The sequence below is a fragment of the Streptococcus oralis genome, from assembly GCF_964238205.1.
In the GTDB taxonomy this organism is placed as follows: domain Bacteria; phylum Bacillota; class Bacilli; order Lactobacillales; family Streptococcaceae; genus Streptococcus; species Streptococcus oralis_CZ.
In genome coordinates this window covers 58,336-173,678 of the sequence record NZ_CAXSLF010000001.1, presented here as the reverse complement: position 1 = coordinate 173,678, position 115,343 = coordinate 58,336, and the positions used below count along the sequence as shown (strand labels likewise).

Genomic DNA, 115,343 nt, shown 5'->3' with positions numbered 1-115,343 from the left:
AGTTGTATAACTTTTTGTGTTGTTTTTTTGATATGAACTCGTTGTATTCTGTGTCAATGTCCCTTTACAAAATATTTTTTAATTATAGATTACAATGACAGAAAATGAAGTCGAAGGAGAATGATATGGTTATAGTTGTTCTGGCTGAAAAAGAGAAACAGGCAGAAGCTTACGCTACAGCTTTGGGACAATTTAGAAAAAAGAAAGGTGTCTATGTCATTAGGCAGTCACCCTATTTTCCAGTTGAAGTACATGTGGTGGCTGCTGAAGGGCACCTATTTGAATATAGTGAACCAGACAATTGGTCGCTTGATAAATTACCTCTTACAAATGTTTCATTTAAGCAACATCTGAAAGAGGACAAGGATTCGAGAGAAAAATTTAAGAGAATCTATGATGAAGTGGTAGCAGCGGATCAAGTGATTATTGGGACGGATGCTGATAGAGAAGGAGAGCGGATTGCGTACTCTATTTTATCGCACATACCAGGGGGGAAGGAGAAAATTTGGAAACGTCTTTGGGCAAGCTCCATGACAAAGAAAGCTCTTCAAAAAGCTTTTCAGGAATTGAAGGAACCTTCAGAAACCTATAATTACTATTTGGAAGCTGAAGCACGTGCACAAAGTGATTGGTTGGTAGGAATGAACTTATCACCTCTTGCAACTCTTGATCTTCAAGCAAGAGGACAACTCCCTCGAACAAAAGGTAGCCATCTATCGGTTGGCCGAGTTCAAACACCAGCGGTCAGACTAGTTTGTGAAAATGATTTAGAAATCCGCAACTTTACCCCAGAAAAATATTGGAAGCTTCAGCTGGAGGATATTAAAAATGGGGTGTTCTTTACGACCAAAGATAAAACTAAAGATAGTGAAGCTATTTTAGCCTCTTCAAGGGGATTATCAACTACCTCTGTTGTTTCTTCAGTTGAGGTAGAAGAACATCAGAAATCAGCTCCACAACTATTTACCTTGTCTGAATTACAAAGTTTTGCAGCAAGCGCCTGGAAATTTGACTCAAGTAAAACGGAGAGCATTGTTGAGGGACTGTATTTGGAAGGTTTTCTCTCCTATCCACGACCAGACTCAGAATACATCAATCATTTTGAATTTGACGATTTAAAAGATAATCTATCTGCCTATCAAAAAGCTATTAATTGTCATTTTCAGCCAGCGTTTTTGGAGCCTAGAGAAGATTATGTCAATGATGAAAAAGTATCTGGTACAAGCCACTCAGCCTTGATTCCGACTGAAAGAATTCCAAACCTTTCAAATTTAAAAACTGACCAACGACTGATTTATGAAGCAGTTGTGAAGCAGGCAATCTTGATGTTTGCGGATGATTGTTATTATTCAACCAAAACAATTGAAGTAGAAAATAATGGTCTTGTTTTTAAAACAAAGGGTAGAACGCTTAATAAATTAGGATGGACTGAATGGAGTTCACGAAAGGTACGAGGTCCAGTTGAAGTTCCGGATTATCAAGTGGGAGATAAAATTGATACGCAAGTTCAGATTGTAGGGGGTGAAACGAAACCACCTAAAAGACTAACTGAAAGCCAATTGATTGGCCAAATATTTCCTAAATATGGCTTGGGAACACAAGCCACTAGAGGAGAAATCATTAAAAAAATTCAAAGTAAGGGTTATGTTGTTAAAGATAAAAAAACAGGTCAACTAACTCCCACCAATAAGGCCTATCTACTTATCAATTATCTCTATGACAATGAATTCTCTGATCCAGAGACAACAGGAGGCTGGGAAATGTTTCTATCTCAGATTGGAGAAGGGACAATCAATCCACGAGAATTTGTGGATGCGATAAAAGATAAGCTCACTCTTCAAATCAAGGGAGTAAAAGAAAGAGGTGATTAAGTGTGACTACTGAAGAAAAGAAAAAAACACCCTATTTAGATTGTTATACAGATAATTTGACAGAAAAAGTTTCAAAAAAAGCAGAAGATTATCAGGTGTACGGACGTGATAAAGAAGTAGAAGCTGTTCAGACCACTCTTCTCAGACGAACTAAGAATAATCCTATTTTGGTAGGAGAAGCTGGGGTTGGAAAAACAGCTATTGTTGAAGGATTTGCTTTAGCCATTTTAAGAAACCAGGTATCTCCAAAATTAAAAAACTTGACCGTGCGCTCTCTGGAACTATCTAGTTTAATGTCAGATGAGGATGGAGGGTTTATTGTTAAGTTTAAAAAAATTATTGAGGAGATGGTAGAAACCAAAGGAGAGAATCTTCTCTTTATTGATGAATTTCATACTATTGTTGGTGCTGGTGGTTCAGATAAGGGCGCTTTGGATGCTGGAAATATTATTAAGCCAGTTTTGTCACGTGGCGAGATGCAATTGATTGGCGCAACTACATTGGATGAATTTCATGAGTATGTCGAACAGGATCGAGCGCTAGAGCGAAGGATGCAACCAATTAGGGTTTCTGAACCAACAACTACTCAAGCGATTGAAATTCTTGAACAAGCTAAAACTATTTACGAAAACTTTCACCAGGTGTCTATTAGTTCTGATGCTGTAAAACAAGCTGTACTTTTATCTGTCCGCTACATACCTGATCAATTTTTACCTGATAAAGCCTTCGACTTAATAGATGAAGCAGCGACAATTTGTTCTACAAATGGATTAGGTCATGTCAGGAAGCAAGAAATTGCAGAGGTGCTGAAAAATAAAATAGGTATTCCTGTCACGACGATTTTGAAAGGTGACAAGGAAAGACTTGACGGTTTAAAAGAAAAGCTGTTACGACGTGTTAAAGGCCAAGATGAGGCTGTAGAGGCTGTTGTGGATGCTATAACTGTTGCACAAGCTGGTTTACAGGATCAAAGAAAGCCCCTATCCTCCTTTATGTTTCTAGGAACTTCTGGGGTTGGAAAAACGGAGCTTGCATTGGCATTAGCAGAGGGAATGTTTGATGATGAAGAGGCAATCATTCGCTTTGATATGTCTGAGTATAAACAAAAGGGAGATATCACAAAGCTGATTGGCGATCGTCAAACTAGAACAAAAGGACAATTGACTGAGAAGGTTAAACAAAAACCTTATAGCGTTATTCTGATAGATGAGGTGGAGAAAGCACATTCAGAAGTTGTAGATTTATTTTTGCAAGTGCTTGATGCAGGGCGCTTGACTGATTCAACTGGAAGGCAAGTGAGCTTTAAGAATACGATCGTCATTATTACTACGAATATTGGTGCTGAAAAAATTATCAAGCAGTATGAATTGAAAGGGAATTTTAAAAAATTAACAGATAGGGATAAAGTTCAGTTTGAAAAGAGCATGACGTTGGAGTTAGAAACTAGATTCAGACCAGAATTTCTCAATCGAATTGAATATAAAGTGATTTTCAACATGTTAGACGAGAAAGTGAATAAAGAAATTATTGTCAAACAACTATCAGAAATTAAAGAAAGAATGAAGAATCAGAAGTTGACTCTCTCTTATGAAGAAAGTTTGGTTACTTATTTATTGGATGTAGGAACCAATATAAAGGATGGTGCACGACCTCTGGAAAGAGTGATTAAGCATAAGCTCCTTCCTTTAATTTCTAAAGAGTTTCTGAACTTATCCGATCACAACCAAGAGTATCATTTTCATCTTTGGGTAGAAGGTGATGCGCCAGATGAGCATCACCGTGAAGATAAAAGAAAAATATTGTTCGACGTCGAAGCTGAAAAGAAGTCATTCGGTGAAGTATTATTTTCTTAAAACTAACAATAAAAAAATGATTGTCCCTTTAAAAAATTTTTTTCAATTATCTATTACACTAATATTGTCAAAATAACAAAGGAGGATTTCTATGAAAAATTATTTGACAAGACAACTTCAGCAAGTAAAAACAAAATCACAGATGTTTTTATTGAGCCTTTCCCTATTCCTAACAGGATCTACAGTCTATGCGGACGATCCATTTGCTAAGTCGGATAACTTGGCAAAACAAGGAATCACAAAAGTTCAGCTAGTCAGTGTTGCGCTATTTGGTCTAGCTGCCGTTGTCACTTCGCTCATTTATGCGTTTGGTGGACGGGAGTTAAAAGCCTCAATGAAAAAAAATTGGATTTCAATTGCAATTGCAATTATTGGTGTTTCTGCAGGTCCAAGTATCATTGAATGGATTTTTGATTTTGTGAAAAATTAAGGGGTGGTGATATATGGCTTTTGCGCTCTTTAATCAAGGTCGCTGTACGATTACAGATGACTTATTTCTAGAAATCACCTGGGAAGATGGAAGAGGTCCAGAGGATGATATTGAGTTGCTTGATATCATCGAGGGATTGGATCATCTTTCTGATTTTTCTCAGCCGATTGCAAAAAGTTTGCCCTACCTAACATTTCAACAAGCCGAGTTGTTATTTAGAGAGTTGAAACAGGTGTATGGTCGGTTTCAGCTGAAACAAGTAGCAATTGCCCATCTGGAAGGAAAAAGCGTGGTGACAGAAGGGGAGGTTTATGCTAGTCCATTCCTCATTACTGAAGACTATGAAAACCTCTTGCTTCCTCTCATTCAAGCGATACTTACTCGCTCTGAATTTGCGAATTATAGCTATCAAGAAAAAAGGGAGTATTTTGAGAACCAGATTTATCCTGTATATAAACAAAGTTTGGGATTATCCGATTCTTCTCTTCCGCTTTTTCCAGCTGAAGGTGAGACAGAGGCTGTTTCACAACCAAATCGCTTGCCGCCTGTTCCAAATGCAAGGGATCAAACAGATGTTGTGGCTCCCGTATCTCAAAAGCGGTCAACTTCTCTGAAGAAATTTTATCTATTTTTAGGTGTTTTGGGAGTGTTGTCAGTAATAAATATCATTTGCGTATTTTTTGCTTTCGCTCAACTGTCAAACCAGTCAGAAAAAGTAAATTTATTATATCAGGAACAAAAAAATACTCAACTAATCATTTCAACGAAAAATGAAGTTGATGTCTTTAGCCGTTATTTCTTACCTTCTTATTACTCGGGCAAAAAAGAAAACCTAGTAGCTTTTCTTTCTGAAGGTGATGCAAAATTTACCAAACCAAAAGAAGGTATTTTACAGTCCGTTATTTTAGAGAAATTGAATTATGATTCAGAAACTCAAAGATATACGGTTTCCTATATCCTGTCTGTCAAAAGAGGGGATAAATCATCTAGCGTTAGATTAACTTTTGATGTAAAAGCTTCTGATTCTTCAAAATATGGATTTGTTGTAGAAACAGAACCAAAGGAATCAAATTATCTTAAAAATTAGAAAAGGAAAAATTACAATGAACAAGAAACAAGTATTAGCTACACTAGCTCTTTCAACAATCGTACTTGCACAAGCTGGTTATGTATCAGCAGACGAAATTGCACCAATCGATTCTTCTGCTCCAGCGACAGAAGTTGTTACGCCGACAGCACCAAGCGCTTCAACAGAAACAGAGGCTCCAGCAAATCAGTTAACAGAGCCTTCAGTTACTCCAGTTGATCCGACAGCTCCTTCAGACAAGGATAACGCAGGAAGTCTTGACGGAGTGCCAGCTGATAAACCAGCACCTTCAGATAAGGCGCAAGACAAGGATAATGCAGGTAGTCTCGATGGTGTTCCAACACCATCAGATAAACCACAAGACAAAGACAACGCAGGAAGTCTTGACGGAGTGCCAGCTGATAAACCAGCGCCTTCAGATAAGGCGCAAGATAAGGATAACGCAGGTAGCCTAGATGGTGTTCCAGATGAACAGCCAAAAACTACTGATCAAGCGAATCAGCAAGGGAAGTCACAAATTGGAACCACTTCAAGCTCAACAGGTCAGGTGGTTCATGATGTGACAAAAGCACCTGTTCAAACCAGTACAGGTGATTCCATTGTCAGCACTAAAGATGGAAATCTTGTCCTTTCAGATGGCTCTGTAGTTGCTCCTGAAGCACTTGGAGGTGTTACGAATGAAGACAAGACCATCAGTGTTTCAACTGCAGATGGTAAAATGGTGACTTTACCAAACACAGGAACAGAAAAAAGTTTCCTAGCTGCAATCGGTGGAATGTTATTGACAGCAATTGGCTACTTCTACAAGAAGAAATTATTTTAATTAAGTGAAGGAGAAAGAAATATGACAGAAAAAACAAAAGGACACGGATATTTCCGTAAGAAAAAATGGGCTAAAGGTTTAGCATCAGGTATTGCAATCGCAGGTTTTGTAGCCTTCTCTGCAGGTTCAGCATTTGCGGATGAAGCAGTACAGCCTGAAAGCAAAAACGACAACAACGCATACGCTACACAAGCTGGTAAAACAACAGGAAGCCAGTCTGTAGCGATTGATAATGGAGCAGTCACAAAGGCTGCTGACAAGGCTAAAAAAGCTGGAGTAGTTGTATCTGAAACACCAAATGTTGACAAAGGTACAGACACTACTTCATCTAGTCTTGAACAATCTAAGTCTGAAATCAAAGATGATCAGGATAAGCAAGTTCAGGAACTTGAAGCCACAACTACAAAACAAGTTCAAAACAACGAAGCTTTCAAGGAAGCACAGGAAGCTATTCACGCTAACAATCAATTTGTAGCTGATGAAAAAGCCAAGCATGAAGGGGCAACAACTGTCACAGTGACGAATGACGGTTCGACTGCCACAGATGGTTCAGCAGACCAAAACAAGAAAGCTACTCAAACAGCTAAACAGGTCTTGTCAGATAACCAACAAGCAGTAACAAAATACCTGGGTGAAAAATCTAAGTATGATGCTACTGTCCAGCAGGCTACTTCTTTAAACAAAGCAGTAGACACTGCAACTGCTGAATTGAAAAAGAACGATGTTACTGTTAGTGTAGCAACACGTACAGTAACATCAGTTGCAGAAGTAGAAGCACTGAAGAAACTAAATGACCAAGCTATTGCAACTGCAAAAGGCAAAGTGGAGCTTAACAAAGCCATCATGGCTGCCTACACAGAGAAGAAGAAAGCTAGTGATCAAGTCAATCAAGATGCTGATCGCAAATCAGCTGATTTGAAAAATTCTGGCGTACTTTTAACTTCTAAAAAACAGGAAGTTTCTTCAGCTGATGAAGCGAAGCAAATTGGGAAACAAAACCAAGAAGCTTATGATAAAGCTAAGAAAGCACAAGCAGACTGGCAGAAGAAATACAATGAACTTCAATCTAAAACAAGTACGGAAGGGTTCACAAAAGAGGTTGTCTTACAGGCTCTCAGTCTTGCAACAGCTAATCCTGAAGCAACAGTGAAGTCATCTGCTTCAGGTTCAACAGTAGTAACGACAAGTTATATTTCTTCCTCAAGTGGTTCTTCAGGATATGGTCGTATTCTTGATTCTACCAAAGTTTTAAAATATAAGGATGTTGGTAACGGCTGGAAAACTGAAATTGACTATACAGGTTTAAAAGGTTTAACTGTTTCAACTGCAGATGGTTCAAAACATTCTATTTCTCGTATTCATCGAAAATTTGAAATCCTTAATCAAGGAAAGACAGGATTGAATGATGTATACGTCTTGAACGATCCAACAGAAGGCTTTGTTGTAGCTCGTAATGATGGTATTGGTGATACTTCTGATTACATGAAGTTTAGAGTAACTGATACTTATTATTACAATGTTGATGGTAAAGAAGTAGTGTTCACTGCTTCAGAAAAAACTCCAGCAAGTATAACTTATTCATCTCTTAACTATAACAAAATTGGTTGGGAAGGTGCTGGAGCAGTTAATGGTAAAAATGTTGAGATTAACGGTTCAACTGTAACATACCATAAAAACGATGGTTACAACTATGCTGATAACTACAATACAGAGGAAAATGTAGGAGTTACATGGGATACTTCTGACTCTCCTTATCAATATAAGGGAGCAGCACTCGGTGTCTTTACTGAAGGTACTAATTTCACTACTGATTTTGCTCAATGGGATGGCTCTGCAACACCAGCAGGACAGACATACTGGTTTGCTTTGAATACTAAGGTTGTAGCTCCAGTTGTTGAAGTTCCAGCTACTGCAATTATCACAAAAACAACTGTGAAACCTGTCAAAACTGAACCTGTATCAGCTGAATTGGTTGATACAAAGAATCCAGTCAAACCAACATTGACTCTTAAAACTCTATCTGAAACTAAAAATCAGAAGTTATCCGCAAGCTATCACGGTTATAAATTGCAGTATAAACCTACTGTCCGCAAGTCTGTATCTGATACAGATAAAACGAATACAGATGGGCAAACAGTAGCTAAAAATGCTACTCAGCTTTATACATTGCATCATGATAATATCTATGCTAACCTTAAAAAGGGAGACAAGATTACCATCATTGATCCACTCGAAGCTGGTGCTGTTCCTGATGTAGCTGTCACAAAGGCAGCTGCAGAGAAAGCAGGATGGGGCGTTGCCTATGATACAGGAAAGAACACTTATACCTTTACTGTAACCTACGAAGGGAAGCACTTAGAAGCTCCTGTGATTACCTGGAAACCAATCTATGACAAGGGCTTCTATGACAACACTTATAAAGTGTTAGTGAATAACTATGAAGTTTTCTCAAATACTGTTACGAACTACACTCCAAGACCTCCAAAACCAGTCAAATCTGTGTTAGATCATTCTGGCAAGGATATCAATGGAGCTAAAACATTTGACCGCAACGTGACCTTCCGTTTGACAACAGATTACAGTCCATACACCAAAACTCTTGCTTCAGCGCAGGCACTTGGTAAGAAGTTTGGAATCCTGGATGATGTTCAAGACAAAGCCTTCACAGTTGACCACAGTAAAATCAAGATGACTGCTGTAGGACAAGACGTAAAAAACCTATTTGATATGTATCATGTTCTTTCAGATGCTGGGCGTACGGATGCTATCAATAATATTTTGAAAGAATTGAACTTGGTACCTAAAGGTGAATTCTATCTTTGGGTTGCGAAAGACTCTGCGAGCTTCTACAACAATTACGTGAAGCAAAATAAAAATGTGACGATTGATCTTTCAGCGAAACTCTTAGTAAAAGAGGGAGAAATCGTGAAGAACGATTTTAAACAGATCGATTTTGGGAATAGCTATCAGTCGAATCTTGTAACAGTTGAAGTTCCAAATGTTAAGCCAGAAAAACATGTACTTGATAGAACTGGCAAGAAAGTCCTTGATGGCAAAGAAGTTCAGCTAGGTGATTTTGTTCAGTACCTTCTTGATGGAGTAACTGTTCCAGAAAAACATGATACATTGTACCAATATGACGGTTTGGATAAGCTTGATACTAAGCATGACAGATATACTGGTAATTGGAAGGGTATCATCAAGGGTACAGAATACACAGCAGAAAAAGAGCTAACGTTGCCATACGATGTTATCCTGAAGAATGGTAAAGTGATCAAGGCAGGAGATAAGATTGCCAAAGGTAGCTCTTATGCCTTTACCTTTGAGTTCAACCAAGATACCAATTCAGAGTTTATCAAGAAACTTGTGACTGTTAAGTGGGATGCCAAAGGTGGCCAATGGTCTTACGTTATCAATCAAGACTTCCTAAACTCTCTAGGGGTTAAAGGAACCTTTGATGCAGATTTCTACATCGAGGCGGAGCGTATTGAAACTGGTGATAAGATTGAGAATACTTTCATCAATATTGTCAATAAACAAGAAATGACTGCCAAGGTTATTACTCGTACACCAGAGCCACCTAAACCAAAACACCCAGAAAAACATGCACTTGATAGAACTGGCAAGAAAGTCCTTGATGGCAAAGAAGTCCAGCTAGGTGATTTTGTTCAGTACCTTCTTGATGGTGCAACTATTCCAGAAAGACACCATATGTTGTACCAATATGACGGTTTGGATAAGCTTGATACTAAGCATGACAGATATACTGGTAATTGGAAGGGTATCATCAAGGGTACAGAATACACAGCAGAAAAAGAGCTTGTGTTACCTTATGATGTGACATTGAAGAATGGTAAAGTGATTAAGGCAGGAGATAAGATTGCCAAAGGTAGCTCTTATGCCTTTACATTTGAGTTCAACCAAGGTACTAATTCAGAGTTTATCAAGAAACTTGTGACTGTTAAGTGGGATGCCAAAGGTGGTCAATGGTCTTACGTTATCAATCAAGATTTCCTAAACTCTCTGGGAGTTAAAGGTACTTTTGATGCAGACTTCTACATCGAAGTTGAGCGTATTGCGGCTGGAGAAGTTGAGAATACTTTTGTTAATATCGTAAATGGACAAGAAATGGTAGCGAAAGTAACAACTCATACTCCAGAACCACCAAAACCTGAAGAACCGGGCAAACCAAAACAATCACTACCAAACACTGGATCAGCAGCAAGCATGCTTCCAGTTGTGGGAATGATTTTGGGATTATTGAGTCTTGCAGGTCTTCGTAAGTCGAAAGAAAACTAATTTGATGAATTAAAATGGAAGAATGACCACAAGCTGGGGTATAACTCTCTTGTGGTCTTTATCGAAAGGAGAAAAAATGCAAGTATTTATCGCTTCTGGACGTGTTGCATTCATTCCAAATGATGCAGTGGGCCGAACTCCAAACGGTCACGTCAGTTTCAAATTTGAATTTGTTTGTGATTCGAGCATGACTGATGATACAAATAAACCAATCTCTAGTTTCTTCCATGTACAAGTTTATGGAAAACAAGCGGAATTGATGGCTCAGAGCCTATCTAAGGGCTCTCCAATTCTCTTAAAAGGAGAAATTATCCAACGACCATATAACGATGAACAAGATCAACGTCGGACGTATCAGTTTATTTCACCAAACCAACAAGGAGGAATCACTTTCCTTGAAAATAAGGAGGCATCTAACCGACGTAAGCAAGAACAACAGGGCTTTTCTCAGCCGACACCAAGTTCTAATCCTCCATCCTATCCTGAACCAATAGATGTGGATTCCCCGTTCTAAAGGGATTGAAAGCATACAAGGACACTTGTGTGCTTTTTTTGTGGTTTATTTATTGTATAAAAAGTTATATAACTTATGGTACAACAATATCTTTTGTCCCTTTAACAAAGAATTTGATATTATCCTTTAGAATAGAGAGGAATTAAGAGATAATAAGAAAGGAGTGCAACAATGGCAAGACAAAAATACAATTATCTGTCTGATGAATTGATTGCGGAATCTCTTCAGGTGACCAATTACTTAGAACAAAGTCGATCCAGTCGATTGAATATTCTTCAGTTGGATGGAGAGAAATGGTTGGAAGACTATTTTAACCGTTATGAGAAAGCCTCTCCAAGGCTACAGTTTCACATATTTCTCTTTTCGAGCTTTTATACTCGAAAAATAGAATGGTTTTTGGAAGGTGTAAGGGGGTAGTAGTTTGTTTGAGTTATTTGAAGTAGTATTTTATACCCTTATCCAACTGATTCGAGCTAGTTGGATCAATACCTTCTTTTTTCTAGGAGGCACAGGTTATTACCTATTTAAACTCTTCCAGCCGTATTTTTTAAGACATTATCAAAGGTTATTAGCAGGTAAGACTAGTTTAAGCCAGACAATAAAAAGAGGTTGGAAAAATCGTAAAGAAATTGATTGGAAACAAGTATGGTTCAAATCAATTAGAGGGTTGTTCAATTGGATGAAGTCATTCATACCTAAACTCTTGGCGCTTGTCTCTCTCATCCTTTGGAATATTTTCTTCAGGATGTTCTACACTCTCCCTTTTGTTAAACGAGAACGGAAACGATTTGATAAAGAAATGAAACCGATTCTTTATTTTAAAAGTTATCGCAGCTTCGTTTATATGGGATTAGGTTTTAGCTTTATTGCTTTTATCTTAACCAATTACCTAGTTACTATTTTGAGAGCCACAATTCGCTTTCTCTATTTTAGTGCCTGGTCCTTTAAAGATGCTAGTAAGGCCGTAAACTTTGACTTAAACAGCCTCTTATTTCAAAGTTTATTGAATGCTAAAGTCTTCTTGATAGCACCTATTTTAGCATTTCCAATCTTTTTATTGGGCTTAGTGATTGCCTGGAAATCTGCCTGGGTGAACTTCGAGCAGTTTCGAGACTATAACAACAATGAAGAAGGAGATGACCGTTTTGTGACGATTGATGAAATTCGTCGTCAATACAAAAAGATCCCCAATAAAGATTTAACTTATCCAGGTGAAGGTGGAGCTCCTGTACTTCATGAACTGACTCATGATTTAGCAGGACAAACACTGAGAACTCAAATGTTATGGCAAAATAGAAAAATGAGCCGATACGTGACAAATGCGGAGCGGATTTTAGGCATGTTAGCTTTTCCTTCTGGATATTATTACATTGAAGATAAGCCGACGAATCTGTTAGGAATTGGGATGACTCGTTCAGGTAAGGGTGAAGGTCATATTACTCCAGCAATTGAAATCAACAGTCGTGCTGAATTGCAGCCATCGATGGTACTAGCAGACCCGAAAGGGGAACATTATCAAGCCTCCTACAAACTCATGAGGCAACGTGACTATGATGTCAATGTTCTTTCTTTCCAAAATATGGATTGGTCTATGTCCTTCAATCCGCTAGCTCTAGCCATCGCTGCCGCAAAGAAGGGCTACTATGAGAAAACTCAAACCTATGTCAATGCAGTCGCAGAATCCATTTATCCGAAACAAAAAGGTGGAGAGAAGGGAAATGCTGAATACTTCCGTAAGTCTTCTATATCCCTGTTTAATGCTCTTACAATGGCTTTGATGGATCGAGCTAATGAAACTGTTCAAAATGGTGAAGACGATGCCTGGGATACCATTACGATCCCTAACGTTGCGAAATTCTTGGCGACAATGGGGTCTGAAGAAGTCTTTGTAGATGGTGCTGGAGAAATCGTCGAGAATCCAAGCAGAGAACAACAAGTATCGAAAAAGTCAAAAATCACAGTCTATTTTGATAATTTGAGACAAGTCAATCAACAACAATTCTCGAAATTTAGACAAATGGCTGATATCGAATTTCGTGCTTCGGACTTTGGTGGTGACGAAACTAAAGGGAATGTCTACTCTAGCATGATGACAGGAATCAACCTGTTCTTGCAAGACAACGTGGCCAAACTGACTTCTAAAAACTCTATTGATTTAGAGTCTGTTGGCTTCCCACGTCGATTGTCTGTCAAGTTGAGATCAAGCACCAATAGTCAACTTAAAAATGAGTTCAAGCACAAAACTGCTAAAGTAACCATTACAGGCTTGAAGAAGTGGGGTAAAGTCGAAAAGCAAGTCGATTATATAAAGCAAGCGACGGCTTTAGTTGACGGGGAAGGCTATCTTACTTATGCCATTGAGCCTAAACTTCCAGATCAGTTTACGGTAACGATTGATTTCAATCATAAGAACAATGGGCATTCCCCTGTTCGAGATCAAATCTTTCAATTTTCAGCTGAAAAAGTCTATCGAAGAAACGGAGATAGTCTAGAACTAGATGAGTATACCAAGAAGCCGATTTTAGATCATATCGATATAACCGTCCTTAAGAATAAAGAAGATACCCAAAATCTTCTTCAGGAGTCGGATATTGAACTGGTCTATTCAGATAAACCGAAAGTCATTTACCTGGTAACACCGCCAAACCGAACAGAGTATAATGGGATTGTTTCGTTATTCTTAGATCAGCTATTCAATGCTAACTATGAGCTTGCTCTCTCAAGTGGTCGTAAATGTATTAATCGGATTCTCCATATCTTAGATGAGTTTACAAATATCCCTGCGATTCCTCACATGGATACAAAAATATCTATTGGATTGGGACAAAACATTCTCTATTACCTATGGATTCAAAATCTGGAGCAATTGGATGATAAATACGGCCAAAATGTTGCTCGAACCATTATGGACAACTGTTCATTGAAGGTTTATGTTAAAACAACATCTTCAGATACCAATAAGAAATTTAGTGCTGACCTAGGTACACGTACCATCACCAGAAGACGGCGCTCCAGCAATATCCTAGACGAAGCCAATCCAAATGTAGCTGTCGAGAATCCAAAACAAGAGTTGTTGACACCAACGCAATTGGCCAAGCTCCAGGAAGGAGAAGCGGTTATCTTACGTGGAGTCAAGGGAAGGGATAATGTTGGACGTAAGGTCACAACGGATCCAATCTTCGCACATGATAAGACGAGCTTCCCTTACAAGTACATGTTTTTACAAGAGGAGTTTGATACATCGATGACTCTTGCGGATATTCCAGTCGAAAGTGCGCACCGTGAGCTAGAACTTCAGGAGATCGCAGTTGATGCAGGTATAGCCTTCAACAACATCATAGACTGGAGGCAACGTTTGACCATGCCTCTCCTCAGCAACAATGGAGAAACTCCTAAACTATCAGGTCGTCATAGTAAAGGACAAAAGGTACAATCCCAATCATTTACTTCCACAGATGAACTATTTCAGGCAACTGTAGCTAATGTCATTCAAGGCGACTATGATTATTATGATGATGGAGACGACTTCTTTGCGGATGAAGTTATCTAAAAAGATATACAATAAGTTATATAAACACTTGCAAGAAAAAAAGCTGTTTGCTATAATAAAATAAACAATGGTTAGGAGATAAATGATGAAAGCAAAGTACTTTTTAAGAATTGTTTTAGTAGGTTTAGCCTTGATTATACTTGGAGCTTGTGGTCAAAAATCACCTGATTCTATTGCTAAAAATGTGCTAAAAGATAGCTATACAGGCTTTTCACAAGAAGATGGTTATGAGAGTCTTGATTTTAAAGGTGGAGTAGGAACTACCTTAAAATTTGACAAAGAAAAGCGAACTATTTCAAATAACGACGGTGAAAGTATTAACTACAGTGTGCTTTCAGAAGAACAAGTAAAGTCGATTCCAGCCTCTTTCAGGGGAACTATTGTTAGTTTAGAAAGTCAACTGAAAGGAAAAGACACTTTTACAATCGCTGTTGATTATAGGGATATAGGTAAGCCTGAAGAAGCAGAGGCTTATTATCAAGTCGTCTTGACCGAGGGTGGTAAAAAAATCCGAATCATTGAGCTACGTCGTGGCTATAAAGAAGACAATGCTTTCTATGATTTTAATGGAACAGCAGATTAACTTACAGAAAAGTCTCAATTACTTGAGGCTTTTTTATTGTCAGAATTTCATTGTCCCTTTAAAAACGATTTTGTTATTATCGAATATGATAGGGGTATCTTAAAAAGAAAGAAGGTACCTTTAGTGCACTATCAAACCTTTTCAGATTTGATGAATGAGGTCAAGGATCTCAATGGTGAAATCACAGGCGAGAATGCAAAAAAACTGGCGGAATTCTATTCCTACTGGGGAAACTATTTAGAACCGACTCCTGCATTTATGGCATTTCTAGCCTATTTGCCAGGAGGGATTGCCAAGGCTCTTTATCAAATCACTTCCAGCCTAGAACATGTTTTTAATAATATGTTCAAGCTCTTTGGGCTTTTCGGATATTTGGGGGATCAGAAGACAGTCATTGGTCAATTTTTCTACTGGTTTCAGATATTAGGAACGTCCTTGTTTACTCTGATTTTGGTTGTGTCGATCGTCGTAGGAGTCTTTACTAAGCCAGTAAAGTATAAGGGGGTGATTATTAATTTCCTTTTGGTAACTGCAGTAACCTCGGTTTTGCCTTTAGCTTTGACCACCATCGCAACAGCAGTGGCACAGGATGCCATGTCTATCCAGACAGTCTCCAGTGAAGCGCCATCTGGTAGTCAACCAACTTCCTCCTTGGCTCTTCAACCTATGAAAAATAATGTGGTAGACCTAAAAGTCTTAATATACAAAGATTTTTCTACAGAGTTGTTTCCAATGGATGATTATGGCTATATCAAGCCTGTTCAGGAGGGTTCTACCCCTGTCAATAATATCACGGATAATTCTGACCAACGTGATACGGCAGATTTTGCGACCAAGATTGATTTTGGAGCAAACTATGGTACGACAAATCCAAAAATGTTAGATGATATACAGAAAAACGACAAAGTAGCAGGAATTAAAGGATTGTTCCTACATAAGTTAAATTCCAATAATACTGGAGTTGAAAGTATTACAGAACACCGAGTCATTAATCAATTGAGTGCTTTTGAATCCGTTTATATGCGCTATAAAGTCAACTGGATAGGGATGTTCCTCCAGTATATTATCCTTGTTGTTCTATTGGTCAGCATGATCATTAAGCTCGTCAAATCAGTTTTTGATATTCTGATTGAAGCAATGATTTCTCCGATTCTTGGTTATAGCTCCCTATCAAACTCAAAGAAATACAAAGAGTTGTTAAGAACGATTGGTGGTGCCTTCGCAGGAATTTTCTTTGAAGTTATCATTATGCGTGTAACACTTGAGATTTTCAGAGATTTGCCAATCCTATCTGTTTCAGCAGTATCTAAGCTTTCTGGCGGATTCTTTGATGGGCTGAACATGTGGGAACAGTGTCTCGCAGCTGCCTTTGTCTATGTGGGGGTATTCTTTGCAGCCATGCAAGGAGTGGCCATGATCGAGCGCTGGCTTGGAGTTTCAACGGGTCATAGTGAAACAGCTCAACAACTGCTCGGAGCTATGATGATGGGCAATGCCTTTGCGGCTGGAGCAGGAGGTGTCTTTAATGGGGGTATGGCGCTTGGTCAATTTGGTATGGATATGGCTAAAAAAGCTCCAGATGCCCTGTCTAAAGGAAGTCAGATTCTGGGGAATAGCCTTGCAAGAACTGGAGGTGGTATTCAAGGTGCTTTGAACTCTGTAAAAGACCAGGGCTTGATGAATGCGGCCAAAGGTGGTGTAAGTAATATGGTTGATTTAGCAGAATGGAAAGCATTTGAAGCCATGCAAAATACGAAAGGTGCAGTTGGCAATGCTTTAAATAACTTGGATGATAAAGCCGCCTCTGCTCAAAATGCGACCTATAACGCTTTGAAAAACGATGCGGTTCCTGGAATTGATCAATTTGGACCAGTTGACATTCCTGAGCCACCAATCGATCCAGGAACAACGGATGCACCTATTGTTGATTCAACTCCTTCAGCTGAAGGAATGGAGTCCCCAATTCAAGATCAAAATCCACCTGCAGAGGCACCAGTTTCAGAATCGACACAACCACCAGCACAGCCTGATTCTTCTCAACAAAAATTTCAACAGAGTATGAATCAAATGAATTACATGAACCAACAAATGCAACAAGCAGGACAGCGTATGCAGGGAGGACGTCATATCACAGGTGCTGAGAGTGAGGACGAAGAAGAATAGGCGGAACTATGGATCTAACAGGGAAGAACATTGTTATCACAGGAAGTCTACGTCCTCTAACTCGAGAGGAAGCCATACAATTTTTGGAAAGTAAAGGAGCTGTCGTGCAAAGCTATGTATCTTCTCGGACAGATATATTGGTTTTAGGACACAAGCAGTTGAATCTTTTTGATCCAGATAAACGGTCTAAAAAGCATGATGCAGCTCTTAGACGAATATCAGACGGTCAATCTATCACTTTCCTTTCTGAAGAATCATTCTTTGATTTAGTTAAGAAGTCTCAAGATTGAGGCTTCTTTTATTGTATAAAAAAGTATATAACTTTTTGTGCAATTATTTCCTAGAAGATAATGGCAAAAATGCTATTGTCCCTTTAAAAGATATTTTCGATTATTCATTATAATGTGAGTGTCAAAACAAATGTAAAGGAGAAATTAATGTACGGTGAAAAATACGGTGTACCTAGAGATATCTATGCCAAAATCAAGATTATTGGACTTCTTATCCTAGATATTGCTTTTGTTGGAATTACTGGAGTAATCGCTTTGAGCGTTGGCCTAAAGATCTTTCCTAAAAGCCAGTGGATACAGATGTTCGCATTCATTTTGTTGACACCAGTTATGAGTTTATATCTTGTATTGCCTGCCAACGGTGGCAAAAAGAATTGGCACAGCATGTTTCTTTTCTTCAGACGAAGAAGAAAACGTTATATTAGCTTGAATTATATCAGAAGGAGAAAACCATAATGGCGATTAAACAAATTCAACCCTCAAAAAACGAGAAACGCCCTCTGGGACGTATTCAAGAAACAAAGAAACAAACGCAGGAATATTTTGATTTACATTCTTGCGTTGAGTTGTTAGATGTAAAATCAATCATTCCGAACAGCCAGGCTTATATCCAGTTAGTAGATTATGGATACTTGCAGCTGATGGAGATACCAGGTAAAGATTTAGGATCGATGTCTTATAACGAAGTTATGAGAACCATTGAAAATTTTGAAACCTGGTTGACTCGATTTGGACCGAATATCCAAGTGGAGACGACAACTTTGCCAACAAATACAGACACTCAAATTTCAGATTTGCGTCATCATTTGGATTTAGTGCGACAAAATATGTCCAAGTTATCAGTAAATGATAGACGTTTTTTACAACTCAAGGATCGTGAAATTTGGCTTCAAAGCCAAATTAAAGTTGAAGAAAGCATCCGACAAGAAGTTTATAATACAGAGTTTATACTGTGGCTATTTGCACCTACAACAAGCGAATTGGACGAATTGGTTCGTAAGGCAAAAACCTATGGAAATAATGATTTTGTTCCACAAGATATCAGCTACAGGAAGAAAATTCAGATTATAAAGCAATACAACAATATGAATGAGAAAGTGTAGGAGGGATAGCATGCCTGATTTATCAAAACGTAGACAAAGACAACTAAAAAATGAAGGATATGACCTTGCCTTTCTTAGCCAGATTCAACCGCAAGGAAATATTGATTTTCAAAAGGATGACCGCTCCTGGATAAGTGGAGATGGATATCACACAGTCTTGCACTATTATGAATATCCAACAGAAGGAATGGATCGTTTTTGGCTTTCTGAATTGTTGTTGATTCCTGGGACACGTTCCTTCCTGTCACTGTACAAGGAGGATAATAGACAGCTTCAAAAAGAGATTGAGGACTCTATTGAAGAGAAGTCAACACGGATTACAAACAATAGCAAACTAACCAATAATCGGAAAGAACTAGATGAAATTGACAATCTTAATAAACTAAGCCGTGAAATTGATAAGCAGAATATAGCTATGTATGGGATGTATATTCGTGTCTTTGTGTTTGCATCAACAAAAGAAGAATTATTTAAGAGAGTTGAAGAAGTCAAAGACAAAACGTCGAAATTCAAATCCACTATTCTATCAGGAGAATTAGATTTTGAATACCACGCCCCATTTATTCCAGCTGAATATCAGATTGATTTGCCCAATCATCGAAGAGGGATACCTACTCCAGCTCACTCAATAGCTGGTGGATATTTCTTTAATCATACGAAGCTAGAAGATGAGAAAGGCTTCTATCTTGGATGGACTCCAACGAACGGAGCAGTAAATTTTAATTTTCTAGAACGTGACGAGAAAAGAACACGATCCTTTATGATTCTATCTGGAAATCCAAAGATGGGACAACGATCTTTTCTTATGAAACATACAGACGGTCTCTATGCAAAGGGTCATTATATTCGTAACTTTGATGCTACTGGCCAGTTTCTTGATCATACACGAAAACAACATGGATTGATTCTTGATTTATCAGGTGAGGCTAACCGTATCAATATCTTCCAGGTATTTCCAACAGTAACCAATGAAGCAGGAACTGAAATCGATAAGAAGAAATCTTACAACCTTCATATCGAGAAACTGAAGAGTATCTATAAACTCTTGAATAATGAAGTGACAGGAGACGATTTAATCACATTTGGAACTCTTCTGAATGAGTTTTATATTGAGGAAGATTTGTGGGCTCGAAATCCGTCGTTGAATCCAGAAAAACTGAAAGCGACGGATATTGTGAAGGAAGAGTATCCTATTCTGTCTGATTTTATTTTGTTTGTGGATGCCTACAAACGTCGACTGGAACAAAGTTCTAGCATGGATATGGCTGAAATCAAAGCCGTTAAGCGTATTTACAATACATTTAACGAGCTATTGACAACAAACGCAGAAATTTTCGAGGGAACAACAGAGTTTCAAGATATCTCTTCAGAGCAAGTTGTGACATTTGACTTCTCAGGGTTGAAGAACGCCCCTCATTTGTTAAATGTTCAAATATTCTCTGTTCTTTCACTTGTCTCTGCTGATATTGTTAATAACGGAAAACGTTGTAAGCAACTACTGAAGAAACGGCCTGACTTAACGGAGATGGATATGCAACACTATATTGTTAATATTAGTGGGGCACAGACACTCATTAATCCAAAGCATGAAAGTAGTGTGAATCTCCTAGCTGATATGATCGATACAATGGGGGAAAACTTTGCTGGTGTTGTATTGTCTGTTAATTCACTACGTGGGATTCTGTTTGAGACAGGTATCGGTACTCATAAGGATCCGTATGTGACTGCTGTTCAGAGGATTTTTGGTCTGATGCAATATAGAGTTTTTGCCCAGACAGATGAAACCAGTGTTCCTCTACTAGCTAACGCCTTATCTGGTTCAATGAATCAGTCTGAACTAGAGACTTTGCCTCGTCTGGCGAAAGGACAGTTATTCATGAACATTGCAGGGGTTGGAAATCTAGTCTTTAACCAACAGTTGTTAGCTCCTGAAGTCGAGCGCTATGGTGGTATTGAATAAGAAAGGAAGGTAAACCAGTATGGCAAAAAATAAACTAGGAATGATTGCAAGGACTAAGCAGAGATTTGATCAATATGTGTTGATTCGTAAATATCGCATGAAACAAGAAAGAGATTATTTTGCTTCAGAAGGAGAATCAGATCCAAAACGTCTGGAAGCACAAAAGGAACGAGATAAGGAGTTTTTGAACGGTCTCAAGAAAATAGGTATAGGGTTTATTGTATTTTTAGTTTTTTATGGAATTTTGCGGACAATATTAGGATTGTGGTAGATAAGCGAGGTATCCATGAAAAAAATAATTAAACTGAAGATCCTCATCCCTCTTGTAGTCCTTCTATTAATTGTCAATGTTGGGATAACCATGTTAGTTGGGATAATGGGAGCTGTAAGCAATAATGGAAGAAATGATTGTGGTGCCGTAGAAACAACATCTTCAACTAGCGAGTCAACAGTTTCTTCAGTTGATGGTTCCATCGATGACTTTGTAAAAAAGCATAAGGAAGCCTATATCTTGTCTTGGAAGGCAGGAGGTTTCCTACCTTCAGCCTCTATCACTCAAACAATGATAGAGAATGGGTTCAATTTTACGAATCCTAATGGTACTTCCTTCTGGAAAGCTCACAATATGGGAGGTGTTAAAACCTCGAGCAAAAATAATTTTCCAGTTACTCTTGCGACGTATGGTGAAGATAGTGTTGATTTAACAGGAACAAAGCCTGGAGCAAATGTAGGAGATGGCACAGGAGGAGCTTATACCTGGTTCTCTAGCTATGATGCAGGGATTGTAGGGAAAGCTGAGTTTATGGCTCACCAGACACTTTATAAAGGGGCTATAAACAATATAAATGGTATTGCTAGCCTATCTGCCATAGCAGATGGTGGATGGGCTACAGATGGCACTTATAAGAGCAAACTAACTGATATGTACCAAAAACTAGGTACGAAGTATCAGTGGCTTGATAAGGAAGCTATTGCTGCTCATGGTGAGAAACCTTATGAAGGATCCAGTACACAAGATGTCAGTTCTTCAGATAGTGCGGTGTCTTCTTCAGCTGAAAACAGTGGATGTGGAGAATCAGGTAGCAGTACCGATGGAACGGGAACTGTCCCTTCAGATGCGACTGCGTGGGGGTATAAACCAGAAGACTTACCAGATAGCTTGAAACCATTCATTATTGATCCTAAGAGCTTAGGCATGGACTATGCTAAGTCTACAGGATGGTATAATCCTGGAAGCGACGAGTATGCTGGTCAATGTGTGAATCTTACAATTAGCTTGGGAAATCAATTATGGGGCCATTCTGGATCCGTACAAGGCGATGGGAAAGATCAGGCAGCAGCGTGGGCTGCAATATTTGGAAACTCAGTTAAGACTACACCTAAAAAAGGCGCTATTTTTTCTACACAGGTAGGGGGCGGAGGATATGGTCATACTGGTATTGTATGTCATGTTTTCGAGAATGGCTCCATCTTGTTTGTAGAGCAAAATACACCTCTGAGTGGTTGGGATCAGTTCAAAACTCCATATACATGGAATTATCGTATTTGGACTAAATCACAACAACAAGAACAGGAAATATCTTTTGCTTATCCTGATGACCGAGAAGCTAAATTAAGTTCAAATTAAAAGGAGTATATGAGATGATTGATTGGATAAAGGAGAATATGGTTGTATCGATTGTAGTAGGCATTCTATTGATTTTGGCAGGAATAGGGATTGTGTCGAGTTTCAGACCATCTCAACAAACCAAAATAGAGGAAACAGCTCAGGTGAGTTCTTCAGGAACTGCTCAAAACGAACCGTCTTCCAAAGAGGAAACAGCAGATGAAAAGCATTATCGGACAGCTAAGCTAAAACTAGAACGTCCCTATGCAGAGGCAGCACTGGAAGATAAAAAGGAAGTGTTAAAAGCCTTTGAAGAAGCAGTAGCAGATATAAAAAAGACGAAGTTTCTGCCAAATGTCAAGGGAACAATCGAGAATCATTTATCTATGACACAGAATGCGATGGTTCAAACCTTTGCGATGGCTCTTCTGACGAATCAGTATGATTTTCAACCTGAACAATTGGAAGTGATGCCAACTGAATCAGATGATGTTATTCAATTTTTAGTTGTTCTAACTAAAAATGGAGAAGAGAACAGCTATTTCGTTGGAAATTTCAATACTACGATTCAACAAATCCAGCTAAAAGCCTATGTTGGTGGAAATATAGGTGGTACATACGGATAACAAGTTGCACAAAAAGTTATATAACTTTTTGTGCTTTTATATTGACAAGAAAAGTAGTTTTAGGTATAATTAAGTATATAAAAAGTTATATAATAAAATATATAATTATCCAAGGAGGAAATCATGAAGATTCAAACTACAAACTTAGGAAAAGGTGGCGGTGGTAAGACTACAGATACCTTTAATGAAGGGGATTGGTTGGCACGTGTTAAGGGGCTTAGAACACTACTCATTGATGGAGCTTGGGAATGCAATTTGACAAGAACATTTGATGTAAAATGTGAGAAAACCGTCTATGATATATTTACGACTGGAGAGTATGAGATTGTTCCAATATCAGAAAATCTCAGTTTGATTTGTGGTGATGAGCGTTTGACAGATGAGCAGTTAGATCTTGCTAGTCGAAACAACAAGTATCTCCAGTTGTTTATGTGGTTTAGCGAACATTACGAAGAGTTAGAAGCGCAATTTGATGTCATTCTGATTGATACGCACAATGATGAGAGTTTAGTTACAGCAAATTTTATAGCTGTGTCAGATATTGTCTTGGCTGTTTCTGATGCCTCTCTTAATGGTTTTCGTGCTTGGTTATCTTTGAAAAATTTTGTAGACTTCATTAAGAGTGAAGCTATCGAAGTTATTACTAAGAAAAGCTATGTTAAAGCAGAACCTTATCTTATCGGAAATAAGATTAAGTACGTTGGAAACAATGTCACAGACACCTGTAAACAGTTTTTAGAAGTTGTTGAAGAAGATCAGGCTTACTTGGGTTCTATCCAGGAGAAAGAGCTCATGGCCAAAAGTCTTGTGATCAGTCAGAGTGTCTTTGAGCAGCATGAAGAGATGACAGCTAACCAACAAGAGACACATCAAAAGTTTTATGATAATATAAACTACGTATATGAAAATATTTTGAGTGTGTTAGAAGGAGAGGTAGCATGACAGAGAATCGATTCGCACAAGTAAAACAAACATTCCAAAGTACACCAAAGAGAGAAAAGACTCGTTCGTCGAGGAAACAAAATCAGGAGGCCAGAAAGTCTCCTGAAAGCTATAACAAAAAGCAACGTTTTCCTTTCTCTCTGCACCATAATGTTCGATATGATATGTTAGATGCTTTAGTAGAGTATCATGGTGAAAAATCAGCTTCATCTTATCTTGAGAATCTGATTATAAGAGAATGGGAAAAGATGCAGAGAAAAATTAAGCAATGAGATAGTAGAAAAGGATAATTTTAAATGATAGATTTTAGTATAGAAACAAAGAAGAAAAATGACAATGACGATGAAGAACCACAATCAGAGAAAGATTACAATCATGATATGAAGAAAAAGAGAGAGAAAGAGGAAGAGGCAAAGAAAAAGTTGACAGATCAAGAATTAATTAACAAATTTCAAAAGCTAAAAGAAGACGTGATTTCAAAAAGTCAAAACCAAGAACTTTGCATGGAAAAATAGCAAAAAAGGATGTAATTGAAATGATTTTCGTAGATATTAAAAGACTTGTTCAGCTGTTCTTTATTTTTATCGGAGCTATAGCAATCTATGTGTTCTATAAAACATTTGGGCTTAGTATAGTGTTTATAATTGTTTTAGGGTTGGCCGTTTTAAAATTTGCTCCAGCTTTCCTTCCAGTTGTATTATTATTGTATTTTGGGCTTCACTTTACAGGGGACTTTTCCTTTATTGCAGATGGAATTGTGACGGTTTTATGGAGTGTTATTTTGATTCCTATGGGGATAGCTACTATTGAAATGAGCAAATCCTGTTTTAGTAAGAAAGAGATACCCTGGTATGACAAGTAAGAGTTTATCTGAAAAGATAGGCTCTTTTTTTGACAGAACAAAGGATTATTTGAACATTTAGGTTAAAATTTATTAAAATAATCATAATTTTAATAAGGGAGGATTCTGAATGGCTTTCTTTGATGAGAGAGAACTAAAAAATCAATTGCTGTTTCAAAATGCAAAAGAATTTTATAACTTTGTTTCTAAGTATGATGAGAAGATGATTCCAGTCATGAAAGCAAAGGGCTATACCTGTATTCATTCTATGGAGCGTACCGTCGCTTTCACATTTGGTGAGTTTACTTTCAGAAGAAGACGTTGGAAAAAAGGAGATCATTGGGTAATTCCAGTTGATGAAAAGTTAGGACTTCAGAAGAATGTCCGTTTCTCCTGGGAATTTATGTATCAGGTAGCTAAATTATCTACTTTAATGCCATATGATAAAGTAACTCAGGTAATCCAATTGACTTATCACATCTCTATCACAAAGCCAATTGAAGTAAAAGCTGTAAAAATTTGTGAGAAGTTGTTAGAGAAAAGAGAAGCCTATCGATATTACGAAGAGGGGAAAGAAGTTATCAAAAGAAAAGCCCAGGTTATTTATATTGAGGGCGACGGTGTGATGGTTAAAGCACGTAATCCACAGAAGGATAATAAACATTACGATTTATCCCATTTTGTAGTTCATACAGGAAGTCATAAAGTTGGCAGCAATCGATTTGAACTCCAGGACAAAAAGGAATTTATTGGTCTTGACAATCGCTTAGTGAGGGAGCAGGTAATTGATTATCTATTAAATAATTACGAAGTTACGAATCAGACTTTATTGATTACGAACTCTGATGGAGGTCATGGATATACACCCTATGTTTTCAAAGAAATTGCGAAGATTTTGCGAATTAAACGACACGAACATTTTTGGGATGAGTACCATGTAAATAAGGAGTTGAAGAATTATTTAAAATTTTACTCTGAAGAACTATTAGATAGAGCTTTCCAGGCGATTAAGAAACATGATAAGCAGTTAATGCGAACTGTTCTGGATACGACTGAAAGTTATATCGAAACAGAAGAAGAACAAGAGTCATTTGAGAGGTTCAAGAGTAAAATATTGAGAAATTTCCAATACACTAAACCAGCCGAACAAAGAGGATTCAGTCATGCAGGAATTGGGATAATGGAGAGTCAGCATCGTAAGGTAACTTATAGAATGAAAAAAAGAGGAATGTACTGGACACTTGCTGGAGCTGAAACAATGAGTCGGATAATTGTTTTGAATTATGAGGATTCTTTGAGAGAACTATTCTTTGGTAACTGGAGAGAAGATTATGAAAAATTTATTTCTTTAGAGGAAGTTTCTGCTTATACCATTAAAAAAAGAATGAGTAAAACGGGTAAAGAAAATACATCTAGATATCAATGTTACCATGATAGTAAAAGGTTATCCTACTTCAGAAAACAATAGAAGTATATAATAAAGTATGCAAAAAGTTATGTAACAATAACCTTTGTAAAAAAAGGTCTTTTTGTGCTACAATCAAGCATAAAATGCTTGCACGGTATGTAAAAATGTGTTATAATTTACTTAAATTAATCGAATAAAAAAGACGAAAAGTGCGCTAACACTTCTCGCCTTACCGAGTAAGAACTCGTCCTTCTTACTCAGTCTTTTTTTAAACTCGGTGATGTTCTCCTGAAAAATATATGGAATTAGGCATTCTAAAAAATTCTACCGCATACAGAGCTAACGTAAGTGTTGACAAATAAGGAGTTATCACGTATAATAGGAGTAAGTAAAGATTATAAATTACTTGTGGGCTAGTGGATATGGTCTGCACCCGCCTGTGGGCTCCGCACTCAGTTCAAACTGTTTGTTGAGAAAAAGAATAGCAGGACTGCCTACCCTTGAGGAATAGAGAGGGCATATCTAGCGTGAGGTGAAACTCAATACGTGGAAGAGAAGGAAGCTCCTGCTTCCTTCTCTTTTTTAGGAGAAAATTAGAATGACATATACTTTGGAATGGCTCGAGACCTTTGATGGAGAGATTGATATTCTCAATGTCGATATGTCTTGCATGGCCAATACAATTGAGAAATATGTTTCTCAGTATAAATACGTTTATCAGACAAATATGGAGGACTATCCTGAAATTGTTCTTTCCGTCCCAAATTCTTCTATTCCTCATCTATTAGGATTATCAAGAGGTCATCATGTTAATTTGCCAACTAATAATGCAGGGACTATTTTTGAAGGATTAAAGGATGATTGGACATTGGAGCGTCTAAATAAGGCGGATAATGGATGGTTTAACGAAAATAAATTCAAAATTGTTGGGACATTATTGCTTTATCAAATGTTACATGTGATGGAATGTAAATTCTATACAACGGATGGTATTTTGAATAGAAAAGTTGGCACACGATTTAGAAGAGATAATATTTATTTTGTGGTCTTCAAATTAAGTAATGGTATTAGTTATACTATTGAATTATCACATGAACAAGGAAATCAATACTTTCCAAGAAGTCTTAAAATCAATGACACTTTAATTACAAATTGTAGAGAAATAGAACTGAAACTTGTTGACAAGAAACGCTTTAAGACGGCTAAAGTTAGAAAGGTTAACTGGCCGTCTTAATGGAAATATTGATATGATAATTATTGGGTCATCCACTTTTTGTGGGTGGCTTTTTTATTTGTCCTTTTTTTGATGAGATATAGTTGCTTAGTTTATAAAATATAGTGGATTGAAATAAGATGTGAACAAAGAGATTAGGAAAGTCAATTTTATTTCTAGAAATATTTTAGCAATCGCGGCGTACTATTTTAAATTCAATCTACTATACCATACAGAAGACCAACAGTTGAAAGTTTACAGAAAAAGATTACTGAGATTAACCTCTTGATTGAGTTAACTGAGACAGATAAGAAGCATCAGGACATTAAAAACGAACTGGTCGCAGAAATAGCAGAGCTAGATATTAAACTAACTCAAACTAATGAAAAAATCGCCACCTTAAACAAGATGGCGGAAGTGCTTATCAATTTGAAGAGTGATGATCTGAGTAGTCGAAAACTAGCAAGGTATGACTTTTCAAAACTGAATTTAACAGAGTACATTACACTAGAACAAGTGACTGAAGAAATAGGAATATTGCAAGAGGAACTGGGGCATTATCTTGATGAGTATGAGGGATTAGTAAAAAAGCTAGAAAATGTTTGTAAAAGTACTGAATGATAAGGATTTTGATAAAAAATTTAGTATAGAAATACTATTGGAATAACAAGAACTAATCCTATGGTGGTTAAAGATTAACTATCTTTATGCTATTGATTAATATATTTGTTATAGTGCTCTTGGTACTGTGCTTTTATATTATGTTCTCCTAGAATTTCAAATACCTGAAGTGCTTGTTTCATCTTTTCGATTCCGTTCGCAGGATTGCGCTTAAATTCAAAATACCCACACGTATATAAGAAGACGGTTTGTTCATAATAGTTCAATTCATTATTTAGTAATTTTTTTACTTCTTTGATTAGAAAACTACAATTTTGAAATTCTTCATTATCAATACTAACAATTAGGCAATTGATTGCTAATTGTGTAACAAGCCGTTTATTTGTCTTATTTAATGTTGAATAGATATAATTTTTTAACATTTCTATAGTTAATAGGAAGTAGGAGTTATATTTAATTGTTCTTACACAGTTACCTAATAGGATAATTTCATAGTAACCCCAGTTTTCAACTTTAAAAAGATAATCTGTTAGCTGTAATAACTCCTCGTCCGAGGGGAGAAAATTTTTATTTGTCGTATAGAGAATCGATTTTACCATTGTCTTTTCATAAGGACCCAAGTTATAACTTGAAGATTTTGATAGTAATTCAATAATACTATCAAAATTTTTTGTGGAGTAGTGTTTTCGAATATATTGCACCAAGTTAGCGAATGATCCAGTTTTAGTAGAATTATTGTCATGAAGAATAATAAATTCATCCAAAGTTATATGTAATTTATCTAAAATATTGATTAGTCGAATACAAGAGATTTCTGATTCTCCCCGTTCAAATCTAGAGATTTGAGATTTAGATAAATTACTATCAGCAATTGAACATAAACTGATTTGCTTTCCTTTTCGAATTTTTCTGAGTGTTATACCAAGTTTTGATTTCATATTTCCCATTTTCCCAACAAAATTTCAAAGGTTATTTATTTATTATACAATAAATAAAAAAATAAAGGGAGGTTCAGTATGAAAAAACTTTTAAAATTTACATCAGTATTGTTATTGATTATGGATATTATCATTATAGTCGGAGGTTGAATCTTACCTGTACAGGTAAGTGTGTTTAGTTATATAGTTGATTGAAATAAGATATGAACAAAGAGATTAGGAAAGTCAAATCAATTTCTAAAAATGTTTTAGAATTTGTAGTGTACTATTCTAAGTTCAATCTGCTATAACTAAACACACTTACCTGTACAGGTAAGTGTGTTTAGTTATAACTAAACACACTTACTAATCTTATACGTAATTCTTAGAGGATATCTATTATGCAAGAAGTTATTATCACAAATAAAAAAACTGATTACTTATCAAAATTAGCTGAGTGTGAAGATTTAATTTTGTACTCGAAAACTGGAAAGTTAGATTACTTTAATTTAGATGATAGAGTGAGGCGAGATATATCTAGTTTGGATTTAGAAATTTTGTATGCAGATACTAGAGATTATGCTATTGCATATGCATTATCACGATGTACGGGAGCAAAATTTTTGAAAATTGAAACAGAGGCTCTGCTAAATAAGAATAAGCATTACATATTTATCAGTGAACATGCAATGTCAGATAATTTAGACAGCTTGATTATGAGATTATCAATATATAATATTACATACCTAGTTGCCTATGATTTAGAGGCATTATCAGTTTTAATTGCAAAATTTTTATATCCAAATAAAATTTTAGGTAAAACTAATATGATATTAAATATGCTTGATTCATCAATAAAAGACATATCTCGAGAAGATTTTCAGATTGTAAATCGTAAGGGGGATGTGTTTGAGAAATTGTGTAATTTAAAAGAAATCAACTATTTATCTGCAATCGTTCATGGTAATGGAAATTTACTATATTTAGGTCAAGAAAAATTGGTATCAAAAGCTGTAGCAATAGATAGTGGTGATACCATATTGGCTAATTTTTTAGATTCGAAAAGAAACAAGGTAATTTTCTTGGCGTCTTGTTTTGGAACTATGATATCAGGGAAATCATACTTAGATGATTTAATGAAATCAAATGTTGATACTATTATTACTTACAGAGGGCTAAAAGAAAATGGATATTCAGAGTGTACGTGGTTTATTTTATTGAACTATTTTGGATTTCAATACGATGAAATAGTCAGAATAATTAACAAAAATTTAAAAAACAAGACAGTAGATGTTCCTAGGTATAACTTAATTGGCTCTAGCGAGAATATATTAAAGGTGTCTCCATATTGTGAGTATAGTTTTGAAGGCAATCATATATCGTGTCATACAGAGAATGCAAATCGATTTTACTTTGGTAAATGTAAACTACCCTTGAATTATGAACAATTTGCTCTATCCTACAAGGAGAGGATATCTTGGATAATTGAAGATGGTTATATATATTTAATGGGAGAGAATTCATTTCTTCCTAAAAGGATTGATGTAGTGACAATTCCAAAAGAGAGCGTTGTTGATTTTGGTATACTATCAAACACTTTATCTTTGAATGGTGGTCTTAATAAAAGTTTGAAAAATTTAATGGGAGAGGTGGAGAATCTTTCTCTAGGGCTCTCGCAAATGACCGAGGAATTTCTATGTTTTACAGATAAAGCTGAAAAATATCAAAAAAAATTAGCTAATTTAGAACAAAAAAGAAGTGAATTAATAGAATCTTTTTTGAATGAGATAATTACTAGTAAGCAAACAACCTATTCACCATTATCAGAAAAATACAGTATGCATTTTTATGTATCAGATATTTCAACTATTGAGAATAGATGCCCATACTGCAATTTTGAGATTACTAGAAAAGTATTAAAAAAAACCATGGATAGTTCATATAAGAGAATTATATTTTCTTGTAATAACTGTGGGCAAATTCAAGATTTAGGGAATATGGATAAGTTAATTAATGTTGATATTGAAAATAGTATAGAAGATAATAAGACATTAAAGATTAATATAAAATTACATGAATTCAAAGGTTTAGTGAGATGTGGTATTGGTTTAATTACTAATGGTATTCTACCACCTGTGATTACTAAAAAATGTGTGGGAAATGATGAAATACAATTTTTATTTGAATCTGATCTTATATCAGTCCATAATCTTATAAAAGTATATTTATTTTATGAAAATAATTTATTTATAATTAGTAAACCATATAGAAAGGAAACAGAATAGAATGAATGAAATAATGAATGATTTTATAGGTACAAATTGTAATCCTTCAAACTTTATTGTAGGTCCTTGTTCGATAGAGTCGTATGATCAAATTAGAGAGTCTGCAAGTCATGTTAAAACATTAGGCTATAAATATCTTAGAGGGGGAGCTTATAAACCAAGAACAACCTCTAATTCGTTTCAAGGTTTGGGGATAACAGGTATTAAATATCTATATGAGGTGTGTCAAGAATTTTCGCTTAAATCAGTTAGTGAAATTATGTCAATAAAGCAGCTCGAAGAGGCATATGACTATATAGACATAATCCAAATAGGTTCCCGTAATATGCAAAATTTCGAGTTACTTAAAGAGCTAGCTACAATTACAAAGCCGGTGTTGTTTAAACGAGGATTGATGTCAACAATTGATGAGTATATAGGAGCTTTGTCATATTTACAAAAAAATGGTAAGACCAATATAATTTTATGTGAGAGAGGTATCAGAAATTTTGATAATAGAACTAGAAATACACTCGATATTATGGCAGTACCTATTTTGCAATCTGAGACAGGTTTACCTGTAATTGTTGATGTATCACACTCAACAGGTAGAAGAAAACTGTTACTACCGGCTAGTTATGCTGCGAAAGGAATTAAGGCTAACGGAATAATGATGGAAGTGCATCCTAATCCCGATATTGCATTATCTGATGCAGAGCAACAAATTGATTTTCAAGAACTAAAAGAATTGGGAGAAAAATTATGGAAAAATTAACAACAGAAAAATTATGGTTGAACTTTACTAACTTTACGACATTTGATAAATTACCATTTATCGTAGCTTCCGGTAACGGAACATATGTCTATGATACAAGCAAAAAGAAATATCTTGATATTATTTCAGGAATCTGGAATGCAGGTTTAGGTTACTCTCGGCAAGATATTATAGATGAGATGAACTATCAAATGAATAAGTTACCATTAACATCACTTTTTGGAAGAGCATATCCATTGTTAATTGAGTATAGTGAAAAATTATTAAAATTAGCTCCTGAATTTTCCAAAGTATTTTATGGTACAGGTGGTTCAGATTCAGTTGAGACAGCTTTGAAAGTAGCGAGACTATTTTATTATGAGCAACAAAAATACAAAAAGGTTAAAATAGGACATTTTGCTATGAGTTATCATGGGGTATCGTTAGGTGCAATGAATGTTATGGGAGAAGAACCCAATAGGGAAGGTTGTGTACTGGATATTGAAAATTATTTTACACTTCCTTTACCGGATAATAATGACGGGGATAATGTCTTTAGAGAGTTAGACAAACTCAATTCTGAAGAGATTTCTGCTATTATTATTGAACCAATCATTGGCTCTGGAGGAATAATTGAATTTCCAAAAGAATTTTTAACTTTGCTAAGAGAATATACTAAAAATAATGATATTTTATTGATTTTTGATGAAGTAGTAACAGGGTTCGGTAGAACTGGTTCGATGTTTGCATATCAAGGATTAGAAATAGTTCCTGATATCCTTGTTCTTGCTAAAAATATCACAGCAGGGTATGCACCACTAGGAGCAACTTTATTTTCTGATACAATCGTTTCAATCTTTAAAAATAAAAAATTACTACATGGTTATACGAATGCTGGTTCAGTAGTGGGAGTTGCAGCAGCAAACAAAGTTTTAGATATTTTTGAATCTGAAAATATTTTAGAAAATGTTAATAAGCAGTCGGCACTATTTTTGGAGAAATTGAATGAGTTGCAAAAGAAGTATAGTAGTCTAATTCATTCAATTAAAGGTAGGGGGCTAATGTTAGGTATTCAATTGGTAGAACAAGATGGGCAAGAGTTAGAATTTTTCTACAAATTACTTGAGAAAAAGAATATGCTTAGCCGATCAGCATATAATAATACCATTGTATTAATGCCTCCTCTTGTCTCTGAAGAGAATTTTATTTTAGAAATTATCAATAGATTAGATGAGTGCTTTTATGAATATTCAAAAAAATATAACTAGGAAAGTATTAGTAACGGGAAGCAGTAGGGGAATTGGAAAACAGATTGCTCATGACTTTGAAAAAAATGGGAATACTGTTATTTACCACGGAAGTTCAAATTCTTCATTAGAAAAACTCAATTGTAATAAATCAATTTTAGATTTAAGGGATACATCAAATGTTATGAAGTGGTATTCTGATATTTTTAAGGAATATCATGGAATTGATATATTGATTCTGAATGCAGGGATTGGGATTCCTGAGACAAATATATTTGATGTAGATCCAGAGTATTTAGATGATTTAATAAAAGTAAATATAATCTCACAAATTTATCTTGCTACACAACATTTAAAATTAGTCCAACAATATAATATTTTTGGAACAAGTATAATTTTTGTTTCTTCAAATGCAGGTATATATCCTAGGAGTAAATTTCCACTATATTCAATGACTAAGAATGCAATGACATATTATTTAGAGATTTTAAGCAAAGAGTTTATTAAACATAAAACTAGAATAAATATTGTTGCACCTGGCTCTATAAAAACAAATATGACAGATAATGCAATATCTAATTTCTCAAAAGAGAATAATGTAAGTGAAAAAGATGCTGAACTGCAGTTATACTCGCATATTAATAGTATGAAAAGAATGGGGAGTGCTAAGGAAGTAAGTGAGTTAGTTCAATTTCTAGCATCAGACAAAGCTTCCTTTATCAACGGTGAAATTATAAAAGTGAATGGGGGATACTACTTTGAATAAAGATATTGAAGTTCATTCGAGGTTACGGAACTATTCTGTAATTTTTTCTAAGGATGTAATAGGAACATTGAATTCCAAAATATGTGATATATCAAAAATAAGATTATTAGTTTTAACGGATAGAAATGTTTACTTCCATCAGAGACAACTATTTCTTAATCTTGAGAAGAAATTTAACTGTTTTATACATATTATAGAACCAGGGGGAAACTCTAAATCGTTAACGGAGGTTCAAAAACTTTATGACATACTAATTGAGAATAACTTTAATAAAAGTGATATACTCTTAGCAATAGGTGGAGGTGTAGTTGGAGATTTAGGTGGATTTACTGCAGCAACGTTTAATAGAGGAATGAGATTTATTCAAGTTCCTACTACATTACTAAGTCAAGTAGATAGTAGTATAGGAGGAAAAGTTGGCGTTCATTTTAATGAGTTAACCAATATGATTGGTGCTATCTACCCACCGGAATTTACTATAGTTAACCTAAAATTTTTAGATACATTACCTCAAAGAGAATTTTGCTGTGGAATGAGTGAAGTTATTAAAATGGCTTACATATATAATGCATCTCTATTGAATGTACTGACTAAAGCAGATAATATATCTGAGAAGATGGAATATATTATTTCTAAATCAATTGAAATTAAAAAAGATGTGATAGAGAATGATGAATTTGAAAATCATAAAAGATTATCTTTAAATTTTGGACACACTCTAGGACATGCTATTGAGACTTTATACGGGCACTTAGAATATTTACACGGTGAAGCTGTTGCAATAGGTATGGTCTTTGAGGCGAAATTATCACTGGACGAAGGGAAATTATCAAAGTCAAAATATAATAAATTATTAGCGGCTTTAAAGAAACACTCGCTTCCAACTTTTATAAATTTGAATGATGATAGTATAGCCAGGATAGCAGAGATAATAAAAACAGATAAGAAAAATTCTTCAGACCAAATCCATTTTATCTTACCTACAGAACAAGGCTTTTCAATTTATAAAATAAAGAAGAACAGTGAAAAAATCATTAATGATTTAAGAAAGTATTTGGTGGAAAAATGAGAGTTTTAGTAACTGTGTCAAGTTTGCCGCATGAGTATAATTTAGCCCAAAAAGCTGGAAAGATTGTTTCAAAAGAATTGGATAATTTAGATATCTATAATGAAGTTGTAGAGTTGAAAAATCTAGAAAAGTTAAATGATGTCTTAAAATATATTGAATGTTTTGATTTAGTTTATATTGTATCTTATGGAGGGATTGGTGAAAACGGTGTTTTACAATCTATTTTAGAATCTTACCATATACCATACACGGGATGTTCTGCTACGGTAAGTGCTGTTTGTAGAGATAAATATTTTTTTAGTAAATTATCAAAAATATTAAATATAAATACTCCAAAGACATTTAAGGTAGATGGTTTAATGAGTATTGATAGTATAGAAAAATTTATAATTAGGAATCAAATGAGATTCCCGTTAGTAATTAAACCAAGGTTTTTAAGTGGTTCAAGTCATGGAGTTAAAAAAGTAAACTCATTACAAGATATTCAAGAGAATTTACCGGATCTTTTGAATATTGATCCACATTTGCTTATACAAGAGTATATTGAAGGAAATGATTATATAGTGGCCGCTATTTTCCAAGGAGATGAGATTAAAGTAGGTGTTTCTAAAGCCAGAATTAATAAAGATATAGATTTTGAAGAAAGATATAATAGTGGTGAAAATATGTTTATTGTTGATGATTCACAAAATGGAATCAATTCTAAACTAAAAAAATATACTCAGAAAATATTAGATTATTATGAAATAGATGGCACATGCTATCTTGATTTCAGAGTATGTGGTGAAGATGTATATTTTATTGAGTTAGGAACTATGTACGGTTTAAGTGAAAATAGTGTTGTGCCTACTCTTGCAAAGAGTTTTGGAATAAACTTTACAGATTTAATAAAAAGTGATATTTATCGTGGTTTAGAGAGGAGGAAAGGGAGTTATGAATATTAACAAGAAAACGTTTTATACAATTACTTTTGGTGAATTTATATCAAATATTGGAGATAGATTTCAAAAGATTGCTTTTCCTATTTTGATTTACCAAGAATTTCATTCTTCATTTGCAATGGGAGGAATGGTAATTATTGAATTGTTACCTCAACTCTTATTGGGATTTTTTATGGGATATTTATTAGATAATTTCAATAAGAAAAAGATATTATTATGGTCTACATTAATACCTGCATTATTATGTAGTGTAATACCTATATTATCTAAATATTCAGTTTCTATATTTTTTTACTATGTTATTGCATTTTTGATTCCTTTATTTTCGACACTTTTTCAAACAGGATTCTCAGTCATTACCCCTGCATTATTTGAGAAGGAAGAATTACAAAAATATAATTCTCAGTTTCAAGGTGTACGAACTATTTCAAAATTAGTTTCTCCAGCTCTGGCGGGGTTATTAATGTTAAAGTTTAATATTAATAGCATTTTTTTTATAAATAGTGCATCGTTCTTGTTACTATTTCTTTCAATATTAATCTCATATATTCCAAATCAAGGACACAAGGAGAACGGGAATGATGATATAAAAGAAATGTTTGCAGGTTTTAAAGAGAATTTCACAAATATTAAATTGAGAGTTTCTTTACTCTTTACAATTGTTGTGAATATCGCTATGTTAGGCTTTAATGCAACAATTATTTATTATTTACAGGATCAATTAAAGTTATCAAATAGTCTTGTTGGAATTGTATACTCAATTGCTGGATTTGGTAGTTTGATAGCAGTAACTCTTCTTTCTACTTTTTTGAATAAGAAGGATACCTTTATCTTAATGAATATATCAATGGTAACGATCCCACTTGTCATTATGGCAAGCGGAATAGTAGAAAATTGGATATTTTTTGGAATTTGTTATTCAATTTTGAGTGGACTAATTACAATAGCTTCTGTCTCGATTACAACAATACAGCAACAAGAAAGTACTGAGTATAATATTGGTAAAATACTTTCTAGTTCTTTTGTAATAGCTACCATTTTTGCTCCTTTTGGAGGGATACTGGCTGCTTATTTTAATTGGTTTTTAAACCCGAGATTAAGTCTAGTTATTTTGGGATTACTAAGTAGTTTATTGGTTATTCTTATAAAGAGTTATGAAAAGAAAATAAAGGGAGATAAATAAGATGAATGAAAAATACCTATCGTTATTAAAAGAGATTCACTCTAGTACTACGGATATAAGAAGTAGTACAATTGTGGTTGGATTTAGTAATGACGAATATAATGTTATTGCTAAAGTTTATTCATCTAAAAGTAAGTATGATTTCTGTGAATTACAGTCATTTTTAGAAATATTTGAATATTTAGAGTTCTCACATTTTAAAAAAATTATAATTTTTTCAGAATCTCATAATTTGGAATATGAATCGTTGAGGAGAATTACTAGAATTTCTTTGAATAGAGGGATTGACATTGGATATTTTACAGGAAATAATTTTCAAGATGTAGTGAACTTTGCTATTAAAAATTTAACTTTTAGCATGATAAAGAAATCTAGCTATACTTCTTTAAATGTAGTACCACGGAGAGAATCTGAGATTAAAGAAATAAATTCTCTGATCTCTATGTATTCATCGAATCTTACAAGTGATTTGCTTTGTAAAAGAAGATCTGCATTATTTATTTACGGAGGAGGAAGACTAGATCAATTAGCGATAGGAAAAAATATAGCATTATGTAATAGTCAAATAAAAACATCAAAAGAAGTTTTAAATACAGCACAACTTAATTCAGATTTAATAATGATTAATGGTTGTGTTCTTGGTGTTGTAGCACCGGGAGAATTTGAGAAAGAAGGAAAGGAAACTTTGTCATTTGGATTATTGAATAGTTCAGCTGTATCTTTTATAGCTCCTTTTTCTACTAAATTATCTGATGCTAACGAATTAATTTTATCAGATTGTTTATTAGAGAGGGAAGAGAGTTTTGGAACAGTAACTAGGCGGTGTAATGAATATTGTGTCTATAACAATTTAACTCCGTGCTATGTTTTATATGGGGATCCAAACAATCGATTTAAGAATAGTGAAAAGTTATATAATTATTTTTTACAAAAGTCGAATTTTCAAAGGAATGAAATATTGATTTCAAATAAAAGTATTCGTTATTTTGATACGATTGATGGCGAAAGATTAATGTTTTCAGATCAAGTAGTATATGGTGATAAACTTTTGACAGAGGATAATTCTATCTTCGAGAATTTTATTAAAAAAATACCTATTATGATATATAACTTTAACAGAGATAACAGTATACCCCATATGCATCCGAACAGCAATAAGAACTTTAAGCAAGACACTAATACTTTAATATCGCAATTCAATAACTTAGAAAACTATTTATTTGATTTTGGAAAAGATTCTAAAGTTAATTTTAAAGTTAAAAAAATTATAAACAATTTAATTGATAGTGTTGATATGATAAGTCGAGAAGTTTTGAATTACTGGGCTAAGAATATTTCTGAGGATAAATATAGAATGTATGATCTGCATTATGGAAATAATCTTAGGATAAAATGTACTGAAGAACAAATAATCTGCTCAACATGTAATGAAAGATCAATTGAAAAGGTAAATGTTAGTGATTATTATTCTAGGTACAAAAGAATTGTAAAAATATGTCCTTGCTGTTCTATTATAGAAGATTTAAGCGAAGAAAATATTTCACTTAAGATAAATAAATTGGAGAAATTTACAAGTAGTGAGGCTAGAGTAGAATTTTCAATTAAAAATAATGGTAATAATTTTGAGGAAGTATATATCAAAACTTGTGTAAGAAATGATAAATTTAGTTCGGATTTACATAAGATTACATTAGAACCTAATGCCTCTAGACAGTTTATCCAGGAAATTAGTCTTAACGAATTGCTCTCTAAAGATACGAGAATATATTTTACTATTTTAATTATGAATAATCTAGGTATTAGCCTTTATAAAAGACAATTCTAAGATATAAATTCAAAAAAATATCACAATTATTTGCTAAAAACTATTGACACTAACTTATTGTAATGGTATAATTAATTCATAAATAATTTATCCGGGGTTGGCGAAATTGGTAAACGCGCCTATGATACAGGTAGGTTCGACTAAATGTCTATTGGAGGTTCAAATCCTTCACCCCGCATATAAGATATTTGTGAATTACAGTAAAACTTTTATAATGGGTTTTACTGTTTTTTTAATTTTATTGAGGTAAATCAAATGGATATTGTAGTTTTATATGGTGGTAGGAGCCCAGAACGCTTAATTTCGGAAGTTTCTTCAAGACAAATTGCTGAAGCGCTAACTACCGATAATGTAATTAGATTAAATTTAAATGGAATATACAATTTTGAAAATAAAGAGGTAAAACATTTTTCTGAATTATATAAGTTGTACCAAGAAGGTAGCCTATCAGAATTTGAGATAGATAAATCTGCTGAAATAACAGATTCAGTTATTGAAATTTGTAAATTAGCAGATATCGTCTTCTTATCTACACATGGGGGGATTGGTGAGAATGGAAAGTTACAGGCGTTACTGGATATTTGTAATATAAAGTATACTGGCAACGGATATCAAAGTAATGCTATAAGTTTAGATAAAAAATTATCAAAGAGACTTGTGAGTACAGTTGGGATTAAAACTCCCTATGAGTATATTGAGGAAAATAAATTTGTTTTTCCATTAGTAATAAAACCGAATGACAGTGGTTCAAGTATAGGAGTTCAAATTATCAAAACGAAAGAAGAACTTCAACAGTATGACTTAGAGAATTATAATATTGAAGAATATATAAATGGAAGAGAGATTTCTATCGGAGTTATTGGTGAAAAAATTTTGCAACCTATTGAGATTGTTATTGAAGGTGGTTTTTATGATTATGAAAAAAAATATACTCCTGGAGTTGTTAAGGAAATTTGTCCTGCAAATATATCTGAAGAGCTAAAGAAAAAGTTGGAAATATATGCTAAAACAGTTCATGACTTAATGGGATTTGAAGTATATTCACGGTCAGATTTTATTATTGATGATAATGGTGAAATTTACTTCATCGAAACGAACAGTATACCTGGTATGACTCCAACTAGTTTACTTCCTAAGGAAGCCGAGGCAGAAGGGATAAATTTTAGTAATTTATGCAAGAAAATAATTAGTCTCAGCATAAAAAAATATAATTAAAGACGACTATATATTCTAAGGATGCATTCTATATACTGTTTGCAAGATAATAATGTATGAAGTACCACTAGTATACTTACTTAAATTTGAAATAAGATAGTACAAATTTTACTGTCATATTATGACAATTTCCCAGCTTTTTTCTGAAAGTGACATATACTTTTCTTAGGAGAAAGCTAGATGTACCAACGGATAAGGGATTTGAGGGAAGATCACGATTTCACTCAAAAGTTTGTTGCAAATTTACTTTCCTTTTCTCATACAAACTATGCAAAAATTGAGAGAGGAGAGGTTGCCTTAACGGCAGATGTTCTTGTGCAACTTTCTAAACTCTATGATGTTAGTACGGATTACCTATTAGGGCTAACAGATTGTCCAGATAGGATAAAACATAAAATAAAATAGTCTCTCCTTGATTTGTTCATTGACAATTGAATAAACCGAGGTGGGACTTTCTTATTTGTCGAGCAATTTAGTGAGATACGCCGTGATAAGAGCGAAAATTATTAGCTATAAAATAGAGTGGTTCTCTATCTGCCATGACCACAAATAAGGACAATGATACTTCTGAACGTTCAGGCTGCCATCGTAAAAGGACAGCGGGCGAGATGCCCATGAATGATTTAACCAATCATACCCACGGAGGAAATGATAGAGTATCACTTTATCAGGAGGAAAAATTTTGGAACAAACAGTTGTAAAATATAGTCTGCAGTTATCAATGCTTAATTTTTTATACTCTAAAGAATTGTTATCTAAAAATGAATATGAAAAAATCAGAAGCAGACTGCGTATTAAGTACACAAAATAGCTGACCTTTTTATTTGAACGCGGTAATATAGAATCAAAAGGAGGAATTTCAGTATGAAAAAAAATAATGTTGAAATAATAAAAGCTGATTCTTTAGTTCGACGTAGAGGTGTCAATGTAGAAAGACATTTAAAAAGGGTTGCTGCCTATTGTCGAGTTAGTTCTGATAGTGATGATCAGAAGAACAGTTATGAATCTCAGGTGAGACATTATAAAGATTACATTTCTCAGCGTTCAGATTGGGAACTAGCAGATATTTACGCAGATGAGGGGATTTCAGGAACTCAAGTAGGAAAGAGACAAGATTTTCAACGCTTAATCAATGATTGTGTAAATGGAGAAATTGATTATATTGTAACAAAAGCAATTGCTAGATTTGCAAGAAACACCTTAGATACTTTGAAGTATGTCAGAATGTTAAAGGATATGCAAATTGGAGTTTATTTTGAGGAAGAGAACATAGATACCCTTACTATGGATGGAGAACTACTTCTAACTATTCTTAGCTCTGTTGCACAGCAAGAAGTAGAAAATACTTCTGCACATGTGAAAAAGGGATTAAAAATGAAGATGCAACGTGGTGAACTGATAGGATTTCAAGGATGCTTGGGATATGACTATGATGTGGAAACTAAACAACTTTCTATCAATAAAAAAGAAGCAAAAATAGTTCGTTACATATTCGAAAGATATCTAGAAGGTATTGGAGGGAGGGCCATAGCAAGGGAACTTGACGAACTAGGCTATAAATCTCCGAGAGGCTTAGATCATTGGAATGATACAACAGTTTTAGGAATCATAAAGAATGAAAAATATAAGGGCGATATCCTAATGGGAAAAACTTTTACAGTTGACCCAATAAGTAAGAGACGATTGAGTAATTTTGGTGAAGAAGATAAGTACTACATCAAAGATAATCATGAACCTATAATATCTAAAGAGGACTTTGAAAAAGCACAGGCGATTAGGTTGCGTAGGGCAGGAAATAAAAAGACAGCTACAAATGTAAATGGAAAACGTGAACGCTATTCAAAAATGTATGCTTTCAGTAGTATGTTAGAATGTGGCTTTTGTGGTTCATTATTGTCTAGGAGAAGTTGGCACTGTCGTTCAGATTATCGCAAAGTTGTGTGGCACTGTGTTACTTCGATAAAAAAAGGGAAAAAATATTGTAAACATAGTAAAGGATTAGAAGAACTAGCTATTGAGGGAGCTTTCATGGAAGCTTACAGACAGCTCTATCATTCGAATGAAAATATAGTGTCAGACTTACTTGAAACGATTGAATCTGAGTTGAATGACAATAGCCTCAACAAAGAACTGAAAAAAATAACTAATAAACTTCGTACATTACTAAAAAAAGAGGAGAATCTTGTAAATTTAAGACTAGAAGGGAAGATTAGTGATTCCATTTATAATGAAAAATACACTGAAATTTCTTCAGAAAAAGAGTATCTTTCAGAAGAAAAAGTAAATGTTGAAACAACTTTGAAGTCAGAAATTGATGTAAAGAAAAGACTAACTGAGTTTAAACAGTTACTATCTTCACAGAAATTACTCACCGAGTTTGATCGTACGGTTTTTGAGAGTATTGTTGATAAAATTATTGTAGGAGGTGTTAATAGTGATGGGGAAATAGACCCTGCAATGTTAACTATTATTTTCAAAACAGGAGAAACACAAAATAAGGACGGTAAACATTTTAAAAGTAAACGTAAAAATGCTAAACTAGAACCAGATAAATTGTGTCCTCAAAACAGTGATGAGGATAAAAAATTGTATCCTAAAGGAACAGACAACACATGTTGAGGCGGTAAGTTTGCTAGTCAAGGAGTAAAACGACGAAGATTAGCATTTACTTCCGCCCATGCGATAGCTGTCCGTGATTGACAAGTGCTAGCACGCAGACAGAACGGAGATAGCGAACCGCTGAGTGTGTCGCTCTGCTCGTAAAAGCTTAGAAACCTTTGAACGAAAGGGATAATGAAAGCCTTGATTGCAAGGCTTTTTGCTTTATGGTGGGTAAGTATCAGAGTGAGAAAATTTTTGGAATGAGTAGAAGTGATAGCTAGAAATTATCAGTTTCTATTTCCATTTACCCTGTGGGTACGTGTTTGTTTCCATTGACAAGGAGTTTGTGGGAATAGAAATGTACCCACCTTGTTTGAATCAAGTGAAGTGTAGTTGAAGGAAATCTGTTGAAAGCAATACTTCATTTTACCGAATAAGTAATAATTTAGGCAACTTCAAATCGATTAAAAAAAACTATTTTAAAGGTTAAGAGTAGACAAAAATTGTCCACTCTTTTTTGCAAACTCAATTTATCAATAAATGAAATGAGGGAATGTAAAATGAAATATTTTGAGGTTGAGTTAGAAAATCCTGATGAATTTTTAAAACTACAAACAGAAGATTTTGTGAAAGCTAATCGCTTGCTACTAAGGAAGATAATCCAGAGCGTTACAGTCTATGAAGAAAACTTCGTCATATCCTTTAAATCTGGCATCGAATTGGAAGTATGAGTCTCATTCCATAACTTTTATATTGAACATATCATCTTGTTGTGTTATACTATAAATTGATATAAACAAAGATGTAGGAGGAACCGAAACTATGACAGCCTCAATGCGTTTAAGATAAGCTGGCAATAAAAAAAGCAGAATCTATACCCGATGATAGGCTTTTTTGTTGTGCTTATTTATACGATATTGAGCATTCATTAGTTACGGTGAGGATATTGGTTATTTAACTATACCTTTATTTAACTATGTCTTTAATATGAATGTTTCCAAATTGTATGTATGCAGACCAAAAGCCACATTGTGGGGTTTGGCCTGCATTTTTTATTGCCTAGAATGCTATTCAAAATAGAAATTCAAGCAAAATAATATGCAGGAGATAATATAAATGGAAAAATACAACAATTGGAAACGAAAATTTTATGCAATATGGGCAGGGCAAGCAGTATCATTAATCACTAGTGCCATCCTGCAAATGGCGATTATTTTTTACCTTACAGAAAAAACAGGATCTGCGATGGTCTTGTCTATGGCTTCATTAGTAGGTTTTTTACCCTATGCGATTTTGGGACCTGCCATTGGTGTGCTAGTGGATCGTCATGATAGGAAGAAGATAATGATTGGTGCCGATTTAATTATCGCAGCAGCTGGTGCAGTGCTTGCTATTGTTGCATTCTGTATGGAGCTACCTGTCTGGATGATTATGATAGTATTGTTTATCCGTAGCATTGGAACAGCTTTTCATACCCCAGCACTCAATGCGGTTACACCACTTTTAGTACCAGAAGAACAGCTAACGAAATGCGCAGGCTATAGTCAGTCTTTGCAGTCTATAAGCTATATTGTTAGTCCGGCAGTTGCAGCACTCTTATACTCCGTTTGGGATTTAAATGCTATTATTGCCATCGACGTATTGGGTGCTGTGATTGCATCTATTACGGTAGCAATTGTACGTATACCTAAGCTGGGTAATCAAGTGCAAAGTTTAGAACCAAATTTCATAAGGGAGATGAAAGAAGGAGTTGTGGTTCTGAGACAAAACAAAGGATTGTTTGCCTTATTACTCTTAGGAACACTATATACTTTTGTTTATATGCCAATCAATGCACTATTTCCTTTAATAAGCATGGAACACTTTAATGGAACGCCTGTGCATATTTCTATTACGGAAATTTCCTTTGCATTTGGGATGCTAGCAGGAGGCTTATTATTAGGAAGATTAGGGGGCTTCGAAAAGCATGTATTACTAATAACAAGTTCATTTTTTATAATGGGGACCAGTTTAGCCGTTTCGGGAATACTTCCTCCAAATGGATTTGTAATATTCGTAGTTTGCTGTGCAATAATGGGGCTTTCGGTGCCATTTTATAGCGGTGTGCAAACAGCTCTTTTTCAGGAGAAAATTAAGCCTGAATATTTAGGACGTGTATTTTCTTTGATCGGAAGTATCATGTCACTTGCTATGCCAATTGGGTTAATTCTTTCTGGATTCTTTGCTGATAAAATCGGTGTAAATCATTGGTTTTTACTATCAGGTATTTTAATTATTGGCATTGCTATAGTTTGCCAAATGATAACTGAGGTTAGAAAATTAGATTTAAAATAAACAATATTGGAGGAATATTTATGTATCTTATTTTCATGTAACTCTTCCTGCTAAAATCGCAGGGTTTTCCCTGCATACAAGCAAATGAAAGCATGCGATTATAGACAGGAGGAAATGTTATGGAATTAATATTAAAAGCAAAAGACATTCGTGTGGAATTCAAAGGACGCGATGTTTTAGATATAAATGAATTAGAAGTATATGATTATGACCGTATTGGTTTAGTAGGAGCAAATGGTGCTGGAAAAAGCACTTTACTCAGGGTACTTTTAGGAGAATTAACTCCCCCAGGATGTAAAATGAATCGTCTGGGTGAACTTGCCTATATTCCCCAGTTGGACGAAGTAACTCTGCAGGAGGAAAAAGATTTTGCACTTGTAGGCAAGCTAGGTGTTGAGCAATTAAATATACAGACTATGAGCGGTGGTGAAGAAACAAGGCTTAAAATAGCACAGGCCTTATCGGCACAGGTTCATGGTATTTTAGCGGATGAACCTACGAGCCATTTAGACCGTGAAGGAATTGATTTTCTAATAGGACAGCTAAAATATTTTACAGGTGCACTGTTAGTTATTAGCCATGACCGCTATTTTCTTGATGAAATAGTAGATAAAATATGGGAACTGAAAGATGGCAAAATCACTGAGTATTGGGGAAACTATTCTGATTATCTTCGTCAGAAAGAGGAAGAACGTAAGAGCCAAGCTGCAGAATACGAACAATTTATTGCGGAACGTGCCCGATTGGAAAGGGCTGCGGAGGAAAAGCGAAAACAGGCTCGTAAAATAGAACAGAAGGCAAAAGGTTCTTCAAAGAAAAAAAGTACTGAAGACGGAGGGCGTTTAGCTCATCAAAAATCAATAGGAAGTAAGGAAAAAAAGATGTATAATGCTGCTAAAACCCTAGAGCACAGGATTGCGGCCTTAGGAAAAGTAGAAGCTCCGGAAGGCATTCGCAGAATTCGTTTCAGGCAAAGTAAAGCATTGGAGCTCCATAATCCATACCCTATAGTCGGTGCAGAAATTAATAAAGTATTTGGGGATAAGGCTCTGTTTGAAAATGCATCTTTTCAAATTCCGTTAGGAGCAAAAGTGGCGTTAACTGGTGGTAATGGAATCGGAAAAACAACTTTAATCCAAATGATCTTAAACCATGAAGAAGGAATTTCTATTTCGCCTAAGGCAAAAATAGGTTACTTTGCACAGAATGGTTACAAGTACAACAGTAATCAGAATGTTATGGAGTTTATGCAGAAGGATTGTGACTACAATATATCAGAAATTCGTTCAGTGCTAGCATCTATGGGGTTCAAACAGAACGATATTGGAAAAAGTTTATCTGTTTTAAGCGGTGGAGAAATTATAAAATTGTTGCTTGCTAAAATGCTCATGGGTAGATATAACATCCTAATAATGGATGAACCCAGTAACTTCCTTGACATACCAAGTTTAGAGGCTTTGGAAATACTAATGAAGGAGTACACCGGAACTATCGTGTTTATCACCCACGATAAACGATTACTCGAAAATGTAGCAGATGTAGTTTATGAAATTAGAGATAAGAAAATAAATCTGAAACATTAAATTTAAGGTAGTCGCTGGTCAGTATAGTCTGTTCTGGTTGGCGACTCCATTGTTAAAGAGTATAAAGACTTTAGATTTTATGAATATTAAAAATAGGAACAGTCAATTGAACTGCTCCTATTTTTCTGCTAAATATATTGTAGTTTTCTTATATGTATAATGATAGATTAGCGGATTCTCATCTACGGTACTTACTTCAAATATGAAGAAGTGATCGCGGTTATCTCTGGACTTTTCCTTATTGAGGACAAAGTAATTCTTACGTGAAGTCGCCATTGTTTTTAGGATATCATCAGTTAGGAAGGTCAATGGAATATTCATGTTAGAGTAGCGGTAGAAGTCACGTTCAAAATCTTGGTAGCTCTCGCTATAATAGTCCATTTGTAGGTGATTACGCTGAAACTCAAGCTGATTCATAGAGCACCTCCTCGACAAGTTCAATACTAATAATGTCTTTTAATTTCAAATTGATGTGACCTGTTGTAGTTTTTATCAAAATGAAATCTTTGGTCAGACTTGGTATTGTTCCAGTGTAGGAAACACGCTTGTTTTTTTCAATCACTTGAATGCGTGTGCGTAGCTGCCCGGCGTATACTTGACTGAGGAGTAATAATTTCTTCTCTAGTGATAAGTCAGACATGTACGTTACTTTGTTTGTATCATCAGAGAGTGCTGATGCATGTTCAGATAGGAAAAAGCCCATCCATTTTTGCATCTTTGTATCCTGGTACTCTCTTGCTGATTGAAATGGTAAATATGAACGGTCAATCATATCAAATCCTTTCTATGCAGAGGCAAGGGTATTTTTATCAAATTGAATCGTAAAACCTTGAATTCCCCCACCTGTGTAACATTCTTTAAAGCGATTGATTACCTCAGTATAGATTATCACAGATGAGCTTGTTGGCTTAATGCTAAATGTAAATTCCAATGGTAATCGGTTTTCAGATTTAGCATGTACTAGTCGTATCGATATTTCAGTTGTTTTGAGTTTTCTCTGACGAAGTTTTGAAGTTGCTGTTTCAACGATTCCATGTAAAAATCTTTCAAGCATTTCAATATCATTACATCCTTTGCTACGGATTTCTGAAAATTGTACTGTATTTTTTTTTGTTTCATTTTAATCCCTCCAATCCACCCGCGGAATGACCACCGATAAGTTTACTGCGTTCAATATTTCTGGAACCTTCAGTTAGGACGGTTCCTTTTTGTATGGCTAAAAAACCAAACTGTTCTCTGACAACATCAATAGCTGTCTGAAGTCTATTATCTTTTTCAATTTGTTCTACATCATCAAAGAGTGATAGTAGAGTATAGCTTTCATCTACGAAGCCACTATAAGATACACCAATTTGTCTCACTGCACCAGAGGTGTATTTTTTCGGAATAATACAAGTACATGACTCACCATTGTTTTGGGGAGATTTGCGGGTTCAATTTTATTCTGAGCATTTATAGATTTTTTCATCTCAGTCCTAGAATAGCCAATATGAATAGAAACGACAGTAGTCAATACTAGGGCTACTGTTCCGTTCCACAGTATCATTTAAAAATCATTTTCACACCCTTTCGTCTATTAGTATAGAAGAAAGCTCTCAGCACATGTGGAGTGTATAGCGTTGATACAAAGAGTCAAATCATGAAAAATCCTTCATTTGAAATGATTGTATAAACAGTTGGAATTTAAGGAGAGAAAAATGATTTTAGAAACGGAAAGATTGATTCTTCGCCCATGGGAAGAAAAAGACGCCAATGATTTATTTCAATATGCCAGTAATCCCGAGGTGGGTCCGATTGCAGGTTGGCCAGTACATACAAGCGTTGAAAATAGTAGGGAGATTATAAAAAGTTATCTTTCAGCACCTGAGACATACGCCATTGTTTTAAAAGAAACGATGCAGCCAGTGGGTAGCATAGGACTGATGATTGGCTCTGCAAGTGATAAAGGGATTCCGGATACTGAGGCGGAGATTGGTTACTGGATAGGAGTTCCCTATTGGGGTCAAGGCCTGATACCAGAAGCAGTTCGTGAGATGATGAGACATGGATTTGATGACCTGAATCTGGAGAAATTATGGTGCGGTTATTTTGACGGCAATACAAAGTCGCAGAGAGTTCAGGAAAAATGCGGGTTCCGTTATCGTCATACAAAAGAGAACGTTCCGTGTGCATGGGAAGGTGTTCTTCGTACAGAACACGTAACCTGTCTATCAAAAGAAGAATGGATTTCATTTAAGTAAATCACTGCTTGTACAAGCTGAGTCATCAGCGAAGTAGAAGTAGATGTTTGGCCCATGCGACAAGGTGAGACTGAAGGTTGAGAAGGTGCCCTGGGCATAGGACTCGTAGAATGAGGAGGGAAACCGACGAAATGATACGGTAAGTCCGAACCGCTGAGTATGTGGATCTGCTCTTCCAATCTGAGACAGTCGAAAAGTAGAAAGGGATGGTATTGGTATCAACCAATGAGTAACAAAGTAACAGCGTGATTCGAAACATTTGCTTGTAATTTGAGGAGGAACATCAATATGGATGGAATAACAAAAGATTCTATAAAAATGGCTAAACAAATGAAACAATTATGGCCCCAATTGACCGATAAAGAAGCTATTGATGAAGTAAAAAGATATACGAATGGCAAAAATACTGCAATCTTTACTGAAGTTGAAGGTGACACAATTGTAGGTCTAGCACTATGTTCACTCAGATTTGATTATGTTGAAGGTTGTAAATATAGTCCTGTTGGATTCTTAGAAGGGATTATTGTCGACGAGGAATATCGTTTAAAGGATATTGCTAAAAATCTCTGTACAAAATGTGAGGAATGGGCGAAAAATAAAGGATGTAAGGAATTTGCAAGTGACTGTACTTTAATGAATACGGATTCTATAAGATTTCATCTCAATATTGGATTTCAGGAGGCAAATAGAATTATTCATTTTAAGAAGAGATTATAATTTCAGAACGTGGTCAAAATTTATGTATCTATGGAAAGTGTGAAAGATTGGACGAACAAATTTTTTTGATGGGTGGAAATCCGCCGATAAAGAACCATACGATTGTTAATAAAATTGTGTCATCAAGGAAGATCGAAAGAATTGTCATTTTTACAGTTTATCGAGAAAATTGGAAACCCTATATGAAAAAGTACACGGAAGTTTTCCAAAGTCAATTTCCTAATCTAAACACTGAATACTTACTTTTGGACACTGAGCAGATTATTTTTGATAGCTATCTAGATGCTGATCTAATCATCATCGGTGGAGAAAATACGGAAAAATATATAGCTACTTATGTCAATCAGGAGTTCAAAAATTATATCGAGCTTATGCTGAATAAAGGGGCAAAAGTTATAGGGTTTTCTGCAGGAGCCCTATTATTAGGAGAAAAAGTCTATGTTTCACCTAATGATAATTCAGATCATCAGATAAAGATTAAAAATGGGTTGGGACTTTTTAGTCAGTTTTTAATTAGTGTCCATCATGATTCATGGAATGATAAAGCTAACAAGGATAGAGCTGAAGAACTTGTTGATGTTCCCATAATTCCACTAAATGATCATTCCTGTCTTGTATTAGATAAACTTGGAAACATTATTGAGAGAATTGACTAGTTTTCATTATCTAAATCTTGATCTAGGTAACTAAAGTGTAGAGGAACTGGATAGGTTACTAGTGAAAACTGCAAAAAGTGTTGTGAAATGAATCGGAGAGTGCTTGATGGATTTTAGTAGTAAGATAGCCATAAATAAAGGCTGGTCAGATGATAAAAAATATTGTGTGACAGATCAAAATCAGCAAAAATATTTCTTGCGTGTTTCTGATAAGGAGAAGTTAGATTCTAAAAAATTTGAATTTGATATGATGGAGAAAGTAGCTTCTCTTGGAGTTCCGATGTGTAAACCAATTAGCATTGAACTCTGCGATGATGGAGTACATTCTTTACACGAATGGATAGACGGGAAAGATGCTAGAGTAACCATTTTAACTGTTTCAAAAGAACAACAATACACTTACGGAGTAGAAGCAGGAAGTATACTTCGAAAGATTCATTCACTTCCTGTTACAGAAGTTCGTGAAGATTGGGAACCTTTTTTTAATCGTAAAATTGATGACAAAATCAAAAAATACAAAGAATGCCCCGTTCAATACGAAAATGGTCAGATTTTTATTGATTTTTTAAATGCAAATCGAGAATTGTTAAAAGACAGACCTCAGGTTTTCCAACATGGAGATTATCATATCGGGAATTTCATGATTGGTGAAGATCGCAAAATTTATGTCATTGACTTTGATCGATTTGATCTTGGAGATCCTTGGGAGGAATTCAATCGTATTGTATGGTCTGCTCAAGTTTCACCTTCTTTTGCCTCTGGTATGATAGATGGATATTTTGATCATAAGGTTCCAGATTTATTTTGGAAACTTCTTGCTATCTATATTGTAAATAACATAGTTGGTGCTCTTCCATGGTCTGTTCCTTACGGAATCGAAGAAATAGCAGTAATGCAACATCAAGCTAAGGAAATTTTAGAATGGTATGATGATATGAAGCAAATCATTCCTAGTTGGTACTTGATTGAGAAAAAGGCTTAATAATAAAAGAGTTTAAATATCAATTTGAAAAAATGTCAAGATTATTTGCTCATATTATAACGAATTCAATTCTTTATTAATACCTATCGAGAATTATCTTGAAACTTGGAATGTTGTTTTGGGATCAAGTTACATGAAAGAATATATTTTAAATTTAGAAAAAGAATTTTCTTTAATTGAAAAAGGATTTAAAGAAGAAGAGAAAAGAGCTCTTGCTGACTATCTATCAAACGATAATGCGTATACTAAAGAATTAGCTTTTTTAGCCTTTAAATCCAATGTATATCAAGTTAGAATGTATAGTGTATTTCTCTTTGGCCATTTGTCATCGTATGAAGAATTTTTGATCTTCATGAGGGATGAGGTTTCAAAAGATGAAAATTGGAGAGTTCAAGAAGTATTAGCAAAAGCATTTGATGAATTTTGTAAGCAAACAGGTTATGAAAAATCTCTTCCGGTTATTGACGAATGGTTACAAAACAGTAATCCAAATGTTAGAAGAGCTGTTACAGAAGGTTTGAGAATATGGACGAGTAGACCATATTTCAAGGATAATCCAGATGAAGCTATTAAACGAATCGCAACATTAAAAGAAGATTCTAGTGAATATGTTAGAAAATCAGTTGGCAATGCTTTGAGGGATATTAGCAAAAAATTTCCAGAGTTAATCAAAGAAGAACTTGATAGTTGGGACGTTAAGAGTAAAGAGATTCAAAAAGTTTACAAGTTAGCAAGTAAATTTATTAAGTGACAATTATCAGCTATAAAGTTTGAAAAATGCTAACTATAGAATATTTTCATTCTAAAGTTTAATTTTAAACAACAACTCTATCACTTTCGTTATATAATATAGAAGTTTGCTAGCGCTACATTGTGAGACAATTGTGTTGATGTCAAGGGTTGTACCTATTGTTTAATTAATCTATTGAAATGAAAGGTTTTGTGGGAAGATGTAGAGTTCATATAAGGTCTTCCCAAGAGAATGAGCGAAAGTGAAGTTAGATTGGTAGTGGGCTACTGCGGATGACGAAGTTCTACTGTTAAAAAAGAGTTTACAACTTTATAAAAATATTGAAATGAAAGGATTTCTAGCAAGTAAATTGAAGTTACTAGGAGGGAAAAATGTGTAATGTTGATTTGGAAAAACACCTTGATAGAATTGGGATAGCTTATGAAACGAGTGCCTTCACAGACGGTATTCGACCGGAGTCAGAGGAGGATATAAAAAAGTTTGAAGCAAGTTATGCCTCCATACCAGCAGAGTACCGCTGGCTACTACTTAACCTAGGTGGTTGCTATTTGGTAGAACCATGGATTTTTGACTTGAAGGAGTTGGAGGAAAATTATACATACTTTGAAGAGGCATACGAGGAGTATATGAGTGAATGTGAACACGGCCCGGTGTTTCCTATCGGAGGTTTAGGTGATGGAAGCATCGTATTTATAGACCTGAAAAGCGGTAAGGTTCGTGGATATAACAATGACTATGCTGACCTTGAGGAAATTGCTGGGAACTTTTCGGAACTTGTTTTAGATTTAGTAGAACAGGTAGAAAGCTTTTCTTGATACAATATATTCTATAGGGAGTATGTATTAAATGTTGCATCTACAATATGATTAAGATATGGAATATATTAAGAAGGTAATTGATCGAAAAGAGAAATATGAATGTAGGAATTAGTGACATTTATCATAAGTGTGATAAAACCAATATTTGGACTGAAGAAGCAAATGATAGAGTGAAAAACAGTATGGTGGCAGGACAGACTCAGTTTGATAGATTCTAGTTTAGCGTAAAATATGTACAACGGTCATTATATAGATTTGAATTTAATAAAGAGGTTCACAATGAGATTTTTTGATAAGTTAAAATTGAATTAAAATGCTATAGTATTAGTTGTTCTATACAACTTAGAATTTGACGAGGTGTAGATTATGGCTTCAAGTAAAGAATATTTAGATTTCATTTTAGAACAATTGTCCGAGTTGGAAGAAATATCATATAGAGCAATGATGGGTGAATATATAATTTATTATCGAGGGAAAATCATGGGTGGAATTTATGATGATAGATTTTTAGTGAAGCCTGTCAAATCTGCAATAGCGTATATGCCGAATGTAGAATACGAATTGCCGTATGAAGGTGCAAAGGAAATGCTATTGGTAGATGATGTTGACAACAAAGAATATTTAACCGGCTTATTTAATTCAATGTATGATGAGTTACCTGCACCAAAACAAAAGAAAAAGAAACAATAAAATCTCAGTTTATCTAGGTAATACCATTTAACGATAACCTTATGCTATCGTTAAAAAGTTTATAGAACAGACAAGATTACCTGGCATAATTAGTGTTCACTCGTTTCATGCTGAGACCGTACCACTGCTTGTCCGAGCTGAGGTATCAGCGAAGTAGAAGCAGATGTTCTGCCCATGGGATAGCTGTCGTAGAGTAAGGAGTTTACGACGAAACGATACGGTAACAGCGAACCGCCGAGTGTGCATCTTTGCTCGTAAAAGCATAGAAATCTTGGTATGAATCAATAATGAAAAGCCTTGATTGTAAGGCTTTTTTGTGTTTTTGTGATAGAATATAGGTAGTTATAATCGATAGCAACTAAGAAGCAGTAAAAAATATTATTCATAAAATAATCAAAATAAGGAAGATAAAATGACAGAAATTGACAAGAAGAATTTTAAAAAATTATCTTTATTGTACATTTGGAATTACTTATATAGCTTGGGGGCTTCTTGCCGTATTTACTCAATCTCATATTTTGGGATTAGAAACATTTATAGGGAGAATGTTACATATAGTAGGTGCACTTGGTCCAGCTATTGCAAGTGGCTTTTATTTGAAAAGTAATAATATAAAATTTAAACATTTTGTATTTAATAAAAGAAAAAATAGTAGTATTTATTTCATTATTCATTTGTTAGCAATTTTGATATTATTTTCTGTATCTTCCTTAGAACTAAACGGAGTATCAATTTATCTGATGCCACTATTCTTTTTTCAATTAATTTTTTTTGGTGGTGGACATGAAGAATTAGGATGGAGAGGAATATTACAACCATTACTTGATAAAAAATATACTTATTGGCAATCTAATTTGATTGTAGGATCAATTTGGGGAATATGGCATCTACCTTTATGGTTTATAGTTGGAGAAAGTCATCAAGGATTTCCTTTTATTTTATTTTTTATATATACATTATTTTTAAGTTTTGTTTTAGGGCTTCTTTATCGTCAAACTCAATCAGTGGGTTACTGTATATTATTTCATGCGTTCGCAAATTTATTAAATCTCTATTTTGTGTTAAAAATTAATGTTATTTTTATTATCATTTTTATTGCTTATTTAATTTATACAATATTGGCGAGTAATAGAATTAGTAAGGAAACAACATTTTAAAATTTAAATCAGCATATCCTTTATTGAAAGTAACGATTTGCTAATTAGATAATCAATGTTAGTGAGTTTTCTATTTGATGAGGCATCACTGTTTGTTCAAACTGATTAAACAAGTATTTATCTATTGAAAGTCCTTTAGTAAGGGGTTTAAATATGAAATTCCATGAATTTGGTGATAAGAATTTGCCTTCTATCTTGCTGATATATGGCGGTGGCAGTTCTTGGTGGAATTATCTTCGTCAAGCACGGATCTTGTCAGAGAAGTATCGTGTCATTCTACCCACCTTGAATGGCCACGGCGAAGAATATCAACTTGATTATGTTTCTACTGAAGATTCTGCTTTGGAGATTCAAGACTATATCAAAGCAAACTGTGGTGGGAAATTGTTTGCAATCGGTGGTGTTTCACTTGGTGGTCAAATTGCTATGGAGCTTTTGTCCTTAGACAGCGAGATAGCTGAGAAAGCCATCATAGATGGAAGTCCCTGTATTCCTCAACCAAGCTTGGCTAAAATTAGCATCTTTCTAGTATCACTATTTGGTAAACTGATGTTTAGTAAATTCTCTTGTGAACTTCAATTAAGCATGATGAACAAACTCTATCCTAAACTGGCTTATCCAGAGGAAATAAAAGATTATTATTTGGAGGATCTGCCAAGGACGCCTATCAAAACATTGGTGACCATTTACAAAACCTATATGGGGCATTACAAGCTAAAGGATACGATTTCTTCTGGTAAGGCGCAGGTTCTTTATATTTATGGTGAAAAAGAATTGAACTGTGTGAAAGCATCAGCGAAATTATTTCAACAACTGCATCCAAATACGATTTTGTATGAAGCTAAGGGCTATAACCACGGCTATTTATCAGCTTACCTGCCTCAAGAGTGGATTAATTTGGTAGTGCCATTTTTAAAGAGCGATTCATTGGAAATGTGTAATGAATCTGATATATCATAAGGAGGAATCTGATGCTAGGAGCAATAGTTGGAGACATTGTAGGTTCTGTTTATGAATGGGACAACATTAAAACGAAGGATTTTCCCCTGTTTAGGGATGATTGTTTTTTCACAGATGATACGGTGATGACCTGTGCTGTTGCAGAAGCCATTATGAATGGCGGTCAGAAGGATGACTTTATTGATGCCATGAAAAAATATGGTAGGATGTATCCCGATGCAGGTTACGGTGCAAGATTTGGGAATTGGGTTGATGGCGACGATCGAGAACCTTATAATAGCTTTGGAAATGGCTCAGCAATGCGTGTTTCTCCATGTGCCTGGACCATGGATTGTAGTTTCTGTGCACGAACGGGAGCCTGGCCGTCCAGAAGAGCTCTTGCACGACTTTCTGCAGAGGTGACTCATAACCATCCAGAGGGCGTCAAGGGAGCTATGGCGACATCTGATGCTATCTTTATGTGTCGTTATTACTTTGGAGGTTACAGTGGTGACTATGGAAAACCGATCAACGATAACCCTACAGAGTGCAAGAGACTCATCAAGGAATACATAGAGCAAGAGTATGGATATAATCTTTCTCAAACACTAGATGAAATTCGTCCTACTTATCGTTTCAATGAAACTTGCCAGAATACGGTACCTCAAGCTATCATTGCCTTTCTTGAAAGTACAGACTTTGAGGATGCTATCAGAAATGCTATCTCTATTGGTGGGGATAGTGATACTCTTGCTGCAATCACAGGAAGTATCGCCGAGGCAGCTTATGGAATTCCTGAGTGGATTAAGGACAAGGCCTATAGCTATCTCGATGAGCCTTTGAAAGATGTGCTCAGACGATGGGAGAAAGAAGTTTCAATATCATAACAGATACTAACTAGTCAATATCAAACTCTGAAAGATAAGATTATGGAAGTTGAGCAAATACTAGGGTAAAGAGTTATCACCTTTTGAGAAGAAAAGACAGAAACAAACTTAACCAAGTCATGAGCTTGACCACTGAAAAACAGCAAAGCGACGAGATAATAAATAAACTCGTCACTTTTTTCTTTTAAATTAATGGTGTAATTAATCCATTTTGCTTTATTCAGCTATTTACTCAGATTTTTGTTTATTCATTAGTAAAATGCATGTTATTACTGCTATACAAGTTAGCAGAATCAAATACCATAGATTTTCAAGTCGAAGCCCTTTATCTAACATCAAACGGTATCCCCAATAAGCCGGAAAAACATGGCCTATTACTTGAAGAAAATCAGGGAGCAAACTAATTGGAAACATAATCCCTGAAAGCATAATTGAAGGCAAAAATACAAGTTGAGCTAACATGGTCAGCTTTGCCTGGTTTTTTAAAGTAAGTCCCAGTATACATCCAATACTCAATGATACAATAATATATATGGTGAGTGAAAGTAAGAAAATCGCAAGTTGAGTCGGTAGAATTGCTTTAAATAAAATAGGGGCAAGTAGCAGGATCACAATGCTGGTCATCATCAAATGGACAAAAGCCGAGAGAACCATAGTTAGCAATCCTAAATAAATAGGTACTCCATTTGCTTTATAAATTTTTTTAATGTCGCTTCCATAAATTTCAACTAATGAAGGGGGCAAGCCAAGAAAGGCTCCCATTGAGACACTCATGACTATCATAGATTGTATGAGCGTACTTCCCATCTCAGGCATAACGGAAGTAAAAATACCACCCATGATAAGAAAGAAAACAAGCGGTACAATATAGAAAGTAACCAAGAGAGATTTGCTTCGTATATCTAATTTCCACTGTAATACTAAACTATATAGAAAACAGTTCATTCTGATTCCCTCCTTGCCATTTTGATGAAATGCTGTTCCAAGGTGCCACGATCAACCTTAATATCCAATATCTGAATTTTTTTCTGCTTGCATTCTTGCAATAATGAAATTAAGGCATCCTCAATATTAGTCGTTTCAAAAGACTTCACTCCCTCTTGAGTCTTTAAATGGATATAGTATCTTCTTCCAACCTTGTCTGTCAGTTCTGAAGGAGTGCCACAAAAGACAATCTTTCCACTGTTCAAAATAGCAATGCGGTCACATAAGGTCTCAACTTCAGCCATATCATGACTTGCCAAAATGATTGTTTTCCCTTGTGATTTGAGATTCCGTATTTGTTCGTGGAGGGATAGTCTTGCTTCAACATCAAGTCCCGCTGTCGGTTCATCGAGGAAAATAATATCGGGATTTCCGATAAGTGCAAGGGCGAGATGTAGTTTTCTTTTTTGTCCCGTAGATAATTGCAGGTATTGTGACTTCTCAATTTCTTTTATTTTCAGAGCTTTAAGCATATTATCATCAATTTTTGTTTGATTCCATTTTGCAAAGAGCTTTATCGCTTCCATAGGTTTAATATGAGCGGGCAAAGAAGATGACTGCAATTGAATTCCCATTTTGCCGTTTACAACAATAGAGCCTCCATCATATTTTCTCAGACCTTCAATACATTCAAGCGTTGTTGTTTTCCCAGCACCATTCACACCAAGTAAAGCGAAAATTTCTCCCTTTACGATTTGAAAATTAAGACCTTTTAGGACCCCATAACAACCGTAATTTTTATTTAGTTCACGAACCTCTATTGCGTATTTCATGGCTACACCTCCTCAAAGGGATTGGTTCCAAGTCTTGAAAAATAAACTTGCAAAGCTGGTTCTAAATATGAGTTAACGATTTTTTGCTTTTCCTCCCAAGCGTTAGTAGCGGTATCAATATTACCGACTTCCATCAACTTCGGAAGCATAGTCATATCTCCATTTGTAAACTCCATGATCAAGCCCCAGTATTCTTGTACAACTTGTTGGCACTGTTCGCTATCAGCTGGCACCTTTTCTTTTTGGAGCTTCACAATCTCATCACTCAGGCGATTAAATCTGTCCAGAAAGTCTGATCCGCTTTTCTTGTCAAATCGACTGCGTATACGGTCCAGCGTATCATCATCAAAACGTTTAATCAGAGAGTAAGATTCATTCTTCATTTGTAGGTTGACAATAATATCTGCATACTTTTTAAAGTCAACCGTCTGTATTTGTAAAACTTCAACTTTTAACTGCTCTATTTCTGATAATGAAGCCTGAAGTTGTTCTATTTTTTGGCGAATATCATCTGCTTGCTCTGTAAGAGCATTTGCAACTTCAGATGGAGTTTTCAAAGAGTTCAAACGTCCCTTTATGTCCTTAAGAGAAAAACCAAGTGATTTCAAGGATATAATCTGATGAAGCAACACTAAATCTTTATCGGTATAAAGCCTACGTCCTCCCTCACTTTCTGCCGATGGAGAAAGTAGTCCTTCTTTATCGTAGTATTGTAGAGTTCGGACTGTAACTCCCATTTTCTTGGCAACTTCCCCAACTGTCATAAACCCTTCTGGGATTGCTCTGAATTTTGCCATCATTCTCACCTCCTAATATATATTATACATCATTACGTAAGGTCATGAGCAAGCGCTTTATAAAAATTATTGATTAAAGATTTATTCTAGTGATCTCGTTTACTTAATATAAATGAAAATGCTTGTGAAAACACCTATTTTAAGGTGACAAAAAGGGGATGAAAGAGAAGTCCAAAAACAATTACTTGGACTTAGTATATCTTTTTGCTTTGTTCAATGATTGGTGCTATAATGTAGTTAAAAAGTAAAGGAAATATAGGAGATATATGATGAATACAATGTATATTATCGTAGGATTTGTTGTTTTTTGGTTCTTGCTATTTGTTGTTTTTATGATTGCAAATGGTAATAGAAAGAAAAAAGCTATTAGCTTTGTTAGTGATAATAGTGATAAAGCTATTGTTCATTTATACTGTTCAAAAACTAAAATTAATGGACAGAATCTTGCTGACTTTAATCCAATAACTGGAGAAAACCTAGAAAGGGTAGTTGCTTTAGTTCCAGGGAGATATACAATCGAGGGCGTTTATAAAACGACTGAGACTCGACTGAATCAAACAATTAATATCAAATCAGAAAATATCAGTATGGATCTTGACTTGGAGGCTGGGAACACCTATTCAATAGCTATGTACCTATACTCTCCTGAAGAAAGACAAGAGTATGAGAATGGCAAAACTGATGAAGTTGTTTTGAGTGTTCCGTTAACCATTGTTGTGGGTAGTGATTTCATCAAAGCATACATTATCTGCAACAAAGAAAAATAATTATTTAGGAGGTTGAAGTTCAGATTTGAACTGACCTCTTTTTCTAAAATTAAAAGAAGCATTAAATAGCATCATTTTTTCTAGAATGTTTGCGCATCAATCCGAATTTGTGGGGGAGGATAATAGTATGAAAAAGAGTACTTATAATCTATTAACTAAGATTCCTATATATGGAATTTTATTAAAACAATCGAGTAAAGGTGAGATGAAGCTATGCAGTCCATTCCTTCAAGATATGGCGGAAATAGGAATTAGATCAAATGAAATTTATGCACTTCTAGAGGAAAAATATCCAGGCGAAGTGGTAACAAGAGATCGTTTTCATGAAGGTTATAATAAAATACTTGAATTAAAGTTTAAGCAGGAGATTAACAAAATTTAATGTCTTACTTTTATTTTTCAACAGAAGTACCACAGGCTGAGATAGTAATAACGTAAAAATGATCAGAATTAATAGAAACAGTTAAGATTAGAGGATGATAGATGGTTATATTAGAATTGTACCAAAACAATTATTCAAAGAATTTAGTCGCTTTTGATTCTTTAGAAGAAGGACGAGAATTTGTAACTCAAATCCCTGGATATACTTTAGAAAAAGAAGATGGGTTTGAAGTGGAGTATTTTAATCCAAAAAATCTACCGGATTATATGGAGATTGTCTTCAACGGAAATATTGTCCCTTTATCTAGATTTTCGTTTGAACTCGAAGAAAATGTGGACATTATTTGGAAAGAAATTTCGAATTTATCCGTTAAAAACGATAAAGTAATCGATGGATATTCAAAAATCGATGCCTATGTCGTTAACAACGATGAAGTGAAAGCTTATGTCGAAGCACGAGAAGTAAACTTCCGCAAGGCAAAAGACTTCTTAGAACGCACTGGATATGAAGTTGACAGAAGCTTTTTTGGAAGTGAAGACGGCGAAGCGATTCTCTACAGAAAGAAAGGTTCCAAAGATTGGCACTTCTTGTGTCACTTAGACCCAACGTTTGTAGAGATTGAAGATGTAGAAAGATATATTAAAGAAGCGATGGAGTATATCCAATAGTCACTCAAATTTCCTTGTTTGTGTATGCCACTGCTTGCGTGAACGGATTAAGAAGTAAAGAGAAACATCTAGCACTATCTAGCTTCTTAAGGAGAAAGGACATTGTGAAAATGGAAATCGGGAAAACCTATCTTGTAAAAAAAAATATTTTTGGTTTAAAAAAAGATGAACTTTGGACCTTAATTGACAAGGGTTATCAGGCTTATTTTGGTGAACATAATTTCGTATTTGTCAATGATGAGAAAGTGAAGGTATTTGCAGTTTTACAAGATAGTTCAGAAGAAGATATACAAATTTACCATCATCTGGATGACTATCTTGAAGAAGTTACTCACGAAAATTTCTGAAGAAGGTGAGCTGCAAATTGAAAATGCTCGCTTTTAAAAAGTTTACTGAAATATTTTTGTGGGAAATCATAATTTTTAATATATTTAGTGAGAAAGTTAATGGATAAAGAATTTTATATGACACCAAATTCTGAAGAAAGCAACCTTGTCCTGAAACAGGCTTTGAAAGAACTAATCGAAGATATGTACGAAAAGAATATAATATCAGGTTTGTTAAAGGATGATATAGATAGTCAATCCTTTGAGGATCTTGTTCTTTCTTTAAAGGATAAACTTAAAGAATGCTATCCTAAAACTAAGCTCAAACGAATGATGAAGAGCATCCATTATGCGAATGGTTTTGAAGATAAATCTTTAAAAGAAAGTGCTTTTCTCTTGGATGAGATTGAACAGTATCTTAGTAGCAATCGCTTTCTTGATCATGATCAAGCGGTCAAGTATTTTAATGACAGAATTACTGCTGATGGCTTTGAAATCAATCCCCAATCTTTAGTTTTAATCATGATTGAAAGTTTGCATAGCTGAGAGAAGCTGTATAGGATATTGAGAAAATATGCGTAATGATAATAAAAGAGAAAGGTATAGCTATGTCTTATGATTTAGTAGTATTTGAGAAATCAATCGCACCAGCTAGTAAAGCTGAATTTTTAGATTGGTATGACGAGCAAGTGGAGTGGAAGGAAGACCACGATTATGATTCAATTGAAGTTAGTTCAAGCAAACTAAAAAGTTGGTTTCTGGACATGATAAAACTATTTCCACCTATGAATGGTGACTTTGATATGGATGATGCTTTAGAGAATGACCAAGAGCTGGAAAGTCGTTTTACTGACTATAGTATTGGTAAGAATCTTATCTATGCAGGATTTGCATGGTCACAAGCAGAAACAGCCTATAATACAATGCTCATGTTAGCCTCAAAACATGATGTGGGATTTTTTGATGTCAGTGGTACTGGGGCAATTATCCTATCTGAAACTATCAAGTTAGATTAAAAGATGAGCCAGGTTAGTTCTTAGGAGATTTTATGATTTCCATAGCTTCCTAGCATATGTATTTATTAACCCTTTTACATGGAATTAATTTTGAGATAGACGTCCTTACAGTGGCTATTCCGATTATCAAAAAGATCTAGACTGAAACCAAGCTGAAAGCCATCTGGTTCAGTCTTTTTTTCTGTTAATGTAGTATAATAAAGGGTGTAGGAATTCTATTTTTTAATAGGATTTTTCTAAGTTAAGATTAGTTATTTTATGGAGTCAAAAGCTAGATCAGAGGTGAGAAAGTTGACTGAATTTGAGAGCTTATTTCTTCAAATAATCGAATATTCGAATCAGGTTACAGATGAAAATTTTCAAGAATATGCTGAGTTAGGATATAATCTTTTAAGGAAAATCCATCATCTAGGTATAAAGGAGACACAAGTATACGAGAGATTTTTTACATACTATGACAGCTTACAAGATGGAATGATAAAAGAGTGGTTTGCAGAAATGCTAGACTATATTTCTGGCTGGTGTCATTCAGAAAAATATCTTTGGAATCATCAGGAATAAGGGAGACCAGATTAGCAAATTGAAGCATTGGTAGTTGAAAATGATTTTGCATAAGATATAGGAGTTAGCTATGTTTAATGACAGTTATATTTGGGGGCGTCTTTTCATCCCCCTTATCATGATTTTCGTCTTAGGATTGATGGTATTCGTTCATAGACGTCAGGTTTTTAAGTATTTATATATCGTGAATATTTTTTTGTATCTAGTTGCGATTATTACTTATTTTATTTTAGAAAATCATCCAGTCGGCCAACCATTTCCATATCCATGGATGACAGTTATTCCGTTTGTTTGGACCATATCTATCTTTCTAGCTTTTGGATTATCGTTCGCGTCTCTTAGTGCTTTTGTCATTGAACAGGCACAAAGGCATATCTGGGCAAGGATGATCATTGGTTTAGTTGTTCTAGCAATTATGATAGCTATCGCGATAGGTATATACTACTTTATAGAGATTATTAGAGTTATAGGTTACTTTTAATTTTTAGTCAGTTTCTGATGGTAAACATGTAGAAAGAGGAGCAATATGAAGCAATCACTTGAATTTTTAAGAGAAAGAATCACCGATAAGATGCCCTTAGAGGATATAGTAGCAATCTTTGAAGACTTGTGTCGTGAGCCTATTGAGGATGAGATGATTTTGTTTGAAACAGGGACATTTACAGCTATATCTGATAAGCCAATGTTTCAACTATCCTTAGTAAGACAAGCTCCAAATGAAGATGAAGAGTTTTATCAAGTTCACCTTGATATTTTCTATGAAGCATGTCAAGAGAATCAAATATTTCATGAATCGATCTGGGATGAAGATTTAGAGGAAAATATCTTTGATTACATTAGAGCTTCGGAGGTGTTTGCCTATGCTAAAGAGCAGGAATACCAAGCTGTCAAGATTTATCTGGAAGAAACTTAAGAAAAGGTAGTAATATGTTTCATTTTTTAAGAAAAAAACACACAAAAAACTTGAAATCAATCTCCACAACAATTCAATGATTATTAACGGAACTAGCTTAGCTTTTCCTTTATCCTTGAAAGATATTGAAGCTGTATTGGGGAAGCCTGACCAGGTTGTCAAAAGAGATAATAAGTTTATCAAATACATTTATGACAAAGCTGGAATTGTATTTGAACATTCTTTCTCGATTAAAAATCATTTAAAAAAATCTAAAACCTACATTGATGAGGAACATTTGATTTCTACAGTTTTCCTCTACTATGGCGATGTTGTAAAATCTATGACTGGAGAGAAAGAATTGCCAAAGCAACCATGTCAAGCTGTGGTATTATCAGATGGAAAATCTCCTTATTTCTTTTCTGATAGACAGAGAGTAGGTGATTTCAACCTGATTTTATGGACTCCTTATGGAACGAATTTTAATGGAATTGCAGAGACCATCACTGACACACTTTCTATTTCCTACTTTCCAGAGGTTAAACATGAACGGGAAAGTTACAAGTTAAAAGAAACTGACGAAGAAGTGTTACGCTTTGACAATATAAATTTTAAACTAGCCATTATCCAGGTTTTAATGTATGATTTAGAGGTTTTGAAACCTGTTTTTAATATTTTTGATTTTGCAGAGGAGGTCAGTGAGTTGAACATCGACACAGAAAGTATGGAGATAATTCAGCCAGCACTTGATTATATGATAAATCTTCCTATACCTAAGAAATATGCCGAACAAGTCCAAGAAATCTATATGGATGGAGGAAATGAAATTTATCTGAATTTGATACCTCAGTGGGACGGTGAAGATGATAGTTTCGATCTAAATGAAGTTAGTCTTAAAGAACTGCAACAGTTTCCAAATCTGAAGCAAGCGACTATCATAAGCAGTAATTTTGAACATGTCAAAGCAGTTTTTGATGAAGCTGGCATTGATGTAGAGTTGTTGTAAAAACTTAGTACAGGGGAACCATCGTTTTATTTAATAAAACAAAAAATCGAAATCTAAACAGATCTTATATGTTTGTAACCGCTTTTTTCTGCTATAATATTACTAGATAGAAATGTGGGAGTTTTATCATGGTTACAAAACGGTTTTTGAAAAATGTTATTGTTGCGATGGTCTCGGTTTTTATGTCCTTGACCGTTTTTCAAGGTGTTCAAGCTCAGCAAACTGGATTCGATTACCAACGACAACAGCGAATTGTTGAGTGTGTAACTTTGCTCGTGAAATCCTAGAAACCTTTTGGCGAAAGTTTTTTAAGTTTTGAATTGTGAACTTAGTTTGACAATTCAGGACAAATGTATAACCATGTCGCCCTACTAACGTTGAGGAGAAATATTTATGCTTGATTTTGCTAAAATAGATAAAAAGTCGATATATACTACGATCATTGGTTTGTTTCTAATGGCAGTATTGTCTTTGACAAAGATAATACCTGAACTTTCTTTGTCAGGTCTCACTGTACTGATTGGTATTCTCTTTTTCTTTGTTCTTGAACATTTTGATAAAAAATCACATATAGAATCAGGTTTGCGCTTTAAATCATTTTTCGATGATCTGAAAAAACAAGGGGTAATTCTTTTGGTCTTGCTTCCTGTAGGAACCGCTGCAGCAACTTTGCTTATCGGCGATATGATATTTAAGGGCGCTTTTGCTAGTCATATTTTGGGAAGAACGGATGGTATGTTATCCTTCGATAAAATACCGCTCCTTATGGTTCAAATAGTAATCGCAGCCTTGGGGGAAGAAATTGCATGGAGAGGTTTCTTTCTTGGTAAGTCAATGAGAATTATACCATTTTGGCTTTGTGCCATTCTATCTTCTTTATTGTTCGCGATAGCCCATATTTCTAGTGGAAGCGTTGGGCTTGTAAGCTACGATATTTTCATGATTTTTGTTGATAGTATCATCTATGCAATGATTTATAAAAAGTCTGGGAATTGTTTGATTTCTACACTTTCTCATATTCTCGGAAATGCAACAGGAATTCTTTTGCTAATGATGTATAGCTAGAAAGATTTTAATGTTATCTAGCTAATAAAGGATTTTCATTATAGGGCGGAAATGGTCACTATCAGCAAAAGTGGGCTAGATGACTTGATTTATAAAAGTAAGTAATCTTGCTAAAAACTTGAATAACAAAAGGCCTTGTTTCTAAGGTTTTTTGTTTAATTTTTGAAAGTATACTTGTCTTGAGATAAAAACTCTGAGATCAAAACCTCTTGACTAATTGTTTCAGATAAGGCTTGTCTAAAAGCTAATTTTCATAATGAATAGGATTTGTCGTATATGGTTGGGAGGTTTAACAGTGGTCCAACTAACAAATGTTCCTGACCAATAATATAGGGACATTTGTTCCCACTTTCTTAATATCCTTTTATGAGTCCCGCAGTAAGTTCATCACTTGTTGCTAATATATCATCTATGCGAGCATCTTTTATCAATTGGTGAGATACATTTAGGCAGTCATTAAAGAGGAAGGAGTTCTAAAGCCTGCTTTTGATATTTTTGACTTTGCGGAAGAGTTTAGCGAGTTGGATATTGATACTGAAAGTATGGAGATCATTCAACCTGCTTTAGACCATTTTGAAAAGCTCCAAATCCCTAAGGAGTACGCCCAGCATGTCCAAGAAATCTATATGGATGGAGGAAATGAAATTTATATGAATCTGATACCTCAGTGGGACGGTGAAGATGATAGTTTCGATCTAAATGAAGTTAGTCTTAAAGAACTGCAACAGTTTCCAAATCTGAAGCAAGCGACTATCATAAGCAGTAATTTTGAACATGTCAAAGAAATATTCGACATGCAAGGGGTTCAAGTGAAGTTATTATAATTGTCGCATTTATCTGGATAAATCATAAATGGATGGTATAAGTTCTTTAAGGATAAGGGCTAAAAAGGAAAGAAATCTGGTGATAGATAATGAACATTCTTGATCTTAATTCTAATCAGAAAGATACGATATTGTTAATCCACCCGATGTTATCATCGGCTCAAGGGATGAAGTCCCTGATTGCAGACCAGATGGGGCAAGAGTTTAGATATATCATTCCGGATTTGTCTGCACATGGGCAATCAGCTTCGCTCATCTACGAATCGTCTCTTAAGGAAAGCCAGATGATTTATGATTATCTAAAGGCTCATCATATAAAAGACTTGTGTTTAGCCTTTGGCGCATCCTTGGGTGGTGTTGTATTACTGCAATTGTTGAATTACAAGGACATCAGGTTTGGGAAACTTGTTTTTGAAGGGGTTAGTTTATGGACAAATGCGCCCTTGCTTGATGTCTTTACTAGGTATTTATTGTTAATAAAGCACAGAAAAGCTCTGCGAAATAGAGATCTAGCTGTTCGTAAGATGGTTGCACTTTATGGAGAAAAAGGAGAGATGATGGCGGATTCTTTCATTGCTATGGATGAAGAAAGTATTAAACATATTTCCCGTGATTGTGCCTTCGTAGCTTTACCTAACCTCACGCCAGAGGAACAAAAAAGCTGTGTTTTCTTTTATGGTTCAAAAGAATTCGACTTGATTGCTGCTAGAAAAGTTGTCCCCAAAAAGTATCCTCATGCCACATTTCACATTTGGCAAGGATATGACCACTGTTGTAAGATCACTGAAAATCCGGGAGTTTACTGTAAACTTTTAGAAGAAATGATTTTAAAAAAATATCAGTTCCAATGAGGTAAGACATGACAAGTAAAAAATCTAATCTTGAACATTATAGAAATATGTTAAAACAACCTTGGGGAAAGATACAATATGAAATAACCTTTGCCCAACTTGCTCATCTGGAAGGTAAGAAAATTCTTGATTTTGGATCTGGATTTGGCTTGGTCAGTGAATTTCTTTCTCGTAAGAATCAAGTTATTTCTGTTGAACCTAATGAGGAAATGCTCTATGCCAACTCTTCCACATCCTATGAAAAATTGTGGGGTAGTATTGACAAACTCGCTCGTTTTACGGATAAATCCTTTGATCTTGTCCTTTGCCATAATGTTTTAGAATATATAGATCCTAATGACCGAAAAGACTATCTTCTGGAGTTCAAAAGAATTTTAAAAGATGATGGCTTGATTTCAATTATCAAGCATAATCACGTTGGAAAAGTTCTACAAAGTGTTGTTTTTGCTAATGATATCAATCAAGCATTTAGTTTACTCAATGGTGAAAATTTTGAGAGCCTCTCATTTACAAGTGGTTCTACTTATATGATTGAGGAATTATTAGTTTTGTCTGGTCTTAAATTAGAAAACTATTTGGGGATTCGAACATTTTACAGTCTGCAACCAAATGAATTTAAGAGCAAAGAAAACTGGTTAGAAGAAATGACAAAGATTGAACTTGCAGTTTGTGATTTAAAACCCTATAAAGATATTAGTTTTTTACAACATTTGTGGCTAAAAAAATAATAGAAGCATAGGTTTTGTTTTAAAGTAAAATAAAAACTGATGTATATGAAGAAAGAGTGAATGAGATGATTTCTTCAGTTTGTAACTTGATAAAATCTTTTCTACAAATCTATTTTTCCAATTTTGAAAGAATAATTCTTAGACAGTTCATGATTGTATCTATTTTAGTTTACTACTTTCAATTTTTGTTTTTAGAAATTTCATTATATAATAAAGTGTATCAAAAAAGATATATTGATAGCCTAAAGATGTAAATAGATATTGAGGAGAAAATGAATGCAAAAAATAATGTTGATTATCAATCCAACCTCTGGTGGCGAAAAGGCTTTAGATTATAAGGAAAAGTTAGAAAATAAGGCTAAAAAATACTTCGAGCAAGTCGATACCAGAATTACACAAAAAGCGCAAGACGCAACCAACTTGGCCACAGAAGCTTCTCGTGAGCACTATGATGCTGTTCTTGTTTTTGGTGGTGATGGGACAGTAAATGAAGTAATTTCTGGTATCGCGGAAAAAGACTACATTCCTAAACTTGCGATCATCCCAGGAGGAACTGGAAATCTCATTACGAAACTATTAGAAATCAATCAAGATATTGATGGTGCCATTGACGAACTCGATTTTAATTCTACGAATAAGATTGATATCGGAAAATCAAATGGGCACTATTTCGGATACATTTTTAGTATTGGTTCACTACCAGAAGCCATCCATAACGTTGGGATAGAAGATAAAACAAAATTTGGTATGCTAGCCTATGCGATTAACACCATGAAGTCTGTCGTGACAGATCAAGCGTTTAACATTCAAGTTGAAACAGAAAATGGAAACTATATTGGAGAAGCAAGTCACGTTTTAGTTCTCCTAACCAATTATTTTGCTGATAAGAAGATTTTTGATGACGATAAGGACGGATATGCAAACGTTCTGATTCTTAAGGATGCATCAATTCTTTCTAAATTATCTGTAATCCCTGACTTATTAAAAGGGGATGTCGTTGAAAATGATCACATCGAGTACATAAAAGCTCGTCGCATCAAAATCTCTTCAGACACTGAGTTAGAAACGGATGTTGATGGTGATAAATCTGATGACCTACCAGTAGAAATTAAGGTACTAGGTCAGCATATTCAAGTCTATTCTCAACCGAAAGAATAATATCATTAAGCTTTAAAAAGTCTTTTTAACGATATTTTTAAAAGAGGACAGCCTATGAAAATTAAAAGATTAGCGACTATTGGTCTTTGCTCAACACTTCTTTTGACCTTAGTGGCTTGTAATCAAGCTCAAAAGTCGAGTGATGGAACTACTGAAACTTCAGTAACTCAAACACAGTCTGCTCAAGTTTCTTGGAAGGCTAGCTATACCAATATGAACAGTCAACCAAGTGCAGAAGAAGTTCGGAAAGCCTTGGCTGCGTATTTGGATAAAGACAGTGTGGATGCATTTGTCAATCTTGTCAATGATTACAATGAAACTGTCGGTTCAGCAGGCTTAACTGGAGATTTTTCTACATTTACCAAAACAGACTATGATGTTGAAAAGATAAGCAATCTTTGGACTCCCCAAAAAGGTGATTTTGTCGGTACCAACTGTCGTATTAACAGTTATTGTTTATTGAAAAATTCTATCGAAATCCCTAAGTTGGAAAAAGATGATTCCCTCTTGTTTGTCGATAATGATGCCATTGATAAGGGCAAAATCTTTGGTGCAGAAGACAAGGATGCTTTTGATATTTTATTCTCAAGAGTCAAGACCGAAGCAACGACAGATGTCAAAGTTCATGCTGCAAAGATGGAAAAATTCCTTTCTCAATTCAAGTTTAATGAAAATGCAAGAATGCTCTCCGTAGTGGTACATGATGACTTGGATGGTCAATCCCTCTTTATCGGTCATGTTGGAATTCTTGTACCAAGTGAGGATGGCTACCTTTTTGTCGAAAAGTTGACCTTTGAGGAGCCTTATCAAGCTATCAAATTTGCGACCAAGGAAGATTGTTACAAGTACCTATCTACCAAATACGAAAACTATACAGGAGAAGGTTTAGCGAAACCCTTTATTATGGATAATGATAAGTGGGTTCAACTCTAAAAGTAGTATTTTTCGGATGACTTGCCTAAAGAGTAGGGTAAGAAGTTACCAACCGAATGATAGTTAAATTCATATGATTAGAGGACAGCAAGCATGGATGAATATACATTAAGAGTTGTAAAAATTGATAAAGAAGCGATTTTTGAGCTGATCTACGAAACTTTTATAGCGCAAGAGCAAGAACTGCTGGACCTGTCGCCAGTAGATCTTATCAATGATTGTGCTATGGATTGGGAAAAGGGAGAGTTTATCTTTGCAGCACATCTTCAGGAAAATAGTCTGGGAGAATTGAATCCTCTTCCCAAAGATATTGATATTCAAGAGTTGCTGAAAAAACTACCTGTTACAACAGATTCCGTTCTTGGTAAAGAAGTGATTTATAGAGATTTTACATTCGACCAATTAAAAAAATAGTATAATAGTAGTAAATAAAATAGTTATAAGGAGACACAATGGATATTAAAGATTTTACAGAAAAAGAACAAGAGATGATTAAAAAGGGACTAACTTTCTCTAAGCTGAACGATAAGGAAACTGCTGATAAGATTATCGCATTAATTCCTCAAGATATGATTAAACGAATTCCATTTTTTGTTAGAAAACATGCCATTACACGTACAGTCAAGAGAATTTCACTTGAGTATCCAGAATTGTATGCTGTAGCTGAACAAGAAGGCCAACTTCCTGAAAAGGAAGCTCAAGAATTGCGACAAATTCTTACAGATATTTTCCAAGAGAAAATGAACAAGCATAAGATTAAATAAGTTTTGAGAGTTAACGATAAGATGTCGATTGAGCATTAGGAGTTGAGAATGGCTATTGATGGCGTTAAAATCATTGACAGTGATCAAGGGTATGACATTTACAATGAGGTAGTTGGTCGCTATAGAGAGGGTGATCATGTGGCCAATATCATCAAGGATATCCTCGATGCAGAGAAAGATTACTGTCAAACAGACTTTTTTACAGAAATTTATTGGACAGCTCTTGCCTACTCACTGTGGAAGATTGGTCACCTGACAGACGACATCAGAGATAAAACCTTAGAGCTTATCAAAAAAGGTCCCAATCCATTTTGGTTGGAAATAGATCCAAAGGCTTTGAAGCAAAGGCAAAAGGTCTTGGAAAAACTTGCTCTCCAGCTGCAAACTAAAAATCCTAGGCCTCTAAAGGTCCCTAAAGCCAAAACTAAACGCAAACCCTATTTTGAAGAAGGGGATCTCCTTGCTGTTAAGTTTCAAGATGAGTATGGTCTTGTATTTGTATCTATGGTTGATCAGAGTCCTAGAAAGCTTGAGTATCATTTGGCTTGCACACGCCTCTTACAAACAAAAAAGCCCTCCATCGATGATTTTTTGACCAGTCAAATCTCCTGTAAGATGGACAATACCAAGTTTGCTCTCGTTACAGACTGCTGGTTCAATCACAAAGATTTAGGGCAATTATTAGAAAATATTGAAAAAATTGGACAGGTGAAACTTAGACCTTTTAGTCTTTGGATGTTGGCACCTGCCCAAAATTTAGAAGATATTTATGAAGAAATCACTAGAGATAAAAGTTCCTCTGGCCTTCGATTCATCGAAACCTATAAACTTGTCGACGATATTTTTCCAGTTTAATGCTTATGTGATAAAGGGGGAAATGGGGAATCATTCCCACATGCTGTGCTGGGCTCTAACACCATAGCTATCTAGGGAACCATCTGAATTGAACTTGGCTTCAATCCGGTATCTTTTCCAGAGGTCGTAATCTGCTGTTTGAATAGTCAGAATGAAGTTGGCATCGGTATCAGAGACATTATAATCAGCAGGATTGACTTCAAAGATATCGATTAATTTTCGTGTTTGAAAATCTTGAAGTTTGAGATTGGCTAGCTTGACATGATTGATGGAAATTTCTTCTAGTTGATTGTTATCCTTAGGTGTTCTGTAATAGGTAATGATGCAGTTTTTGAGCTGATCCGTATCTCTTCCTGTGGGAGTGAGGCTCATAAAGCCATAGGACTGATCATCCCGCTTGACTTCAAGAAGCTGACCGTAGTAGAAGTGGTCGTTCTTGGGATTTGTGATGGAAGTCTCTGGACTTTTATCTTCAAAGCTAAAGCCTTGGTCCAAAAGTTCGGAAGCCTTGGTCTCCCCGATAATGATAGTGGTATCTTGAATGGTTACTGGAACAGGTTGAGCTGGAAGGCCACTCATCATGATGCAAAACATAAAAACATAACTCGTTAAAAAAGCTGTCCCGATAAAAGCGTTGGTTGATGCATAGGTATGACTGTTATGAAATTTTTTTCTTATAGCTAGTACAATAAATTTTCCAAGACTTTTTAAAATCATACTAACAAGTACGATGAAAAATTGTTTTTTCAAACATTCATAAATGGCTTGAGGAAAGCTATTACCATGATAGTAGAAGCCAGCCAATAGGAGTAGATTTACGATTAAATAGATCAGCAAGAACCAATGAATCTCTTTAAGGGCATTGGCATCAGTGATTTCTTCATAGTCAATGTGAATTCTTCCTTGAACAGCATGGCCAAGTTTATAAATCCATTTGGGAATGTCTTTGCCTTTTTTAACCGCAACTACAAGTCTAATATAGAGATAGATGGTAAAGGATAAGGATAGAAAGAAAAGAGCATAAAAGCCCAAAACAATACTAGTGAACATGACTATTTCCCCCTATTTAACATTCAATAAAACAATTTCTTAGCTCCATTATAGCATTTTCTAGGGAAATAGAGCTAGAAATATCCGTATGATACTAATAGATTCAAAGGAGTAAAATCATGGGAATGATTGCCAATTATCAATATTTACCAGACGATAAATTAAAACAAATAAAAGGTCTTTCCAATCAAGGAGATGACTTGTTAGATTTTGCTGAGGATTCCGTTGATAGTCATGATATCTTACTAGATATTGACAAAATGTGGGATGCCTTGGTCTTTGTCATGACTGGATTTAGTAGTTCAGAATTTTTGGATGACAATCCCTTGAGAGAAGCTGTTTTAGGGGTGACTCCTCTAGAGGATGTATCTGAATATATTGCTTATACTGAAAAATCGAGAATTGCGGCTATCAGTCAAGCTTTAGAAGAATTTGATATGGACAAGGCTTTGAAAGACTTTAGTATGGAAGCATGTAAGAAGGCTGACTTGTATCCTAATATTTGGGATTATCTTGAGGAAGAGGAAGAAATCAAGGATGAAATCCGAATCAGCTTTGTAAATATGAAAGAGTTTTACAAAAAGATTCTGGAGCTCAATGGAAATGTCTTGGTCACTATTTGTTAAAGTTTTTATATTCCATTAGAAAGGTAGTCCCATGAATCCATTTCTAGAAAAGTATATTACTTTAAAAAAGCAATACCTGGAACAAGATGGAAATTCTTCCAGTGTCGCGGCCCTTTATGATTTGGCTGATGAATTAGCTAAGTTTGAGGATTTAGAAGCTAAGAAAGTCTTAGTTGACCTCTATGAACAATTGGATCTCTACACTAGTGCCTATAGCTTATTTACCGAAATCTTAGACAAACCTGATCGAAAACAGATAAAGAAACTGAGTCGTTTACAAGAAATGAGTCAGAGTCATGGCGATCGTTTTGCACTTCCTCGTTCTCTAAGAAAAGAAGAGAAGAAGCATAGGCAGAAGCTATTACAGTCTTTGCCACATTTTATCTATCATCCAGATCCCTTGGCTACAGGTTCATTTATTGAAGGAGAAGCCAAGCTTTGTCCATCTTGTGGGAAAGAAAGCAATATTTATTATGACTTGACCCCTTATTGTATCGAGGATATAGAATACCTTTGCCCATTGTGCATTGCAAACGGTCAAGCAGCTAAAAAATTCGATGCAGAATTTATCCAAGATGCCGAGTGGCAGGGAGAATTGGATCCAGAAAAGAATCAGTTGCTTTTTTGTCAGACCCCAGGCTACTCTAGTTGGCAGGGAGAATATTGGCTTTCTTGTTGCCAAGATTATTGTGCTTACTTGGGTACAGTTGGAACTCGAGAATTGAAGGATATGGGAATCGCTGAGCAAGTCTTGGCAGACTATGAAGCGCGTGAAGAATATCAAGATATTGAAGAATACTTGGTTAAGGATGGCTCTCTTTGCGGCTACCTTTTCAGATGCCTCCACTGTCAAAAATACCAGATTTGGGTTGATGCAGATTAAATCGAAATGTGATTAGCTATGAAAATTAAAGAGAAAACTATGGAAGAACTAGAATTATTCGAAGCTGCCTCCAAAGATTTATTTGATACTATGCAGGGATTTAAAGACAATCTATCTGTTCAATTTCCCCTATTAGATAGTGATAACTGGCAGTATGATAAGGGATCGATAAAAGTTTGTAAGGCTGATGAGTCAGGATTCAAAAAAAGATGTAGGGTCGGAATCAGCTACAACTTGAAAGTCTCCCTATTAAACGAAGATGCCGAGCAAATCTGGTTACTGTTTAAAGACTGGTTCAATACTAGCAGATTGGGTCAAGTTGAAAGAAATCCTAATAATGAGGATTTGGGAAGATATGTCTTCTCAGCAAGTTCTCCTCTAGGTGATCAGGTAGATTGTTCGATTTATTTGCCTAATGAGTGGAATATCCCTCAGATTAGCTTTTCAGGCTATCTAACAGCTCGTTATAGGGCTTGTGATCTTGAGAAATTGCAAGAATAAGATGGAGGTTTTTAGAGATGAGAAAGATTGATTGGGACAAGATAAAGACTCGCTTAGATGCCTTGCTAGTCATTGACGAATATCTGACAGATCCGAGTGAGGATTGGCTTAGACTCGTGATTAAGACTGAGGAAGACTATGGAGTCCGCTATCTTATTGATAATGGCTCTGGTGATTCTTTAGATGTGATTTTGACTGATAAAATGATCCTTATAAAAGGCTTTGATCATGAAAGTAGTTTAAGCCAGTTTGCTGCTGACGAGTGGAATCAAGACGTCATTGATAGTTTTTATAAAGGACTGGATGAAAAGTATCTCCTACTTTATTCAGAAGACCAAAAAGATGAAACAACCTTCTTTATCTGGTATGACAGTCATGAGCATCAATACACTTACCAAGATCAGGATGGTGGTGAATGGTTGCTTTCTTACCTTTTTGATAGCTTTGAGAGATTTCATGAGTTTGTGACTGACTATTATGAAATTACCGTAGATAAAGATTTACTTCGAAAACTCTACATGGATGGACAACTTTCAGACCTAGAATTAAAGCAATTAATCCAAGATGATTAAGAGGCTTATTATGAGAGTGAACTATAAAAATACCCCTGAAAAATATCAAACTCTGGCAGAAATAATCATCCCACCCTTGCTTAATTTACTCAAAAGTTTAACCTTGTTAGAAGAGGAAATTTTTGAGCGTAACAGAGCACTGGATAAGGAAAAAGAAGGCCTTGGTATCCCAGCAAATCAAGTTCATCCCAAGTGGAATGAACTTATGGATGACTATTTTCAGAGGCAAATGCAACTTCTAACTGGACGAGTGACTCAAAAATACTTGGAAGGAGGAGTTCGGAATTCTTATGGCTCACCAAGTGAGTATAACTATGTTCAAACGAATGATTTTTCTGTCGATTTTATCATGACAAAAGCTGAAGAAGCAAGAGTCATCACCCATTATCAAGAAGCTTTAGAAATGAAGCATCAGTTTGTACTTAGATTGGTGGATGGAAATTGGTTGCTTGACCAGAAATTCTACGGTTTTGAGGATGAGGAAACCTGGTATCTCGACTCACTTTGAGCAAGATAGCTTTGCTTCCCAACTGATATGAAAAAAAGGAGAAGTCCTATGAAATTTTTGAAAAATCTATTTTCTAGTAAGAAAGAAAAGTCAGAGAAGAAAAAGACCCTTACCTTGTCCATGCCCCTCTTCAAAGGCAAGCAGGCTTATTCTTTAGACCAGGTCGTTCAGGATTTAAAATCTCACTGGGGGCTTGAAATTTCTGAAGTTTCTGGGGATGATTCTAGTGCAACCTTTGTGATTGATGGTGCTCTCGTTGCTTTGGCATTGATGGATCTTCCCATCCCAAGTCAAGAATTTGAAGAATTGTATGTCTATTCTTACCTCTGGCAGGATGTTGAGAAGGAAACACAGGAGCACACACAACACGCCATTGTTTCTATTTTGTCTGACAATCTTTCTCCAGTAGAAACTTATTCCTTATTGACTAAAGTTAATGCCTCTATCCTAAAAACAAGTCAATCAGCTATTGGTATTTATCAGGGTTCTACCACCTTGCTCTTGCCCAAAGATCTTTATCTGGACTTAGCTGATCTTTTGAAAGAAGAACTGCTTCCCCTTCAACTCTGGATTTATATGGGAATTATCAACCAGGGAGATAAAACTAGTATTTACACTTATGGTTTGAAAGAGTTTGGAAAAACTGAGATTGAAATTATCGACTCCCCTATGGATAGCGACGACTTATATTATTTCCTCTTGTCTATTCTTCAGTATGTTTTAGGCAGTGATGTCACCTTGAAGGACGGTGAAACCATTGGCTTTTCAGAAGATCAAAAAATCAAAATCACTAAGTCAAAAGCTGTCTATTTGGAAGGCAATTCCTTGAAATTAGATGTTTAGACCATGATTTATATTTGAGTGTCCTTCCTAGATTGAGGTTTTTATGAAGCGTAATATAAAAAAGTATTATCTCTACCGATTTCTGGCCTTTAGATTTGAAAAACTCTCTTGTAAGAATCCAAGTCTCAAGGAAATAAAACCAGAGAAGAGAGAAAAAATCGTTCTAGAGGCTACTCGAACTAGTCAAAAGATTATTCTAGTCCTTGGAATTCTTTATGTTTTGCTAAATTCTGCTACGTTCATTTACCTTAGGGCTAGTGATTTTCAAAATCCCTTATTGACTTGGTTTACTGACTACATCGACTATTTAGGGGTAATGATAAACGGAGAATGGGGCGGTAGTTGGCGTCAAAAGAAAGCTAGTTTTTTGATGATTGCTCTACTGGCTTTGCCCATTGTGGTCATAGAAGGTGGCCCCTTCTTCTTGCTGGTCTTATTGATTGGGAATTGGGTGCTAAAGAGAAAGATAAGATTTGAGAGAGAACATAAAGGAGTAGAGAGCCATGGCTAGAACGGCGATAATAGGTACTTTAATAGTTTTTGCAATCTTTAATCTGCTACTCGGTCTGGGCTTTTATCTCTTTCTAAAAAAGAGGAGAGAGAACGGGCAGTCATTGTACGAAACCCCTGTAAATCAACAAACTCGAACAGAAAAATTGGGTCTAGGTGAGATTTTGGTCTACCTGTCCCTGATTGCAATCGCCGGGATCTTTGCTTTTCAGACCTTAAATAGAGGTGGTGTTGGGAATTCTATTTTAGCCAAAATGATCCTTCTACCTGCTCTAATGGCGCTTTTCAATGCAAGAAAAAGGACTGGAAAGTCTTTACTTGCCCTCCTTATACCCTTTATGGTCTTTCTGGTAGGAGTCATGTTTAATCTCACGATTGGTTTGCCACCTCAAGCACCAATTTTGCAAATTAATGAAAGTAAAATCATTTTAGCAGAAACTAAAGCCAGTGAGCTGATGGATGCTGGATTTGACATCTATGTAAGACAGGGCGATGGTGCTAGCGACTACGAAGAGCTCTTGACAGAGGGAAGTTTCCAAAAGTATCCAGGCGATAAAACAGTCACTATCGAAAAAGGCTTCAAACTTGATAGCAATGCAGTCCCTTATGCTCCCTATCTCCTGACAAAAGATGGCATAGTACTGGGCAGTATTTCCTTTTATGGTGCCGAGGACCAGGATGTGGCTTTAGAAGATTCTAAGATTATTCAGGTTCGATTTAACAAGGAAAGTATTGAGGCAGCTAAAGAACATTCTATAATTTTGAAATTGGATGAACTCGACTTGACTAGTCGACTGGATGTTCCACTTGTTCAAGAAACTTTTAAAAAGCATCTATGGTCAATCCCCCCATCACATACAAGTGATGTCACTCAATTGTGGTATGGATTACAGTGGTCAAGTAACAGTGACTCTCTATTTTGGAATGAGTATTATAGCCTCATACGTCTGGATGAAAATTATATGATGACCGATTTTGAACTAGCTTGCCAAATAGCGAAAGATGAGTAAATAGGATTTTGAATAGTTGATTATGCTTACGATTCATTAAAGGAACTAATCTATATTTTTAGTTTCTTTTTTTGTTTTTTGATTTAAATTTAAAACGATTTCCATTTTTAAGTTAAATAAATTTCACGAACAAAAAAATGAATTTATTTAAAAAAGTTTCTAAAAATACTTTACAAGTCTCTGAAAACATGATATAGTAATGAAGCTTAGAAAATGAGATGATGTTTTCTAGCAAATATAAACCCGAGTAAAAAATGCCTACGGACAGGCAGGGTTGAATGCCGAAGCGTGGTTGAAAAGCCACATTATTGATAGGGTTAAAAGCCTACTTTTATAAGTTGATGTTAGAACACTAGTTCTAATTCGTATACATTTGTTAGTGTGGTGAAAGCACACGTCATCTTGTGAAACGATCAATAAAGTACGTAATATTTGCTACTAGAGAGTTAGGAAACATCAGGAACAGACATACTCAAAAGAAACAAACATAAACACGTCAGTAGATTGTAGAGCAGGTGTCAACCTGCTCTTTTTTCATAAGTATCCTTTAGAGCCTTACACAAGGTGAAAAAACTACGATAAAGGAGTATGTCTTTATAATGTTAAATCAAAACCAAGCTCCCATCTATGAGGGACTGGTCAAGTTACGAAAGAAAAGAATTGTACCATTTGATGTACCTGGTCACAAACGTGGCCGTGGAAATCCAGAGTTAGTAGAACTCTTAGGGGAAAAATGTGTTGGTATCGATGTCAATTCTATGAAGCCCTTGGACAATCTAGGACATCCCATTTCGATTATTAGAGAAGCGGAAGAGTTAGCGGCAGAAGCATTTGGGGCTGCTCATGCCTTTTTAATGATTGGTGGGACAACATCATCTGTTCAAACCATGATTCTTTCCACTTGTAAAGCTGGAGATAAGATTATTCTTCCGCGCAACGTACATAAATCAGCTATCAACGCCCTTGTTTTGTGTGGTGCTATCCCCATCTATATCGAGATGAGTGTGGAACCTAAAATCGGTATTGCTTTGGGGCTTGAAAATGATCGTGTGGCGCAAGCGATTAAGGACCATCCGGATGCTAAGGCTATCCTAATTAACAACCCAACCTACTATGGGATTTGTTCAGATCTTAAGGGTTTAACAGAGATGGCACACGCTGCAGGAATGAAAGTCTTAGTAGATGAAGCCCACGGTGCTCATCTGCACTTTACAGATAAACTTCCTCTGTCTGCTATGGATGCAGGAGCAGATATGTCGGCTGTATCCATGCATAAATCTGGTGGCAGCTTGACTCAAAGTTCGCTTCTTTTAGTTGGCAATCAGATGAATCCTGAGTACGTACGTCAGATTATTAATCTGACACAGTCAACATCAGCATCCTACTTGCTAATGTCTAGTCTAGATGTTTCTCGTAGAAACTTAGCCCTTCGTGGTAAGGAGTCCTTTGAGAAAGTTATTGAGTTATCTGAGTATGCTCGTCGTGAAATCAATGCCATCGGTGGCTACTATGCCTATTCAAAAGAGTTAGTAGATGGCGTGACCGTTTGTGATTTTGACGTGACCAAGCTGTCAGTCTACACTCAGGGAATTGGTTTAACAGGTATTGAAGTTTATGACCTCTTACGTGATGAATATGACATTCAGATTGAGTTTGGTGATATTGGCAATATCTTGGCCTACATTTCGATTGGGGACCGTATCCAAGATATTGAACGCTTGGTTGGTGCTCTGGCTGACATCAAGAGACTTTACTCAAGAGATGGGAAGGACTTGATTGCTGGAGAATATATCCAGCCTGAGTTGGTGCTATCTCCTCAGGAAGCCTTCTATGCAGATAGAAGAAGCTTAACATTAGACGAGTCCATTGGCCAGGTATGTGGGGAATTTGTCATGTGTTATCCTCCAGGAATTCCAATCCTAGCGCCAGGTGAACGGATTACACGAGAAATTGTCGATTATATCAAATTTGCTAAAGAACGTGGTTGTTCCCTCCAAGGAACGGAAGATCCAGAGGTCAACCACATTAATGTCATTGAGAGAAAGGAGAACTAAATGGATTTATGGTTTTCTGAAGTTCATACTCCAGATGTGAAATTGTCTCTTAGAACTGCTAAACAACTCTATGCTGGAAAAAGTGAGTGGCAGGATATTGAAGTATTAGATACTCCAGCTTTTGGAAAGATTTTGATTTTAAATGGGCATGTCTTGTTCTCAGATGCAGATGACTTTGTCTACAACGAAATGACCGTCCACGTTCCTATGGCTGTCCATCCAAATCCAAAGAAAGTCTTGGTTATTGGGGGTGGTGACGGTGGTGTTGCCCAAGTATTAACTCTCTATCCAGAATTGGAACAAATCGATATTGTAGAACCAGATGAGATGCTGGTTGAGGTTTGCCGAGAATATTTTCCAGATTTTGCTGCAGGACTTGATGACCCTCGCGTCACCATTTACTACCAAAATGGACTGAGATTTTTGAGAAACTGTGAAGATGATTATGACATTATCATTAACGATGCGACAGATCCATTTGGCCATACGGAAGGGCTCTTTACCAAGGAATTTTACGGCAATAGTTATAGGGCTCTCAAAGAAGACGGTATCATGATTTACCAGCATGGTAGCCCCTTCTTTGACGAAGATGAGTCTGCTTGTCGAAGCATGCATCGCAAGGTCAATCAAGCCTTTCCAATTAGCCGAGTTTATCAGGCACATATCCCTACCAGTCCTGCTGGCTATTGGTTATTTGGATTTGCATCGAAAAAATATCACCCTGTCAAAGATTTTGACAAGGAAGGCTGGAAAAAACGCCAGCTTTTCACAGAATACTACACTGCAAACCTACATATTGGTGCCTTTATGTTGCCTAAGTATGTAGAAGACATTTTAGAAGAAGAGGAAGGAAAAAAATGAGTCGTTTACTAGTTATTGGATGTGGGGGCGTTGCCCAAGTTGCTATTTCAAAGATTTGTCAAGATAGCGAAACTTTTAAAGAAATTATGATTGCTAGCCGTACCAAGTCAAAATGTGATGACTTGAAGGCTAAATTAGAAGGCAAAACAAATACTAAGATTGAGACAGCTGCTCTTGATGCTGACAAGGTAGAAGAAGTGATTGCCTTGATTGAAAGCTACAAACCAGAAGCTGTTTTGAACGTAGCTTTGCCTTATCAAGACTTGACCATCATGGATGCTTGTTTGGCTACAGGTGTGCACTATATTGACACAGCTAACTACGAGGCTGAGGATACAGAAGACCCTGAATGGCGTGCTATTTATGAGAAACGTTGCAAAGAACTTGGATTTACAGCTTACTTTGACTACTCATGGCAGTGGGCTTACCAAGAAAAATTCAAGGAAGCAGGCTTGACAGCTCTTCTTGGTTCTGGTTTTGACCCAGGTGTAACCAGCGTCTTTTCAGCTTATGCACTCAAACATTACTTTGACGAAATCCACTATATCGACATTTTGGACTGTAATGGTGGTGACCACGGTTATCCATTTGCGACAAACTTTAACCCAGAAATCAATCTACGTGAGGTTTCTGCACCAGGTTCTTACTGGGAAGATGGAAAATGGGTAGAAGTCGAAGCTATGTCTATCAAGCGTGAATATGATTTCCCTCAAGTTGGACAAAAAGACATGTATCTCCTCCACCATGAAGAAATCGAATCATTGGCCAAAAACATCCCAGGTGTTAAACGCATTCGTTTCTTTATGACTTTTGGCCAATCTTATCTAACGCACATGAAATGCTTGGAAAACGTTGGTCTCCTTCGTACGGATGCTATTAATTTTAACGGACAAGAAATCGTACCAATCCAATTCTTGAAAGCCTTGCTTCCAGATCCTGCAAGCCTTGGCCCACGTACTGTTGGTAAAACTAATATTGGATGTATCTTTACAGGTGTCAAAGATGGCGTTGAAAAGACAATCTACATTTACAATGTTTGCGACCATCAGGAATGCTACGCAGAAGTTGGTTCACAAGCCATTTCTTATACAACGGGTGTTCCAGCTATGATTGGGACAAAATTAGTGATGGATGGCACTTGGAAACAACCAGGAGTTTATAACCTTGAAGAGTTGGATCCAGACCCATTCATGGAAGCTTTAAATAAATACGGTTTGCCATGGGTTGTGGTTGAAGATCCACAAATGGTGGACTAATGAAGTTAGAACAAGTACCAACGCCAGCCTATGTTATTGATTTAGCAAAACTAGAAGAAAATTGTAGCATTCTACAAGAGGTTCAAGAAAAAGCCGGCTGTAAGGTTTTGCTAGCTCAAAAGGCTTATTCTCTCTATAAAACCTATCCCCTAATTAGCCAGTATCTATCAGGTACGACAGCTAGTGGACTCTATGAAGCGAAGTTAGCTAGAGAAGAGTTTCCGGGGGAAGTCCATGTATTTGCGCCTGCTTTCAAGGAATCAGATATGGAAGAGCTACTGCAAATATCTGATCATATTGATTTTAACTCAGAGAGACAACTTCGAAAGTATGGTCAACGTTGTCGTGAGGCTGGTATCAGTGTGGGTCTTCGCATCAATCCTCAATGTTCAACGCAGGGTGACCACGCGCTTTATGATCCTTGTGCTCCTGGCTCTCGTTTTGGAGTGACTTCAGACAAGATACCAAGTGATTTATTGGAGTTGGTTGACGGACTTCATTTTCATACCCTCTGTGAGCAAGGGGCAGATGATTTACAAACGACTTTGAAAGCAGTAGAAGACCAGTTTGGAGCCTATTTGCACCAAGTTAAATGGCTCAATATGGGTGGTGGTCATCATATTACGAGAGATGACTATGATGTGGACTTACTGATTTCTGAGATTAAACGCATTCGAGAAACTTATAACCTTGACGTCTACATTGAACCTGGAGAAGCCATTGCCCTTAATGCGGGCTATCTAGCGACAGAAGTCCTGGATATTGTTGAAAACGGGATTGAGACCTTGGTGCTAGACGCCTCGGCAAGTTGTCATATGCCAGATGTCCTTGAGATGCCTTATCGCCCCCCATTGAGAGATGGATTTGAAGCGCAAGAAAAACCTTATACTTATAGACTCTCTTCAAATACTTGCCTGACAGGGGATATCATTGGGGATTACAGCTTCGAAAAACCGATTGAAATCGGTGATCGCCTCTATTTTGAAGACATGGCAATCTACTCCTTTGTCAAAAACAATACCTTTAATGGCATTGGGCTTCCAAGTTTGTATCTCATGAATAAAGAGGGTGAGTGCAGTCTAGTCAAAGCCTTTGGCTACCAAGACTTTAAGGAGAGATTATCATGATGGACAGCCCAAAGAAATTAGGTTATCGTATGCCTGCAGAGTATGAACCCCATCATGGGACTCTCATGATATGGCCTACTCGACCAGGGTCTTGGCCATTTGAAGGCAAGGCCGCTAAAGCTGCTTTTAGCCAGATTATCAAAACGATTGCTCAGGGGGAAACAGTCTACCTTTTGGTTGAGGAGGACTATCTATCTGAAGCACAATCTTATCTTGGAGACAAGGTTGTTTATCTAGATATTCAGACAAATGATGCCTGGGCACGTGATACTGGTCCAACTATTCTCCTCAATGATAAAAGAGAAAAGTTGGCGGTAGATTGGTCTTTCAATGCCTGGGGTGGTGCTGTTGACGGTCTTTACCAAGATTATGAAGCAGATGACCAAGTAGCCAGCAGCTTTGCAGAAGTCTTAGATATACCTGTTTATGATGCCAAACCTTTTGTAATGGAAGGCGGAGCTATTCATAGTGACGGTCAAGGTACCATTCTTGTCACAGAAAGCTGCTTGCTCAGTCCGGGTCGTAATCCTCACCTGACTAAAGAACAGATTGAAAAGATATTATTAGAAAGCCTTGGTGCCGAAAAAGTCATTTGGTTGCCTTACGGTATTTATCAAGACGAGACAAATGAACACGTCGATAATGTTGCAGCCTTTGTTGGTCCTGCAGAAGTTGTTTTAGCTTGGACGGACGACCAAGACGATCCTCAGTATGCCATGTCTGCAGCAGATCTAGCTCTTTTAGAGAAGGAAACTGATGCAAAAGGCCGGAGTTTCACTATTCATAAACTTCCAATCCCAGCTATTCATCAAGTAGTTACAGAAGAAGATTTGCCGGGATATACATATGAAGAAGGCGAAGAGGAGCGTTATGCAGGTGAAAGACTAGCAGCTTCCTATGTGAATTTTTATATCGCCAATAAATCTGTCTTGGTACCACAATTTCAGGATGTAAACGATCAAGTGGCCTTGGATATTCTGAGCCAGTGTTTTCCAGACCGTGAAGTTGTAGGAATTCCTGCAAGAGATATTCTTTTAGGTGGTGGAAATATCCACTGTATTACCCAACAAATTCCAGAATAGGAGAAAAAGATGAGAAATGTAACGGTTGCAGCTATTCAGATGCAATGCGCTAAGGATGTGGAAACCAATATCCAAACAGCTGAACGCTTAGTTCGACAAGCTGCAGACAAAGGAGCCCAGATCATTCTTTTACCAGAATTATTTGAACGTCCCTATTTCTGTCAGGAGCGTCAGTATGACTACTACCAGTATGCCCAGTCGGTATCAGAAAATACGGCTATTCAGCATTTCAAAGTGATTGCCAAGGAGCTAAAGGTCGTTTTACCGATCAGTTTCTATGAAAAAGATGGTAATGTCTTGTACAATTCTATTGCTGTCATTGATGCAGATGGAGAAGTACTAGGAGTTTATCGTAAAACTCATATACCAGATGACCATTATTATCAGGAGAAATTCTTCTTTACTCCTGGAAATACTGGTTTCAAGGTCTGGGACACTCGCTATGCTAAGATTGGTATTGGCATCTGTTGGGACCAATGGTTCCCAGAAACAGCCCGTTGCCTTGCACTAAATGGTGCAGAATTACTCTTTTATCCAACAGCCATTGGTTCGGAGCCGATTTTGGATACAGATAGTTGTGGTCATTGGCAACGTACCATGCAAGGACACTCAGCAGCTAATATTGTGCCAGTTATTGCTGCTAATCGTTATGGTTTGGAAAAAGTCACTCCTTGTGAAGAAAATGGGGGGCAAAGTTCCAGTCTTAACTTCTATGGTTCATCCTTTATGACCGATGAAACAGGAGCTATCTTGACCCAAGCAGAACGACAAGGCGAAGCTATCTTGTTAACAACTTATGACCTGGACAAGGGAGCAAGTGAACGCCTAAATTGGGGTCTGTTTAGAGACAGAAGACCAGATATGTATAAAGATATTGTGAGATAATTGTTTGTATTTTTAGTTTAGGTAATTATCGTTCTAGAATAGATAGGAGTCTTTTAATGAATCAAGCTTGGGAATTATTATTTGAGGGAAAAATTAATGAAGCTAAGCAATTAGTTCAAGCAGAGTTTTGCCTAGCAACTTGTAAAGATTACAGTCTTTTAAACTTGATGGGCTATATCTATTTGTACGAAAAAAAGTATGAACACTGTTTAGAGGTTTACCAACGTTATCTCCACTTGGCTATTACAGAAAAGGATCGTGAAAATGAACATGTCGCGTATCATCAATTGGCCATGGTCTATCGTGAAATGAATGATTTTCAGACAGCTCTTAGCTATATCGAAAAAGAGCGAGAAGTTATTGAACGAGATTTTTCAGGGGATTCTCTCAAAAATTCTGTTAATGACTATGAGCAAGGTTATTTACGATTAAAGTTAGATCAACTAGTTGAAGCGGAGTTTTATATGCAGCAGTCGCTAGACTCAGCCTTAAAGACAGATGATCTTATTGCTCAAGCCTGCGCTTATAGAGGATTGGGAGAGATTTATCGAAAACTTGATTCGAGTAAATCCTATGATTATTTTAGTCACGCTATTAAACTCTTCGACAAGGCGGGAGATGAGATCGGAGCGGATGAAGTCAGAGCTTTAATAGTTAATAAAAAGTCTGAGACAAAATAGTTCTCAGATACAAAAAAGCTAGAGGTTCCCAATTGTTGAACTCTAGCTTTTTTCTGTAGATACTATAGTAATTTTTGATAAAGTAAATGATAAAATGGACTTTGTGTTAGCAAGGATAAAAGAGACTGGAAAAATCTCAATCAATTTTTCCTTGAAGAATTAAGTCGTGGCTGAGGTTAGATATGGGAAAATGGACATGTAGATGTGGTCAAGCAATGAACGACCACCAAGCGCCTGATCCAAATGCTTATTCGGTTTATTCGGATAAGTTCTTAGCAGAAATTTCTCAAGCTGAATTATTTTAAATGATATTCTGTCATTGTAATTACGGTAATTATTTATTATAATACGCCAGAGGAGGAAATCAGATGGTAGTAAAAATAAGAAAACAAGGAAATTCAAACACCATTACCATTCCAAGTGAATTCAATATTCCAAGTGGTGTTAAATACGAAGCAAAATTGTTACCAAGTGGTGAAATTATCTTTACTCCCGAAGAGTCTGGACATCAGAATTCTTATGTATCTGATGATGCCTTTGACTTAAATTTGGACAAAATCTTTGATGAATACGATGATGTTTTCAAAGCTTTGGTGGAAAAATGACAGTCTATCTTACAGAAAGGCAAATTGAGAAAATCAATGCTTTATCAATTGAACGTTATCCACCTAATGAAAAAATTCAGACGGTTAGTCCTTCTGCCTTAAATATGATTGTCAATTTACCAGAACAATTTGTTTTTGGCAAACCTCTTTATCCAACAATTTTTGATAAGGCAACGATACTATTGGTCCAATTGATCAAGAAGCATGTTTTTGCCAATGCTAAAAAACGAACTGCTTTCTTCGTTTTGGTGAAATTTCTACAGTTGAATGGTTATCGTTTTTCTGTAACAGTTGAAGAAGCGGTCGATATGTGTGTTACTATCGCAGTAGAATCTTTAACAGATGAACGGTTAGCTGGCTACACCAAATGGATCTCAGAACATTCATTTATTGCTAATGGCAAAAATTAAGCTTGGATGTTTAAATCCTAAAAGTAAAAATATAGATAAACAGACAGTATTAGAATTCTGTAATGCAGAAAACTAATCTTTTGAATACGTCAAACATTCAACCTTACTAAACAAGAAAAAGTAGCCAACTCAGGCTACTTTTTAAAATTCTTTATAAACATAAGGATTCTCTGGTTTATCGACTTTTACAAAGGATTGAATCTCAAGAGTTGGGAGGACTTGATTGAGTTCTTTGTGATAGCGATTGCTAATCTTACCTTTGACTCTCACCCAAGTGCTATTCTCATAATGGTTGATACTTCCTGTAGTCAAGAGGCCAAAAACTCCTGAATCAGCGATACAGTGCATAATACCAAAGCGAAAGACAAATTGGCTATCGCTGTGACTGGGATCGTTGTAAACAAAGCCGATAAACTCGATTTCCTTACTGTCAAATTCATTTGGATAATCATAGATAGCTTCCATGACTTCCAAGTAATTCTCATCGGTGATAACAATACTAGATTGAGCTAAGTATTTATCAGCAATCTTACGAACAGTGTCTACATAAGCTGTGTGTGAATAAAACCTACTGGTATCCGGCTTAAGATACTGACTGCTCGTACCTTCGCTTGCTTGGATTGCCTTGTCCGTTCCTTCTGACAGAGGGAAATAATAGCCTTTTGCAGATACAGTTTGTGAGTCTAGTGCAACAGTTGGAAAGGCAAATCCAACTAACAAAGGTAAACTTAGGAGGACAAAACTAGCAAGCTTGGCAGAAAACTTGTGTAAGTGACTGTGTTCTTTCAAACGCTTGAAGCAAATATAGGCTTGAACAATGGCTAGCAAGAAAGACAACACCATTGTTATATAAGCCAGATAAGAGTAGTGGAGGTTTAGATACTGATTGAGCTTACCTGATAGGTGCAAATAAAGGGTTAAGACAAAATAACTCATCAAAATAAGAAATCGTATCATAGCATCACCCCGACTAGATAAGAATAGACAAGAACAACAAGAGTCACAATGGTCATGTACTGCCAAATAAAGCAAGTTTTAAGATAATTCTTCATCATGAGTAAGTTCTTGACATCAAGCATTGGTCCAATAACCAGAAATGCAAGGACTGGCGCAAATCCGAAACTAGAGAGCAACGAAGAGCCAATAAAGGCATCCGCTTCACTACAAAGTGATAGAAGGAAGGATAAGACCATCAAGAGAACGATTGCAAGTAGAGGTGTTGCGCTGATAGAAGTCAGGATCCGGGTTGGTACATATACTTGGACTATACTTGCAAAAAGACAGCCAAAAACCAAGTAACGCCCCATATCAAAGAATTCATCAATAGCTTGGATAAAGACCTGAAGAAGTTTCTGACCTTTGGTCAGGTGAGAAAAATCATGTTCATGACAAGCCAATCTATTTTCCTTTTGAATCGATCCTTCCCAGAAAAATCCAAGTAAGATACCCAATATAGTAGCAACAAGAATCGAACCTAAAGCGCGGAGTAAGACCATTTTAAATGAATTACCAAAGGCTGAATAAGTTGCAAAAAGTACGATGGGATTGATGATAGGAGCGGTTACTAGAAATGGAACAGCTGTATAGCTTGGAACCTTCTTCTCCAAGAAACGGTTGATGATAGGGACAATTCCACACTCACAAGAGGGAAAGAGAAACCCTATAAATGTACCAAAAAAGATCCTCCCCAAACGATTTTTAGGGAGAAATCTATATACTTTTTCAGGAGTCACATAGACTTCAATAGCACCTGAGATAATGCTACCAATTAAGACAAAGGGTAGGGCTTCAATGATGATTGATAAAAAGATAGCGCCAGCTTGTAACACACTAGAAGGTAGACTTTGAAAGAGTGTCATCTATTTTTTCTTTTCTGCTTTATCTTTCTTTTCTTTGTCATCTGGAAAAGCTACTTGCTTTAAATCAGGTAGTTTAGCGAACTCTTCGAACATCTTATCTAAGTCATCAGTTTTTGTAAATTTAACAGCCATAAGGCATACCTCGATTCTTATTGTTTCCTCTATTATACTATTATTTCAGCCAAAAGGTTTAATTTTAAATTGACAAGACAAATGAATTTTTATCTTCAACAAATACCAATCTAACTGTGACATTAATGAAAACAAGCTTTCTTCCTTATGGTATAATAGTTTCATGGATAAAAAATATGAAAAAATTTCCCAAGATTTGGGTGTAAGCTTAAAGCAAATTGATACGGTCTTGTCTTTGACAGCAGAAGGAGCAACCATTCCCTTTATCGCTCGTTATCGGAAAGACATGACTGGTAGTTTGGATGAGGTGGCTATTAAAGCTATTATCGACCTTGATAAAAGTCTTACCAACCTCAATGACCGTAAGGAAGCAGTTTTAGCAAAAATCAAAGAGCAAGGTAAGTTGACCAAAGAGTTAGAAGAAGCCATTTTAGCTGCTGAAAAACTAGCGGATGTTGAAGAACTCTATCTTCCTTATAAAGAAAAACGCCGCACCAAGGCAACGATTGCGCGTGAGGCGGGACTCTTCCCACTTGCTCGTCTAATCCTACAGAATGTTTCTGATCTAGAAAAGGAAGCAGAAGCATTTGTATGTGAAGGATTCGAGACTCCACAAGATGCTTTAGCAGGTGCAGTTGATATTTTGGTTGAAGCTCTCTCTGAGGATGTCAACTTGCGTTCAATGACTTATCAAGAGGTTCTTAGACATTCTAAAATTACATCTCAACTTAAAGACGAAACTCTAGATGAAAAGCAAGTCTTTCAGATTTATTACGATTTCTCAGAGACGGTTGCTAACATGCAGGGATATCGTACTCTTGCCCTTAATCGTGGTGAGAAGTTAGGCATCTTGAAGATTGGTTTTGAGCATGCAGTTGAACGTATTCAATCCTTCTTTGCTGCTCGTTTTAAGGTTAAAAATGCCTATATTGAAGAAGTTATTCAGCAATCTGTTAAGAAGAAGGTACTGCCAGCTATCGAGCGTCGTATCCGAACAGAATTAACTGAGAAGGCAGAAGAAGGAGCTATTCAACTCTTCTCAGAAAACCTCCGTAATCTTCTTTTGGTAGCACCTCTTAAGGGGCGCGTGGTTCTTGGATTTGACCCTGCCTTTCGTACAGGTGCCAAGCTTGCGGTCGTTGATGCGACTGGGAAAATGTTGACGACACAAGTCATTTATCCAGTTAAACCAGCTTCAGATCGTCAGATTGAAGAAGCTAAGCGTGATTTGGCAGATTTGATTGGCCAATACGGTGTTGAAATCATAGCTATCGGAAATGGAACTGCCAGTCGTGAAAGTGAAGCTTTTGTCGCCGAAGTGCTCAAAGATTTTCCAGAAGTTAGCTATGTCATTGTCAATGAAAGTGGTGCGTCTGTCTACTCCGCTAGTGAACTTGCCCGTCAGGAGTTTCCAGAGTTAACTGTTGAAAAACGCTCTGCTATCTCTATTGCTCGCCGTTTGCAAGATCCCCTTGCTGAATTGGTTAAAATTGACCCTAAATCCATCGGTGTTGGCCAGTATCAGCACGATGTTAGTCAGAAAAAACTATCTGAGAGTCTGGACTTTGTTGTTGATACAGTCGTTAACCAAGTCGGTGTCAATGTCAATACTGCCAGTCCAGCCTTACTTTCCCATGTTGCAGGGCTTAACAAAACAATCTCTGAAAATATCGTTAAGTATCGTGAAGAAGAAGGTAAAATCACTTCACGCGCCCAAATCAAAAAAGTCCCTCGCTTGGGAGCAAAAGCTTTTGAGCAGGCTGCAGGTTTCCTTCGTATCCCTGAAAGTAGCAATATCCTTGACAATACAGGAGTTCACCCTGAAAACTATACTGCGGTCAAGGAACTCTTCAAACGCTTGGATATTAAAGACCTAACTAAAGAAGCGCAAGCAAAACTCAAATCTGTTTCTATCAAAGAAATGGCTCAAGAGCTAGAACTCGGTCAAGAAACACTTAAAGATATTATCGCTGACCTTCTCAAACCAGGACGTGATTTCCGTGATTCTTTTGATGCTCCAGTCCTTCGTCAGGATGTCTTGGATATCAAAGACTTACAAGTTGGCCAAAAGCTTGAGGGAGTTGTGCGCAACGTCGTTGACTTCGGTGCCTTTGTTGATATCGGTATCCATGAGGATGGTCTCATTCATATCTCTCACATGAGCAAGAAATTTATCAAACATCCAAGTCAAGTAGTATCTGTCGGCGATTTGGTAACCGTTTGGGTTAAGAAAATCGATGCTGACCGAGAAAAAGTGAATCTGTCGCTTCTTGCACCAAATGAATCTAACTGATTACGTTAAACAGGTCTCTTTAGAGGATTTTGGAAAACCTTTCAAACACCAAGCTCAATGGAATACTCGTCTACGGTCGACAGGTGGACGATTTTTCCCAAAAGATGGTCATTTGGATTTCAATCCCAAAGTATATCAAGAACTTGGTTTAGAGGTTTTTCGTAAAATTGTTCGTCATGAGCTCTGCCATTACCATCTTTACTTTGAAGGCAAGGGCTATCAGCATAAAGATTTAGCCTTTAAGCAACTTTTAAAAGAGGTAGATGGGCTCCGCTTTGTTCCTCCCTTATCAAGTTCCAATCAAAAACCAAGCTTAGTCTATGCTTGTCAGTCTTGTCAGCAAATCTATCAAAGAAAGCGAAAAATCGATACCAAGCGTTATCGTTGTGGTCTCTGTCGTGGAAAGCTCCTCTTGTTAAATCGGCCTAAGGACTGATGTAGTAAATTTAGCTTAGTGCTATACTAAGATTAAGAAATCCGAAAGAGGAATAAATTATGAATACAAAATTTTATAAAATGAGAAGAAATCGTATGGTATCAGGTGTACTTGCAGGTCTATCTGATAAGTGGAATCTTGATGTAACCCTAGTTCGTTTCCTTTTTGCAATCTTTACAATCGCAAACTTTGGACTCGGAATCATCATCTACATTATCTTAGCTTCGATCCTACCAACAAAAGAAGACATCGAAGCTGAAATGTATGGAACAGGCCCACGCAAGATCAAAGAAGCCCAACCTATCAATGATGACGAAGGTTGGTTTTGGTAAAATAAATAATAAGCTAATTCTATATTGGATTAGCTTTTTTTATGATTGTTAAACTGACAGATAAAATGTTATAATATATTAAAAATGATTAGTTAGGATTTTATCATGGCAAACGAAAACGATTTGTTTGAATTACAATTATCTGACCTTGATATTGATTATGAAGAATTACTTCAATTAGAAAGTTCTTTAGAGAATAATCTTAAAGATGTTATTGAAAATATAGATCAACTTGATATTGATAGAGAAAAATTACAAAACAACGAATATCTTCAAGAATCTATTGAGAATATTGTTTGGGAACAAGTACAGCTTCAACTAGCTGCCCAAATAGGTGAAGAGTTTATTAAAGATAACAATGGTCAAACTCTAGATTTGCGAAAAGAAGCTCATATTCAAACTGCTGAAAATTTTGAAAAAGGTAAATTTATTACTCATAATGCAGATAGAAGTATCTATGAGAAGAGATATAATGAATGGCAAGAAAAATTTGAGAGAGATGAATTCGGAAATATTCGAACACATACAACTCGTTCAGGTAAAATGGTGAATACCATAAAAAAAGATGCCAGAAAATTTTTAGATGAAAATAGGCCAAGAGGTTCAAAAGAAAAAGGAACTCAAATGGATCACACAGTCTCTGCTGGAGAGATTATACGTGATCCAAAAGCCAATGCCTTTATGGATAAAGAACAACAATATGCTTTCGCAAATAGCAAAGCTAATCTTAACGAAATAAGGAGTGAAATTAATCAAGCGAAGGGTGATCAATCTACAACTGAATTATTAGATAATCCAAATTCTAAAGGGCAATATGCTAAAGAAGTCCATAATATTAGTTCAAAAGAAGAGAAACAGTTAAGAGAGAAAGATAAAGAGGCACGCGAGGAATACGATAGAGTAAGAGATGAAGCTGAGAAGCGAGCTATTCAATCTGGTAAAAAGTCACGACGTGATGAGGCGTTAAAAGTTTCCGGAAAAGCTTTAAAAGCAGCACTTTTACAGTTACTTTCAGAATTTTTGCGAGAGTTAATTAAAAAATTTATATCTTGGCTTAAAGATACAGAGAGAAACTTATCGACTTTTATTGAAAAGATAAAAGAGGCCATCATTTCATTTGTAAACAACTTATCCAATCACTTATTAAACGTTGGTAAATCTGTAGTTACAATGATTGCTTCTGCGATAGTTGGACCTGTAATTAATACTTTTCTTAAAGCTTGGACATTTATACACCAAGGTTGGAAATCGCTAAAAGAAGCTATTGATTATCTAAATAATCCGGACACTAAAGAAAAAAGTGTTCAGATTATGATTTTAGAAGTTGGAAAAATTGTTGTTGCTGGTTTATCGGCTACTGGGGCAATTGTACTAGGAGAAACTTTAGGAGCTTCTCTCACAGCTAGTTTTCCAGTCCTAGCTATTTCAATACCACTTTTGGGAACTATCGGTGGCCTGATTGGAACTTTTATGGGAGCAACTTTATCTGGAATAATTGGCGCTTTTGTATTAAAAATGATTGATCAGCAAATTGTTGATAAACAAATTGCGGACCTAAGTTCTAAAAAAATTGATCAAAAAAATGAAATGCTAGTTATCCAAGACCATTTGTTAGACGTAAAAAATATTAAATTAGAAGTTGAAAAAAATACAATCATTAATACCATTAAAGAAAGACATGATATAGCTGCGACTATGATGAAAGAAAAACTATCCGATATTTTTTCTGAGTCTACGACAGACGATAAAAGTGACTTTGATGAGATAGATGCATTATTACAAGAATTATTAGATTAGGGAGATTAATATGGAACAAGAAGTAATTGAACAAGAACAGGAAAAATTTGAAATAAATATTAGCCAACATGATTTTGATGAAGCAAAAGAGCATCTGAAAGAGTTTGCTGAACAGAGTCAAGATGAGTTGTATTTTGATAAGGTTAAAACTCACGATGATTTCTTTGGTTTTGAGTTTGCTGAACATGGAGTAAACGGGAGAGAGTTTAATACTTTAGTTGAACAAACTCAAAATTACATTTCAAAATTTTATGATAATCAACAAAAACTAATTGAAGAATTTGGTCAAGTCTATAAAGCTTTAGAGGCACTAGATAAAGATTATATTCAAGCCATTCTTTCTTCAGTAGCTGCAATTGAAATTACAAATAAAAAGATATTAAAAGAGCAAGCTCGAATTGAAAAAACTATTGAGAATCAAAAAGCAACGCTTGTAGCTCTTAAGCAATTTAAAGAGAAATTCAATGAAGATAATAAGAAAGATTTAATTGAGGAACATGAGGAACGAATTTCTAAAATAGACGATAGAATCGTAAGCTTAGAGAATACAGTAAGCACGCTTCCTTTGGAACCTGTCTCTCATACTGCTGAGATTGAAGAGCTCAGAAAAGAGTTGAAAGAAAGTAAACAACAAATTCAATTTATTTCTAATCGCCTCCTTACAGTTTTTATCGTATCCGGAGTATCGATTGGAATGTTAGTTATTGCTTTACTTTTTATGTTTTTGAGGTAAATTATGAGTACATCTCGTGACAAACTAATTGAGGCTGCTAAAAAATTAGATCGTCAGAGCCAGATAGATGGTGATGCCTATTATTTCAAAAAAGTTAATGAAATTATAAACGATCGTTATGACACGAAGAAAATATCTGAATTATATCAACATATATATATGCTTCAACATGTACATAGAAAAAATAAGATAACTTCAATGCTAAAGGAATTATCTGATACTTTAGCTTGTTATCTGGGTTACTCTTATATTTCCGAAATATTCGAGAAAGAAGCAGATAAGAAAAAAAACTCAACCTTAGATGAGCTGATGTGTGAATTGAATCAGTTAGTTGGTCTACCAAAAGTTAAAGAAGAAGTACGTAGATTAGTCATCTATCAAAAGATTCAATCAAAAAGAAAAGAATCTGGATTAAAAGTACCAAAACGTACATTACATATGGCATTTATGGGAAACCCTGGAACTGGCAAGACAACAGTAGCAAGAATTGTTGGTCGAATGTACTACCAATTAGGACTTTTATCCAAAGGACATTTCACAGAAGTTTCTAGGACAGATTTAATTGCAGGATACCAAGGGCAAACTGCCTTGAAAGTTAAAAATGTTATCGAAAAAGCAAAAGGTGGCGTTTTATTCATTGATGAAGCTTATAGTATTACAGAAAATGATAATACGGATTCATATGGAAGAGAATGTTTAACTGAACTTACAAAAGCATTAGAGGATTCAAGAGATGATTTGATTGTCATCGTCGCTGGTTATACTGAGCCTATGAATCATTTCTTTGAATCAAATCCTGGTCTAAGATCCCGATTTAATTATTTTATTAATTTTGAAAATTATTCTTCTACAGAATTGTTAGATATTTTTGAAACATTAGCAAGAAAAGACGACTACTATATAGATGGCAAGCTGAAAGAAGTATTATTAAATTATTTTAATGAAAAGTTAGAAAGTAATCTCACCAATTTTTCTAATGGTCGCTTTGTTCGAAATCTATATGAAGATTTAATACTGAATCAAGCTGTTCGATTAAATAATAATAAACAATATTCATCTCAGGAATTTTCATTATTAAAATTAGAAGATTTTATTAGTTGATTAGGAGTATATCATAGCTTTACTTAGGAACAACTTTCTAAGGATATAGATCTAACCAATATAGAACTATAGTAATTAATAATCAGGTTACTAAGACATGACTAAGCAAAAAAAGATACCGCGTGGTATCTTTTTTTAAATACTAAACAACTGTCCAAATAGATAGGTAACTCCCATGGTCAACAAACCGATACAGAGGTTACGAATCATGGCTGTTTTTGTTGGGGCTTTTCCAAGTTTAGCACTGGTATAGCCGGTAACTAATAGAGAAATCGCTACGATAAAGACAGTAGCAGGGATTCTGTATTCGCTTGGGAAAATAATAATCGAAAGCATTGGTGGCAGGCTACCAAGTACGAAGGCAATAAAGCTAGATGCAGCAGCATGCCAGGGATTAGTGAATTCCTCATACTCGATTCCGTACTTTTCCTCAACTAAGGCTTTGAGAGGGTTTTTAAGAAATGCCTTGTTGGTTAAGAGCTGAGCTGAAGTTTCACACTCACCATTTTGTAGATAAGCTGCATAGAGGGATTTCTTGGCAGCATCCATATCTTTATCCAAAAGTAGTTGTTCACGGGCTACAGCGGCTTCCTCTGTGTCTTTTTGAGTAGATACGGATACATACTCGCCACCAGCCATAGAGAAGGCACCAGCAAGAATAGCAGCCAATCCTGAGAGGAAGATAATCCAGATATTGTTAGTCGCACTGGCAACCCCAATAACAACTCCAGCGATAGAGATGATTCCATCATTTGCGCCCAGTACACCAGCACGCAAGATATTTAAACGGCCAGCAAAGTTTGCATCAATTTCATGTGTAATTTCTGACATAGTTTTCTCCTTCCTGTTCATTATAAAGTAAAAAGGAAGTGAATACAAACTTTTTAAACTATCTGAAAAAAGTTCTGCAATTCTAATAATAGCCATAGCTATTTCTTATGCCAAGATATAACAAAGTTGTATTTGTAACCTAGTGAAATAGGTGATACAATGAACCTAATGAAATCTTTGGAGGTCTAAATATGACTCGTGAATTTAAATTTGAAACTCTTCAATTGCATGCTGGTCAAGTGGTAGATGCTACTACCAAGTCTCGTGCTGTTCCAATTTACCAAACAACATCTTTTGTATTTGAAGATACACAAGAAGGTGCAGATCTTTTTGCCCTTCAAAAAGCTGGAAATATCTATACCCGTATCACTAACCCAACAACATCAGCTTTTGAAGAGCGCATTGCAGCGCTTGAAGGAGGTGTAGGTGCTCTTGCTACTGCATCAGGTATGGCAGCTATTACCTACACAATTTTAGGATTGGCTCACGCAGGAGACCATGTAGTTGCAGCTTCAACTATATATGGTGGTACCTTTAACCTGTTGAAAGAAACCCTTCCTCGCTATGGAATCACCACAACTTTTGTTGATATTGATAATCTTGAAGAAGTAGAAGCAGCTATTGGAGATAATACCAAACTTGTTTTGATTGAAACCTTGGGTAATCCGGTTATCAATATTCCAGATATTGAAAAAATCGCTGAAATTGCTCATAAACACCAGATTCCTTTGGTTGCAGACAATACTTTTGCAACACCATATCTTATCAATGTCTTTTCTTATGGTGTTGATATTGCGGTTCACTCAGCAACTAAGTTTATCGGTGGTCACGGTACAACTATTGGTGGTGTCATCGTTGATAGCGGCAAATTTGATTGGGCTGCTTCAGGGAACTTTCCTCAATTAGTCGAAGAAGATCCAAGTTACCACAATATCAGTTATACCCGTGATGTTGGTGCTGCAGCTTTTATCGTGGCTGCTCGCGTGCAATTGCTTCGCGATATGGGAGCTGCCCTTTCACCGTTTAACTCATTCTTACTCCTACAAGGTCTTGAAACACTTTCTCTCCGTGTAGAGCGTCATGTGCAAAATGCTGAGAAAATCGTTGATTTCCTTGTAAACCATCCAAAGGTTGAAAAAGTCAACTATCCAAAACTTCCAGAAAGTCCTTACCATGCCTTGGCTGAAAAATACTTACCAAAAGGTGTTGGTTCAATCTTTACCTTCCACGTTAAAGGTGGAGAAGCAGAAGCTCGTAAGGTGATTGACAACTTGGAAATCTTTTCAAACTTAGCCAATGTAGCAGATGCAAAATCATTGGTCGTTCATCCCGCGACTACAACACATGCTCAGTTGTCAGACTCTGATTTAGAAGCAGCAGGAGTAACTAAAAATCAAATTCGTCTCTCAATCGGTCTTGAAAATGTTGATGATTTGGTTGAAGATTTACGACTAGCGCTTGAAAAAATCTAAAAATAACTAGTTTTTATTGAATTAAGCATCCTTCTCACGAATAGTAATGTGAGGAGGATTTTTATGTACAGTATTTCATTTCAAGAAGATTCGCTCTTGCCAAGGGAACGCTTGGTGACAGAAGGAGTAGAGAGTTTGAGCAATCAGGAATTACTAGCCATTTTATTACGAACAGGGACTCGTCAATCGACTGTTTTTGAAATTGCACAGAAAGTATTGTCTCAATTGAGCAGTTTAACTGAGTTAAAAAAAATGACCTTGCAAGAACTGCAGAGTTTATCAGGAATCGGGAGAGTAAAAGCTATTGAGTTGCAAGCAATGATTGAGCTGGGAAGTCGTATTCACAAACATGAAACTATTGAGGCAGAGAGCATTCTTAGTAGTCAAAGACTGGCTAAAAAGATGCAACAAGAATTGGGAGATAAAAAACAAGAGCACCTAGTGGCGCTCTATCTGAATACTCAAAATCAAATCATTCATCAGCAAACCATTTTTATCGGCTCAGCTACTAGAAGTATTGCGGAACCAAGGGAAATTCTCCACTATGCTTTGAAGCATATGGCAACATCTGTGATTCTGGTTCATAATCATCCATCTGGTGCTGTCATGCCGAGTAGAAATGATGACCATGTTACGAAGCTTGTTAAAGAAGCCTGCGAATTAATGGGTTTGGTCTTATTAGACCATCTAATTGTCTCACACTCCGATTATTTTAGTTACCGTGAGAAGACGGAACTGGTATAAAAAACCTGTATGTGATACAGGTTTTACAATTCATTGACGACATAGTCGAAAAGTGTTTTATCTTTGGGGCGATTTTCAAAGAGAAATTCTGGATGCCATTGAACACCGAGGTAAGGGAAACCATCCGTTGTTGTAACAGCCTCGATAATTCCATCTTTAGGATCATGAGCTACAACCTTGAGATTTGGAGCTAGGTCCTTAATACTCTGATGGTGGAAAGAGTTGATATGGGAGATTTCTCCATAGATTTCTCGAAGAATAGTATCAGGCTCGGTGACTAAACGTTGAGTTGTATACTCGGCTGAAGTATCCTGCCAATGGTCTTCAATATCTTGATAAAGAGTTCCTCCCATAGCCACATTAAAGAGCTGGGTGCCTCGACAAACAGAAAAATGGGTTTCTTCTGTTTAATGGCTTCTTTTATAAGAGCTAGCTCAAAAATATCTCTTTGAAGGTAGTAGTCATCGCTATCGATCGTTTTAGGTTCACCATAGAACTTTGGATCGACATTTTGTCCACCAGTTAAAATGAGTTTATCAATCAAGCCAATGTAGTAACTAGCCATTTCTTGATCACCAATGGGTAGGATAATGGGAATTCCCCCAGCTTCCTTGACTCCTTCAACAAAGCCTTTCGCAGCATAGCTCATCATAAGCTCATCATCAGGATGAGCTTTTTCGTTTCCTGTAATCCCAATAACTGGTTTTTTCATAAATGCTTTCGCTTTCTAATCCTCTTTTCTCATGAAATAGAGGAGAGTTTGCAATTCACTAGTTAAATCTACATACTGAGCTACCACATCTTTTGGTAGTTGGAGATGAACGGGTGAAAAGCTTAAAATTCCTTTAATACCTGCTTCGACAAGGAGATTAGCTACTTCTTGTGATTTGACACTCGGAACTGTTAAGATTGCAGTTTTAACATCTGCATTCTTTATTTTATCCTTGATTTGGGAAATTCCATAAATTGGGATTCCATCAGGAGTTTTTGTCCCAACTTCAGGATGATCATCCAAATCAAAAGCCATAATGATTTTCATTTTGTTTCGTTCGTGGAAACGGTAGTGAAGGAGAGCGTGCCCCATATTACCAATACCCACCAACATAACATTTGTAATAGAATTATCATTTAGAAGATCAGCAAAAAACGTCATTAGTTTTTTGACATCGTAGCCAAATCCACGACGACCAAGTTCACCAAAGTAGGAAAAATCTCGTCTAACAGTAGCAGAGTCAATACCAATGGCCTCGGCAATTTGTTTTGAGTTGGCTCTTTCAATTTTTTCTGCATGAAATCTTTTAAAGATACGATAATAAAGAGAAAGTCTCTTTGCTGTTGCTTTTGGAATAGCAGACTGTTTTTCTTTCACAAAATCACAACCTTTCTAAATACTATTTTATAGAAAGATTGTGAAAAAATCAACAAAAACAAGAAAAAACTAAGAAAAATCTTAGCTTATCTTCGTAAAATCATAGTGAGATAGAAAACGATAGAGATTTCCCAGAAGCCCCTGATAGATTTCTTTTCCATTATAGGTCAGAGAAGTAATGACAGTAGTATCTGGAAGAGTCACACAACCTGAAAGTGATAGCATGAGTGCTTCATAATCTTCGTATTCTAAAACGCGATCGACTTGATAGGTGTCTTTGTAAGTTAATCGAAACATAATTGCCTTCTATCTTTCGCTTTTAGTAAAGACATCACGTTCAACAAGACTATCCATCAAGAAGTAAAATTTCTCTTGGTGGATATGAGTTTCTTCTGACTTAAAGATATCGACTAAACGTAGACCAAATTTATCAGTGATGTTGATTTTTGCACCTGTTAAGTCTTTGTTGATGATAATCTTAAGTTGGAAACCTTCCCCACTATTTGGAACTTTTTCAAGAAGACGTGTTAGTTCATAGTTACCAACCTTAGTTTCAAAAAAAGTGTTATCTTTTAGAGTGAACTTTTTGACGGTTGGGCTAAGTGTGTAATCATAACGGCAATTTTTAAGACTAATGGTTTTTTCGAATGCCATTGAGTTAACCTCCAATGATTTCTTTTAGAGTTTGTGCGAGAGTGATTATTTCTTGCTCTGTATTTTGAGGTGAAATGCTGACGCGAACGGATTCGTGTAAGCGAGGAGAGTCTTCACCGTAGAAAGCCTGAAGAACATGACTAACCTGAACGACACCTGCAGTACAAGCAGAGCCAGTTGAAATAGAAATACCTTCAAGATCTAGACGAAGGAGTAGTAGATCATTACGTTGACCTGGGAATCCAATATTAAGGACATAAGGTAGCTGGTCTTTCCCTTGATTGAGATAATAGTCTGTGTCAGCCATTTCCTTTAAGAATGTTTCTTTTAGTTTTTGAACCTTTTTAAAGTTTTGTTCTTGGTTTTCAAGATCATCCTTTAGAGCTGCTACCATTCCCACAATGGCAGGAAGATTTTCTGTTCCTGCTCTTTTTTTCTGCTCTTGATCGCCACCATGAAGGTAGGAGTCAAAATCTGTAGATGCAGCATAGAGAAAACCAACTCCTTTTGGACCATAAAATTTGTGTGCAGAAGCGCTAAGAAAATCAATTCCCAATTTTTCGGGAAGAATCTCAAATTTACCAACTGCCTGAACCGCATCGACATGATAGACGGCTGGATGATTTTTTAGAACTTCACCAATTTTAGCAATAGGTAAAAGTGTACCAGTTTCATTGTTTGCAAACATAGTAGAAACAAGAATGGTATCTTCACGCAGTGCATTTTTGACCTGGTCTGCAGTAATTTCTTGGTTTTCAGGCTGTAAAATAGTCACTTCAAAACCGAAATTTTCAACCAAGTATTTGATGGGTTCTAGAACAGCATGGTGCTCAATCGCAGTAGTGATAATGTGCTTTCCACGATTTTGATGGCGAAGGCAGTAGCCGATGATAGCAGTATTATTGCTTTCAGTACCACCAGTGGTAAAGAATATATGTTGTGGCTTTGTTCCTAGTAAACTTGCTAGTTCTTGACGAGCTTCTCGTAATAGTTTACCTGCTTGACGCCCATGTCCATGAATACTAGAAGGGTTGCCATAAGTTTCTTGCATGACTTGAGTCATTGCTGAGATAGCTACTGAAGACATTGGAGTCGTTGCAGCATTATCCAAATAAATCAAAAACTCACCTAATTTCTATTTAAATAGTGGACTAACTGGTTTTCTTTCATGAATTCGAACCATAGCATCACCAATCAATTCGCTAGCAGTGATATATTGTACGTTTTTAGGTTTTCTACTTTCTGTCAATACAGAATCTGTAACCAGGATTTCCTTGATATTAGTTGCATCTAACAACTCCGTAGCACCATTAACGAATAATCCATGACTGGATACAGCGTAGATTTCAGTAGCACCATCGCGTTCCAAAATTTTAGCAGCTTCAGAGAAGGTGCGGCCAGTGTTCAGAATGTCATCGATCAAGATTGCCTTTTTACCTTCGACATCTCCGATGATGTAACCTTGACTGCGTTCAGAATCATCTTGTGCATAATCAATGATGGCAATTGGAGCATCAAGATATTCAGCAAGACTACGAGCACGTTTTACACCAGAGTTTTTAGGACTAACAACAACCACATCGGAGCCAGTCAAACCTTTATCGCAGTAATGTTTTGCAAAAAGTGGGATAGTATAGAGGTTATCTACAGGAATGTCAAAGAATCCTTGAACCTGAACGGCATGGAGGTCAAGAGTCAATACACGACTAACTCCTGCTTTCACCAACATATTTGCAACCAGTTTTGCAGTAAGTGGTTCGCGAGAAGAAGCGATACGGTCTTGGCGAGCGTAGCCGAAGTATGGAAGTACAACGTTAATGGTATTAGCACTAGCACGAACACAAGCATCAACCATAATCAAGAGTTCCATCAAGTGGTTATTTACTGGATAACTAGTTGATTGGATGATATAAACATCATATCCACGAACACTTTCTTCGATGTTAACTTGGATTTCACCATCTGAAAATTGGCGTGAAGATACTTTTCCAAGTGGAACACCTGCAGCATCTGCGATTCTTTGAGCAATTTCCTGGTTGGAAGATAGTGCGAAAAGTTTCATGTTTTTTGTATCTGACATCGATAAACCGTCCTCTTTAAACTAAGTGAATCGCTTGTAGTAAAACACTTTTAGTGATAAACGCTCTCTACAACAGATTCTATTATTTTTCATCCCTTTTATTTTATCAAAAAAAGAAGATTATTTCAGTATTTTTTCATATTTTCTATAAAACGAACCAATTTCGAAGGAGCTTTTTTGTAATGGATTTCATTGACTTGTAAAAATTCTTGGAAATCAAGACTACCTTGCTTACCATCTTCTACTTCTAATTCAAGCTCAAAGTCAACAATATCAAAGTATTCACTTTGATCAAGAGCCATGAGTCCGATAGGAGTTTGCTTTTCGTAACGAACAGTAGTTAGGCAACCTAAAACTACCCAGCCACTGGTTGAAAGTCCACGGCTAGTCAATTCATCAAGAATCATTCCTTGTGGAAGTTTACATTCTTTAAGACAATGGTTTGCTTCCTCTAAACTTAGATCTTGATTGTACTCCATATTTCCAACTTTTTGTGGAATTTTTATGGTCAATTCAGCGCTATTTTCAAAAGTACGAATGCGCATAGCAATTTTATGCTTACGAAGGTAAAAATCAGGCGTGTCTAGGTAGTAATTTTTTTGTGTAATAGGTGTGACTCCTGAAAAGTGAGTTTGTAATTTTTTATATTCATCCTGGTTTAGGAGTGTTTTCATTTCAATTTCTAAATGTTTCATTTTTTTTACTTTTTCCTTATCTTTGAAAGCGATTATATGGTATAATAAGCATTGTATTTATTGTATAAGATTTTTCCTAGAAAATCAAAAGCTAGATAAATCGAAGTGTATAGAGAATTGGATGAAAAAGATATATGATTACAGAATGGGAAGAATTTTTAGATCCTTACATTCAGGCTGTCGGAGAGCTGAAGATAAAACTCCGAGGTATTCGAAAACAATACCGCAAACAAAATAAACATTCTCCAATTGAGTTTGTAACTGGTCGAGTCAAACCGATCGAAAGTATAAAAGAAAAAATGGCTCGTCGAGGGATTGGATACGATACGTTGGAACAGGACTTGCAAGATATTGCAGGTTTACGCGTCATGGTTCAATTTGTAGATGACGTGAGCGAGGTTGTTGCCATCCTTCGTAAGAGGCAAGACATGAGAGTGGTACAAGAACGTGACTACATTACTCATCGAAAGGCTTCAGGCTATCGTTCTTACCATTTGATTATTGAGTATACAGTTGATACGATCAATGGGGCAAGAACGATTCTGGTGGAGATTCAGATTCGTACCTTGGCTATGAATTTCTGGGCTACCATCGAGCATTCTCTCAATTATAAATATCAAGGGGATTTTCCAGAAGAAATTAAGAAACGTCTGGAAATCACAGCAAGGATATCTCACCAATTGGATGAAGAAATGAGTAAAATTCGTGATGATATCCAGGAAGCACAGGCACTCTTTGATCCATTGCATAGAAAGTTAAATGACGGGGTAGGTAATAGTGACGATACCGATGAAGAATACAGGTAAACGAATTGATCTAATCGCTAATCGCAAACCTCAAAGTCAAAGAGTCTTATATGAATTAAGAGATCGACTAAAAAAGAATAACTTTATATTAAATGATAAACATCCCGATATCGTGATTTCCATAGGTGGGGATGGGATGCTTTTGTCTGCTTTTCACAAGTATGAAGACCAGCTGGATAAGGTTCGCTTCGTTGGTGTTCACACAGGTCATTTAGGCTTCTATACGGATTACCGTGATTTTGAACTAGATCAACTGCTTACTAATCTACAGTTGGATACTGGGGCTCGTGTGTCTTACCCACTGTTAAATGTAAAGATATTTTTGGAAAATGGAGAAGTGAAAATTTTCCGAGCTTTGAATGAGGCTAGCATTCGGAGAGCTGATAGGACTATGGTTGCCGATATTATCATTAACCAAGTGCCATTTGAACGTTTTAGAGGAGATGGCCTGACGGTATCGACGCCTACTGGGAGTACAGCCTATAATAAATCTCTTGGTGGAGCTGTTTTGCACCCTACTATTGAGGCCCTACAATTGACAGAAATTGCGAGTCTTAACAATCGTGTCTACAGAACCTTAGGTTCTTCTATCATTGTGCCTAAGAAGGATAAGATAGAATTGATACCAACTCGTAATGACTATCATACGATTTCTGTTGACAATAGCATTTATTCTTACCGTAATATTGAAAGAATAGAATACCAGATAGACCATCATAAGATTCATTTTGTAGCAACACCAAGCCATACTAGTTTTTGGAATCGTGTCAAAGATGCCTTTATTGGTGAGGTGGATGAATGAGGTTTGAATTTATTGCTGACGAACACGTCAAGGTAAAGACTTTTCTGAAAAAGCATGAAGTCTCTAAAGGATTGCTGGCCAAAATCAAGTTTCGAGGTGGAGATATTCGCGTAAACGGTCATCCACAAAATGCAACCTATCTCTTAGATATTGGGGATGTGGTTGTCATCGACATTCCTCCTGAGGAAGGTTTTGAGACACTGGAAGCAATTGATTATCCACTGGATATTCTGTTTGAAGATGATCATTTCTTAATTCTAAACAAACCCTTTGGTGTGGCCTCGATTCCTAGTGTCAATCATTCCAATACCATCGCTAATTTTATCAAGGGCTACTATGTGAAACAGAACTATGAAAATCAGCAGGTTCACATTGTAACCAGACTAGATCGCGATACTTCGGGTCTCATGCTTTTTGCTAAACATGGTTATGCTCATGCTAGACTAGACAAGCAGTTGCAAAAGAAAGCCATTGAAAAGCGCTATTTTGCACTCGTTAAAGGAGATGGTTTTCTGAAACCTCAAGGTGAAATCATTGCCCCGATTGCCCGTGACGAAGATTCCATTATCACTAGGCGAGTGGCAAAAGGTGGTAAATATGCCCATACTTCCTATCGCATAGTGCAGTCTTATGGCAATATTCATCTAGTTGATATTCGACTACATACGGGAAGGACACACCAGATTCGTGTTCATTTCTCCCATATCGGTTTCCCTTTGCTTGGCGATGACCTCTATGGTGGTAGTCTTGAACATGGCATAGAGCGTCAAGCTCTGCATTGCCATTACTTATCGTTTTATCATCCTTTTCTTGAAGAGCAGTTGGAGATGGAAAGTCCGCTGCCGGATGATTTCAACACTCTTATAACTCAGTTATCAAATAATAATTTATCTTAAAAGGAGTCAAAACTCATGGAAGTTTTTGAAAGTTTAAAAGCCAACCTAGTTGGTAAAAATGCACGTATTGTCTTGCCAGAAGGTGAAGAACCACGTATTCTTCAAGCTACAAAACGCATCGTAAAAGAAACAGAAGTTATTCCCGTCTTACTAGGAAATCCTGACAAAATTAAAATTTATCTTGAAATCGAAGGAATCATGGATGGTTATGAAGTCATCGACCCAGCCCACTATCCTCAATTTGAAGAAATGGTAACATCTCTTGTAGAACGTCGTAAAGGAAAAATGACTGAAGAAGAAGCTCGTGAAATCTTGGTTAAAGACGTGAACTATTTTGGTGTTATGTTGGTTTACATGGGCTTGGTAGATGGAATGGTTTCAGGAGCTATTCACTCTACTGCGGCAACTGTTCGCCCAGCCCTTCAAATCATTAAAACTCGTCCGAATGTTAGCCGTACTTCAGGTGCCTTCCTCATGGTTCGTGGTACTGAACGTTACCTCTTTGGTGACTGTGCCATCAATATCAATCCTGACGCTGAAGCTTTGGCAGAAATTGCGATTAACTCTGCAATTACAGCTAAGATGTTTGGTATTGAACCAAAAATTGCTATGCTAAGCTATTCAACTAAAGGTTCTGGTTTTGGTGAAAGCGTTGATAAGGTCGTTGAAGCAACTAAGATTGCTCATGATCTTCGTCCTGACCTTGAAATCGATGGGGAATTGCAATTTGATGCTGCCTTCGTTCCAGAAACAGCTGCTCTCAAGGCACCAGGAAGCAAGGTTGCTGGACAAGCAAACGTCTTTATCTTCCCAGGTATCGAAGCAGGAAATATTGGCTACAAGATGGCAGAACGTCTCGGTGGCTTTGCAGCAGTTGGTCCAGTATTGCAAGGTTTGAACAAACCAGTTAATGACCTTTCTCGTGGATGTAACTCAGATGACGTCTTCAAACTTACACTAATCACAGCAGCACAAGCTGTACACCAATAAAATACAAGATAGCTCCTTTTCTGTTAAAGGAGCTTTTCGTTGAATTTCAAATCTAAAGATGATAAAATGTATTTACAAAGCATCTTTACAAAGAGGTATTAATCATGGCAAGTACTCAACCAGTTAATTTTAGAGCAGATTCGACTTTTTACCAACAAACGAAAGAAATCATAGCTGATGAAAAGTTAACCCTATCAGATATTTTTAATGCTGCACTTCGTAAAATTGCGACAGGTGCGGTTGATCCCAAAGAGTTCGTATTTAGTGATTTACAAGAGACTCAATATCAGGTTGCTTTTGAAGACTTGAAAAAGGAAATCTTGATGGGACATCAAGAAATTGAGCAAGGTAAACTAACGTCTTTGGCAGATGTAAGAAAGGAATTTGGACTTGACTAATCATAAGCGTTACCATGTTTCTCTTACGGATCAAGCTAAGAAAGACTTGAGAGAAATACATGATTATATTGTACTGAATTTTTACAGCCAGCAATCTGCCGATAGTAAACTAGACCTTATTCTAACGGCACTAGAAACTTTAGAAACCTTTCCAGAAGCATGTCCTTTGGTTTCAAGTCGAGGTTATGGTGAATTAACAGATGACGGAAAACGTTATCGATATATGCCAATTGAAAATTACTTAGCTTTTTATTATATCGACAAATATGAGGTTTATGTCTCCAGAATTTTAAATTCCAAGCAGAATTGGACTAAGTTATTCAATAAGTAGAGGTAAAATTTTTTAAATTTTTTTGAATCATTTAGTCCCACTCTTTGTCCCCCAAGAAAGGAAGTTTTTAAAATTGAAATACAAATTTCTATTATTCGATCTCGATCACACCTTACTCTATTTTGATGCTGCTGAGGATATAGCTCTGACGCAACTCTTAGAAGAAGAAGGAGTAGAGGATATCCAAACTTACAAAGATTATTATGTGCCCATGAACAAAGCACTTTGGAAGGATTTGGAACAGAAAAAAATTACTAAGGCTGAGCTGATTAACACTCGTTTTGAAAAATTATTTGCTCATTTTGGTATTGAAAAAGATGGGTCCTACTTAGCAGAGCGCTACCAGTTTTTCCTATCAAAACAGGGACAAACTTTCCCAGGTGTGGAAGATTTATTAAAAACTTTGATACATCAGGGCTATGAACTCTATGCTGCTACAAATGGAATTACCTTTATTCAGACAGGTCGTTTGGAACAATCTGGTATTGCACCATTTTTCAAGGAGATTTTCATTTCAGAACAGCTCCATACTCAAAAACCAGATGCATCATTTTATGAGAAAATTGGAGCTCGAATTCCTAACTTTGATAAAAATCATGCCCTTATGATTGGTGATTCCTTATCAGCTGATATTCAGGGGGGAAATAATGCTGGCATCGATACCATCTGGTACAATCCTCATCATCTGGAAAACAAGACCCTAGCTCATCCAACTTATGAAGTTCATTCTTACAAAGATTTGCTGAATTGTTTGGGGGAACTTTAAAAATTAAAAAATATAAAAGGTTCTGGAAAACATGGTGCATGAAGTGCAAGAAATTTTGATAATATTTTGAAAACGTTTTATTTTTTGATATAATAAATCATACAAGGATATAATGACAAGAATATTGTGATTGTCATGTATCGTTAAGCTCTCAATAGTCATTGAAGCGATAGTACTGTTTATCAAATAGATGTTAAAAAAGGGGCATCAAAGCTAGTCAATCATTTGCCTATTAAGCTGCTAGACAAATTGGAAAGCCTTATATAACCAAGAATTTTCAATAGTGATACTAGTAAAAAATTTTACCCTTCTCAGTTACTTGCAACAGGGATTAACCTGTGACTGGAGTAGATGTGGGTACCTGAGATTAGGTTTAGGCTATTCATCTGTTTGAACATCTTAAATTGGTATAACAAAGCTATATAGGAGTAAATCAGTATGATATTGAAAAGAAATAAAAGAGCTATGAACTTCATGTTGATGATTATAAGTGCTTGTTGCTGCCTTATTTGTCTAAGTGCCTGTCAGTCAAATAAGGTAAATTCGGTAGATGATTATAAAATGGCTATCTGGAATAGCGATAAAATAGCTGTCTTTGATGATTATGATTTAAATGAGTTCAAGGATAATATATCTAGAAAAGAAAAATACATCTATTGGGCAGAAAGTTTTTCGGAAGCAGGATCCTATTCAACTGCAAAAACAAAAGATACCTCAGGTCTAAAAAGATATGTATCTAGAATTAATAAGGAAACTTTAAGTGAAACATTTAAATTAGCAGAAGGAAATGATGCTTATGCCTCCATAACAGATGGGGATTATTTGTATGCAACTGCTGTCTTTACAGATAGAATTGAATTTTATAAATATGATAACAATTTAGAAGTTGTCACTAATGTTACCATGAAAAATGATGGACAACTAAATGCTAGTCAACAGTTTGTTATTGTAGATAATTATTTATACTTACTTGTAACCACATTGGATTTATCAACTCAAGTTCCTAATGCTGAAATTTGGAAAATGGATAAAGAGTTTAACATCGTCGAAAAATACAATCTAGACGAAACATCAGCATATATGAGAATGGTTAATGTAGGTGATGTCTTGTATATTGTGGAAGCACTTGATGGACGTAATTCTAATGGGGAATATAAGTCAGGAAATAAATTATTGGTTTTTGATATAAAAAGTCAAAACAAGGATTATATCGATATTCCAGATAAGTATCCAACAAATATTCACTATGATGCTAAAAATAACCAATTGATTATAGAGAATGAGGGATTGTATAATGGCGAATTTTCCTTTACTACTGTCAATCTAGACAATTTAGAAGAAGATATTATTCATCTAGAAGGCTTTAGTACAGAGCAATATATTGCACCTTATTTTACATTTAAAGACAACATCTATTATTTCTTATTTAATGATTCTCTGGTTAAATATGATATTGTTGATAAGAAACAAACCATTATCAATCTAGAAAAATATAAGATAAAAGACGCGCATTATTTGATTGTTAAATAGTTTATTTAGAAAGTTTTAGAAATAAAAGTTTAATCTAAAAGATCTAATTAAGTATAATTCTAGTAATCTAGTTTATTACAGATGATATAGAAAATTATGCAAGGAAAAGACTTTTAAGATTATATGATAGTTTTTGAATTGATTAGCTATCTTTCTGATTGGTGAAACTGTTATAGCGAAGCTTTTGTAAGATTTTTGTATTATCGACAAAAATTAACTGATGAATTTAAGACCCGTGTCACAAAGAAATTGAATAGATAGTTTAATGAAAATCTAAATAATCGAATTCAAATGATTTTCTATGAAATTGGCAAAGATTTTATACTTTCTAATACTTCACAGGGTATTGAATAAATACTCTTTTGTATAGATTCTTTGCAAAACCTAACAAAATATTTAAAACTGTTAAAAAGTAGATTGGAGTCTATAAATTATGGGAACATGGGATGCAACGATTTTTGGAAATGACACTTCCTTAGATATTAAAGAAGAATTCTTCGAGAGATACAATCAAGGAGAAGATGCAAATACAATCAAAAATGAACTGACATCGGATTTATACGATGACGATATGTATGATGTCTTGTTCGCCTTAGCACACTGTTTATGGGAAGTTGGGCAATTAGATGATGAATTCTTGCTTGAAATTAAAGAAATCATTCTTAACAAAGAAGATTTAGAACTAGCCCAAGAATTAGGTGCTGATAGTGAATTTTTAGAACAAAGAGCTGAAAATCTAGAAAAGTTTTTAGAAAAGATAAGTGTAAAAAAAGAAAAGCCCAAAAAGAGAATTGCTCCGCCAGTTCCTGTAGAAAGCAAATATAGGAACGGTGCTGTGATGGTGTTTCAGTATGAAGATGGTATGTATGGTGCTTTGATAGCGGTAGATGGAGCTTTCTTTGATAAGGAAACTTATTATGCTTATCTGCAGACTGATATTAAAATGACCACAAAACCCACCATGAAAGATGTGCGATCAGCACGAATTCTCGATCCAAGTTTTCATAGTGCAGAATACAATTCATTTCGTGACTCTAAGTATTACTACTCTTTTGTAAATTGTATTTCAGGCTATCTAAAAAGTTCTGCAACTAAAAAATTTGAAAAATACAATGATAGTGTTTTTGAAATAATAGGCTATCTTTCAGATTGGGGGAGTTGCTGTAGTGCGGCTTCTGGAGGATTTGATTACTATAAACAAAAATCAAGTGATGAGTTTAAGATAAGCGTTGTAAAGGAATTGAATAAAAGATTTGATGAAAAACTTAATACTCGAACAGAATTGATTATTGATGAAATTGACAAAGAATTTATCCTTTCTAATATGAGAAATGGGGTTGAATAAAGGCTCTTTAGTATAAATTCTTTCTAAAACTTCTCAAATCTTAATAGATACTTTTAAAAGTGGTTTAGATAGCCACTTTTTGCTATAATAGAGGCAGTATAAATGAAGGAGCGGTAGCAGTACATGATGTCTAGGCCAATTCTTTCTCTTTATGAACCGTTGTATTCACTAAAGGAAGTTGATCAAAATATCTGGATAGTAGATGGTGATTTGATTCAAATGGATATGAAGATCTTCAAGCTTCCTTTTCAGACACGTATGACGGTGGTTAAGTTAAATGATGGCAAACTTTGGATTCACTCTCCGATTGCGCCAAATAAGGGACTGTTTACTGAACTAGACGCTTTGGGCAAAGTCGCTTACCTGATTTCACCAAATAAGATTCACTACGCCTATATTGCAGATTGGAGAAAAAGATATCCTCATGCGCAAGCATGGTCTAGTCCAGGAGTTGAAGAGAGAGCGAAAAGTCAGAATGTCAAGGTGAAATTTGAAGCTTCCTTAACAGATAAGGCTCCTGACTTATGGTCTGATGAGATTGAACAGCTTATTTTTAAGGGAAGTTCTGTTATCGAAGAGGTCGTGTTTTTTCATAAATCAACTAAAACACTTATTGTAACAGACCTTATAGAGAATTTTGAACCAGAAAAAATAGCTAGTCCAATCCGCAGAAAATTCTATCGTTTAGCTCGTGTAACAGCCCCTGATGGTCAAACTCCTATCGATTATCGGATGACTTTTTTAGGAAGACAAAGGGAAGCAAAGGTTTCCTTTTCCCGTATGTTAAACTGGAAACCGGATAAAATCATACTCGCACATGGTTTATGCTTTTTTAAAAATGGTACGGATGAATTAAAACGTGCTTTTAGATGGATACTATAAAGGAGAATAAGATGCAACACTCATCCTGGCATGCTTTGATTAAAGAGCAATTACCTGAGGGTTATTTTGGGAAAATCAATCATTTTATGGAGCAGGTCTATGCTCAGGGAACTGTTTATCCGCCTAAGGAGAAGGTTTTTCAGGCTCTCTTGACAACACCGCTTGAAGAAGTGAAGGTGGTGATTCTAGGGCAAGACCCCTATCACGGGCCAGATCAAGCGCAGGGTTTGAGTTTTTCTGTACCCGATGCTATCCCAGCGCCGCCGTCCTTGCAAAATATCTTGAAAGAATTGTCGGATGACATCGGAGCTAAGAAGTCCCATGATTTAACGTCTTGGGCTGAGCAAGGTGTCTTACTTCTCAATGCTTGCTTGACGGTTCCTGCTGGGCAGGCCAATGGTCATGCTGGGCAGATATGGGAGCCTTTTACTGATGCTGTGATTCGGGTTGTCAATAATCTAGATAGGTCAGTGGTCTTTGTACTCTGGGGAGCATATGCACGTAAGAAGAAGTTCTTGGTTAAAAATCCTCAGCACTTGATTATCGAATCAGCCCACCCAAGTCCTCTTTCTGTTTACAGAGGATTTTGGTGCTCCAAGCCTTTTTCCAAGGCCAATGCATTCTTAAAAGAAACAGGACAAAAGCCAATCGATTGGCTTAGATAAGGAGAGAATATGCCTCAGTTAGCGACAATTTGCTACATTGATAATGGAAAAGAATTGCTCATGCTTCATCGCAATAAAAAGCCTAATGATGTCCATGAAGGAAAATGGATCGGTGTAGGTGGAAAGATAGAACGCGGGGAAACTCCACAAGAATGTGCTGCTCGTGAGATTTTAGAAGAAACTGGTCTAAAAGCAAAACCAGTATTAAAAGGAGTTATCACCTTCCCAGAATTTACACCGGACTTGGACTGGTACACCTACGTCTTTAAGGTAACAGAGTTTGAGGGTGAATTGATTGACTGTAACGAAGGGACCTTAGAATGGGTTCCTTACGATGAAGTTTTAAGCAAACCGACCTGGGAAGGTGACCATACCTTTGTCGAGTGGCTTTTAGAAGATAAACCCTTCTTTTCAGCCAAGTTTGTCTATGATGGTGATAAGTTATTGGATACCCAAGTGGATTTCTACGAATAAAGGAGTATAGTTATGTTAGTAATCAAAAATGGTCGTGTCATGGATCCCAAGTCTGGTTTGGATCAAGTTTGTGATGTTTTGGTTGATGAAGGGAAAATCATTCAAATTGCTCCTCAAATTGATAAGGATGAAGCTCAAGTCATTGATGCAACTGGACTTGTGGTTGCACCTGGATTGGTAGATATCCATGTTCATTTTCGTGAACCAGGTCAAACACATAAAGAAGACATTCATACAGGTGCTTTAGCAGCTGCAGCAGGTGGTTTTACAACTGTCGTTATGATGGCTAATACCAATCCAACCATCTCAGATGTTGAGACTTTAGAGGAAGTTCTTCAATCTGCAGCTAAGGAAAAGATTAACGTTAAGTCTGTAGCTACAATTACCAAAAATTTTAATGGTCAAGACTTAACTGATTTTAAAGCCCTTTTAGAAGCAGGGGCAGTTGGTTTTTCTGATGACGGTATTCCGCTTGAAAGCAGTAAAGTGGTCAAGGAAGCTATGGAAGAGGCTAAAAAACTTAACACCTTTATTAGCTTACATGAGGAAGATCCAGGCTTGAATGGAATTCTCGGTTTCAATGAAAATGTTGCTAAAGAACACTTCCATATCTGTGGGGCAACAGGAGTGGCTGAGTATGCAATGATAGCACGTGATGTTATGATAGCATATGCAACTAAGGCTCATGTCCACATTCAGCACTTGTCTAAAGAAGAGAGTGTCAAAGTTGTTGAGTTTGCTCAAGGTTTAGGAGCAAATGTGACGGCAGAAGTAGCTCCACAACATTTCTCTAAAACTGAAGCTCTTCTCTTGACCCAAGGAAGCAATGCAAAAATGAACCCGCCTTTACGTTTGGAATCAGACCGTCGCGCCGTCATTGAAGGTTTAAAATCTGGAGTCATTTCAGTAATTGCGACTGACCACGCGCCTCACCATGCTGACGAGAAAAATGTTGAGGATATTACCAAAGCGCCATCAGGTATGACAGGTTTGGAAACTTCTTTGTCACTAGGTTTAACTTACTTAGTCGAAGCTGGTGAGCTGAGCTTGATGGAATTATTAGAAAAAATGTCCTACAACCCAGCTAAACTTTATAACTTTGAAGCAGGTTATCTATCAGAAAACGGTCCAGCGGATATTACAATTTTTGATGATAAAGCGGACCGAATCGTGGATAGTCATTTTGCTTCCAAAGCAGCGAATTCACCATTTATCGGTGAATCTTTGAAAGGGCAGGTCAAATACACAATCTGTAATGGACAGATTGTCTATAAGAACTAGGTGAAATCTGCTCTTTCGAATCATTAATTAGAGAGAGACGATATGTACCCAACACATCATTTTAAAGACAAATTTATCTTATTTCTTAAGATTTTCTTTCCAATTCTAGTCTATCAATTTGCCAATTATTCCGCTTCTTTTGTCGATACGACCATGACTGGCCAGTATAATACTATAGATTTGGCTGGGGTATCAATGGCGACAAGTCTATGGAATCCCTTTTTCACCTTCCTAACTGGTATTGTCTCAGCCTTGGTTCCTATAGTTGGACATCATTTGGGTCGAGGAAAGAAAAATGAAGTGGCTTCTGATTTTTATCAATTTCTTTATCTTTCACTTGGTTTATCAATTGTTCTATTTGCTTTAGTTTTTCTTGCTGCGCCACTAATTCTAAACAATATGGGTTTAGAAGCAGCAGTAGCTGATATAGCAGTACGCTATCTATGGTTTTTAGCAATCGGGATTATTCCACTTTTACTCTTTAGTGTTATTCGTTCATTACTTGATGCACTGGGAC

General features: G+C 35.9%; 126 protein-coding genes, 1 tRNA gene and 4 pseudogenes (1 of these 131 running past the window's edge). 110 read left to right on the top strand and 21 right to left on the bottom strand.

Going from position 1 to position 115,343, the window contains the following annotated elements:
• Positions 1–125 precede the first annotated feature (125 nt).
• From ACESOD_RS00910 to ACESOD_RS00790, 25 genes and pseudogenes are all read left to right on the top strand, one after another.
• Positions 126–1,871 carry a type IA DNA topoisomerase gene (locus ACESOD_RS00910; RefSeq protein ID WP_373093466.1) on the top strand — a complete coding sequence of 582 codons (1,746 nt, stop codon included), beginning with the start codon at positions 126–128 and terminating at the stop codon, positions 1,869–1,871.
• Between the two features lie 2 nt (positions 1,872–1,873).
• Positions 1,874–3,724 carry an AAA family ATPase gene (locus ACESOD_RS00905; protein ID WP_373093464.1) on the top strand — a complete coding sequence of 617 codons (1,851 nt, stop codon included), beginning with the start codon at positions 1,874–1,876 and terminating at the stop codon, positions 3,722–3,724.
• Positions 3,725–3,815: 91 nt separating this feature from the next.
• Positions 3,816–4,154, top strand: a complete 339-nt coding sequence (locus ACESOD_RS00900; RefSeq protein WP_009730735.1) for a hypothetical protein — start codon at positions 3,816–3,818, stop codon at positions 4,152–4,154.
• 13 nt (positions 4,155–4,167) lie between these two features.
• Positions 4,168–5,241: a hypothetical protein gene (locus ACESOD_RS00895; protein WP_373093462.1), complete on the top strand. Its 1,074-nt coding sequence runs from the start codon at positions 4,168–4,170 to the stop codon at positions 5,239–5,241.
• A 16-nt stretch (positions 5,242–5,257) separates the two neighbouring features.
• Positions 5,258–6,064, top strand: a complete 807-nt coding sequence (locus tag ACESOD_RS00890) for an LPXTG cell wall anchor domain-containing protein (RefSeq protein ID WP_049504542.1) — start codon at positions 5,258–5,260, stop codon at positions 6,062–6,064.
• A 21-nt stretch (positions 6,065–6,085) separates the two neighbouring features.
• Complete coding sequence (locus ACESOD_RS00885; RefSeq protein WP_373093460.1) at positions 6,086–10,363, top strand: SspB-related isopeptide-forming adhesin; 4,278 nt, start codon at positions 6,086–6,088, stop codon at positions 10,361–10,363.
• A gap of 76 nt (positions 10,364–10,439) precedes the next feature.
• Positions 10,440–10,877, top strand: coding sequence for a single-stranded DNA-binding protein (locus ACESOD_RS00880; protein ID WP_373093459.1), 438 nt, complete (start codon positions 10,440–10,442; stop codon positions 10,875–10,877).
• A gap of 171 nt (positions 10,878–11,048) precedes the next feature.
• Entirely contained in the window at positions 11,049–11,294 is a 246-nt protein-coding gene (locus ACESOD_RS00875) for a hypothetical protein (RefSeq protein WP_373093457.1), read from the top strand.
• A gap of 4 nt (positions 11,295–11,298) precedes the next feature.
• A complete protein-coding gene (locus tag ACESOD_RS00870; protein WP_373093455.1) occupies positions 11,299–14,427 on the top strand; it encodes a VirD4-like conjugal transfer protein, CD1115 family in 3,129 nt (1,042 codons plus the stop codon).
• Positions 14,428–14,509: 82 nt separating this feature from the next.
• Positions 14,510–15,010 carry an LptM family lipoprotein gene (locus ACESOD_RS00865; protein ID WP_134805412.1) on the top strand — a complete coding sequence of 167 codons (501 nt, stop codon included), beginning with the start codon at positions 14,510–14,512 and terminating at the stop codon, positions 15,008–15,010.
• A 123-nt stretch (positions 15,011–15,133) separates the two neighbouring features.
• Positions 15,134–17,173: a pLS20_p028 family conjugation system transmembrane protein gene (locus ACESOD_RS00860; protein ID WP_373093453.1), complete on the top strand. Its 2,040-nt coding sequence runs from the start codon at positions 15,134–15,136 to the stop codon at positions 17,171–17,173.
• A gap of 8 nt (positions 17,174–17,181) precedes the next feature.
• Positions 17,182–17,463, top strand: coding sequence for a BRCT domain-containing protein (locus ACESOD_RS00855; RefSeq protein ID WP_373093451.1), 282 nt, complete (start codon positions 17,182–17,184; stop codon positions 17,461–17,463).
• 147 nt (positions 17,464–17,610) lie between these two features.
• Complete coding sequence (locus tag ACESOD_RS00850; protein ID WP_006154524.1) at positions 17,611–17,919, top strand: DUF5592 family protein; 309 nt, start codon at positions 17,611–17,613, stop codon at positions 17,917–17,919.
• Positions 17,919–18,566 carry a hypothetical protein gene (locus ACESOD_RS00845; RefSeq protein ID WP_373093449.1) on the top strand — a complete coding sequence of 216 codons (648 nt, stop codon included), beginning with the start codon at positions 17,919–17,921 and terminating at the stop codon, positions 18,564–18,566. Before ACESOD_RS00850 ends, ACESOD_RS00845 begins: the two co-directional genes overlap by 1 nt.
• 10 nt (positions 18,567–18,576) lie before the next feature.
• Positions 18,577–20,526, top strand: a complete 1,950-nt coding sequence (locus ACESOD_RS00840; protein WP_373093447.1) for a virulence factor — start codon at positions 18,577–18,579, stop codon at positions 20,524–20,526.
• A 19-nt stretch (positions 20,527–20,545) separates the two neighbouring features.
• Complete coding sequence (locus tag ACESOD_RS00835; RefSeq protein WP_001107250.1) at positions 20,546–20,797, top strand: hypothetical protein; 252 nt, start codon at positions 20,546–20,548, stop codon at positions 20,795–20,797.
• Positions 20,798–20,812: 15 nt separating this feature from the next.
• Positions 20,813–22,153, top strand: a complete 1,341-nt coding sequence (locus ACESOD_RS00830; protein ID WP_373093445.1) for a CHAP domain-containing protein — start codon at positions 20,813–20,815, stop codon at positions 22,151–22,153.
• Between the two features lie 14 nt (positions 22,154–22,167).
• Positions 22,168–22,758 carry a hypothetical protein gene (locus ACESOD_RS00825; RefSeq protein ID WP_373093444.1) on the top strand — a complete coding sequence of 197 codons (591 nt, stop codon included), beginning with the start codon at positions 22,168–22,170 and terminating at the stop codon, positions 22,756–22,758.
• Between the two features lie 123 nt (positions 22,759–22,881).
• On the top strand, positions 22,882–23,700 hold the full coding sequence (locus ACESOD_RS00820; protein WP_000701737.1) for a ParA family protein: 819 nt from the start codon (positions 22,882–22,884) through the stop codon (positions 23,698–23,700).
• Complete coding sequence (locus ACESOD_RS00815) at positions 23,697–23,972, top strand: hypothetical protein (RefSeq protein WP_373093442.1); 276 nt, start codon at positions 23,697–23,699, stop codon at positions 23,970–23,972. The genes ACESOD_RS00820 and ACESOD_RS00815 overlap by 4 nt, the downstream gene beginning before the upstream one ends.
• 24 nt (positions 23,973–23,996) lie before the next feature.
• On the top strand, positions 23,997–24,215 hold the full coding sequence (locus ACESOD_RS00810; RefSeq protein ID WP_373093441.1) for a hypothetical protein: 219 nt from the start codon (positions 23,997–23,999) through the stop codon (positions 24,213–24,215).
• 20 nt (positions 24,216–24,235) lie between these two features.
• Positions 24,236–24,562: a hypothetical protein gene (locus tag ACESOD_RS00805; RefSeq protein ID WP_373093439.1), complete on the top strand. Its 327-nt coding sequence runs from the start codon at positions 24,236–24,238 to the stop codon at positions 24,560–24,562.
• Positions 24,563–24,671: 109 nt separating this feature from the next.
• Positions 24,672–26,009: an ISLre2 family transposase gene (locus ACESOD_RS00800; protein ID WP_373093438.1), complete on the top strand. Its 1,338-nt coding sequence runs from the start codon at positions 24,672–24,674 to the stop codon at positions 26,007–26,009.
• Between the two features lie 538 nt (positions 26,010–26,547).
• Positions 26,548–27,183, top strand: a complete 636-nt coding sequence (locus tag ACESOD_RS00795) for a hypothetical protein (RefSeq protein ID WP_049505099.1) — start codon at positions 26,548–26,550, stop codon at positions 27,181–27,183.
• Positions 27,184–27,387: 204 nt separating this feature from the next.
• A pseudogene (locus ACESOD_RS00790) lies at positions 27,388–27,829 on the top strand (helical hairpin domain-containing protein); the annotation flags it as partial.
• A 43-nt stretch (positions 27,830–27,872) separates the two neighbouring features.
• Here ACESOD_RS00790 and ACESOD_RS00785 read toward each other — a convergent pair.
• Positions 27,873–28,721, bottom strand: coding sequence for a helix-turn-helix domain-containing protein (locus ACESOD_RS00785; protein ID WP_373093436.1), 849 nt, complete (start codon positions 28,719–28,721; stop codon positions 27,873–27,875).
• Positions 28,722–29,101: 380 nt separating this feature from the next.
• Here ACESOD_RS00785 and ACESOD_RS00780 point away from each other — a divergent pair, with 380 nt between their 5' ends.
• The 16 genes from ACESOD_RS00780 (at position 29,102) to msr(D) (ending at position 46,482) form a co-directional block, all read left to right on the top strand.
• Entirely contained in the window at positions 29,102–30,985 is a 1,884-nt protein-coding gene (locus tag ACESOD_RS00780; protein WP_373093434.1) for a hypothetical protein, read from the top strand.
• Position 30,986: 1 nt separating this feature from the next.
• On the top strand, positions 30,987–31,739 hold the full coding sequence (locus tag ACESOD_RS00775) for a bifunctional 3-deoxy-7-phosphoheptulonate synthase/chorismate mutase (protein ID WP_373093432.1): 753 nt from the start codon (positions 30,987–30,989) through the stop codon (positions 31,737–31,739).
• Positions 31,727–32,986 (top strand): aminotransferase family protein, encoded by a 1,260-nt coding sequence (locus tag ACESOD_RS00770; protein ID WP_049505091.1) that lies wholly within the window; start codon positions 31,727–31,729, stop codon positions 32,984–32,986. The genes ACESOD_RS00775 and ACESOD_RS00770 overlap by 13 nt, the downstream gene beginning before the upstream one ends.
• Entirely contained in the window at positions 32,961–33,731 is a 771-nt protein-coding gene (locus ACESOD_RS00765; protein ID WP_373093430.1) for an SDR family NAD(P)-dependent oxidoreductase, read from the top strand. Before ACESOD_RS00770 ends, ACESOD_RS00765 begins: the two co-directional genes overlap by 26 nt.
• Positions 33,724–34,800 (top strand): 3-dehydroquinate synthase, encoded by a 1,077-nt coding sequence (aroB, locus tag ACESOD_RS00760; protein ID WP_049505136.1) that lies wholly within the window; start codon positions 33,724–33,726, stop codon positions 34,798–34,800. Before ACESOD_RS00765 ends, aroB begins: the two co-directional genes overlap by 8 nt.
• A complete protein-coding gene (locus ACESOD_RS00755; RefSeq protein WP_049505087.1) occupies positions 34,797–35,744 on the top strand; it encodes an ATP-grasp domain-containing protein in 948 nt (315 codons plus the stop codon). The genes aroB and ACESOD_RS00755 overlap by 4 nt, the downstream gene beginning before the upstream one ends.
• Positions 35,734–36,924 carry an MFS transporter gene (locus ACESOD_RS00750; protein WP_049505085.1) on the top strand — a complete coding sequence of 397 codons (1,191 nt, stop codon included), beginning with the start codon at positions 35,734–35,736 and terminating at the stop codon, positions 36,922–36,924. Before ACESOD_RS00755 ends, ACESOD_RS00750 begins: the two co-directional genes overlap by 11 nt.
• Before the next feature lies 1 nt (position 36,925).
• Positions 36,926–38,749: a hypothetical protein gene (locus ACESOD_RS00745; RefSeq protein ID WP_373093427.1), complete on the top strand. Its 1,824-nt coding sequence runs from the start codon at positions 36,926–36,928 to the stop codon at positions 38,747–38,749.
• A 92-nt stretch (positions 38,750–38,841) separates the two neighbouring features.
• Positions 38,842–38,927: transfer RNA gene (locus ACESOD_RS00740), tRNA-Tyr, on the top strand.
• A gap of 77 nt (positions 38,928–39,004) precedes the next feature.
• A complete protein-coding gene (locus ACESOD_RS00735; protein ID WP_373093425.1) occupies positions 39,005–39,964 on the top strand; it encodes a D-alanine--D-alanine ligase family protein in 960 nt (319 codons plus the stop codon).
• Positions 39,965–40,144: 180 nt separating this feature from the next.
• On the top strand, positions 40,145–40,369 hold the full coding sequence (locus ACESOD_RS00730) for a helix-turn-helix domain-containing protein (RefSeq protein ID WP_049503158.1): 225 nt from the start codon (positions 40,145–40,147) through the stop codon (positions 40,367–40,369).
• 134 nt (positions 40,370–40,503) lie between these two features.
• Positions 40,504–40,665 (top strand): hypothetical protein, encoded by a 162-nt coding sequence (locus tag ACESOD_RS00725; protein ID WP_373093423.1) that lies wholly within the window; start codon positions 40,504–40,506, stop codon positions 40,663–40,665.
• Positions 40,666–40,828: 163 nt separating this feature from the next.
• A complete protein-coding gene (locus ACESOD_RS00720; RefSeq protein ID WP_373093421.1) occupies positions 40,829–42,583 on the top strand; it encodes a recombinase family protein in 1,755 nt (584 codons plus the stop codon).
• Positions 42,584–43,125: 542 nt separating this feature from the next.
• The gene (locus ACESOD_RS00715) at positions 43,126–43,296 is read left to right on the top strand and encodes a hypothetical protein (RefSeq protein WP_000873143.1); all 171 of its coding nucleotides are present in this window, start codon (positions 43,126–43,128) and stop codon (positions 43,294–43,296) included.
• Between the two features lie 385 nt (positions 43,297–43,681).
• Entirely contained in the window at positions 43,682–44,899 is a 1,218-nt protein-coding gene (mef(A), locus tag ACESOD_RS00710) for a macrolide efflux MFS transporter Mef(A) (protein ID WP_000417519.1), read from the top strand.
• A 119-nt stretch (positions 44,900–45,018) separates the two neighbouring features.
• Positions 45,019–46,482, top strand: a complete 1,464-nt coding sequence (gene msr(D), locus ACESOD_RS00705; protein WP_000420313.1) for an ABC-F type ribosomal protection protein Msr(D) — start codon at positions 45,019–45,021, stop codon at positions 46,480–46,482.
• 117 nt (positions 46,483–46,599) lie between these two features.
• Here the strand turns inward: msr(D) and ACESOD_RS00700 are convergent, their stop codons facing one another.
• The 4 genes from ACESOD_RS00700 to ACESOD_RS00685 all read right to left on the bottom strand — a co-directional run bounded on the left by ACESOD_RS00700 (position 46,600) and on the right by ACESOD_RS00685 (position 47,843).
• On the bottom strand, positions 46,600–46,899 hold the full coding sequence (locus ACESOD_RS00700; RefSeq protein WP_001072467.1) for a DUF5960 family protein: 300 nt from the start codon (positions 46,897–46,899) through the stop codon (positions 46,600–46,602).
• The gene (locus tag ACESOD_RS00695) at positions 46,886–47,254 is read right to left on the bottom strand and encodes a hypothetical protein (RefSeq protein ID WP_000567222.1); all 369 of its coding nucleotides are present in this window, start codon (positions 47,252–47,254) and stop codon (positions 46,886–46,888) included. Before ACESOD_RS00695 ends, ACESOD_RS00700 begins: the two co-directional genes overlap by 14 nt.
• A 12-nt stretch (positions 47,255–47,266) precedes the next feature.
• On the bottom strand, positions 47,267–47,536 hold the full coding sequence (locus ACESOD_RS00690) for a DinB/UmuC family translesion DNA polymerase (RefSeq protein WP_001816406.1): 270 nt from the start codon (positions 47,534–47,536) through the stop codon (positions 47,267–47,269).
• Between the two features lie 61 nt (positions 47,537–47,597).
• Entirely contained in the window at positions 47,598–47,843 is a 246-nt protein-coding gene (locus ACESOD_RS00685) for a hypothetical protein (protein ID WP_001813542.1), read from the bottom strand.
• Positions 47,844–48,179: 336 nt separating this feature from the next.
• On the opposite strand from ACESOD_RS00685, the gene ACESOD_RS00680 reads away from it, so the two are divergent.
• From ACESOD_RS00680 to ACESOD_RS00635, 10 genes and pseudogenes are all read left to right on the top strand, one after another.
• Positions 48,180–48,722, top strand: a complete 543-nt coding sequence (locus tag ACESOD_RS00680; protein ID WP_070460561.1) for a GNAT family N-acetyltransferase — start codon at positions 48,180–48,182, stop codon at positions 48,720–48,722.
• Positions 48,723–49,010: 288 nt separating this feature from the next.
• Complete coding sequence (gene aac(6'), locus ACESOD_RS00675) at positions 49,011–49,439, top strand: aminoglycoside 6'-N-acetyltransferase (RefSeq protein ID WP_373093420.1); 429 nt, start codon at positions 49,011–49,013, stop codon at positions 49,437–49,439.
• 47 nt (positions 49,440–49,486) lie between these two features.
• Positions 49,487–50,095, top strand: a complete 609-nt coding sequence (locus ACESOD_RS00670; RefSeq protein WP_373093419.1) for a Type 1 glutamine amidotransferase-like domain-containing protein — start codon at positions 49,487–49,489, stop codon at positions 50,093–50,095.
• Positions 50,096–50,201: 106 nt separating this feature from the next.
• Entirely contained in the window at positions 50,202–51,077 is an 876-nt protein-coding gene (locus ACESOD_RS00665) for an aminoglycoside phosphotransferase family protein (RefSeq protein WP_373093417.1), read from the top strand.
• Between the two features lie 133 nt (positions 51,078–51,210).
• On the top strand, positions 51,211–51,828 hold the full coding sequence (locus ACESOD_RS00660; RefSeq protein ID WP_373093416.1) for a DNA alkylation repair protein: 618 nt from the start codon (positions 51,211–51,213) through the stop codon (positions 51,826–51,828).
• Between the two features lie 371 nt (positions 51,829–52,199).
• Positions 52,200–52,643 (top strand): SMI1/KNR4 family protein, encoded by a 444-nt coding sequence (locus ACESOD_RS00655; protein WP_373093414.1) that lies wholly within the window; start codon positions 52,200–52,202, stop codon positions 52,641–52,643.
• Positions 52,644–53,012: 369 nt separating this feature from the next.
• Complete coding sequence (locus ACESOD_RS00650; RefSeq protein ID WP_373093412.1) at positions 53,013–53,336, top strand: TfoX/Sxy family protein; 324 nt, start codon at positions 53,013–53,015, stop codon at positions 53,334–53,336.
• A 412-nt stretch (positions 53,337–53,748) separates the two neighbouring features.
• Positions 53,749–54,493, top strand: a pseudogene (locus ACESOD_RS00645) (lysostaphin resistance A-like protein).
• A gap of 153 nt (positions 54,494–54,646) precedes the next feature.
• The gene (locus ACESOD_RS00640) at positions 54,647–55,453 is read left to right on the top strand and encodes an alpha/beta hydrolase (RefSeq protein ID WP_373093410.1); all 807 of its coding nucleotides are present in this window, start codon (positions 54,647–54,649) and stop codon (positions 55,451–55,453) included.
• Between the two features lie 11 nt (positions 55,454–55,464).
• Positions 55,465–56,319, top strand: a complete 855-nt coding sequence (locus ACESOD_RS00635) for an ADP-ribosylglycohydrolase family protein (RefSeq protein ID WP_373093409.1) — start codon at positions 55,465–55,467, stop codon at positions 56,317–56,319.
• A 228-nt stretch (positions 56,320–56,547) separates the two neighbouring features.
• On the opposite strand, the gene ACESOD_RS00630 is transcribed toward ACESOD_RS00635, so the two are convergent.
• Genes ACESOD_RS00630 through ACESOD_RS00620 form a run of 3 tightly spaced genes read right to left on the bottom strand, consistent with a single transcriptional unit; the run spans position 56,548 to position 58,873 of the window.
• The gene (locus ACESOD_RS00630; protein WP_373093407.1) at positions 56,548–57,264 is read right to left on the bottom strand and encodes an ABC transporter permease; all 717 of its coding nucleotides are present in this window, start codon (positions 57,262–57,264) and stop codon (positions 56,548–56,550) included.
• Positions 57,261–58,076, bottom strand: a complete 816-nt coding sequence (locus tag ACESOD_RS00625; protein ID WP_373093406.1) for an ABC transporter ATP-binding protein — start codon at positions 58,074–58,076, stop codon at positions 57,261–57,263. The genes ACESOD_RS00630 and ACESOD_RS00625 overlap by 4 nt, the downstream gene beginning before the upstream one ends.
• Positions 58,077–58,078: 2 nt before the next feature.
• On the bottom strand, positions 58,079–58,873 hold the full coding sequence (locus ACESOD_RS00620; protein ID WP_444861156.1) for a MerR family transcriptional regulator: 795 nt from the start codon (positions 58,871–58,873) through the stop codon (positions 58,079–58,081).
• Between the two features lie 269 nt (positions 58,874–59,142).
• Here ACESOD_RS00620 and ACESOD_RS00615 point away from each other — a divergent pair, with 269 nt between their 5' ends.
• The 11 genes from ACESOD_RS00615 (at position 59,143) to ACESOD_RS00565 (ending at position 65,556) form a co-directional block, all read left to right on the top strand.
• Entirely contained in the window at positions 59,143–59,640 is a 498-nt protein-coding gene (locus tag ACESOD_RS00615) for a hypothetical protein (RefSeq protein ID WP_373093403.1), read from the top strand.
• A 127-nt stretch (positions 59,641–59,767) separates the two neighbouring features.
• Positions 59,768–60,022 (top strand): hypothetical protein, encoded by a 255-nt coding sequence (locus tag ACESOD_RS00610; protein ID WP_373093401.1) that lies wholly within the window; start codon positions 59,768–59,770, stop codon positions 60,020–60,022.
• A 101-nt stretch (positions 60,023–60,123) separates the two neighbouring features.
• Positions 60,124–60,690 carry a hypothetical protein gene (locus tag ACESOD_RS00605; protein ID WP_373093399.1) on the top strand — a complete coding sequence of 189 codons (567 nt, stop codon included), beginning with the start codon at positions 60,124–60,126 and terminating at the stop codon, positions 60,688–60,690.
• A 104-nt stretch (positions 60,691–60,794) separates the two neighbouring features.
• On the top strand, positions 60,795–61,037 hold the full coding sequence (locus ACESOD_RS00600) for a phosphohydrolase (protein ID WP_373093397.1): 243 nt from the start codon (positions 60,795–60,797) through the stop codon (positions 61,035–61,037).
• 99 nt (positions 61,038–61,136) lie between these two features.
• The gene (locus ACESOD_RS00595) at positions 61,137–61,562 is read left to right on the top strand and encodes a hypothetical protein (protein WP_373093396.1); all 426 of its coding nucleotides are present in this window, start codon (positions 61,137–61,139) and stop codon (positions 61,560–61,562) included.
• A gap of 62 nt (positions 61,563–61,624) precedes the next feature.
• The gene (locus tag ACESOD_RS00590; protein ID WP_373093394.1) at positions 61,625–62,032 is read left to right on the top strand and encodes a hypothetical protein; all 408 of its coding nucleotides are present in this window, start codon (positions 61,625–61,627) and stop codon (positions 62,030–62,032) included.
• Positions 62,033–62,323: 291 nt separating this feature from the next.
• Positions 62,324–62,593: a hypothetical protein gene (locus ACESOD_RS00585; RefSeq protein ID WP_373093393.1), complete on the top strand. Its 270-nt coding sequence runs from the start codon at positions 62,324–62,326 to the stop codon at positions 62,591–62,593.
• Between the two features lie 70 nt (positions 62,594–62,663).
• Positions 62,664–63,074, top strand: a complete 411-nt coding sequence (locus ACESOD_RS00580; protein ID WP_373093391.1) for a hypothetical protein — start codon at positions 62,664–62,666, stop codon at positions 63,072–63,074.
• 45 nt (positions 63,075–63,119) lie between these two features.
• The gene (locus ACESOD_RS00575) at positions 63,120–63,506 is read left to right on the top strand and encodes a hypothetical protein (RefSeq protein WP_373093389.1); all 387 of its coding nucleotides are present in this window, start codon (positions 63,120–63,122) and stop codon (positions 63,504–63,506) included.
• Between the two features lie 55 nt (positions 63,507–63,561).
• A complete protein-coding gene (locus tag ACESOD_RS00570) occupies positions 63,562–64,491 on the top strand; it encodes a DUF6892 domain-containing protein (RefSeq protein ID WP_444861158.1) in 930 nt (309 codons plus the stop codon).
• Between the two features lie 393 nt (positions 64,492–64,884).
• Entirely contained in the window at positions 64,885–65,556 is a 672-nt protein-coding gene (locus ACESOD_RS00565; protein ID WP_373093385.1) for a CPBP family intramembrane glutamic endopeptidase, read from the top strand.
• Between the two features lie 155 nt (positions 65,557–65,711).
• Here ACESOD_RS00565 and ACESOD_RS00560 read toward each other — a convergent pair.
• Positions 65,712–66,017: pseudogene (locus ACESOD_RS00560) on the bottom strand (LacI family DNA-binding transcriptional regulator); the annotation flags it as partial.
• Between ACESOD_RS00560 and ACESOD_RS00555 the strand changes: the two are divergent.
• The 8 genes from ACESOD_RS00555 (at position 66,012) to ACESOD_RS00520 (ending at position 71,669) form a co-directional block, all read left to right on the top strand.
• A complete protein-coding gene (locus tag ACESOD_RS00555; protein ID WP_373094058.1) occupies positions 66,012–66,380 on the top strand; it encodes a DUF6892 domain-containing protein in 369 nt (122 codons plus the stop codon). The pseudogene ACESOD_RS00560 and the gene ACESOD_RS00555 overlap by 6 nt on opposite strands.
• 89 nt (positions 66,381–66,469) lie before the next feature.
• Positions 66,470–67,231 carry an alpha/beta hydrolase gene (locus tag ACESOD_RS00550; RefSeq protein ID WP_373093383.1) on the top strand — a complete coding sequence of 254 codons (762 nt, stop codon included), beginning with the start codon at positions 66,470–66,472 and terminating at the stop codon, positions 67,229–67,231.
• Positions 67,232–67,239: 8 nt separating this feature from the next.
• Positions 67,240–67,959, top strand: a complete 720-nt coding sequence (locus ACESOD_RS00545; protein ID WP_373093381.1) for a class I SAM-dependent methyltransferase — start codon at positions 67,240–67,242, stop codon at positions 67,957–67,959.
• A gap of 276 nt (positions 67,960–68,235) precedes the next feature.
• A complete protein-coding gene (locus tag ACESOD_RS00540) occupies positions 68,236–69,117 on the top strand; it encodes a diacylglycerol/lipid kinase family protein (protein WP_373093380.1) in 882 nt (293 codons plus the stop codon).
• Between the two features lie 54 nt (positions 69,118–69,171).
• On the top strand, positions 69,172–70,050 hold the full coding sequence (locus ACESOD_RS00535) for a DUF4300 family protein (protein ID WP_373093379.1): 879 nt from the start codon (positions 69,172–69,174) through the stop codon (positions 70,048–70,050).
• Between the two features lie 93 nt (positions 70,051–70,143).
• The gene (locus ACESOD_RS00530; protein ID WP_373093377.1) at positions 70,144–70,464 is read left to right on the top strand and encodes a hypothetical protein; all 321 of its coding nucleotides are present in this window, start codon (positions 70,144–70,146) and stop codon (positions 70,462–70,464) included.
• Positions 70,465–70,502: 38 nt separating this feature from the next.
• On the top strand, positions 70,503–70,814 hold the full coding sequence (locus tag ACESOD_RS00525; RefSeq protein ID WP_000351658.1) for a hypothetical protein: 312 nt from the start codon (positions 70,503–70,505) through the stop codon (positions 70,812–70,814).
• A 48-nt stretch (positions 70,815–70,862) separates the two neighbouring features.
• Positions 70,863–71,669 carry a hypothetical protein gene (locus ACESOD_RS00520; protein WP_373093375.1) on the top strand — a complete coding sequence of 269 codons (807 nt, stop codon included), beginning with the start codon at positions 70,863–70,865 and terminating at the stop codon, positions 71,667–71,669.
• A gap of 30 nt (positions 71,670–71,699) precedes the next feature.
• Here the strand turns inward: ACESOD_RS00520 and ACESOD_RS00515 are convergent, their stop codons facing one another.
• Positions 71,700–72,719, bottom strand: a complete 1,020-nt coding sequence (locus tag ACESOD_RS00515) for a hypothetical protein (RefSeq protein ID WP_373093373.1) — start codon at positions 72,717–72,719, stop codon at positions 71,700–71,702.
• A 119-nt stretch (positions 72,720–72,838) separates the two neighbouring features.
• Here ACESOD_RS00515 and ACESOD_RS00510 point away from each other — a divergent pair, with 119 nt between their 5' ends.
• From ACESOD_RS00510 to ACESOD_RS00425, 18 genes are all read left to right on the top strand, one after another.
• Complete coding sequence (locus tag ACESOD_RS00510; protein ID WP_373093372.1) at positions 72,839–73,345, top strand: YfbM family protein; 507 nt, start codon at positions 72,839–72,841, stop codon at positions 73,343–73,345.
• A 31-nt stretch (positions 73,346–73,376) separates the two neighbouring features.
• Positions 73,377–74,228: a CbrC family protein gene (locus ACESOD_RS00505; RefSeq protein WP_373093370.1), complete on the top strand. Its 852-nt coding sequence runs from the start codon at positions 73,377–73,379 to the stop codon at positions 74,226–74,228.
• Positions 74,229–74,246: 18 nt separating this feature from the next.
• Positions 74,247–74,729, top strand: a complete 483-nt coding sequence (locus ACESOD_RS00500; RefSeq protein WP_373093368.1) for a hypothetical protein — start codon at positions 74,247–74,249, stop codon at positions 74,727–74,729.
• 17 nt (positions 74,730–74,746) lie between these two features.
• Entirely contained in the window at positions 74,747–75,301 is a 555-nt protein-coding gene (locus ACESOD_RS00495) for a hypothetical protein (protein WP_373093367.1), read from the top strand.
• A gap of 10 nt (positions 75,302–75,311) precedes the next feature.
• On the top strand, positions 75,312–75,809 hold the full coding sequence (locus tag ACESOD_RS00490; protein ID WP_373093366.1) for a hypothetical protein: 498 nt from the start codon (positions 75,312–75,314) through the stop codon (positions 75,807–75,809).
• A 48-nt stretch (positions 75,810–75,857) separates the two neighbouring features.
• The gene (locus ACESOD_RS00485) at positions 75,858–76,652 is read left to right on the top strand and encodes a DUF4261 domain-containing protein (RefSeq protein WP_373093365.1); all 795 of its coding nucleotides are present in this window, start codon (positions 75,858–75,860) and stop codon (positions 76,650–76,652) included.
• Between the two features lie 43 nt (positions 76,653–76,695).
• Positions 76,696–77,163 carry a hypothetical protein gene (locus ACESOD_RS00480; RefSeq protein ID WP_373093364.1) on the top strand — a complete coding sequence of 156 codons (468 nt, stop codon included), beginning with the start codon at positions 76,696–76,698 and terminating at the stop codon, positions 77,161–77,163.
• Positions 77,156–78,172 (top strand): hypothetical protein, encoded by a 1,017-nt coding sequence (locus tag ACESOD_RS00475; protein ID WP_373093363.1) that lies wholly within the window; start codon positions 77,156–77,158, stop codon positions 78,170–78,172. The genes ACESOD_RS00480 and ACESOD_RS00475 overlap by 8 nt, the downstream gene beginning before the upstream one ends.
• Positions 78,173–78,771: 599 nt before the next feature.
• Positions 78,772–80,226 (top strand): aminotransferase class I/II-fold pyridoxal phosphate-dependent enzyme, encoded by a 1,455-nt coding sequence (locus tag ACESOD_RS00470; RefSeq protein ID WP_373093361.1) that lies wholly within the window; start codon positions 78,772–78,774, stop codon positions 80,224–80,226.
• Positions 80,227–81,087, top strand: coding sequence for a polyamine aminopropyltransferase (gene speE / locus ACESOD_RS00465; protein WP_049504668.1), 861 nt, complete (start codon positions 80,227–80,229; stop codon positions 81,085–81,087).
• Entirely contained in the window at positions 81,084–82,343 is a 1,260-nt protein-coding gene (locus ACESOD_RS00460) for a saccharopine dehydrogenase family protein (RefSeq protein ID WP_373093359.1), read from the top strand. The genes speE and ACESOD_RS00460 overlap by 4 nt, the downstream gene beginning before the upstream one ends.
• Positions 82,343–83,470 (top strand): carboxynorspermidine decarboxylase, encoded by a 1,128-nt coding sequence (gene nspC, locus ACESOD_RS00455; RefSeq protein WP_373093357.1) that lies wholly within the window; start codon positions 82,343–82,345, stop codon positions 83,468–83,470. Before ACESOD_RS00460 ends, nspC begins: the two co-directional genes overlap by 1 nt.
• A complete protein-coding gene (gene aguA, locus ACESOD_RS00450) occupies positions 83,467–84,552 on the top strand; it encodes an agmatine deiminase (RefSeq protein WP_373093356.1) in 1,086 nt (361 codons plus the stop codon). The genes nspC and aguA overlap by 4 nt, the downstream gene beginning before the upstream one ends.
• Before the next feature lie 9 nt (positions 84,553–84,561).
• The gene (gene aguB / locus ACESOD_RS00445; RefSeq protein WP_373093355.1) at positions 84,562–85,437 is read left to right on the top strand and encodes an N-carbamoylputrescine amidase; all 876 of its coding nucleotides are present in this window, start codon (positions 84,562–84,564) and stop codon (positions 85,435–85,437) included.
• A 56-nt stretch (positions 85,438–85,493) separates the two neighbouring features.
• A complete protein-coding gene (locus tag ACESOD_RS00440; protein ID WP_373093354.1) occupies positions 85,494–86,117 on the top strand; it encodes a tetratricopeptide repeat protein in 624 nt (207 codons plus the stop codon).
• A gap of 182 nt (positions 86,118–86,299) precedes the next feature.
• Positions 86,300–86,422, top strand: coding sequence for a hypothetical protein (locus ACESOD_RS00435; RefSeq protein ID WP_373094077.1), 123 nt, complete (start codon positions 86,300–86,302; stop codon positions 86,420–86,422).
• Positions 86,423–86,485: 63 nt separating this feature from the next.
• Positions 86,486–86,722, top strand: coding sequence for an AbrB family transcriptional regulator (locus tag ACESOD_RS00430; RefSeq protein WP_373093353.1), 237 nt, complete (start codon positions 86,486–86,488; stop codon positions 86,720–86,722).
• Complete coding sequence (locus ACESOD_RS00425) at positions 86,719–87,132, top strand: type II toxin-antitoxin system death-on-curing family toxin (RefSeq protein ID WP_373093352.1); 414 nt, start codon at positions 86,719–86,721, stop codon at positions 87,130–87,132. The genes ACESOD_RS00430 and ACESOD_RS00425 overlap by 4 nt, the downstream gene beginning before the upstream one ends.
• Before the next feature lie 141 nt (positions 87,133–87,273).
• Here the strand turns inward: ACESOD_RS00425 and ACESOD_RS00420 are convergent, their stop codons facing one another.
• Genes ACESOD_RS00420 through ACESOD_RS00410 form a run of 3 tightly spaced genes read right to left on the bottom strand, consistent with a single transcriptional unit; the run spans position 87,274 to position 89,123 of the window.
• The gene (locus ACESOD_RS00420; RefSeq protein ID WP_373093350.1) at positions 87,274–88,089 is read right to left on the bottom strand and encodes a TIGR03943 family putative permease subunit; all 816 of its coding nucleotides are present in this window, start codon (positions 88,087–88,089) and stop codon (positions 87,274–87,276) included.
• Entirely contained in the window at positions 88,086–88,991 is a 906-nt protein-coding gene (locus tag ACESOD_RS00415; RefSeq protein ID WP_373093349.1) for a permease, read from the bottom strand. Before ACESOD_RS00415 ends, ACESOD_RS00420 begins: the two co-directional genes overlap by 4 nt.
• Positions 88,992–89,123 carry an SPJ_0845 family protein gene (locus ACESOD_RS00410; RefSeq protein ID WP_153225565.1) on the bottom strand — a complete coding sequence of 44 codons (132 nt, stop codon included), beginning with the start codon at positions 89,121–89,123 and terminating at the stop codon, positions 88,992–88,994.
• 163 nt (positions 89,124–89,286) lie between these two features.
• Here ACESOD_RS00410 and ACESOD_RS00405 point away from each other — a divergent pair, with 163 nt between their 5' ends.
• The 6 genes from ACESOD_RS00405 to ACESOD_RS00380 all read left to right on the top strand — a co-directional run bounded on the left by ACESOD_RS00405 (position 89,287) and on the right by ACESOD_RS00380 (position 95,815).
• On the top strand, positions 89,287–91,416 hold the full coding sequence (locus tag ACESOD_RS00405) for a Tex family protein (protein WP_373093347.1): 2,130 nt from the start codon (positions 89,287–89,289) through the stop codon (positions 91,414–91,416).
• Positions 91,403–91,852 carry a SprT family protein gene (locus tag ACESOD_RS00400; RefSeq protein ID WP_320692444.1) on the top strand — a complete coding sequence of 150 codons (450 nt, stop codon included), beginning with the start codon at positions 91,403–91,405 and terminating at the stop codon, positions 91,850–91,852. Before ACESOD_RS00405 ends, ACESOD_RS00400 begins: the two co-directional genes overlap by 14 nt.
• A gap of 59 nt (positions 91,853–91,911) precedes the next feature.
• Positions 91,912–92,184 carry a PspC domain-containing protein gene (locus ACESOD_RS00395; protein ID WP_045762960.1) on the top strand — a complete coding sequence of 91 codons (273 nt, stop codon included), beginning with the start codon at positions 91,912–91,914 and terminating at the stop codon, positions 92,182–92,184.
• 105 nt (positions 92,185–92,289) lie between these two features.
• Positions 92,290–93,981, top strand: a complete 1,692-nt coding sequence (locus ACESOD_RS00390) for a hypothetical protein (RefSeq protein WP_373093345.1) — start codon at positions 92,290–92,292, stop codon at positions 93,979–93,981.
• A gap of 10 nt (positions 93,982–93,991) precedes the next feature.
• On the top strand, positions 93,992–94,714 hold the full coding sequence (locus tag ACESOD_RS00385; RefSeq protein WP_373093344.1) for a hypothetical protein: 723 nt from the start codon (positions 93,992–93,994) through the stop codon (positions 94,712–94,714).
• Between the two features lie 3 nt (positions 94,715–94,717).
• On the top strand, positions 94,718–95,815 hold the full coding sequence (locus ACESOD_RS00380) for an AAA family ATPase (protein WP_373093342.1): 1,098 nt from the start codon (positions 94,718–94,720) through the stop codon (positions 95,813–95,815).
• A gap of 135 nt (positions 95,816–95,950) precedes the next feature.
• Here ACESOD_RS00380 and ACESOD_RS00375 read toward each other — a convergent pair whose 3' ends face one another.
• Entirely contained in the window at positions 95,951–96,646 is a 696-nt protein-coding gene (locus ACESOD_RS00375) for a VIT1/CCC1 transporter family protein (protein WP_373093341.1), read from the bottom strand.
• Between the two features lie 191 nt (positions 96,647–96,837).
• Between ACESOD_RS00375 and ACESOD_RS00370 the strand changes: the two genes are divergently transcribed.
• Entirely contained in the window at positions 96,838–98,118 is a 1,281-nt protein-coding gene (locus ACESOD_RS00370; RefSeq protein ID WP_373093339.1) for an O-acetylhomoserine aminocarboxypropyltransferase/cysteine synthase family protein, read from the top strand.
• Between the two features lie 63 nt (positions 98,119–98,181).
• Entirely contained in the window at positions 98,182–98,862 is a 681-nt protein-coding gene (gene radC, locus ACESOD_RS00365; RefSeq protein WP_373093338.1) for a RadC family protein, read from the top strand.
• A gap of 23 nt (positions 98,863–98,885) precedes the next feature.
• On the opposite strand, the pseudogene ACESOD_RS00360 reads toward radC, so the two are convergent.
• From ACESOD_RS00360 to ACESOD_RS00330, 7 genes and pseudogenes are all read right to left on the bottom strand, one after another.
• A pseudogene (locus ACESOD_RS00360) lies at positions 98,886–99,574 on the bottom strand (gamma-glutamyl-gamma-aminobutyrate hydrolase family protein).
• Between the two features lie 15 nt (positions 99,575–99,589).
• Complete coding sequence (locus ACESOD_RS00355) at positions 99,590–100,231, bottom strand: redox-sensing transcriptional repressor Rex (protein ID WP_000660647.1); 642 nt, start codon at positions 100,229–100,231, stop codon at positions 99,590–99,592.
• An 81-nt stretch (positions 100,232–100,312) separates the two neighbouring features.
• The gene (locus ACESOD_RS00350; RefSeq protein WP_070460469.1) at positions 100,313–100,528 is read right to left on the bottom strand and encodes a DUF4649 family protein; all 216 of its coding nucleotides are present in this window, start codon (positions 100,526–100,528) and stop codon (positions 100,313–100,315) included.
• Between the two features lie 9 nt (positions 100,529–100,537).
• A complete protein-coding gene (locus ACESOD_RS00345; RefSeq protein ID WP_049526341.1) occupies positions 100,538–100,885 on the bottom strand; it encodes a DUF1831 domain-containing protein in 348 nt (115 codons plus the stop codon).
• 4 nt (positions 100,886–100,889) lie between these two features.
• A complete protein-coding gene (locus ACESOD_RS00340; protein ID WP_045762948.1) occupies positions 100,890–102,005 on the bottom strand; it encodes a cysteine desulfurase family protein in 1,116 nt (371 codons plus the stop codon).
• A gap of 15 nt (positions 102,006–102,020) precedes the next feature.
• A complete protein-coding gene (locus ACESOD_RS00335; protein WP_373093334.1) occupies positions 102,021–102,965 on the bottom strand; it encodes a ribose-phosphate diphosphokinase in 945 nt (314 codons plus the stop codon).
• 125 nt (positions 102,966–103,090) lie between these two features.
• Positions 103,091–103,660, bottom strand: a complete 570-nt coding sequence (locus ACESOD_RS00330; RefSeq protein ID WP_373093332.1) for a CYTH domain-containing protein — start codon at positions 103,658–103,660, stop codon at positions 103,091–103,093.
• Between the two features lie 134 nt (positions 103,661–103,794).
• On the opposite strand from ACESOD_RS00330, the gene ACESOD_RS00325 reads away from it, so the two are divergent.
• The 14 genes from ACESOD_RS00325 to ACESOD_RS00260 all read left to right on the top strand — a co-directional run.
• Positions 103,795–104,466: a GTP pyrophosphokinase gene (locus ACESOD_RS00325; protein WP_000627444.1), complete on the top strand. Its 672-nt coding sequence runs from the start codon at positions 103,795–103,797 to the stop codon at positions 104,464–104,466.
• On the top strand, positions 104,450–105,268 hold the full coding sequence (locus ACESOD_RS00320; RefSeq protein ID WP_025171265.1) for an NAD kinase: 819 nt from the start codon (positions 104,450–104,452) through the stop codon (positions 105,266–105,268). The genes ACESOD_RS00325 and ACESOD_RS00320 overlap by 17 nt, the downstream gene beginning before the upstream one ends.
• Positions 105,265–106,164, top strand: coding sequence for an RluA family pseudouridine synthase (locus ACESOD_RS00315; protein WP_045762944.1), 900 nt, complete (start codon positions 105,265–105,267; stop codon positions 106,162–106,164). The genes ACESOD_RS00320 and ACESOD_RS00315 overlap by 4 nt, the downstream gene beginning before the upstream one ends.
• A 15-nt stretch (positions 106,165–106,179) precedes the next feature.
• On the top strand, positions 106,180–107,154 hold the full coding sequence (gene pta / locus ACESOD_RS00310) for a phosphate acetyltransferase (protein ID WP_045762943.1): 975 nt from the start codon (positions 106,180–106,182) through the stop codon (positions 107,152–107,154).
• A gap of 104 nt (positions 107,155–107,258) precedes the next feature.
• On the top strand, positions 107,259–107,552 hold the full coding sequence (relB, locus tag ACESOD_RS00305; RefSeq protein ID WP_045762942.1) for a type II toxin-antitoxin system RelB/ParD family antitoxin: 294 nt from the start codon (positions 107,259–107,261) through the stop codon (positions 107,550–107,552).
• The gene (locus ACESOD_RS00300; protein ID WP_045762941.1) at positions 107,545–107,883 is read left to right on the top strand and encodes a type II toxin-antitoxin system RelE/ParE family toxin; all 339 of its coding nucleotides are present in this window, start codon (positions 107,545–107,547) and stop codon (positions 107,881–107,883) included. The genes relB and ACESOD_RS00300 overlap by 8 nt, the downstream gene beginning before the upstream one ends.
• Before the next feature lie 73 nt (positions 107,884–107,956).
• Positions 107,957–108,649: a YjjG family noncanonical pyrimidine nucleotidase gene (locus ACESOD_RS00295; RefSeq protein WP_373093328.1), complete on the top strand. Its 693-nt coding sequence runs from the start codon at positions 107,957–107,959 to the stop codon at positions 108,647–108,649.
• Positions 108,650–109,087: 438 nt separating this feature from the next.
• On the top strand, positions 109,088–110,179 hold the full coding sequence (locus ACESOD_RS00290; protein ID WP_373093326.1) for a hypothetical protein: 1,092 nt from the start codon (positions 109,088–109,090) through the stop codon (positions 110,177–110,179).
• A 433-nt stretch (positions 110,180–110,612) separates the two neighbouring features.
• A complete protein-coding gene (locus ACESOD_RS00285) occupies positions 110,613–111,524 on the top strand; it encodes a hypothetical protein (protein ID WP_373093324.1) in 912 nt (303 codons plus the stop codon).
• Positions 111,525–111,650: 126 nt separating this feature from the next.
• Entirely contained in the window at positions 111,651–112,406 is a 756-nt protein-coding gene (locus ACESOD_RS00280) for a DUF4336 domain-containing protein (protein ID WP_373093323.1), read from the top strand.
• Positions 112,407–112,417: 11 nt separating this feature from the next.
• A complete protein-coding gene (locus tag ACESOD_RS00275; RefSeq protein WP_373093321.1) occupies positions 112,418–113,071 on the top strand; it encodes a uracil-DNA glycosylase in 654 nt (217 codons plus the stop codon).
• Between the two features lie 9 nt (positions 113,072–113,080).
• Positions 113,081–113,545, top strand: a complete 465-nt coding sequence (locus tag ACESOD_RS00270; RefSeq protein WP_001135761.1) for an NUDIX hydrolase — start codon at positions 113,081–113,083, stop codon at positions 113,543–113,545.
• A gap of 12 nt (positions 113,546–113,557) precedes the next feature.
• Positions 113,558–114,826 (top strand): dihydroorotase, encoded by a 1,269-nt coding sequence (locus ACESOD_RS00265; protein WP_373093319.1) that lies wholly within the window; start codon positions 113,558–113,560, stop codon positions 114,824–114,826.
• A gap of 42 nt (positions 114,827–114,868) precedes the next feature.
• Positions 114,869–115,343, top strand: partial view of an MATE family efflux transporter gene (locus ACESOD_RS00260; RefSeq protein WP_373093317.1) — the 5' portion only. Its footprint extends 866 nt past the window's final position; 475 of the gene's 1,341 nt are visible here — the first part of the coding sequence; the start codon lies at positions 114,869–114,871; the stop codon falls past the right edge of the window.

Bases quoted from the DNA above. Each gene is read 5' to 3' on its own strand.
- ACESOD_RS00395 (WP_045762960.1), top strand. From the start codon at position 91,912: ATGAATACAAAATTTTATAAAATGAGAAGAAATCGTATGGTATCAGGT.
- ACESOD_RS00380 (WP_373093342.1), top strand. From the start codon at position 94,718: ATGAGTACATCTCGTGACAAACTAATTGAGGCTGCTAAAAAATTAGAT.
- aguA (WP_373093356.1), top strand. From the start codon at position 83,467: ATGATGGACAGCCCAAAGAAATTAGGTTATCGTATGCCTGCAGAGTAT.
- ACESOD_RS00400 (WP_320692444.1), top strand. From the start codon at position 91,403: ATGAATCTAACTGATTACGTTAAACAGGTCTCTTTAGAGGATTTTGGA.
- ACESOD_RS00830 (WP_373093445.1), top strand. From the start codon at position 20,813: ATGAAAAAAATAATTAAACTGAAGATCCTCATCCCTCTTGTAGTCCTT.
- ACESOD_RS00910 (WP_373093466.1), top strand. From the start codon at position 126: ATGGTTATAGTTGTTCTGGCTGAAAAAGAGAAACAGGCAGAAGCTTAC.
- ACESOD_RS00880 (WP_373093459.1), top strand. From the start codon at position 10,440: ATGCAAGTATTTATCGCTTCTGGACGTGTTGCATTCATTCCAAATGAT.
- ACESOD_RS00745 (WP_373093427.1), top strand. From the start codon at position 36,926: ATGAATGAAAAATACCTATCGTTATTAAAAGAGATTCACTCTAGTACT.
- ACESOD_RS00430 (WP_373093353.1), top strand. From the start codon at position 86,486: ATGGTAGTAAAAATAAGAAAACAAGGAAATTCAAACACCATTACCATT.
- ACESOD_RS00485 (WP_373093365.1), top strand. From the start codon at position 75,858: ATGAAATTTTTGAAAAATCTATTTTCTAGTAAGAAAGAAAAGTCAGAG.
- ACESOD_RS00500 (WP_373093368.1), top strand. From the start codon at position 74,247: ATGAAAATTAAAGAGAAAACTATGGAAGAACTAGAATTATTCGAAGCT.
- ACESOD_RS00700 (WP_001072467.1), bottom strand. From the start codon at position 46,899: ATGAATCAGCTTGAGTTTCAGCGTAATCACCTACAAATGGACTATTAT.
- ACESOD_RS00505 (WP_373093370.1), top strand. From the start codon at position 73,377: ATGAATCCATTTCTAGAAAAGTATATTACTTTAAAAAAGCAATACCTG.
- ACESOD_RS00660 (WP_373093416.1), top strand. From the start codon at position 51,211: ATGAAAGAATATATTTTAAATTTAGAAAAAGAATTTTCTTTAATTGAA.
- ACESOD_RS00565 (WP_373093385.1), top strand. From the start codon at position 64,885: ATGCTTGATTTTGCTAAAATAGATAAAAAGTCGATATATACTACGATC.
- ACESOD_RS00780 (WP_373093434.1), top strand. From the start codon at position 29,102: ATGCAAGAAGTTATTATCACAAATAAAAAAACTGATTACTTATCAAAA.
- ACESOD_RS00885 (WP_373093460.1), top strand. From the start codon at position 6,086: ATGACAGAAAAAACAAAAGGACACGGATATTTCCGTAAGAAAAAATGG.
- ACESOD_RS00810 (WP_373093441.1), top strand. From the start codon at position 23,997: ATGATAGATTTTAGTATAGAAACAAAGAAGAAAAATGACAATGACGAT.
- ACESOD_RS00750 (WP_049505085.1), top strand. From the start codon at position 35,734: ATGAATATTAACAAGAAAACGTTTTATACAATTACTTTTGGTGAATTT.
- ACESOD_RS00320 (WP_025171265.1), top strand. From the start codon at position 104,450: ATGAAGAATACAGGTAAACGAATTGATCTAATCGCTAATCGCAAACCT.
- ACESOD_RS00775 (WP_373093432.1), top strand. From the start codon at position 30,987: ATGAATGAAATAATGAATGATTTTATAGGTACAAATTGTAATCCTTCA.
- ACESOD_RS00605 (WP_373093399.1), top strand. From the start codon at position 60,124: ATGGTTATATTAGAATTGTACCAAAACAATTATTCAAAGAATTTAGTC.
- ACESOD_RS00475 (WP_373093363.1), top strand. From the start codon at position 77,156: ATGGCTAGAACGGCGATAATAGGTACTTTAATAGTTTTTGCAATCTTT.
- ACESOD_RS00410 (WP_153225565.1), bottom strand. From the start codon at position 89,123: ATGGCTGTTAAATTTACAAAAACTGATGACTTAGATAAGATGTTCGAA.
- relB (WP_045762942.1), top strand. From the start codon at position 107,259: ATGGCAAGTACTCAACCAGTTAATTTTAGAGCAGATTCGACTTTTTAC.
- ACESOD_RS00735 (WP_373093425.1), top strand. From the start codon at position 39,005: ATGGATATTGTAGTTTTATATGGTGGTAGGAGCCCAGAACGCTTAATT.
- ACESOD_RS00715 (WP_000873143.1), top strand. From the start codon at position 43,126: ATGAAATATTTTGAGGTTGAGTTAGAAAATCCTGATGAATTTTTAAAA.
- ACESOD_RS00625 (WP_373093406.1), bottom strand. From the start codon at position 58,076: ATGAAATACGCAATAGAGGTTCGTGAACTAAATAAAAATTACGGTTGT.
- speE (WP_049504668.1), top strand. From the start codon at position 80,227: ATGGATTTATGGTTTTCTGAAGTTCATACTCCAGATGTGAAATTGTCT.
- ACESOD_RS00575 (WP_373093389.1), top strand. From the start codon at position 63,120: ATGAAGCAATCACTTGAATTTTTAAGAGAAAGAATCACCGATAAGATG.
- ACESOD_RS00730 (WP_049503158.1), top strand. From the start codon at position 40,145: ATGTACCAACGGATAAGGGATTTGAGGGAAGATCACGATTTCACTCAA.
- ACESOD_RS00490 (WP_373093366.1), top strand. From the start codon at position 75,312: ATGAGAGTGAACTATAAAAATACCCCTGAAAAATATCAAACTCTGGCA.
- ACESOD_RS00840 (WP_373093447.1), top strand. From the start codon at position 18,577: ATGCCTGATTTATCAAAACGTAGACAAAGACAACTAAAAAATGAAGGA.
- radC (WP_373093338.1), top strand. From the start codon at position 98,182: ATGTACAGTATTTCATTTCAAGAAGATTCGCTCTTGCCAAGGGAACGC.
- ACESOD_RS00800 (WP_373093438.1), top strand. From the start codon at position 24,672: ATGGCTTTCTTTGATGAGAGAGAACTAAAAAATCAATTGCTGTTTCAA.
- ACESOD_RS00620 (WP_444861156.1), bottom strand. From the start codon at position 58,873: ATGGCAAAATTCAGAGCAATCCCAGAAGGGTTTATGACAGTTGGGGAA.
- ACESOD_RS00420 (WP_373093350.1), bottom strand. From the start codon at position 88,089: ATGATACGATTTCTTATTTTGATGAGTTATTTTGTCTTAACCCTTTAT.
- ACESOD_RS00795 (WP_049505099.1), top strand. From the start codon at position 26,548: ATGACATATACTTTGGAATGGCTCGAGACCTTTGATGGAGAGATTGAT.
- ACESOD_RS00815 (WP_373093442.1), top strand. From the start codon at position 23,697: ATGACAGAGAATCGATTCGCACAAGTAAAACAAACATTCCAAAGTACA.
- ACESOD_RS00850 (WP_006154524.1), top strand. From the start codon at position 17,611: ATGTACGGTGAAAAATACGGTGTACCTAGAGATATCTATGCCAAAATC.
- ACESOD_RS00520 (WP_373093375.1), top strand. From the start codon at position 70,863: ATGGCTATTGATGGCGTTAAAATCATTGACAGTGATCAAGGGTATGAC.
- ACESOD_RS00820 (WP_000701737.1), top strand. From the start codon at position 22,882: ATGAAGATTCAAACTACAAACTTAGGAAAAGGTGGCGGTGGTAAGACT.
- ACESOD_RS00590 (WP_373093394.1), top strand. From the start codon at position 61,625: ATGTCTTATGATTTAGTAGTATTTGAGAAATCAATCGCACCAGCTAGT.
- ACESOD_RS00650 (WP_373093412.1), top strand. From the start codon at position 53,013: ATGGCTTCAAGTAAAGAATATTTAGATTTCATTTTAGAACAATTGTCC.
- ACESOD_RS00890 (WP_049504542.1), top strand. From the start codon at position 5,258: ATGAACAAGAAACAAGTATTAGCTACACTAGCTCTTTCAACAATCGTA.
- ACESOD_RS00325 (WP_000627444.1), top strand. From the start codon at position 103,795: ATGATTACAGAATGGGAAGAATTTTTAGATCCTTACATTCAGGCTGTC.
- ACESOD_RS00405 (WP_373093347.1), top strand. From the start codon at position 89,287: ATGGATAAAAAATATGAAAAAATTTCCCAAGATTTGGGTGTAAGCTTA.
- ACESOD_RS00280 (WP_373093323.1), top strand. From the start codon at position 111,651: ATGTCTAGGCCAATTCTTTCTCTTTATGAACCGTTGTATTCACTAAAG.
- ACESOD_RS00580 (WP_373093391.1), top strand. From the start codon at position 62,664: ATGTTTAATGACAGTTATATTTGGGGGCGTCTTTTCATCCCCCTTATC.
- ACESOD_RS00875 (WP_373093457.1), top strand. From the start codon at position 11,049: ATGGCAAGACAAAAATACAATTATCTGTCTGATGAATTGATTGCGGAA.
- ACESOD_RS00480 (WP_373093364.1), top strand. From the start codon at position 76,696: ATGAAGCGTAATATAAAAAAGTATTATCTCTACCGATTTCTGGCCTTT.
- ACESOD_RS00550 (WP_373093383.1), top strand. From the start codon at position 66,470: ATGAACATTCTTGATCTTAATTCTAATCAGAAAGATACGATATTGTTA.
- ACESOD_RS00375 (WP_373093341.1), bottom strand. From the start codon at position 96,646: ATGTCAGAAATTACACATGAAATTGATGCAAACTTTGCTGGCCGTTTA.
- ACESOD_RS00385 (WP_373093344.1), top strand. From the start codon at position 93,992: ATGGAACAAGAAGTAATTGAACAAGAACAGGAAAAATTTGAAATAAAT.
- ACESOD_RS00345 (WP_049526341.1), bottom strand. From the start codon at position 100,885: ATGGCATTCGAAAAAACCATTAGTCTTAAAAATTGCCGTTATGATTAC.
- ACESOD_RS00900 (WP_009730735.1), top strand. From the start codon at position 3,816: ATGAAAAATTATTTGACAAGACAACTTCAGCAAGTAAAAACAAAATCA.
- ACESOD_RS00630 (WP_373093407.1), bottom strand. From the start codon at position 57,264: ATGAACTGTTTTCTATATAGTTTAGTATTACAGTGGAAATTAGATATA.
- ACESOD_RS00285 (WP_373093324.1), top strand. From the start codon at position 110,613: ATGGGAACATGGGATGCAACGATTTTTGGAAATGACACTTCCTTAGAT.
- ACESOD_RS00690 (WP_001816406.1), bottom strand. From the start codon at position 47,536: ATGCTTGAAAGATTTTTACATGGAATCGTTGAAACAGCAACTTCAAAA.
- ACESOD_RS00440 (WP_373093354.1), top strand. From the start codon at position 85,494: ATGAATCAAGCTTGGGAATTATTATTTGAGGGAAAAATTAATGAAGCT.
- ACESOD_RS00720 (WP_373093421.1), top strand. From the start codon at position 40,829: ATGAAAAAAAATAATGTTGAAATAATAAAAGCTGATTCTTTAGTTCGA.
- ACESOD_RS00370 (WP_373093339.1), top strand. From the start codon at position 96,838: ATGACTCGTGAATTTAAATTTGAAACTCTTCAATTGCATGCTGGTCAA.
- ACESOD_RS00470 (WP_373093361.1), top strand. From the start codon at position 78,772: ATGTTAAATCAAAACCAAGCTCCCATCTATGAGGGACTGGTCAAGTTA.
- ACESOD_RS00335 (WP_373093334.1), bottom strand. From the start codon at position 102,965: ATGTCAGATACAAAAAACATGAAACTTTTCGCACTATCTTCCAACCAG.
- ACESOD_RS00825 (WP_373093444.1), top strand. From the start codon at position 22,168: ATGATTGATTGGATAAAGGAGAATATGGTTGTATCGATTGTAGTAGGC.
- ACESOD_RS00610 (WP_373093401.1), top strand. From the start codon at position 59,768: ATGAAAAAGAGTACTTATAATCTATTAACTAAGATTCCTATATATGGA.
- ACESOD_RS00510 (WP_373093372.1), top strand. From the start codon at position 72,839: ATGGGAATGATTGCCAATTATCAATATTTACCAGACGATAAATTAAAA.
- ACESOD_RS00835 (WP_001107250.1), top strand. From the start codon at position 20,546: ATGGCAAAAAATAAACTAGGAATGATTGCAAGGACTAAGCAGAGATTT.
- ACESOD_RS00275 (WP_373093321.1), top strand. From the start codon at position 112,418: ATGCAACACTCATCCTGGCATGCTTTGATTAAAGAGCAATTACCTGAG.
- ACESOD_RS00530 (WP_373093377.1), top strand. From the start codon at position 70,144: ATGGATGAATATACATTAAGAGTTGTAAAAATTGATAAAGAAGCGATT.
- ACESOD_RS00330 (WP_373093332.1), bottom strand. From the start codon at position 103,660: ATGAAACATTTAGAAATTGAAATGAAAACACTCCTAAACCAGGATGAA.
- aguB (WP_373093355.1), top strand. From the start codon at position 84,562: ATGAGAAATGTAACGGTTGCAGCTATTCAGATGCAATGCGCTAAGGAT.
- ACESOD_RS00635 (WP_373093409.1), top strand. From the start codon at position 55,465: ATGCTAGGAGCAATAGTTGGAGACATTGTAGGTTCTGTTTATGAATGG.
- ACESOD_RS00680 (WP_070460561.1), top strand. From the start codon at position 48,180: ATGATTTTAGAAACGGAAAGATTGATTCTTCGCCCATGGGAAGAAAAA.
- ACESOD_RS00290 (WP_373093326.1), top strand. From the start codon at position 109,088: ATGATATTGAAAAGAAATAAAAGAGCTATGAACTTCATGTTGATGATT.
- ACESOD_RS00525 (WP_000351658.1), top strand. From the start codon at position 70,503: ATGGATATTAAAGATTTTACAGAAAAAGAACAAGAGATGATTAAAAAG.
- ACESOD_RS00515 (WP_373093373.1), bottom strand. From the start codon at position 72,719: ATGTTCACTAGTATTGTTTTGGGCTTTTATGCTCTTTTCTTTCTATCC.
- ACESOD_RS00495 (WP_373093367.1), top strand. From the start codon at position 74,747: ATGAGAAAGATTGATTGGGACAAGATAAAGACTCGCTTAGATGCCTTG.
- ACESOD_RS00895 (WP_373093462.1), top strand. From the start codon at position 4,168: ATGGCTTTTGCGCTCTTTAATCAAGGTCGCTGTACGATTACAGATGAC.
- ACESOD_RS00805 (WP_373093439.1), top strand. From the start codon at position 24,236: ATGATTTTCGTAGATATTAAAAGACTTGTTCAGCTGTTCTTTATTTTT.
- ACESOD_RS00540 (WP_373093380.1), top strand. From the start codon at position 68,236: ATGCAAAAAATAATGTTGATTATCAATCCAACCTCTGGTGGCGAAAAG.
- ACESOD_RS00270 (WP_001135761.1), top strand. From the start codon at position 113,081: ATGCCTCAGTTAGCGACAATTTGCTACATTGATAATGGAAAAGAATTG.
- ACESOD_RS00865 (WP_134805412.1), top strand. From the start codon at position 14,510: ATGATGAAAGCAAAGTACTTTTTAAGAATTGTTTTAGTAGGTTTAGCC.
- ACESOD_RS00855 (WP_373093451.1), top strand. From the start codon at position 17,182: ATGGATCTAACAGGGAAGAACATTGTTATCACAGGAAGTCTACGTCCT.
- ACESOD_RS00695 (WP_000567222.1), bottom strand. From the start codon at position 47,254: ATGATTGACCGTTCATATTTACCATTTCAATCAGCAAGAGAGTACCAG.
- ACESOD_RS00315 (WP_045762944.1), top strand. From the start codon at position 105,265: ATGAGGTTTGAATTTATTGCTGACGAACACGTCAAGGTAAAGACTTTT.
- ACESOD_RS00460 (WP_373093359.1), top strand. From the start codon at position 81,084: ATGAGTCGTTTACTAGTTATTGGATGTGGGGGCGTTGCCCAAGTTGCT.
- ACESOD_RS00390 (WP_373093345.1), top strand. From the start codon at position 92,290: ATGGCAAACGAAAACGATTTGTTTGAATTACAATTATCTGACCTTGAT.
- pta (WP_045762943.1), top strand. From the start codon at position 106,180: ATGGAAGTTTTTGAAAGTTTAAAAGCCAACCTAGTTGGTAAAAATGCA.
- ACESOD_RS00350 (WP_070460469.1), bottom strand. From the start codon at position 100,528: ATGTTTCGATTAACTTACAAAGACACCTATCAAGTCGATCGCGTTTTA.
- ACESOD_RS00535 (WP_373093379.1), top strand. From the start codon at position 69,172: ATGAAAATTAAAAGATTAGCGACTATTGGTCTTTGCTCAACACTTCTT.
- ACESOD_RS00725 (WP_373093423.1), top strand. From the start codon at position 40,504: ATGACCACAAATAAGGACAATGATACTTCTGAACGTTCAGGCTGCCAT.
- ACESOD_RS00755 (WP_049505087.1), top strand. From the start codon at position 34,797: ATGAGAGTTTTAGTAACTGTGTCAAGTTTGCCGCATGAGTATAATTTA.
- ACESOD_RS00765 (WP_373093430.1), top strand. From the start codon at position 32,961: ATGAATATTCAAAAAAATATAACTAGGAAAGTATTAGTAACGGGAAGC.
- ACESOD_RS00435 (WP_373094077.1), top strand. From the start codon at position 86,300: ATGGGAAAATGGACATGTAGATGTGGTCAAGCAATGAACGACCACCAA.
- ACESOD_RS00845 (WP_373093449.1), top strand. From the start codon at position 17,919: ATGGCGATTAAACAAATTCAACCCTCAAAAAACGAGAAACGCCCTCTG.
- ACESOD_RS00615 (WP_373093403.1), top strand. From the start codon at position 59,143: ATGAATACAATGTATATTATCGTAGGATTTGTTGTTTTTTGGTTCTTG.
- ACESOD_RS00785 (WP_373093436.1), bottom strand. From the start codon at position 28,721: ATGAAATCAAAACTTGGTATAACACTCAGAAAAATTCGAAAAGGAAAG.
- ACESOD_RS00425 (WP_373093352.1), top strand. From the start codon at position 86,719: ATGACAGTCTATCTTACAGAAAGGCAAATTGAGAAAATCAATGCTTTA.
- ACESOD_RS00545 (WP_373093381.1), top strand. From the start codon at position 67,240: ATGACAAGTAAAAAATCTAATCTTGAACATTATAGAAATATGTTAAAA.
- ACESOD_RS00655 (WP_373093414.1), top strand. From the start codon at position 52,200: ATGTGTAATGTTGATTTGGAAAAACACCTTGATAGAATTGGGATAGCT.
- ACESOD_RS00640 (WP_373093410.1), top strand. From the start codon at position 54,647: ATGAAATTCCATGAATTTGGTGATAAGAATTTGCCTTCTATCTTGCTG.
- ACESOD_RS00665 (WP_373093417.1), top strand. From the start codon at position 50,202: ATGGATTTTAGTAGTAAGATAGCCATAAATAAAGGCTGGTCAGATGAT.
- ACESOD_RS00415 (WP_373093349.1), bottom strand. From the start codon at position 88,991: ATGACACTCTTTCAAAGTCTACCTTCTAGTGTGTTACAAGCTGGCGCT.
- ACESOD_RS00595 (WP_373093396.1), top strand. From the start codon at position 61,137: ATGGATAAAGAATTTTATATGACACCAAATTCTGAAGAAAGCAACCTT.
- ACESOD_RS00265 (WP_373093319.1), top strand. From the start codon at position 113,558: ATGTTAGTAATCAAAAATGGTCGTGTCATGGATCCCAAGTCTGGTTTG.
- nspC (WP_373093357.1), top strand. From the start codon at position 82,343: ATGAAGTTAGAACAAGTACCAACGCCAGCCTATGTTATTGATTTAGCA.
- ACESOD_RS00770 (WP_049505091.1), top strand. From the start codon at position 31,727: ATGGAAAAATTAACAACAGAAAAATTATGGTTGAACTTTACTAACTTT.